Here is a 114,047-nt window from a genome sequence, read left to right on the forward strand (position 1 = left end):
GTCCCTGACAAGCCGGAACCCGATGACGGTGGCTACGTCCGCGGCAGCGCCTACTACGCCGGAGGCACCCGATGAGTCCGCTGGACACAGAGACCAAGCGCAAGCTGCGGGAGATGAATGCTGGCGAGTTGCTCGCGGCGATCGACACCCAAGACGAGACGCTGAGCATCAGTTTGTCGTTTGAAGAGCGGGTCCGGTTGGTCGTCGATGACGCCTACTCCGCCTTCACGCACTCGAAGGTCGCCGGGCTGATCCGGCGGGCGGGGTTGCGTTATCCCAACGCGGATCTCCGCCGCATCGACCTGCTCGACGAGCGGGGCTTGAACCGGCAGCTGCTGGCCCAGCTCGGGACGTGTTCGTTCGTTGCCCGGCAGCAGAACGTTGTGTTTCAGGGGTTCACCGGATCGGGGAAGTCGTATTTGGGCTGCGCGATCGCCAAACGCGCTTGCGAGCATCGCATCCGCGCTCATTACGTCCGCATGCCCGACCTCGAGGAAGCCTGGGTGGCCGCCCAAGACACCACCGGCGGCAGCGGGAAGTTCTTGCGCAAATATGCTTCCTTCACCCTGCTCGTCATTGATGAATGGTTGCTTGACCGCCCGACGGAATCGATGCGCGGCATGCTGCTTGAGCTGATGGAACGTCGCTATGGCGAGAGCTCGACGGTGTTCTGCACCCAGTATCAGCAGAAGGACTGGCACCAGCGACTCGGCTCCGGGGTTCACGCCGACGCGATCATGGACCGCATCATCCACAACACTGTCTGGGTCGAGACCGGCACCTACAACATGAGAGAGCAAGCGGCCCTCACCAGCGCCTAACGAACCGGCGAAGAGAGCCAGTGGCTCCCAGCCGGACCACCACTGGCTCTCTTCCGCACGAACGGTGGCTCTGAACCGCACGATCGGGTGGCTCTCAAGGCATCAAATACTCACTCTGGTCGTGCTCGTCGTGCTCGCAGCTTTCGTGGGGCTGGCTGCAGGGATTATCAACCCGATCATTGGGGTGCTCCAACTCCAGCTGGCCCCGCCTGCGATGCGGGCGCGTGTGCACAGTCTGATGGTCGCGGGATGCTGGGCGGGCATCCCCATTGGCGCGCTTCTCGGGGGCATTGCGGTCGAAACTCTCGGCCTGACAGCCTCCTTCGTGATCGTCGGAGTCGTCTACGTGCTGGTATCCCTCGCCCCGCTCACTGGCGGCGCATGGAAGGGCATGGGGCCGTTTCGGCCTGATGCTCGGTAGAAGTGACCAGCGGCTTAGCGGCCGGGTGTCGTCCAAGGGTCGATGAGGTCGATACCGAGCCCCTGAAAGTCCTTGATGTTTCTCATTGCCAGGGTGGCCCCTCGAGTCTGGCAGATAGCGGCGATCATGCCGTCCTCGACGCTCAGCGGGTGCCCGGCTGCCCGGCGAGACTCCTGCAATGCAGCGTAGGTGCGGGCCGCGTGTTCATCGTAGGGGAGCACCTGTTCACGGTAAAGAGCGAGGGTTTGTTCGATGGCCGACATCAAGCCATCGCGACGGTGACCGGGGGGCAGGAGGCGAACGCCGGTCAAGATCTCGCCGACGGTGATCGACGTGAGGGCAAGATCCTCGTTCACGTGGCCCAGCCAGAAAAGTACAGCGGTGTCCGGGCGAGATCTCAGCGGCTCAGATAGGACGTTCGTGTCCAGAATGATCACGTCAAGTCCACGTCCTGTGGGACAGATCGGGCCGGCACCGGAAGTTCGTCCACTGCGTGTTCAGCTGCCATCGTGAGCCACGCAGCGGCGAAGTCGCCGCCAACGACTGCGGCACTGAGAATCGCCCGGGCCTCGGCCTCCATCGATTGGTTGTGGGCAGCGGCCCGAAGCTTGAGTCGGCGTTGTACTTCGTCATCGAGGTTGCGCACTGTTATGACCGCCATCTGCTTCTCCTTGCTCCAGTGCTGTCAATGCTGTCATTTCACGAATTCCTGAACAGGGGCCTTCTGCACTGGGACCTGTGTCGGGCAGGCGCGAGGCGTGCGATTACGGCGGCAGTACATTCGTCAGCGGCGAGCACTTAGCAGGCTTGAAGGCCCAAATTCGCTCTAGAGTGCCTTGACCATCTCGAGTTCGTTGGTGCTGGGATCGAGATTGTAGGGAATGGTCTCGCCGGTGGCGGAGAATCCCCGGTGCTCGTATGCCGCGATCGCGCGGGCGTTGTGTTCGTGAACGTGGAGGGTGAGACGACGGCCCTCGGTGGCCGCCCACGTCTCGACGGCGGTCAGGAGAGCATCCGTTACTCCGGCATCGCGGCCCCGGGAGTCCGGCGTCACGTAAACGCCCACGAGGAGGGCGCCGACGGTCGGGTCAACGTAACCGGCCATCGTTCCGATCCAGTGCCCGGAGGCGTTGATTGCCACAACAGCGGTGCCGTGCTCGGCGCTGCCGCGTCGGCCACGCATGCGCCACTCGGCCTCGTCGCAACCGAGAGCCTCGTCGAGACTCTCCATGTAGGCGGTGGGCGTGTCCCGAATCATCTCCAGGCGCAGGTCGCGAACCTCGCGCCAGTCGGCGTCAACGGTGGGTCGGAGGGAAAACGTCTGAGTGGTCACCCATTCGAGCCTAGCTCTCGAGTGTGAATGGTGGGTCCGAAGTTACGCTCTGGGGCCGGGAAGGCAGTGTCTGGCTACGCAACGAGCCCCATTTTCTTCCCGCGGCGCGGCGTACCGGATCGCGCAAATGAATCCCCTTTACGATTTCAGTGAGATAGCGATTGCTCCATTGCAGACGGTCATGCGCCACTTAGATATGGGCATCTCACTGAAATCGTAAGGGGGAAATGAATTCGATTTTCTGCCAGACTTTCATGACATTTCCTCGTCTTATTGTTCTATTGGTGGGAGAATGGGGGCATGTTAACGACGCAGAAGTCAGGTTCCGAGGTGGTCGCCCTACTGGAGAGGGCAGACGCCTCGGCAGCTGCTGCGTTGGCGGAGGTGAACTTCCAGCAGTTCACCGGGGATGAGGCCCTGGCCGTGATGGCGGCGGTGGAAAAGCTTGGGCGCCGGGCGGATGGGGCTCGGGTGGCGTCGGCGACAGACGTGGCCAGCCGGGCGGATTCGGCCCTGGGTCATGAGTCCCTGGCGTATAAGAACGGATGCCGGGGTAAGTACGAGCTGATCACCGCCGTGACACGCATCTCGGGTTCGGAGGCGAAGCGGCGGATGCGGCTCGGCGGCCTGGTCACCGGGGCCGCGACCGCCGCCAGCGGGCTGCTGGGGCAGGAGGTGCCGGTGCAGCATCCGGCGGTCGCCGAGGGGCTCGCGTCGGGTGAGTTGGGGGTGGATGCGGCGGAGGTGATCGTGACCGCCCTCGAACCTCTGTCGCGGCGGGTCGCTCCGGCGGACCTGGATCGGGCGGAGCGGGCGCTGGTGGCGTCGGCGACGGGAGCGATCACGCCCGAGACCGAGGGACTGCCGGGGGCGGGGATCGCATTCTCCGCCGACCTCATCCGGGCGCAGGCCCACGAATGGGAAGCCCGCCTCGACCCCGACGGCGCCGCCCCCAGTGACGATACGACGGCGGCCAAAAGCACCGTCGGGTTCGGCCGGCTCAAGGCTGGCCTCTATCCCTTGCGGGGCGGGGTGACGCCGGAGCTCAAGGGCATCATGGACGGCATCTTCAACACGTTCCTCTCCGCCCACGCCGCTCCCGCTTTCCCCAGTGCTGAGCAGCAGGCGTTGATCGAAGCGGGAGAGCTGATTCCCGGGGCGGAGGAGTTCGACGACCCGCGCACTGGCGGTGAGAAGCGAGCGGATATTCTCCGGGGCGTGTTCGAGTCGAAGGCGCGGGACGCGAAGACACCGAGCATGGGCGGGGCGGCGCCGGTGGTGATGGTGCACGTGAATGCTGCGGACCTGAAGAGCGGCACGGGTGTCGGGTGGGTCGACGGGGTGGAGGCACCCATCTCACTGCGAAACGTGCGGCAGAAGATGTGCGCCGGCGGGTATCAGGAGGTGTTCCTCGGCGAAAACGGCGAGGTGCTGCGGCTGGGTGAGAAGAAGCGGTTCTTCACCCCCGCCCAGCGGAGGGCGATCGCCGCTCGCGATGGAGGATGCGTCATGGTCTCGACAGGCTCGACCCGAGCCAGTCTAAGGAGCGGCGGCGTGGGCGGAAGTTCACCACATTATCCCGTGGCAACACAAGGGAAAGACCGACATAGACAACGGATGCTTGCTCTGTTGGTACCACCATGCCACCATCGACACCTCCGGGTGGCAGATCCGCATGGTGCGCGGCCGCCCGGAGGTACGCGGTCCGGTGCTGTTCGACCCGACTCGCACCTGGCGACCCGCCGCCACCCACCGCGCCAATACGGCCAGCTCCGCATCGGGCTAGAACTCTGCCCAAGCCCAAGCCCAAGCCCAAGCCCAAGCGTCCGGCAGGCTACGTGCTACACGGCGGCCGGCTGCAGACGGTTCTCGCCGGGGAGGCGCTGGGGAGGCAACTCAGCGAGGCGCTGCAGGGCCGTGGTGACGGCATCCGCGTAGATCTGGCTGCCCGTGGGCCCCGGGTGCACGCCGTCGCCGGCCAGCAGATCGGTGTGCGGCGCGATGGCGTCGTGCCAGTTCGCGAGCTCGACCAGCCGATTGCGCGCCGAGAAGTCGGCGAGGGAGGCGTTCACGCCCTCGGTCCAGTCCCGGTCGGCATACGCGTTCACCAGGATGAGTTTGCGGTCGGGGCCGATCACGCGTTCGATCTCGATCAGCTCATCGGCCTTGATGGGGCCGTTGGTGCCGAGCCCGACAACGACGATCGGGCGCAACGTACCCGCGCGAGCCAGCTCTTCTAATATGCCAGCTGCGGAATACATGCCACGGGATACCGCAGCATCAATTGAGATGCCCGGGAAAGTCGTCTGCAGCTCGGCCGCGGAGGCGAGCATCACCGAGTCGCCCACCGCGGTGATGAGGTCACCGCCAGGCAGTGGCGCGGGAGTCGAGGCTGCCTGCTGCGCCGCCTCGGCCGCTGCCTTCGCGGCCTCGTCGAGTGCCTGCTGTCCCCGCTCAATTTCGACCTCTGCCGTGGCGGTGGCCGGCGCGGTCGCGAGGGCCGCAGCGGTCCCGCCCGACACGAGCAGCACCGTCACGGCGAGTACCGCCACCAGAACCCGGCCTTTCGCATGCAGGCCCCACAGCGTGCGCAACCGACCGACGACACCACGAATGCCGTCCCGTCGTACCGGCTGTTCCAGCCAGCGGTACGAGGCACCCGCCGCAGCGAGCGTCAGCACCGTCGCGAGCACCGCAATGAGAGCGACCCGGAGCGGTGTCGACGGCCCAGGCAAGCCCACTTGTAGTAGAACGAGCACCGGCCAGTGCCAGAGATAGATGCCGTAGGACCGCTCCCCGATGTAGCGCAACGGTGCCACGTCGAGGGCCCGCCCGAAACCACCACCACGAACGCCGGCCCAGATGGCCACGGCCGTGAGCACGCTGACGGCAGCGAGACCGCCACGGTAGGTCTCCGTTCCGCCCTCGGGCAGCACGGCCGCGGCGATGCCGATCCCGACCAGGGCGGCCCCGCCGAGCCACGGGCGCAGCCGCGGCAGCTCGTTGCGGAGCCCTGCGGGTCGGCGCAGCAGTAGCGCCAGCGCGGCACCGGTGAACAAGCCGAAACTGTGGGTGTCCGAACCGTAATAGACGCGGGTCGGGTCAGCGCCCGGCTGGTACAACACCCCCATCCACAGCATCGACGCGACGGCCAGAAGGGCCACGACGGCAAGTCGAAGGCGGGCGCTTCGGATGAGCAGAATCGCGAGTAGCAGCAGTGGCCAGATCACGTAGAACTGTTCCTCGACGGCCAACGACCAGAGGTTGCGAAACAGCTCGGGCTGATCGGCGGCGAAGTAGCTTGCGTCGCCGGCGATCGAAATCCAGTTGTAACCAAAGGTCACGGCGCCGAGCAGTTGAGCGCCGAGCCCAACGAGGACGTCACCGCCGATGAGCCAGGCCGCCGTGCAGCTCAGGAGAATGAGCGGAACGAGGGGCGGAACCAGGCGCCGTGCGCGGCGCTGCCAGAAGTTTCGAAGCGATACGCGGCCGGTGCGGGTGCGCTCGGAGACCAGCAGCCCGGTGATCAGGAACCCGCTGATCACAAAGAAGACATCCACACCGATGAATCCACCCGGCAGGGCGCTCGGGAAGAAGTGGTAGATGACCACCGCGATGACGGCAATGGCTCGCAGGCCGTCCAGCCCCGCAAGCCGGCCAGAACGCTTCTCGAACGTGGGGACAAGTGCCGACGTACCGGCCGCTTCGCGGGCAGAATTACTGGGGGAAGTAGCGCTGGGAGGAGTGTCGACCAGACCGGTCTCAGATGTTTGTGGGGGATTCATAAGCAAGCGCCTGTCGGGGCGGACCGAAATTCGGGACGGGCTGAACTTCGGCTTCAACGATAACCCGGGTGAGTCACCTAGTCTTGTTCCTGTGAATCTTTCTGTGCCCATTGTCGGCCCGCCGTGGTCGCCGACCACGCGCATCCGCTTGGACGTGGCCTACGACGGCACCGACTTCGCCGGCTGGGCGCGTCAGCCGGGCTTTCGCACTGTGCAGGGCGAGATCGAAGACGGCCTCGCCACCATCCTGCAGAAATATCCACCACACCCCACCCTCATCGTGGCCGGGCGAACGGATGCCGGGGTGCACGCCAGAGGACAGGTCGCCCACTTCGACCTCACGCCGGAACAGGCCGATTCGCTCATTCGCGTGAAGCGCGGCACCGGCGACCGCCCGCCCGTGGCCCTCGCCACGGCTGTACAACGGCGGCTGAGCGGCATCCTCGTGACCCAGCCGGACATCGTGCTGCGCACGGCAACCGTCGTGCCGGTGAGCTTCGACGCCCGGTTTTCGGCACTGTGGCGCCGCTATGAGTACCGCATCTCCGACCTGCACGCCCTGCGAGACCCGCAGCAGCGCCTGCGCACCACCTGGCATCCCGGCAAGCTTGACGTGGCCCTGATGGACGCCGGGGCCGCCAACCTGGTGGGCCTGCACGACTTCGCCGCGTACTGCAAGCCGCGGCCCGGCGCCACGACCATTCGCACCCTGCAGGACTTTCGCTGGCGCCGCGATGACGACGGCGTGCTCATCGCCACCCTCACAGCGGATGCCTTTTGCCACAGCATGGTGCGCGCCCTCGTGGGGGCTTGCGTGGCCGTGGGGGAGGGGCGGCTGGAAGCGGACCGCCTCGTGAACCTGCACATTGAGCGATCGCGAATTGTGGAGTTCAAGGTGATGCCTGCTGAAGGTCTCACCCTGATCGATGTGGGCTACCCACACGACGCAGAGCTGGCCATTCGCGCCGTCGAAACCCGCAACCGCCGCTCGATGCCGGTCGTCTGAACAGTCGGAGCCGCACCGGAGTTGCGACGGGGGTGAACAGAGACTAGTGTTGACCCTTGATGTCTGCGCGTTGCAGCGCGACATACGAACGTGAGCCCTCCATCGACAGTGTTTGCATCACGCAAACACGCCCGGAGCGGGATTCACGAACACCTCCGTTCGAAAAGAAGAAAGCAGCACAATAGTGACGCGCACTTATACCCCCAAGGCAAGCGAACTCCAGCACGACTGGGTTGTCATCGATGCCACCGATATCGTTCTCGGACGTCTGGCCAGCCACGCGGCAGTTCTGCTTCGCGGCAAGCACAAGGCAACCTTTTCCCCGCACATGGATGGTGGCGACTTCGTCATCATTGTGAACGCGGACAAGATCGCTTTGACCGGCAAGAAGCTCGACCTGAAGATTGCTTACCGCCACTCCGGTTACCCGGGCGGCCTCACGGCAACCAACTACTCCGAGATGCTCGAGAAGCACCCCACGCGTGCGGTTGAGAAGGCGATTCGCGGCATGCTGCCGAAGAACTCGCTCGGCCGTGCACAGCTGACGAAGCTCAAGGTCTACGCCGGCCCCGAGCACCCGCACTCGGCTCAGCAGCCCAAGCCGTACACCCTCGGCCAGGTCGCGCAGTAGCGCTGACCCACCAGACTTTTCGACTCTAGAAAAAGGATTCAACCCATCGTGGCGCAGATCGCAGACCAGATTGACGCAACTCCCGAGAGCTACTCGACCGAGACTCCCGCGGAGACCGTAACCAAGGCGCCTCGCGCCGTCCTCAACGTTCCCGGCGCAGCCGTGGGCCGTCGCAAGCAGGCCATCGCCCGCGTGCGCATCGTCCCCGGTTCCGGAACCATCGTTGTGAACGGCCGCGAGTTCGCCGATTACTTCCCCAACAAGCTGCACCAGCAGCTCATCAACGACCCGTTCAAGGTTCTTGACCTTCTCGGCTCGTACGATGTCATCGCTCGTATCACCGGTGGCGGCCCCTCGGGCCAGGCCGGCGCGCTTCGCCTCGGCATCGCACGCTCGCTCAACCTGATCGACGAAGAGAACAACCGCGCCATCCTGAAGAAGAACGGCTTCCTGAGCCGCGACGCTCGCGTCAAGGAGCGCAAGAAGGCCGGACTCAAGAAGGCCCGTAAGGCGCCTCAGTTCTCTAAGCGCTAACCCCCACGTCGGATACCCAGACTCTATGTCTCGACTATTCGGCACGGACGGCGTTCGGGGCCTGGCCAACCGTGATCTCACGGCTGGCCTGGCCCTGAGCCTTGCCCAGGCCAGCGCATCTGTATTGACCTCCGGTCGTCGTGCCCAGGCACGTCTCGCCGAGGGACGCCGCCCGGTAGCAGTGGTCGCTCGCGACCCCCGCATCTCCGGTGAATTCCTGACGGCCGCAGTATCGGCCGGACTCGCCAGCAGTGGCGTCGACGTTCTCGACGCCGGGGTCATCCCCACTCCTGCTGCCGCCTTCCTGATCGCCGACATCGGCGCCGACTTCGGTGTGATGATTTCCGCCTCACACAACGCGGCCCCCGACAACGGCATCAAAATCTTCGCCTTCGGCGGAACCAAACTTCCCGACACCGTCGAGGACCGCATCGAGTCCTACATCGGTCGCGACACCCTCATGCCCATCGGCGGCGACGTTGGACGTGTGCGGCGCTTCGCCGATGCCGAAGATCGCTACGTGGTGCACCTTCTCGGCACGTTGCCCCACCGCCTCGACGGCATCCACGTGGTGCTCGATTGCGCACACGGTGCGGCAGCTGGCGTGTCCCCGCAGGTCTTCACGGATGCCGGTGCTCGCCTCACGGTGATCGGCGCCGACCCCGACGGCCTCAACATCAACGACGGAGTGGGCTCCACCCACCTCGACAACCTCGCCAAGGCAGTTCTCGAACACGGCGCCGATGTGGGCATCGCCCACGACGGAGACGCAGACCGCTGTCTGGCCGTAGACCGCGAGGGAAACATCGTGGACGGCGACCAGATCATGGCCATCCTCGCCGTGTCGATGGCCGAACGCGGAGTGTTGAAGGATCGCACGCTCGTGGCCACCGTGATGAGCAACCTCGGCCTCCGCAAGGCGATGGCCGCGAACGACATCACCATGGTGCAGACCAAGGTGGGCGACCGTTACGTGCTCGAGGAGCTCAACGAGCACGGGTACTCGCTCGGCGGCGAGCAATCCGGCCACGTGATCATGACCAAGTACGCCACGACGGGTGACGGCATCCTCACGGGGCTTCACCTCGTGGCCGAAATGGCCCGCACCGGCAAGACGCTCGCCGAGCTCGCATCCGTCATGACGGTCTTCCCGCAGATTCTCGTGAACGTTCGGGGCGTCGACCACCGGGCCCTCGGCTCCGACGATGTCATAGCCGAAGCCGTTCGCGCGGCGGAAGCTGAACTCGGTGACACGGGACGGGTGCTGTTGCGTCCCTCAGGCACCGAACCCATGGTTCGCGTCATGGTGGAAGCGGCCGATCAGCCCACAGCTGACCGCCTCGCCCACCAGCTCGCCGCGATCGTGCTCGAGCGCCTCGCCAACTAGCAGCGCCGGCCGGGCGCCCCGCTGGTCGAGGAGCGAGGCACGAGCGTCTCGACGCTTCTATGGGAGTTGTCAAGCAGTTTGAGGTCTCGATCGCTCCTTCGTCGCGCCTCGACCAGCGCGGGCACGTCGCGCCTCGACCGGCGCCAGCCGGGTCAGACCTTGCGCAGCAGAACCGACGAGACGGCGTGCGTGGAGTCCTTGCGCAGCACGAGAGTGGCCCGCGAGCGCGTGGGACGGATGTTCTGCAACAGGTTCGGCTCGTTGATGGTGTTCCAGATGCTGCGTGCCTTGGAACGCGCCTCGTCTTCGGTGAGCGTGGCGTAGCGGTGAAAGTACGACTTGGGGTTGGCGAAGGCCCCGCGCTGCAGCTTGAGAAAACGATCCTCGTACCAGCGGGCGATGTCCTGGGTGCGAGCGTCGACGTAGATCGTGAAGTCGAACAGGTCGCTGACTGCGAGCCCGTGCCCGGCCCCGGGAGGCTGCAGCACGTTGAGGCCCTCGACAATCAGGATGTCGGGCTGACGCACCACAATTTGGGCATCGGGCACGATGTCGTAGCTCAGGTGTGAATAGAAGGGCGCCCGAACCTCGGTGGCGCCGCTCTTGATCGCGCTCACGAAACGCAGCAACGCCCGGCGGTCGTACGCCTCCGGAAAGCCCTTGCGTTCCATCAGCCCCCGACGCAGCAGCTCGGCGTTCGGAAAGAGAAAGCCGTCGGTCGTGACGAGTTCGACGCGGGGGGTGTCGTCCCAGCGGGCGAGCATCTCCCGAAGCAGCCGGGCCACCGTGGACTTGCCCACCGCCACCGAGCCGGCGACGCCGATCACGAACGGGGTGCGTTGGGCGCGTTCGCCGAGAAAGTCACTCGTGGCGCGGTGCAGTTGCCGGGCGCCCGCGGCGTAGAGGTTGAGCAGCCTGCTGAGCGGGAGGTAGACATCCGTCACCTCGTTGAGGTCGAGGGGCTCCCCGAGACCGCGGAGCTGAACGAGCTCGGTCTCTTTCAGGGGGAGGCGGGTGGTTGGCGCGAGGGCCGCCCAGTCTGCCCTGTCGAGCTCCACAAATGGGGTGCCGTGGCCGTTGTTGCGCGCACTGAACATCGGATCGGACATTCCCCCAAGCTTAGTCCGACTAAAATCAAGGCCATGTGCGGAATCGTAGGTTATGTCGGTAACAGCAAAAGCGTTGAGGTCCTGATGGGCGGACTCCGCAGACTCGAGTATCGGGGGTATGACTCGGCCGGGATCGCGGTCATTGATGACGAGGGCACGCTCACCACGGTGAAGCGTGCCGGCAAGCTCAAGGTGCTCGCCGACGAACTCGCGGCCCACCCGATCGCCAACGGCGGAACCGGCATCGGGCACACCCGCTGGGCCACCCACGGCGGCCCCACCGACGAGAACGCGCACCCTCACCTCGGCGACAACGGCAAACTCGCCCTCATTCACAACGGCATCATCGAAAATTTCGCGCCGCTGCGCGACGAGCTCCTCGCCGAGGGCTACACGTTCCTGAGCGAGACCGACACCGAGGTCGCCGCCGTGCTCCTCGGCCGCGAGTACCAGCGCGTGGGCGACCTGGGCGAGGCCTTCCGCGCCATCGTCAACCGTCTCGACGGCGCCTTCACCCTTCTGGCAGTGCACGAAGACCAGCCCGGCGTGGTCGTCGGCGCCCGCCGCAACTCCCCGCTCGTGATCGGCCTGGGCGACGGCGAGAACTTCCTCGGCTCCGACGTGGCGGCCTTCGTCGAGTACACCCGCCGCGCCGTGGCCATCGGCCAGGACCAGATCGTGACCATCACAGCGGATGCCGTGACCGTGACCGACTTCGACGGCGTGAGCGTCGAGACCGAGGAGTTCGACATCGCCTGGGACGCGTCCGCGTCAGAAAAAGGCGGTTGGTCCAGCTTCATGGCCAAAGAAGTTTCCGAGCAGCCCGACGCCGTCGCCAACACCCTGCGCGGCCGCATCCACGAGGGCCACGTGGAGGTTCCCGAGCTCACGGCTTTCGGTGACGACGTGCTCGCCGGCATCCGTCGTATCGTCATCATCGCCTGCGGCACGGCGGCCTACGCCGGCCAGACGGCCAAGTACGCCATCGAGAAGTGGGCCCAGGTTCCCGTCGACGTGGAACTCAGCCACGAGTTCCGTTACCGCGACCCGGTGCTGAGCGACGACACCCTCGTTATCTCGATCAGCCAGTCCGGCGAGACGATGGACACTCTCATGGCCGTGAAATACGCCATGTCCCTCGGCGCCAAGGCCATCTCGATCTGCAACACGCAGGGCGCGACCATCCCGCGCGAATCTGACGCCGTGATCTACACTCACGCCGGCCCCGAGGTGGCCGTGGCCTCCACGAAGGCGTTCGTCGCGCAGATCTCCGCGCTCTACCTCTTCGCGCTGCACCTCGCTCGCGTGCGCGGCACGTTGAGCGCGACCGAGCAGCTCGAGCAGGTCGAGGAGCTTCAGGCCATTCCCGCGAAGCTCGCGACCACGCTCCTCGCCGAGGATTCGGTGCGTCAGCTTGCGCGCTACATGTCGGACACTCGCGCGGTGCTGTTCCTGGGCCGCCACGTGGGCTTCCCGATCGCGCTTGAGGGCGCGCTCAAGCTCAAGGAGCTCGCCTACATCCACGCTGAGGGGTTTGCCGCCGGCGAGCTCAAGCACGGACCGATCGCGCTGATCGAACCGGGCCAGCCCGTGTTCGTCGTGGTGCCAAGCCCGCGCGGTTCAGCACACCTGCACCCGAAGGTCGTCTCCAACATTCAGGAGATCCGCGCACGCGGCGCCCGCATCATCGCGATCGCCGAGGTCGGCGATGCGGCCGTGTTGCCCTTCGCCGACACCGTGATCCACATCCCGCTCGCCGGCCCGCTGTTCGAGCCGCTGCTCGCCGTGGTCCCGCTGCAGATGTTCGCCATGGAGCTCGCCATCGCGAAGGGCCTCGACGTGGATCAGCCGCGCAACCTCGCGAAGTCGGTCACGGTCGAGTAGGCACCTCGAGACGCGGAGCAGAAGAGGCAGCGGAATGATCCGGGGTATCGGCGTCGACATCGTCGACCTGGCGCGATTCACGCGTCAGGTCGAACGAACCCCCGGGCTCATTCCGCGACTCTTCGCCGTGGGTGAGCGCGGGCTGCCCGTGCACTCCCTGGCCGGGCGCTTCGCTGCCAAGGAGGCGCTGATCAAGGCCCTCGGCGACAGCGTAGGCACAACGTGGCAGGAGTTGGAAATCGCGTCGGACGCCCACGGTAACCCCGGTTTCGTGCTGCACCCATCGCTCACGGCAGTGATGGCCTCGCGTGGGATCACCTCGCTGCACGTCACGATGACGCACGATGCGGGCGTTGCCTGCGCCTTCGTAGTGGTGGAAGGTGACGCGTGAGCGGCCTCTCCCAGCGGCATCCGCATGCATAGCCGGATCGCCGACTCCGAGGCGATGCACCAGTTCGGCGTGCACCTTGCCGCGCGTCTGCGCACGGGCGACCTCGTGGTACTCACCGGCCCGCTCGGTGCCGGGAAGACCACGCTGACCCGCGGTCTCGGCGAGGGCCTGCAGGTGCGCGGAGCGGTAACGAGCCCCACCTTCGTGCTCGCCCGCACGCACCCGAGCACCATCGGTGGGCCGTCGCTCGTGCACGTCGACGCGTATCGGCTCGCGAACGCGATGGAACTCGACGACCTTGACATCGACTTCGCGCACTCCATCGTGGTTGTGGAGTGGGGTCGCGGCATGCTCGACGGCATCACAGATTCCTGGCTCGACATCGAGATCGAGCGCCCGACCGGTGCATCGACGGCGCATGCCGATGCCGACGTCGACCTCGACGCCGACGAACCCCGCACTGTCACCGTCACGGCACACGGCCCCCGCTGGTCGCCCACCGCCTGGCCCCAGGTCCCGTGACCTCCCCCTCGGTTCCCCCTGGGGTCGGGCGCGAGTCCCGCGTGCGTTTAGGCTGAAGCAATGGCTACAGACGCACACCCTCCCGCACGATGCCTCTGTGGCGGAGCCTTCCTGTGGAGGTAACCACCACGCGTCGGAGCGCGCGCTACTGGATCACCCTCGCCATCATCGGCGTCATCGGCGGGTTGCTCTCGGGGGCGTTCGGCGTGGGCGGCGGAATCATCATGGTTCCCCTGCTCATCAGCTTCGTGCAGATGGATCAGCGCAAGGCCGCCGCGACCTCCCTGGTGGCCATCATCCCCACCGCTCTCGTGGGCTCGATCGCCTATTTCGCCAATGACGAGATCGACCTGCTGGCCGCCGGCATCATCGCGGCCGGCGCCGTAGTGGGCGCGATCATCGGTGCCGTGCTTCTGCGCAGCATCCCGCTCGTCTGGCTGCGCTGGATGTTCATCGCCCTCATGCTCCTCGTGGCCGTGCGCATGGTGCTGCTGGAGCCGGTGCGAGGCGACCAGCTCGAGCTGAGCCCCCTGGTCTTCTTCGGCTACATCGCCCTCGGGCTCATCATGGGAATCGCATCCGGCCTGTTCGGCATCGGCGGCGGCGTCATCGCGGTGCCCGCCCTCGTAGCCATCTTCGGCATCAGCGACCTCGTCGCCAAGGGAACGTCCCTGCTGGTGCTCATCCCCACCGGAGTCGTCGGCACCATCGCCAACCTTCGTGGCGGGCTTGTCGACCTGCGGGCCGGCGCGGTCGTGGGAGTGGCCGCCGTCGCGGCATCCGTTCCCGGGGTCGCCCTAGCCCTGCTCATGACGCCTCGGGTCTCCAGTATCCTCTTCGCCGCCCTGCTCGTGGTGGCCGCGCTGCAGCTCGCGGTGAAGGCCATCCGGGCCCAGCGCAAGGCCCGCGCCGCGCGCAAGTCGGGCCCGACGCCCGCATAGCCCGACCCCCGTATAGGCTGAACGGGTGCTTCTCGCCATTGACACCTCCGCCGGCACGAGCGTCGCCGTCGTCGACCGCGACCGTGGCGTGATCAGCGAACGCCTCGAGGCCGACACCATGCGGCACGCCGAGGTGATCGGCCGCCTGATCCGGGAATGCCTCGACGAAGCGGATGTCGCGGTGAGCGACCTCTCCGGCATCGTCGGCGGCATGGGCCCCGGCCCCTTCACCGGACTGCGCGTGGGCATCGCTGCCGCCCGCGTCTTCGCCCTTGGGGCCGGCAAGCCCCTCGTGCCCGTGGTCAGCCACGACGCTATCGCCTTCGGCCGCTACCGCGACGGCCACACGGGCCCGCTGCTCGTGGTCACCGACGCACGCCGCCGCGAGGTCTACTGGTCGGCCTACAGCGCAGCGGATGCCCACGGCCTCCCCGTGCGCATCGGCGCGCCCGGCTTGGCCAAGCCCGCCGACCTGACTCAAGCCGTGAGGCTGCGCGAGCCGACTTGGGCCCACATCGACTGGCCGCGAGTGGACGCCGTGGGCGTCTCCGCCGGAGACCTCGGCATGGTCGCCGAACTCTCCTTTGCCGGGGGGCGCCCGCTCGCCGCTGACGCCCCGCTCTACCTGCGTTCCCCTGACGTCACCCTGCCGGGCGGCCGCAAGCGGGTGAGCTGAATGACCACCTGGCAGCTGCGACGGGCCACGGTAGCCGACCTGGACGCCATCATGGCGCTCGAAACGGGCATCTTCGAGAACGACGCCTGGTCGAGCGACATGATGGCACGCGACGTGGCGGATCCCGCGTGTTACTACCTCGTGGCCTTCCCACCCGAGCGGCCCGACCTGATCGAGGCCTACGCGGGGCTGCTCTCGCCTCGGGGCGCACCCGAGAGCGATATCCAGACCATCGGTGTCGCCGAATCGGCGCGCGGCCGGGGGCTCGGACGCATCCTGATGCTGTCCCTGATCAACGAGGCCCGCTCCCGCGGTGCCCGGCACGTCTTCCTGGAGGTGCGCGCAGACAACCCTTCAGCCCAGGGGCTGTATCGCTCCCTGGGCTTCGAGGAGCTCGGCGTACGCAAGGGCTACTACCAGCCCGACAACGTGGACGCCGTCGTGATGCGCCTCACCATTCCCACGCCGGAGGCCGCACTGGCTGAGCCAGACCAGGCTGCCGCGCCAGACCAGGCCGGAGAGCCGACATGAACCGTACAGAGCCGCTCGTCCTCGGCATCGAGACGTCCTGCGACGAAACCGGCATCGGCATCGTGCGCGGCACCCGCCTGCTCTCCAACACGATCGCGAGCTCGATGGAGGAGCACGCCCGCTACGGCGGTGTCGTGCCCGAAGTCGCCGCCCGCGCGCATCTCGACGAGCTCGTGCCGGCGATCAACGCCGCCGTCGCCGAAGCCGGCATTCGGCTCGATGACCTCGACGCGATCGCCGTCACCTGCGGTCCCGGCCTGTCGGGAGCCCTGATGGTGGGCGTCGGCGCCGCAAAGGCACTCGCCCTCTCCCTCGGCAAGCCCATCTACGCCGTGAACCACCTGGTGGGCCACGTGGGAGCAGACCTGCTGCGCACCGGTGCGAACTCCCACGAGGAGCCCCTGGACTACCCCACGATCGCCCTGCTCGTGTCGGGCGGCCACACGTCGCTTCTGCTCGTGCGCGACCTCACGAGCGACGTCGAGCTGCTGGGCGAGACCATCGACGACGCGGCGGGTGAGGCCTTCGATAAGGTCGCGCGGGTGCTGGGCATGCTCTACCCCGGTGGTCCGCGCATCGACGCGGCAGCGCTCACCGGCGATGCCACCGCCATCCGCTTTCCCCGTGGGCTCAGCAAACATAAAGACATGGAGAAACACCGCTACGATTTCTCGTTCTCCGGGCTCAAGACATCCGTCGCCCGTTGGGTGGAACAGCGCGAGGATGCCGGCGAACCCGTGCCGGTGAACGACGTGGCAGCGAGCTTTCGCGAGGCCGTCGTCGACACCCTCCTCACCAAGGCAGTGGCGGCGTGCGTCGACTATGACGTGCCCAGGCTGCTGCTCGGCGGCGGCGTGATCGCGAATGCGCGGCTGCGTGAGGTTGCGATCGAACGAACGGATGCCGCGGGCATTGCCCTGCGCATTCCGCCCCTCTCGCTGTGCACCGACAACGGCGCCATGATCGCGGCCCTTGGCGCCCAGTTGATCATGGCCGGACATAACCCCTCCGCTCCGGATTTCGGGGCGGATTCCACGCTTCCGGTGTCGCAGATTCAGGTATGAAAGACGGTCTCACCAAGCGATTTTCTCTGGGACGGGATATTCTGGGGCAGAGTCCGTTTGCCGTCTTGCCTGAGGAGTCCTCACATGTCTGATCCCACCGAAAATACTCCGCCGTCGCAGCCCTCGAATGGCTCCACGGCGCCGGCTACGCCACCGCCCGCAATGCCGCCCGTCGCACCCTACGGTGCGGCGCCCGCTTATCAAGCACAGCCGGCGCCGGTGTACGCCGCTCCGGCGGCGCCCAGTCAGCCCGGCGCGTACGGGCAGCAGCAGCCCGGGCCGGGCACCTTCAATGTGCTTTCGATTGTGGCGTTCGTGAGTGCGTTCGTCGTGTTCCCCGCCGCGATCATCTGTGGGCACATCGCGCTTTCGCAGATCAAGAAGACCGGGGAGAAGGGGCGCGGCTTCGCGATCGCCGCACTCGTGCTCGGCTACGTCAGCCTGGTGAGCCTCATCATCCTGATCATCATCCTCGCCGTCACCTTCTCCATGGTGGCGTCCAACCCGAGCCTCTATAACAACAACTGACTCTCAACTACTGAATAAAATTACTGACCGCGCACGCGCGCCACGTAGCTCCGTACCAACTGGAAGGAACGAACTCCATGAGTGATCCCACTACCCCCCAGGTGCCCGACGTTCCGCAGGTACCGAGTGTTCCCGAGGTGCCGTCGGTTCCTCCCGTGAACCCGCCGCCCGCCTACGGCGCCCCAACCACGCCGCCGCCGGCCCCGACATCACCGCAGGTGCCTTCGGCACCGTCCGCTCCCAGCGCGTCGACCCCGCCCCCCGCCTACGGCGCGCCCACCCCACCCCCGCCGCCCGCGTACGCCGCGCCGGCCAATCCGTACCAGTCCAACGCCTATGCAGGTGCCCCGGCAAAAAAGCAGCCTCTGCTGAGTATCTTCGCCATGATCGCCGGCGTCATCGGACTCGTTGGCGCACCGATCGCCTTCATTCCCTTCGTCGGCGGATTCCTCGGATTGTTCTTCCCCGCGGCCGGCGTGGTTCTCGGTTTCATGGGCAAGAAGCGTGAGACCGCCGCTCGCGGCTTCTGGCTCACCGGAATCATCACGGGCTTCGTGGCGATCGGACTCATGCTGCTGAGCTTCCTGCTCTACGCGATCGTCTTTGCCACCGCCGCCAACGACGGATACGGCTACAACTACTAGTCAGTGCCCAGCGGTACTCAGTGCCCAGCGGTAAGACGCACCACGACACACGTAACGAAGGGCGGGTGCCCACCGGCACCCGCCCGCACCACCGGAGGATTGCCATGAGCGGAGCGCACCGCGACGCCGAAGCGACCACCGACGAATTCCGCATCGACCACACACGGCCTCCCTCACCGCCCGGAAGCGAACTCGCCTGGGAATCGACGATCACGGCGCCCACCGAGTGGGTACCGTACGTGTACACCGACGCCGAGGTGCATACGCTTACGACCAGGCGGCGCATCTCGGTGGCGTCGCTCACGTGTGGCGGCCTGGGGTTGCTGATCGGCATCTTCGGGGTCTGGGGCGTCTTCTTGTCTCTCGCCGGCGTCATTCTGGCACTTATAGCGCGCAACACGGAGCATCGAGCCAGGCTGTTCTGGGCGAGCGGACTCGTGACCGGCCTGGCCGGGGTGGCCCTCGGCGTGGGCTGGTTCGTCATCGTGACGCAGACGTTTCTGGCCTAGGAGCGTGTGTCAGTAACGCCTATTCGACCTTGGTGTGAGGAATTGCCGTTCAGGACCGTCTGTGCGGTCGGGGGTTTCTTGTCCGGTGGTTGAGTCGTTCGGGTTGGCGTTGTTCGTGTGCCGACTGAAAATAGGGCCAGTGCTGCGTTGACGGCGCAGGCCGGGGCCGTTGCCGCCCGCCGGGGCAGTCCCGCCTTGATGTTTAGGTGGCCGTTCGGGCTGTTAGGGCGCTTGGCGCGGCCAGCAGCGCTTTAGTTTGCATGGTGTGTAGCTTCATCAGGTTGTGGCAGGCCGCGATCAGGTCCCATTCGTGGGCGGCTTGCTCCAACCCGCGCAGCAACACGAATTTGCCTTGCCGAGTGTGGATCTGACCGAACACGGGCTCCACGATCGCTTTGCGCCGCGCATAAACGGCGCGGCCTTTCTTCGTCTTGAGCTTCCGCGCCATGCGTTCCCGCAGCGTCGCATTGGCCGGGATCCGGCCCCGAGGAACTTCAGGAACACGCTCGCCGTGCTTGACCCGGCCGGTCGCGATGAAAAACTCGGTCCGGCCGTCGCTGCCATCTTCAACAGTCTTCGCGTAGTCCAGATTTGTTGCGGAACAATACCCGGCATCCGCCAGGACCTGCCGGGGCAGGACGCCGGTCGTGGCGTGGAGTTTCTCGACCAGCGGCACGACCTGTTCAACATCCACGCCAATATTCGTCAGCGTCGTCGCGACGATGATCTGATGGTCGGCATCAACGATGGCCTGTGCGTTGTAGGCGTAGTGGAACGATCCGTCGGCGGTCTTCATGATCCGTGAATCCGGGTCGGTGAAGTTGCGTTGAGCCTTCGGAGCAACAACGGCGTTCTTCGCCGCGTCGTCACCCTTCTGCGCCACAGTATCGTCATCGTCGCCCTTGTCCCTGGCCTTCTTCTCCGCGTCTTTCCGCGCCCGCGCCGCTGCAGCTGCCTCCAAGCCAGCGCGCGCTTCGGCCAGTTTCACCAAGCGTGACTCCCGCCGGGCAAGCTCCGGCGGCAACTCATCACCGCGTTTGTCCTTTCCGAAACGAGCGTCCTCCGCGTCATCGATCGCGTCCGCCTCCGCCAGCAGCGCAGAGACTTCGTCGGCGAGGACTTTCTGCTTCTCCGTCAGGCGGGCGTAACTCATCGCCTTGCGCCGAGAGGCATTCGCGCGCACTTTCGTGCCGTCCAACGCGACCTGCCCGAGCGAGACCATTCCGGCCGCACGGCACAGTTCCAACGCCTGCAAGAACACGTTCCCCAGACTGGAGAGGTGGCGTTTTCGGAACCGGGCGATGGAACGAAAATCAGGTGCCTGCTGCGCCGCCAACCAGCGAAACGCGACCACGTCCACGCACACCCGCTCCAACTCCCGTGACGAGCGAACTCCGACACAATACCCGTAAAGGAGCACCCGGACCATCAACCGTGGGTCATAGGGCGGCTGCCCCTTCGACTTCGCGTAAGAGGCGTAGAACTTCTTCAGATCCAGCTGAGTTTCAACGATATCCGCGATGAACCGAGACAGGTGATTCTGCGGCAACCACTCATCCAACGACGGCGGCACCAACATCACCGCCGCCGGCTCAAATGCCCGGAACCGTTTGTTCACACCGGCCCCCGCCTCAACACCGTCATCCACGACCACGTCAACGTGCTCAAGTTCCGTCGCGGGGAAGAGGCCATCAGAATCGCTCATACGCAATTTTCCCAGACCAACACCCCAAGCCCGGGAAATCGACCGGCGTTTTAAACTTTGGTGTTACTGACCCACGCTCCTAGGGGCTCAACTCGCCGAGTCGCACGGGTGCCGTCAGCGCACGCGCTCCACGAGCAGGGCAACCCGGTGGCCGGCCGCCCGGGTCAGAATGAGCGTCGCCGACTCCGGTCCCTTGAGCTTCAGCCGCGTGCGCAGGCTCGCCGGATCTACGTCGACACCGCGTTTCTTAATCTCGAGCGTGCCGATGTGGCGTTCCTGCAGGGCGATGCGCAGTTTCTTCTCGTCCACCGGCAGCACTTCCAGCACCCGGAACGCGCTCGCGAACGGCGTCTTCACGAGAGTTGGTGCGGTCAGGTAGGCGATGCCGTCACTGAGCATCTCGGCGTCGATGCTGCGCGCGAGGTCTCCGATCAGCCGGGCACGGATGATCGCCCCGTCGGGCTCATACACGTAGGTTCCGAGCTCGCCCACGGGGGCGTCAGGGCTGTCGGCGGGAGCCGTGAGCTCCGCGACACCGTTCTGCGTGAGCAGGAGGGCTGAACGACGGATGCCGTCACGCGCGAGCGCACCGAACCACAGCCCCATCTCCACGAGCTGCCCATCGACCGACACCCATTGCGCCTCGGCCTGGGACGGAATCTGGTCGCGATCGTGACCAGGGCCGAGTTTCACGCCGAGAGGCATCCGCTCGCTCAGGCCGAAGGCCCAGTCGAGGGAGGGGGAGTAGTCCTCGGGGCGGGTGAGGCGAGACGTGTTGCTGTGTCCTCTCGTTCGGCGGGCGGGGTCGAGCCAGGCCGCGTCGAAGTCGTCGAGGTTCACCTTCTCGGCGGCGGAGTGCCGCACATTAGCCTGCGGGAACGGGGCCAGATTGTAGCTGGCAACGGTGGCGGTGACCTCGTCGGCGTCGACGGCAGTCACATCGAGGTCGATCGCCGCCATGGCCATGGCGTCGCCCCCGATGCCGCACCCGAGGTCCACGACCCTGGGCTGGCCGCCGAGCGCAGCGAATCGGCCGGCGTGCAGTGCCGCGACACGCAGTCTGGTGGCCTGTTCGAGTCCGGCCTCCGTGAAGAGCATGCGGCTCGCGAACTCACCGAACTTCGACGAGGCCTTGGCGCGCAGGCGCGCCTGGCTGAGGGCTGCGGCTACAAGGCCGGGGGCGTGCCCGGCCTTGCGCAGGTCACTGACCGTCTTGAGAACGTCGATCGTGTCGTACGGCGGAAGGGAGTCGAGCAGGCGCAGACCCTCGGGCGAAAGCAGCTCAACGAGCTCGGTGCGTTCCATTGATTAAACCTATCAATCCCGCTCAGGTCTGGCACTCACGTTGCGTGAGTGCCAGAAGGGCCCTAAGCTCGTTTTTAGCACTCTCGTTGTGAGTCTGCTAACCCCATATCTTCGTAAAGAAAGAGGTCAACCGTGTCGGTCTCCATCAAGCCGCTCGAGGATCGCATCGTCATCAAGCAGGTCGACGCTGAGCAGACGACCGCTTCCGGGCTCGTCATTCCTGACACCGCCAAGGAAAAGCCCCAGGAGGGCGAAGTTGTTGCAGTCGGACCCGGCCGCATCGACGACAAGGGCAACCGCGTTCCCCTCGACATCGCCGTCGGCGACAAGGTGCTCTACTCCAAGTACGGTGGAACCGAAGTCAAGTTCGGCGGCGACGACCTGCTCGTTCTCTCCGCTCGCGACGTTCTTGCGGTCGTCGTCCGCTAAGTAGCCGTACGCTCCGCAGCCGTAAACTAGCTGCGACCCCGCACACCAGTTGACTCCCGGATGGCCTGGCCATCCGGGAGTTTTCGTGTGTTACCCGCCGCAGGAAGGATTCTCATGACGGATGCCGACCCCGCCGCAGTCGGTTCGGTGCCCACGACCACCCGCAGCGAGAACAGCCGGGGCCTGATGTTCGGGTTTCTCGCGTATGGGCTCTGGGGCATCCTTCCCTTGTATTTCCTGCTCCTGGCGCCGACCGGGGCGTTCGAGGTCGTCGCCTGGCGGGTGCTTTTCTCGCTCGTCTTCTGCGCGCTGATCATCACGGTGACACGGAAGTGGTCTGTGCTACGCGGAGTCTTCCGGCAACGGCGGGTGATGCTCATCATGGGGCTCGCCGGGTTGCTGATCTTCGTGAACTGGCAGATCTACGTCTACGCCGCGATGACCGGGCACGTGGTGGAAGCGGCCTTGGGCTACTTCATCAACCCGATCGTCACGGTTTTTCTGGGCGTGATAGTGCTCCACGAGCGTTTGCGCCGCATCCAGTGGCTTGCCGTGGGTGTCAGTCTCCTGGCCGTGATCGTGCTCACTATCGGCTATGGAACCCTGCCGTGGATCTCTCTCGCACTCGCCTTCTCCTTCGGGTTCTACGGCCTGATCAAGAAACGGGTGGGTCCGAGCGTCGACGCTGTCACAGGCCTGACCCTCGAGACGGTGTGGCTGGCTCCGGTCGCCATCATCCAACTCGTCGTCGTCGCCGGTGTCTCAGGGCTCACCTTCGGCACCGTGTCCACGGTGCACACGATCGGCCTGCTGGCCGCCGGGGTGATCACCGCCGTGCCCCTGCTGCTCTTTGCCGCCGCCGCGCGCCGGCTGCCGCTCACCGTTCTCGGGCTGATCCAGTTCCTTGCCCCGGTGCTGCAATTCCTGGTGGGGGTCTTCGTACTCAACGAAGCGATGCCGCCCGAGCGCTGGGTGGGATTCGGGCTTGTGTGGGTGGCCCTCATCATCCTGACCGTCGACATGATCGTTTCCGGACGGGCTCCCCGGCGAGCGTCCCTCGAACCCACCTGATCCGCCGATACCCTCGAACTGTGTACGTGCGTGCCTGCGCGTGCCCCCGAGAGGATTTCATGTCCCGCCCCGTTCAATTCCGTCAAGTCCAGTGCCGATCGCGGCCGTTTCGATCCGTGTCTGCTGTGGCGCTCGTGACGGGAGTTCTGGTGCTGGCCCTCACCGCGTGCTCGGATCCGGTTCCGGTTGCGCCCTCGGTATCGCCGACCAACACCGCGCTGCCGGCTCCCACGGGCGACGGACTGCTGCGCATTGGCACCATGTTCCCGATGACAGGCGACTTGGCGGCGAGCGGAGCCGCCCAGGTCGCCGGGGCGCAGGTCGCCGCCCGGGAGATTGACTCCCAAGGCGGAGTGCTCGGCCAGCCCGTGCAGCTCATCCATCGAAACTCCGCCGGAGACGAGCAGGCCGCGCTCGCCTCCTTCGCTGACCGGGCTGTGGATGCCGTGTTGTGGGACGCCGGGAGCGCAGTTCGACCCGAAGTGCCGGCATCCGTTGCCCCGGCCGCCCTGCTGCCCCTCAACGGCCTCGTGAACGGCGGCACGCCGCTCGCGGCAAGCGAAGAATTCGCAAAGCGCCTCCTGGTGGCCGATCCGGGACTCACCGCCACAGCGGGTGGGGCCGAGGCCTACGACGGCGTGATCGCTACCGCGCTCGCGGCCATGGTGACGGGAGACGACGGTGCCGGCTCGATCGAAACCGGCTGGGTCACCGTGCGTGAGGGACCCACGGTGTGCACATCGTGGGGCGAATGCCTGCTCGCGCTCAGTGAGGGCCAGCAGATTGAGTACCAGGGTCTCACTGGGCGCCAATCGTAACGATTTGGTCGCTTTACACGGTTGTAACCTCCATTTCACGATTGCGGTGTCTCCGGGTGTCTAGGGTGTCATAACGGCAGTCATCCGTCTGTCACGTGTGTGTATTCCCTTACTCCCTAGGAGCAACATGAGCGTTTTCGCGAAGGCAACTGCCTCCCGCTCAGTTCGTGCCGTTTTCACTGGTGTCGCCATGGTTGGCGTGAGCGCATTGCTGCTCACCGGATGCGCCTCCGGCGGGGGCACCACGCCCACCGACGAGGCCTCCAGCGCTGCGAGCGGCGACGCCAAGCCGGTAACCGCCGGTGACCGCGACCTCACCCTCAAGATCGGCACCCTGCTCCCGCAGAGTGGTGGCCTTGCCTTCCTCGGCCCGCCCGAAGAAGCCGGTGTACAGCTCGCCGTCAACGACATCAACGATGCCAACCTCGGCATGACCGTCGAGGTCATCAAGCGTGACTCCGGCGACACCACCACCGACACTGCCACCACCTCGGTGACCGACCTCCTGTCGCAGGACGTCTCCGCCATCGTGGGAGCGGCCTCCTCCGGAGTGTCCAAGACCGTGATCGACCAGATCACCGGCGCCGGCGTCGTGCAGTTCTCGCCGGCCAACACCTCGGCTGAGTTCACCGACTACGCCGACAAGGGCCTGTACTTCCGTACTGCCCCCTCCGACATCCTGCAGGGCGAGGTTCTCGGAACGCAGATCGCCGAAGACGGTAAATCCACCCTCGGCCTGATCGTCCTCAACGACGCCTACGGCACCGGCCTCGCCGACACCGTGACCAAGACGTTCGAAGACGCCGGCGGAGAAGTTGTCGCGACGTCGCTCTTCAATGAGGGAGAGACAAACTTCACCTCGCAGATCTCCGAGGTCACGGCGGCCAACCCCGACGCGATCGCGCTGATCACCTTCGACCAGGCGAAGATCATCACCCCGGCGCTCGTCGGAACCGGCTACCCGGGCGACCAGCTCTACTTCGTCGACGGAAACCTGTCTGACTACAGCGCCGACTTCGCTGCCGGTCTCATCGAGGGCTCCAAGGGCACCCTGCCCGGCCTCGACGTCAGCACGCTCGGTGACTTCACCACGCGTCTGCTCGAGGTCGACCCGGCGCTCAAGGACTACAGCTACGCGGCTGAGTCCTACGACGCCGTCATGCTGATCGCGCTCGCGGCCTACGCCGCGAACGACACTGCAGGAAGCGCGATTGCGGAGTACCTCCGTCAGGTTTCCGGCGGTACCGGAGACGGTACGACTGTGACGGACTTCACGGCCGGCGCCACGGACCTCGCAGAGGGCAACCAGATCGACTACGACGGCTTCTCCGGACCCATCACCTTCGATGAGAATGGCGACCCGACCGAGGCGACCATCGGCGTGTACGAGTACAACGCCGACAACACGTACAGCCGCATCAACTAGCACGACCAGCACAGAGGAAGGGCCCCGGCGCACGCGCCGGGGCCCTTCTGCGTACCCGCGCGCGCCGCTGTCCGCGCCCCTGTGGCCGCGCGCCGCTGTCCGCGCCCCTGTGGCCGCGCGCCGCTGTCCGCGCGCGCCGCTGTCCGCGCGCGCCCCTGTCCGCGCGCGCCGCTGTCCGCGCGCGCCGCTGTCCGCGCGCGCCCCTGTCCGCGCGCGCCGCTGTCCGCGCCCCTGTGGCCGCGCGCCCCCGCTGTAGCGGCCGCGTGCCGCAGTAACGGCGCGAACCCGCCAGGGCGGCACCCCTGTGGCCGCGCGCCCCCGCTGTAGCGGCCGCGTGGGGCCACAGGGGCGCGGTGGTTTGACGAGCACACACAGAAGCGGCGCCCGAGACAGTGTCTCGGGCGCCGCTGAGTCATGCAGGGAGGTGCTAGTCCTGCCCGAGGGTGCCCAGATACAGGCCGATCACCTTGGGGTCGTTCAGCAGCTCGCGGCCGGTGCCGGTGTACGCGTCCCGGCCCTGGTCGAGCACGTAGCCGCGGTCACAGATCTGCAGGCAGCGACGCGCGTTCTGTTCCACCATGATGGTGGTCACGCCGGCCTTGTTGATCTCCTTCACGCGCAGGAACGCCTCGTCCTGTCGAACGGGGGAGAGCCCGGCAGACGGTTCGTCGAGGAGTAGCACGTGCGGGCCCATCATGAGCGCGCGGCTCATGGCGACCATCTGACGTTCGCCACCAGACAGGGATCCCGCTCGCTGCGACATCCGCTTGGAGAGCTCCGGAAAGATCTCGGTGACGAATTCGAGGCGTTCCACCAGACCCTTGGGCTTCTGGAAGATGCCCATCTCGAGGTTCTCGCGAATGGTCAGGGTGGGGAACACATTGTTGTTCTGCGGAACGAAACCGACGCCCTGGGCGACCAGCTTGTTCGCCTTGAGGTTGGTGATGTTCTTGCCGCGCAACAGGATCTCCCCGTCGCGCACCTTCACCTGGCCGAAGATCGACTTGAGCAGCGTCGACTTACCGGCGCCGTTCGGGCCGATGATGCCGATCAGTTCGCCGTCGTAGGCGGTGAGGGAGCAGGAGTTGAGGATGTTCACTCCGGTTACGTAGCCGGCGGTGACGTTCTTCACCTCGACGACGGCCTCCCGGGTGGGAACCGAGACGGGCTCGGCGAGGGGGCTAGCGTTCGTCATCGAGCAACTCCTTGATCGCTGTAACGTGCTCGGTCTCGGCGGAGAGATCTTCGCCGAGATCTTCATCGTGGTGCTGGCCCAGGTAGGCGTCGATCACGGCCGGGTTGCGCATAACCTCATGCGGGTCGCCCTCGGCGACTACGCGGCCTTCGGCCATCACGATCACCCAGTCGGCGATGTGGCGCACCATATGCATATCGTGCTCCACGAACAACACGGTCATGCCCTGCTTCTTGAGGCCCAGCACGTGGTCGAGCAGCGACTGCGTGAGGGCGGGGTTGACCCCGGCCATCGGCTCGTCGAGCATGACCAGGGTCGGGTCGCTCATCAGTGCCCGAGCCATCTCGAGAAGCTTGCGCTGGCCGCCGGAGAGGCTGGCCGCGTAGTCATCCTTCTTGGTGTCGAGTTTGAAGCGCCTCAGGAGGTCAAGCGCTTTCGCTTCGTTGTCGGTCTCCTGCCTGCGCCAGAGGAAGGGGAAGAGAGCCCGCAGCAGATTCTCGCCAATCTGTCCCTTGGCGCCGAGCAGCATGTTGTCCATGACTGTCAGCAGGCCGAGTGCCTTCGTGAGTTGGAACGTGCGGATCTGGCCCAGACGTGCCACTCGGTAGGCGGGCACTCCGGCGAGGGGCTTGCCGTCGAAGGTCCACTTACCGGTGTCTGGCTTGTCGAAGCCCGTGAGCAGGTTGAAGAGGGTGGTCTTCCCCGCGCCGTTAGGACCGATCAGGGCCGTGATGGCACCGCGGGGAATCTCGATGTGGTCAACGTCAACGGCGGTGAGGCCGCCGAACGTGCGGCTCACCTTGTCGACGATCAGGATCGGGTCCCGCTTCTTGCAGCCCGGCTCGGCCTCGCCGATGTGCAGGTCCACGCTCTTAACCGGCTTGGCTGTCGGAACGACCGGAACGACCGGCACCTCTGGCACATCCGGAATGTCGGAATTTACGTTACTGGACAAAGGCCAACTCCTTCTTGTTTCCGAAGATGCCTTGCGGTCTGAAGATCACGATCAGCATGATCGCAACCCCCACGAGGATGAAACGTACCTGGCCGGCCTGGATGCTCGTCATGAACGGGAACCAGCCTGCTTCCTGCGCGCGGGCGATGAAGCCCGAGAAGAACGACAGGAGCACCCAGAAGATCATCGAGCCGATGACCGGTCCGAGAATAGTGGCCGCGCCGCCGAGCAGCAGGATCGCATAGATGAAGAATGTCAGTGTCGTCATGTAGTTCGACGGCACGACGGCTCGTGGCAGGGCGAAGATCATTCCCGCGATCGTGCCGAAGACACCACCGAGAATAAGCGACTGCATCTTGTAGGCGTACACGTTCTTGCCGAGCGCGCGCACGGCGTCTTCGTCTTCGCGGATGCCCTTGATGACGCGGCCCCAGGGGCTGCGCATGATGCTCCAGGTGAGCAGGCACGCGAGGATCACGATCGACCAGGCCACGATGCGCAGCCACCAGTCGTACTCGTTGTTGGTGAACGGACCGAAGCCGTACGTGCCGGCCGGAATCGGGTTGAGTGCCGCGAACTCGTTCTTGTACCCGCTGAGGCCGTTGGCCGAACCGGTAACCGCGGCGAAGGTGTTCGTCGTGAACAAAAGCCGCACGATCTCGGCCGCTGCAATGGTGACGATGGCCAGATAGTCCGCGCGCAGCCGCAGCGTCGGGATGCCCAGGATGAGGGCGAAGACAACGGATGCCCCGACTCCCACCAGGAAGGCGCCCCACACTGGGAATCCGAAGGTGAGGATGGAAATGGCGTACCCGTAGGCGCCGAGGGCCATGAAGCCGGCCTGGCCGAAGTTCAGCAGTCCGGTGTAGCCGAAGTGAATCGCGAGCCCGAGCGCCGCAAGGGCGTAGGCCGCGGTGGTCGGGCTGATCAGCTCGACGGCTGCGTTGCTAAAGATTGCTCCCCAGTCGATCATCGTTGCCCCTAGCCAATTCTCTCTTTGCGACCCATGATGCCTTGCGGCCGAAGCAGCAGCACCAGGATCAAAACGACAAGTGCGCCGACGTACTTCATGTCGGACGGGAGCCACAGCGTTGACAGTTCAACGAAGAGGCCGACGATGATCGAACCGATCAGGGCGCCGAAGGCGGTACCGAGACCACCGAGGGTGACGGCCGCGAACACGAGCAGCAGCATCTGGAAGCCCATGTCCCAGCTCACGCCGGGCCGGAAGTAGGCCCACAGCACTCCGCTGAGCCCGGCGAGCGCCGCTCCCATCACCCACACGATGCGAATCACGTTGTCCACGTCGATGCCACTTGCCGAGGCGAGGCTCGGGTTGTCAGACACCGCGCGGGTCGCCTTGCCGATACGGGTGCGCAGCAGGAAGAACGCCACGGCCAGGAGCACGACGATGCTGATGCCCATGCTCGCGAGGTCGATCGGCGAGAGGGCGATCGGGCCGAAGTGCAGCTTGGCCATACCGGCACCCGGCAACTGGCGGGTGCTTCCGCCGAAGAAGAACTGGTACAGGTAGCGCAGGGCCAGGGAGAGCCCGATGCTCACGATCATGAGGGGAACGAGCGCCACCCCCTTGCGGCGCAGTGGTTTCCAGATCACCGCATCGAGGCTGTAGCCCAGCGCGGCGCTCAGCACGATCGCTATCAGGATGGCGAGCCACACCGGCAGACCGAACGTGACGCCGAAGACCAGTGTCATCAACGCGCCGAACGTGATCATCTCGGCATGGGCGAAGTTACTCAGCCCAGTAGTGCCGAAGATGAGTGAGAGCCCGATGGCGGCCAGGGCCAGCAGCAGGCCGAAGTTGAGGCCGTTCACGAACCGGTTCACGAACTGGTCGAAGAAGCTCACGGTGACCCGCTCGCCCTGCCCGAGGAAGAAGTTGACCGATTTCGTCTTGGTGAGGCCGAACTCGGCCTCGATGACGTTATCGCCCTCTGCGACGATTACGCCGCTCGGGAGGGTGTCCTCGTCGAGGGTGACGGAATACGTGCCCTTGTCAGGCACTCCGATCGCCCACTTGCCTTCGACATCCGTATCGACGTCGGCTGTGTAGCCGCCGCCCTTGACGCTGATATTCACGCCCTCCAGCGGGTCCCCGCCGAATTGCACGTTGCCGGAGATCTTGTAGTCGTACTCAGTCCCCACCTCGTCCGCATGGGCCGGACTCGAAGAGAGTGTGGACAGGCTGAGGGCCGCAAAAAGCATACCGAAAAGAATGATCATCATTCTCGGTACGCGTTTGCGAGCCGTAGCTATGGGCTTCACTGGACCTCCATGTTGACGCCGGCTGGTTTGTAACCGGGCGGGCGCCGGGTCTTACGGCCAACACCGTTGTCGACAGTACGTGCCGATTATCTCCTATATGTTTCAAACTTCATCATCGGCACACTGATTTTATCGTGGCGAGTATCACGGGCGGAATGGATGACCCCCAAACTCGCTTAACATTGAGGAACAGGTCCGGCCCGTTGCAGCGTTCGGACTATGAGATTTTCTGTGCGTGTCGATACGATTTAAGGGGTTATATGGATCAGCCAGATCCGTTCGGATTCATCGGGCTTACCTACGACGACGTTCTGCTCCTGCCGGGCCATACCGACGTCATTCCCAGTGAAGCAGTGACAATGTCGCGCCTGACGAGGCGTATCAGCGTGGCGACTCCGCTGCTCTCGAGTGCCATGGACACCGTCACAGAGACTCGGATGGCCATTGCCATGGCCCGCGAGGGCGGCCTCGGAATCCTGCACCGCAACCTGTCGATCGGCGACCAGGCCGAACAGGTCGACCTCGTCAAGCGCAGCGAATCAGGCATGATTACCAATCCGGTAACAACTTCCCCCGATGCCACCGTGGCCGAGGTCGACGCGCTGTGTGGCCAGTTCCGCGTGAGCGGACTGCCCGTCATTGACGGCGAGGGCGTGCTCGTGGGCATCATCACCAACCGTGACATGCGCTTCGTGCCCAAAGCCGACAAGCGCACTACGCGCGTGCGCGACGTGATGACCACGTCCACGCTCATCACGGGCAAGGTCGGCATGCCCCCGGAAGACGCACTCGCGATCTTCGCCAAGCACAAGATCGAGAAGCTTCCGCTCGTCGACGCCGCCGGCAAGCTCACCGGACTCATCACGGTGAAGGACTTCGATAAGAGCGAGGAGTATCCCCTCGCCACCAAGGACGACAACGGTCGCCTTCGCGTGGGTGCCGCCATCGGCTTCTTCGGCGACGCCTGGCAGCGCGCGACCGCACTGCTTGAGGCCGGCGTCGACGTGCTCGTCGTCGACACAGCCAACGGTGACAGCGCTGGCGTACTCGACGTGATCCGTCGTCTGAAGAGTGACAAGGCGTTTGCGGATGTTGACGTGATCGGCGGCAACGTGGCCACGCGCTCCGGCGCCCAGGCTCTCGTCGACGCCGGCGCGGACGCCATCAAGGTGGGAGTCGGACCCGGCTCGATCTGCACCACCCGGATCGTGGCCGGAGTGGGCGTGCCGCAGATCACCGCGGTCTACCAGGCCTCGCTGGCGGCCCGCGAGACCGGTGTTCCGGTGATCGCCGACGGCGGACTGCAGTACTCAGGTGACATCGCCAAGGCCCTCGTGGCCGGCGCCGACACCGTGATGCTCGGTTCGCTGCTCGCCGGCTGCGACGAGAGTCCAGGCGATCTCGTGTTCGTCAACGGCAAGCAATTCAAGGCGTACCGCGGCATGGGATCGCTCGGCGCCCTGCAGACCCGCGGCTCGAAGACCTCCTACTCGAAGGACCGCTACTTCCAGTCCGACGTTCCCACCGACGACAAGCTCATCCCGGAAGGCATTGAAGGCCAGGTCCCCTACCGCGGCTCGCTGTCGGCCGTGGCTTACCAGCTCATCGGGGGACTGCGCCAGTCCATGTTCTACGTGGGCGCGCGCACCATCGCCGAGCTCAAGGAAAAGGGCCAGTTCGTGCGCATCACGTCGGCCGGGCTCAAGGAGTCGCATCCGCACGACGTACAGATCGTGGTCGAGGCCCCGAACTACCGCCGGTAGGGCGCCGCGGCATCCACTGCACCGGCACGCTGAATGCCTGGCAGCGGATGCCGCGGGGCGGGCGGGCCGGCGCCTGCACCTAAACTGGACAGGTGAGTATGGAAATCGAGATCGGCCGTTCCAAGCGCGCTCGCCGCGTGTACGCCTTCGACGACATCGCGGTGGTGCCCAGTCGGCGCACCCGCGACCCGGAGGACGTGTCAGTCTCGTGGTCGATCGACGCGTACCAATTTGCCATCCCCGTGCTGGCAGCCCCGATGGACTCCGTCGTGTCGCCCACGACCGCCATCATGATGGGCCAGCTCGGCGGCGTCGGTGTGCTCGACCTCGAAGGGCTCTGGACCCGGCACGACGACCCTGAGCCGCTGCTTGCTGAGATCCGTCGACTGCCCGAGGCGAAGGCGACGGCCCGTCTGCAGGAGATGTACTCCGCACCGATCAAGCCGGAGCTCGTCACCGCGCGCCTCGCGGAGATTCGCGCTGGCGGCGTCACCGTGGCCGGTGCCCTCTCGCCGCAGCGCACCCAGGAACTCTACGAAACCGTCGTCGCCGCCGGCGTCGACCTCTTCGTCATCCGCGGCACCACGGTGTCCGCTGAGCACGTGTCGCAGAACCAGGAACCGCTCAACCTGAAGAAGTTCATCTACGAGCTCGACGTGCCCGTGATCGTGGGCGGCGCCGCCACCTACACCGCGGCCCTGCACCTCATGCGCACCGGTGCCGCCGGAGTGCTCGTGGGCTTCGGCGGTGGCGCTGCCTCCACCACCCGCGCCACGCTCGGCATCCACGCGCCGATGGCGACCGCCGTCGCCGACGTGGCCGGTGCCCGCCGCGACTACATGGACGAATCAGGCGGCCGCTACGTTCACGTGATCGCGGACGGTGGCCTCGGCACGTCGGGCGACATTGTGAAGGCCATCGCCTGCGGCGCCGACGCCGTGATGCTCGGCACGGCCCTCGCCCGGGCCACGGATGCCCCCGGCGGCGGCTTCCACTGGGGCGCAGAGGCGCATCACCCGCAGCTTCCCCGTGGCAAGCGCGTCGAGGTCGGCACCGTTGCGCCGCTCGAGGAGATCCTCTACGGACCGGCCCCCGCGGCTGATGGCACCGCCAACCTGATCGGTGCGCTCAAGCGGTCGATGGCGACCACCGGCTACTCCGACCTGAAGGAATTTCAGCGCGTCGAGGTGGTTGTCGCGCCGTACCCGGTGAAGTAGCGTCGGTTATACGACATGTTCCACTAGCACCCGCAACGACGTCGTTGCAGAACGCCCCACCTCTTCGGTTGAAAAGGAGTCGCACATGGCCTGGCAGAATTCGGTACCGCGCAGTTCAGTAACGCGTTCCGCAAAACTGGGACCGGAGGAGCGCGAGGCTGCCCTCGCCAAACTCAAGGTCAAGGAACTCGACATCCTGGTGGTGGGTGGCGGCATCGTCGGGGCTGGCTCGGCCATGGACGCGGTGACCCGCGGCCTGAGCGTGGGCATCCTCGAGGCCAGGGATTGGTCGTCAGGCACCTCGAGCCGATCGTCCAAGCTCGTGCACGGCGGCATCCGCTACCTCGAACAGCTCGACTTTCGGCTGGTTCGCGAGGCGCTGACCGAGCGGGGGCTGCTGTTGCAGCGACTCGCGCCGCACCTCGTCAAGCCCGTGCGCTTTCTCTACCCGCTGAAGAAGCGCTTCACGGAGCGCTTCTACATTGGCGCGGGCATGCTCCTCTACGACATCTTCTCGTACACGGGCGGTCGGCCTCCCGGGGTGCCGCACCACAGGCACCTGAGCAAGCGCCAGGTGCAGAAGCTCATGCCGAGCCTCGCCAACGACGCGCTCGTGGGCGGCATCACCTATTACGACGCGCAGGTCGACGATGCCAGGTACGTGTCGTCGCTCGTGCGGACCGCGTCGTTTTACGGTGCGCACGCGGCCAGCCGCGTTCGTGTCGAAGGGTTCATCAAAGTGGGGGAGCGTGTCGTAGGCGTGCACGCCCACGACCTGCAGACCGGGGAGCGCTTTGACGTTCGCGCCAAGCAGGTCGTGAATGCCACCGGCGTCTGGACCGACGACACCCAGCGCATGGTGGGCGAACGCGGCACCTTCAAGGTACGCGCCTCGAAGGGGGTGCACCTCCTCGTGCCGCGCGACCGTTTCCAGTCGGCAATGGGCCTGCTGCTGCGAACAGAGAAGAGCGTGCTGTTCGTCATTCCGTGGGGCCGGCACTGGCTCATCGGCACCACCGACACGGACTGGCATCTCGACAAGGCGCACCCTGCCGCGACGGCAGCCGACATCGACTACATCCTCGAACACGTCAACTCCGTGCTGAGCGTTCCCCTCACCAGGGAAGATGTCGAGGGCGTGTACGCGGGCCTCCGTCCGCTGCTTGCCGGGGAAGACGACCAAACGTCCAAGCTCTCGCGCGAGCACCTTGTCGGGCACTCGGTGCCCGGGCTTGTCGTGATCGCCGGCGGCAAATGGACCACATACCGCATCATGGCTAAAGACGCCATCAACGCGGCGGTCGATGCGCTCGACGGCAAGATTCCGCCGTCGGCCACCCACGACATCCCGTTGCTCGGTGCCGAGGGGTACCAGGCCGCCTGGAACAAGCGCCGTAAGATCGCACGCGCCTTTGGGCTGCATACGGTTCGTGTGGAGCATCTGCTCAACCGCTACGGCACCCTCACGGACGAGTTGCTCGACCTCATCAAAGCGGATGCTGCGCTCGCCGATCCGCTGCCGGGCGCGGATGACTACATCGGTGCTGAGGTCGTGTACGCCGCGTCGCACGAGGGCGCGCTTCACCTCGAAGACGTGCTGGCCCGTCGCACGCGTATCTCCATCGAGGCCTGGGACCGCGGAGTCTCTGCGGCACCCGTGGCAGCGCACCTGATGGCCGGGGTTCTCGGCTGGGACGAGGCGCAGATCGAACGGGAGATCACGTTCTACCTCACCCGGGTCGCGGCCGAACGGGCATCCCAGGAGGAACCCGACGACGAGTCCGCTGACCGTGTGCGCCTTGAGGCCCCCGACATCACCTCAGCCACGCAGTAGCCGTCCTGTTGTGCCCGCGCCCGCGCCCGCGCCGCGGCGCGCTACCGGCGCGCCACCGGTCGGGGCCGCGCCTCCATGGCGTGCAGCGCCCGCTATGGCGGTAGCGCGCGGCGAGAGCGGCGCGGGATCTACGTGTGCAGGGCAGCGCGGGGGATGCCGTTCCGCGTGAGAAACGCGCCAAACCGCGCGGGGTCGTTCGCGAGGTCCCAGTCCCATCGAATGACGAGCGGTCCACAGGCGCGAACCCGGTTCTCGCGGTCCTTCTCGGCCGTCAGGACCTGCACCGGGGTCTTCCCGCGGGTGAATTCCTCCTTGACGTACTTGCCGAATCCGTCGAATTCGCCCACTCGTTTGACGGTGCGCCAAAAGAAGTCCACGAACGCGATGAATCCTTCCGCATCATCGAAACGCACCTGCAGCTCCGGAATCAGGAATCCCAGAAGGAACATATAGGCGCGACTGACGGACTCGCCGCACGATTCAGACTGGGTCGATGCGAATTCACCGGCACGGAGCGCAGCGGTCCTGCCTTTAGCCTGTCCGTGTGTCGGCAGCCCCTCCAAGGCCGCTTCCAGCTGGTCCCTCGTCGCGAGGGCGGTGCCATATCGCGGGATGGCAATGGCGCGATCCATCATTGCGACGGCCTCGGGGAACGTCAGCACACGAGCCATGTCGACGGCAGTCGTTGCCACGTTCGTCACCAGTAAGCCGTCGTGGGACACTACAACGCCCTCGCGCTGGTCCTGATGACGCACAACGCCATGGCTGGACCGTCCGCCACCGGCCGGAGACACGAGCACGTGGATGGCTGTCGGCCAAGCCCCCACGCGCGGAAGACCCCAGATAGCTGCGGCCGAGTCGTGGGTGAAAGTCAGAGCCTCCGCACTCACAGCGGCGTAGGCCTGGATGCGGCGGACATACTGCTGATCCGGATTGAGCCCCCGCCATATCTCGACCGGCATATACACGCCTCGGCGCAGGCGAATGAGATGACCCCGCTCGAACTCGGTGCGCAACTCGCGGCCCAGGCCGATTGCAATCGCGTAGGACGCGATGATCAGACCCTCGTGGTCTGCGATGGACGCGAGCAGGGCGCCCGGGGTCAGAGAGGTAGTTGACATGAAGGGAGCATGGCCCGGGACGCAGAACTCGTGGCCACGATCCGCGAATCTGTGCAGAACTTTCCGTGCGAGCTCCTGGGGTGGGGAGCGGGGAGGCGCGCCGTTGTGGCGGCACGCGCCCGCTGGGGCGGGAGCGCCCGGCGACGGCGGCGCGGCTGGGCGCGGGCAGGGCGCGGTGCGGGGCGCTGGCCGAGCGCGCGGCCGGCTCACGGGGAGGCCCCGGTAGAATGACAACACCATCCTTTAACTGCAGGAGTCCACACAATGGTTGATGTTCGGCGGGTCAAACTTCCCGGCGTCGGTGTGCTGCACACCTTCATCACGGATGACGGTGGCAAAGTCGGCGTCATAGCCCACCGCTCGGGTCACAGCGACCTGATCACGTTTGCCGACGACGAGGGCGGCCCCGATGCGGCCAAAGTGTCCCTGCGCCTGAACGAGGACGAGGCGCACACCCTCGCGGAGTTGCTTGGCGGCACGCAGATCACCGAATCTCTGACTGCGCTCGACCAGATCCCCGGCCTGAGCATCGACTGGTTCACCGTGGACTACGAAGACCACATCGCCGGCCAGCCCCTCGGCAACCCCGCCGATCGCGGCATCGCCGGGCTCACCGTGGTCGCCGTGGTGCGCGGCGAATCGGCTAACCCGGCACCCGCCGCCGACTTCAAGGTTTTCCCGGGGGACACCCTCGTCGTTGCTGGATCTCCCGAAAAGGTCGCCAAGGCATTCGCCTTCTTCCGCACGGGAGAACTCAAGAGCAAGACCGTCAACGCGCCGCCAGGGGGCTAGTCGATGCACCTGGGCGAAGACCTCATCACTCTCGGCATTCTGCTCGTCGTTGCGTATGTGTTCGGTCGTTTGGGCAAGCTCGTCGGGCTGCCCTCGATTCCGATCTACATGATCGTGGGGGTTCTGGCGAGCCCGAACACCAACTTCTTCCCCCTCGACTTCCAGTCCGGCGATATCGAGCTGATCGCGGTCTTCGGCCTGATCCTGCTGCTCTTCAGCCTGGGTCTCGAATTCGATCAGGAGGAATTCTTCGGCAACGCCAAGACCCTGCTCATCTCGGGTGGCTCCTGGGTGCTCATCAACATGGGCGCGGGCTTCGTCTTCGGCATGCTCGTGGGGTGGGGCCCCCGGGAAGCCCTGGTGATCGCCGGGATGACTGGCACGTCGTCGAGCGCCATCATCACGAAACTCCTGATCGAGCTCCGTCGCCTGGCCAACAAAGAGACGCCGATGATCCTCGGCGTCACGGTGGTCGGGGACATCTTCATCGCCATCTACCTGTCGATCGTCTCCGTGGTCCTGAGCGGAAAGACCGAGGTCTGGCCGATCGTGCTGCAGCTCTCGATCGCCTTTCTGTTCCTCGTCGTCATGTTTTCGCTCGCGCGCTGGGGCGGCCGCGTCGTCTCACGGCTCATGCGAACCAAAGACGACGAACTCTTCACCATCCTGTTCTTCGGCCTCGTCGTGCTGTTCGCCGGCATCGGCGAGATCATCGGCGTGACGGATGCCATCGGCGCCTTCCTGATCGGAGTCGTGCTCGGCGCGAGCACCTACCGCGCCCGTATCGAGCGCGTGGCGGTTCCCCTGCGGGACATCTTCGCGGCTTTCTTCTTCCTGAACTTCGGCCTCGCGCTCAACGTCGCCGAATTCGGGTCGGTCATTCAGGTCGTGCTGCTCGCAGTCATCATGACGTTTGTGTTGAGTCTTGGCTCCGGAGTTCTGCTCGCCTGGCTCCACAAGATGGGACCGCGCGAAGCCCTGAATACCGCCGCGATCTTCGTGAACCGCGGTGAGTTCACCCTGATCCTCGCCACCTTGAGTGTGACCGCCGGGCTGGACCCCCGGCTGCAACCATTCGCCGGCCTGTACGTGCTCGTGATGGCGATTCTCGGTCCGCTGTTTGCCGCGAACTCCGAGAAGATCGGGGCCATGCTGCGAAAGCGAGTAACCGTGGCCGGCACCCGGCCGCCGCGAAACCCGATGCTCGACGAAGAGATCGCCCTCGTTGAGGCCGCCACCCAGGACCAGGCCGCCGAGGCCCGAACGGATGCCGGTGCCGCCGCCCGCCGTGCGGCGAAGCGAACCGCAGACGAAACGACCACCACGGCATCCGCTCCCACGGCCCGGGATGCGGCCATGGACGCGATGCTGGAATTTGCCAGGGACCGGCCAGACCCCGACCGGGCGAAACCGCCCCGCCCCGATGCCGCGGCACCGGGAACACCAGACAAACCTGCACGAAAACCACGAACGGGTGACTACACGTGATCGAGATGATGAGACGCCCACGTTGGGTGCTCGCGCTACTTTTGGCTCTGGCGATTGCGGCGGCCTTCGCCGTGCTGGGGCACTGGCAGCTTGACCGCGCCATCGAGTCCGGCGTGGTTGTGGAGCGATCCACCGAACTCGTGATGCCGCTCGAGGACGTCACAGAGCCCGACGGCCCGAGCACGCAGGTGGCGACCGGGCAAATGGTGCAGTTCGATGCGGCCCCGGTACCGGGCGACGAGCAGGTAATCAGCAAACGGTTCAATGGTGGCGAGCTGGGGTTCTGGGTGGTCAGCCACTACATTATTCCCGAGAACTCGGCGCACATTGCGGTGGCCCGTGGCTGGTCGGCCGACGAGGCCGGGGCACAGAAGGCGGCCGCGGCGCTCGCGTCAGAGCGCGCCGGCCCGGTCACGCTCGTGGGACGATTCCTACCCGGCGAGGCCCCGGAGCTGCCGGACGAGAACGGGCCGTCGAGCGTGCAGACCACGGTTGCGCCTTCCGCGCTGGTGAACCTGTGGGCGAACTTCACCGACCAGTCCGTGTACTCGGGTTACATAGTGGATTCCTCCGCACCGGCCGGTCTCGCCGTGATCGATTCGCCGGAGCCGGTCATCGGGTCGTCGGTCAACTGGCTCAACATCTTCTATGCCATCGAATGGGTCGTGTTCGGTGGGTTCGCGGTGTTCCTCTGGTACCGCCTCGTGCGCGACGCCGTGGAACGCGAACTCGAAGACGCCGAGGAAGCGGCTGCGGAAGCTCTCACCTCTGGCACGTAGAATTACAGTCATGCCTCGTTTACCCAAGCCCGCCGATGTATCCAAGCTTCCCGGTGCGCTCCGGCTGTACAAGGTGTCCTCGGTCATCACGGGAGTGTTCCTGCTCCTGCTCTGCGCCGAAATGGTCATCAAGTACTCCTTCGGTCACGAGATCGAGATGGCCGGCCCGCAGGGCTTCCTGGCCCTCGTGCCGACCGATACCGTGACGGCCGTCAACCTGAGCACCGGCATCCTGATCGCGCACGGCTGGTTTTACGTGCTGTACCTGTTCGCCGACTTCCGCCTCTGGAGCCTCATGCGTTGGCCGTTCTGGCGCTTCGTGCTGATCGCCCTCGGCGGCGTCGTTCCCACCCTGTCGTTCTTTGTTGAGATCCCCACCGCTCGCACTGTGAAGCGCTTCCTCTCCGAGAACGCCGTCAAGACCGCGGCAGTTGCCGAGAAGGCCGAGGCCACAGCATGAGCGTGACTGACCAGACAACCGAAAACACGGATGCCGCGGTGCCGGCGCTCTCCGGAATCGACCGCCCCGTGCTGGTCGTGGACTTCGGTGCGCAGTACGCGCAGCTGATCGCCCGACGCGTGCGCGAGGCATCCGTTTACTCCGAAATCGTGGCGCACACCATCACCGCCGCGGAGATCAAGGCGAAGAACCCGCTGGGCATCGTGCTCAGTGGCGGACCGTCGAGCGTCTACGCCGAGGGTGCCCCGGCATTCGACGCGGAGATCTTCGAGCTCGGCATTCCCGTGCTCGGCATTTGTTACGGCTTCCAGGTGATGGCGACTGCCCTCGGCGGCACCGTCGCCCAGACCGGCGCGCGCGAGTACGGCTCGACGCCGGTCACCGTGAGCAACGGCGCGAATGTGCTGCTCGCCGACCAGCCCGAAGCACAGACCGTGTGGATGAGCCACGGCGACTCGGTGGCCACCGCGCCGGCCGGGTTCACGGTGCTCGCCTCCACGAGCTCGACCCCCGTCGCGGCCTTCGCCAACGACGAGCGTCGCCTGTACGGCGTGCAGTGGCACCCCGAGGTCAAGCACTCCGAAAACGGTCAGCACGTGCTCGAGAACTTCCTGCACCGCGCGGCTGGCATCGCCGCCGATTGGAACAGCGGAAACGTCATCACCGAGCAGGTCGCCAGGATCCGCGCCCAGGTCGGCACCGGCAAGGTCATCTGCGGCCTGTCCGGCGGAGTCGACTCCGCGGTGGCCGCCGCGCTCGTGCACAAGGCCATCGGCGACCAGCTCGTGTGCGTGTTCGTCGACCACGGCCTGCTCCGCCAAGACGAGCGCCGTCAGGTCGAGGAAGACTACGTGAAGGCCACCGGCATCCGCCTGGTGACCGTCGACGTGCGGGAGCAGTTCCTCACGGCCCTCGAGGGTGTCAGCGACCCGGAGACCAAGCGCAAGATCATCGGTCGCGAGTTCATCCGCACCTTCGAGCAGGCCCAGGCCGAGCTCATCAGGGAGGCGGCCGAGATCGACGGCGACCCGATCCGCTTCCTCGTGCAGGGCACCCTGTACCCCGACGTGGTCGAGTCCGGCGGCGGAAGCGGAACCGCCAATATCAAGAGCCACCACAACGTGGGCGGCCTTCCCGACGACCTCAAGTTTGAGCTCGTGGAGCCGCTGCGCACCCTGTTCAAGGACGAGGTTCGTGCCATCGGCGCCGAGCTCGGCCTGCCAGCCGAGATCGTGCAGCGCCAGCCGTTCCCCGGACCCGGCCTCGGCATCCGCATTGTCGGGTCGATCAACCAGGAACGCCTCGACCTGCTGAGGAAAGCGGATGCCATCGTTCGCGCCGAGCTGACCGCCGCCGGCCTCGACAACGAGATCTGGCAGTGCCCCGTCGTACTGCTCGCCGATGTTCGTTCGGTGGGGGTGCAGGGCGACGGCCGCACCTACGGCCACCCGATCGTGCTGCGCCCGGTGTCGAGCGAAGACGCGATGACTGCCGACTGGACGCGCGTGCCGTACGACATTCTGGCGAAGATCAGCAACCGCATCACAAATGAGGTGGACGGCGTGAACCGCGTCGTGCTCGACATCACGTCGAAGCCGCCGGGAACCATCGAGTGGGAGTGACCTCGCACTGACCGACCCGACGGTCGCCTCTCCTGCTCCTGAAAGCGGTTCACGCGCCTGTAATTACAGCCGCCCGAGCCGCTTTCGGCCGCACGACAGCGGCGAGGCTCAGCCCTTGGGGGAGCGGAGCCAGCGACGCACCGCGATGAACACGACCCAGCCGAGGGCGGCTACGGTGATGACGGCGCTGATGACGTAGCCGATCGTGGCGTTGTTTCCGGAGATCTCGGCCGAGAGAAGCGCGGGCAGGTGCAAAAAGCTCATTGTTCTAGCTAAGCACCGTTTGAGGCCGGCGCTTCACCGTGCACAGAAATCGTGGCCGGTGTCGGGGTCTCCGAATGGGTATCGAGATCCCAGGCGCGCAGGCGCCGCAGCAGGCTGCGCTTCTTGTCGGTGTGCCCCTGCATGCGCCCGAGGATGCCGGCGAGCATGGAGATCGCCTCCGGGATGAACGGGCCCTTATTGAGCATCACGCACTCGGCCCGTTCGGCCATGGCGGCATCGGTCACCTCGGCCCGGGACGGCAGCCCGGTGCGGGCGAGAGTGTCGAGCACCTGGGTGGCCCAGATGACCGGGGCATGTGCGGCCTCGCACAGCCACAGGATCTCCTCCTGCACCTCGGCGAGCCGTTCGAACCCGGCCTCAACGGCGAGGTCGCCCCGGGCGATCATCACGCCCACGTTCTGCCACCGCATGGCCTCCAGCAGGATTTGTGGCAGCGCCTCGAACGCGGCGACGGTTTCGATCTTGAGCACGACGCCGAGTGCGGGGTTGGCCTGGAGGTGAGACAGCAGGTCGCGTACGTCTTCTGCACTGCGCACGAAGGACATATTAACGATGTCGGCGTGGCTGCGGACGAACTCGAGGTCGGCGGCGTCCTGGTCGGTGAGTGCCGAGATGGACAGCAGCGTATCGGGTAGATTGATGCCCTTCTCTGCGCGCAGTTTCGTTCCCTCGTGCCCGGCCCGGTGCACCGCGATCGTGATCTGCGTCGGGGCAACGGCGATGATGACCCCGGCGATTTTGCCGTCATCGAGCAGCACACGGTGACCGCGGTGCGCTTCGCGGAATGCCTCCGGCAGGGTGCAGCCGATCCGGTGTACTCCGTTGGTCGAGAGCGGGACCGGGCTGAGATCCGCGGTGAGGATGAGCGTATCGCCGCGACGCACGAGCAGGAACTGCTCGGTCGAGGGCAGAACGTCGACGAACCCGACCACGTCTCGGGCGTCGTGTTTGGCGCCCAGGGCCAAGCCGGGAACGAAATAGACGGTCTCCGGAAGCGACGCCAAACATCCGTCGGCATAGACCTGCTCCACGGTGATCGTGCGATACGCCCCGCGGGCATCCACGAGGCTGATCTCATCGCCGACCCGGCGGCGGCGTAGCCAGCTCGGGTCGGCGATCGGAATAACGGATGCGCTCGGCGCGACAGCGTTGTCGGGTCGGGCGCCGAGCCAGACCAGTCCCCGGCGCAGAACCGCACCGGTGGTGGAACGCTCAGGTTTAACTTTGATCACCCGCGGTCCGTCCATGATCGGACCCGTGCGCAGCTTCGGACCGCCAAGGTCCATGGCCACGAGGCATCGCTCGCCGGTCCCGGATTCAGCGGCGCGGATATTGGCGATCATCGCCATCCACTCGGCCTCCCCATCGTGGGCGCAGTTGATGCGGGCGAGATCCATGCCGCTCGTGATCATGGACTGCACCATGCCGGTGTCGGTGGCCGTTTCGCTCGGCATCGTCACCATGATGCGGGTCGAGCGGTGCGCCGGTTCGGGGCCCAGGAGCAGCGCCGTGTTGCGGGCGAGCACTGCGGTGCCGTCGTGTGCGGGCGGAACGCCTACCGGGTGTGCAGCGGACGGATGACTAGCGGGGTCGATCAGCAGCGTGAGCGTGCGGAGCAGCGCTTCGATGCTCGCGAGAACGTGGGATTCGGTGCGGCCCAGCGAGGTGAGGCCGTGCCGTGCCAGCCGTACCTGAAGCTCGCGTATGTCGTGCGCGCGCATCTCGGCGTAGTGCACGAGGTTGATCGCGCTGAACTCGTGCCGCGGCTGCACGGCGGAAATCTGGTCGGCGTGCCGGAGCTCAGCGAGAAGTAGATCTGCGCGCAGCGCTTCAACGTCGGCCTGGAGGGAAATCAGGTCAGAGAGCTCGAGCGATATCACGCTGGTCCTTCCGCGTCTGGCTCGCGCCTGTTTCAGGGTGCGTGGCGGCAAGCGTGCACAGTATGCAGCCTCGGGGTGAACAGCAGGGGCGGCATCAGGAGCACGCATCGTCACCAGAAGATCGTGCGGCGACCGGCAACCGTCGCGCACGCATGTGCAAGCGGATGCTGCGGGGGCGTCGATACCGTGGGAGAGACATAATTCCGGACTCACTGTGGAGGACCCCATGAACAGCTACGAGAGCCTTCTCGAGACGATCACGCCCACGTCGGGAGCGACGAGAGAGATTCTCGATCCCGCGACCGGGGCAGTCGTCGGCTTGGCACCGTTTGACACCGTCGACGACCTCGATCGCGCGGTGCTGGGTGCCGTGGCGGTTCAGCCCGCGTGGGCGGCCCTCGGCCACGCTGCCCGCAGCGAAACCCTCCTGCGGGCGGCGGACGCGATCGATGCTGCCGCCGAAGCGTTGGCCGAGCTTCTCTCCCGCGAGCAGGGCAAGCCGATGAACGGGCCGAACGCCCGCTTCGAGGTGGGCGGGGCATCCGCTTGGCTCCGCGCTGCAGCCGGCACGCCGCTGGAGTCCGAGGTTGTCGTCGACGACGGTTCGACGCACGCGGTGATGCACTACCGCCCGATCGGCGTGGTGGGCGCGATCGGCCCGTGGAACTGGCCGATGATGATCACCATCTGGCAGATCGCCCCGGCGCTGCGCATGGGTAACGCCGTCGTGGTGAAGCCCTCCGAGTACACCCCGCTGAGCGTTCTCGCGCTCGTCGCCGTGATCAACCAGGTGCTGCCGGCCGGCCTGGTCACCGTCGTCTCCGGCGACCGCGAGGTGGGCGCGCGCCTGTCGTCCCACCCCGACATTGGCAAGGTGATGTTCACAGGCTCCACCGCGACCGGCAAGGCGATCATTCGCAGCTCGGCCGACACCGTCAAGCGCCTCACCCTCGAGCTCGGCGGCAACGACGCCGGCATCGTGCTGGCGGATGCCGACCCGACGGCGATCGCGGAGGGCCTGTTCTGGGGAGCGTTCATCAACACCGGCCAGACCTGCGCCGCTCTCAAGCGCCTCTATGTGCACGACGACATCTATGAAGAGGTGTGCACGGCCCTCACGAAGGTCGCGGCCGCCATTCCGATGGGGGTGGGCGTCGACGAGAAGAGTCTGCTCGGCCCGCTGCAGAACAAGGCGCAGTTCGACATCGTCGCCGGCCTCGTCGACGCGGCGAAGGCGTCCGGGGCTCGGGTTCTCCTGGGCGGCAACCCGGTTGCCGGCCAGCCCGGCTACTTCTACCCGGTCACGCTGATCGCCGACATCGACAAGGACCACCCACTGGTGCTCGAGGAACAGTTCGGCCCGGCGCTGCCGATCATCCGCTACAGCTCAGTGGACGAGGTCGTCGCCCTGGCTAACGGCGTCGACGTGGGCCTCGGCGGCTCCGTCTGGTCGGCCGACCTTGTGCAGGCACGCGAGGTCGCCGCCCGCCTGGAGACCGGAACCGTGTGGATCAACGCGCACGGCGCGGTGCACCCGATGATTCCGTTCGGTGGTTCGAAGCAGTCCGGCTACGGCCTCGAGTTCGGCGTCGAGGGGCTCAAGGCGCTCGGCGTGCCGCAGGTGATCAACGGCTGAACCGCGGCCCGGCGTCACACGGCGGCTGACCGGAACGGGATCTTCCCGTTTCGGTCAGCCGCTCACATGTGCGGCGAACATCATGGCCATCGCGGCAGCGCCCACGATTTCCGCTCCGAGGTCGGCCCGCCGAAATCGGCGGCCGCGCACAGCGCCACCTGCCCCGTCGTGGGTGGCGCGCAACGAGGCAACGAGCAGCACGGCCCGCCATCCGACTGCCGCGGCGAGGATCACGGCCGCGATAAGGGTCGGATCCAGGGTCCCCGTGCCCGGCGCCGGTGCCCACGCGCCGAATCCGCCGGCAACACCGTGCTCGTGCGCGGCGGCCGCAGCAGCGACCTGATGCGCTCCGGCCGCCTGAACGCTGCGCGCCCCCGACTCGAGGGTTCCGGCCGCGAGCATCGAGCCGGCCATGAACGCTGTGGCGGCCATCATCGTGCCGTGAAAGACGCAGGCGCTGCGGCTCATTCGACCGGCGCAGCCGGCGACCGACGTGGGATGGGCCGAGGCCCGTATCGCGAACCACCAGGTGGCCGCAGAGGAGAAAACGACAGTGGGCAGAAAAGACCACACCGCGCCAGACAGCATGGCGAGCATGGCGCCACCCATGAGCGACTGCAGCCCGAAGTCGACGCGCGCAGAGCGGGACCCGCTGGCGGCGGCGCGCACGAGTGAATACACGAGCGCCGCCGCCAGAAGCGCGGACAAGGCGACTTGGAGAACGACATTGTCAACCATCGAGGCCTCGGGTCTCGTCGCTAGTCGCGGCTCAGCAGTGGCAGTGGCCTTCGGTGGCGGGTGCGTTGTCGGGCACATCGAGCACGGGGCTGCGGTCGAAGAACCCCTCGGGCCGCAGCTTGAAGCCCGCAGTGTCAACGGGCATGATCGGCCAGTCCTCGACCCTGGGGAAGTGCGTGAGACCGAAGGTATGCCACACGACGATGTCCTGCCCGTCGATGTCCCTGTCCTGCTCGACGTAGGACGGCAGGCCGGCGCCCCCCGCGTGCTGGTTGACGAAATCGCCGGTGGGGTAGCGCTCCGTCTCGGCGAACCGCGTGACCCAGAGATCCTTCGTGGCGAACGCGGCACGCCTGGCCACTGAGGAGTCCGGGTCGGCGAGCAGTGTCGGCTGCCCCTCGGGGTACAGCTTGTAGCCCACAGGCTCACCAAGGCGGTTGAGGCTGCCCGGGTTGGAGATCAGCCACGTGCGACCGCTGCGCATGTCGGCCTCGCGGATGGCGTCGGATTCGCGGGCGAGCAAGGTGCGTCGGCGGGAGAAGGCGTTGCCGCGCTCGTTCCCCACGCCCATGGGCACGCGCACAGCTTCTTCTTCTTCAACGCGATTGGCTAGGCCGTCAACGGCCATGTCGAGACGGGCGCTGAACAGGTGCTGGTGGAAGGGAGCCCCGAGCCCCGGCGCAAGCTCGGACGCATAGGGATAACCCTTGCCCGGGTAGGCGCTCGTGAAAACGACGCCCGTGGCCTTGGTCTCGAACTCGATGGTGCCGTCGAGGTAGAGGTACCAGTAGAAGCCGTAGTCGTAGTTTCCGACGGTGGTGAAGAACGAGATCACGAGGCGGCGATTGCGCCGCGTGTACTCGATCCCCGTCCACAGGTCGCTGTGCTTGGCCAGGATTCCCCAGTCCTCTTCGTGCATGCAGATGCCATTGCGGATCTCCCGCGGGTTTCCGAAGCCGTCGGTGATGACAGGGCTCAGGTACGTGATATCGCCGAGGCAGTCACAGCCCAGCTCGAGGGAGTTGGCATACTGGCCCACGAGGTACTCGCCGGTGTCGAAATAGTTCTGCCACGAACGCACCGGTGCCGGGTCGCCGTAGGGCACGACCATTTCGGCGATGGACGCGCGTCGGATGATGGGGCGCCGCACTCCGGCGTCGTCGAACGCGATGTTGTGCAGCACGACGCCTTCCCGCACGTCAAAACCCACGTCGAGGCTCCACTTCTCCCATTCGATGTGGTTGCCCCCGGTCACGGTGAAGCTCGGCCCCTCCGGCTGGGTGATGCTGATCGGCTTGAGGGTGTCACGCAGCGCACCGGTGAGCTCCGGGTCGGTGTAGTTGCCGTGTTCCGCCGGAATGGCGACGACTCCGTAGTCGATGACCTGGTCGACGGTCCTGCCGACGACGTCCACGTAGGCCACCAGGCCGTCAACCGGATGCGCCCAGGCACTGTCCTCCGGAAAGTCCTGCACGAAAGCGAGCCCGCGCAGAATGCGGCGCCCAGCCTCCTCCGGGTACTCGAAGACGCCGGCAGACAGCGGGGCCACCCGTACCTTCGCAACATCGAGCCCGCGGGCGGCCAGCGCCGCGAGCCAGCGCTCATCGTGGGAGAGCAGCTCTTCGACGCTGCCGAATTCTTCCTCGAGCACGGGCAGTTCGCCCATCGTCGAGGTGTCGAGTGACACTGCAGACTCCACGGTCCCACGGGTCACGGACACCGTGACATCTGTCGGGGCGGCGCCGGAGACGTCGTGCAGGAAGACACGAAAGCGGCGGTCGACGGCCTGGGCCTCGGCGGCCCGCGGTGGATCGAGCAAGCCGAGGTAGGCCACCCGGATGCTCTCGCCGAAGAGGCCCGCCTCGGCGAGCAGCGCGCGTACCCGCACGACTTCCCCGGCGGTCGGGAGCGCGTAGGCCCCTGTCGTCGTCGTGGGGGGAGTGACAAGCGATGCCGAGGTCATGGGAAGCCTTTCCGGGCTGTCGTAGGCCGAATTCAGGTGTTTTTCTATGGTTGTAGAATAATAAGTCTCAGTAAGCTCGGAAGGCAAGCACCAATTCACCCGGGTGGTGTGTGCACGTCTTCAGAAGGGACGCCATGCCGAAGGTTGTCGATCACGACCAGCGCCGCACCGAACTGGTCGACGCCACGTGGCGCATAATAGCCCGGCACGGCATCGAGGGCACCACGATGCGCCAGATCGCCGCCGAGGCCGGATTCGCCAACGGCGCGCTGAAACCCTACTTCTCCACCAAGGACGACCTGCTGTCCTTCGCCTTCGGACACGTCTTCGGCCAGACCAGCCAGCGGATGCTCGAAGCCACGGCGGGTACCACAGGACTTGTCGCCTTGCGGGCCTTCTGCCACGAGATCCTGCCCCTCGACGAGAACCGCATCAGCGAGGCCCGGATTGTCATTCCCTTCTGGCAGCGCGCGCTCACGGACCCGGACAAGGCCCGTCTTCATGACACGGCCATGCTCGAGTGGCGCGCGGCGCTTCATTCCTGTCTCGCGCAGGCGCGGGGCGACGGCCACGTTCACACGGCAGTGCCCGACGACGACATCGTCGGACACCTGATGACAGTCGTTCTCGGTGCGCAGATCACCGCGGTGCTCTCCCCGGCCGAGCATTCGCCGGAGAGGCTGATCAGCCAGCTCGACGGCTACCTGAGGCTGCTGGCGTCTGGCGACTGACGGCATCCGTTTTTCAACGCGTGTTGAAAATAAGTGACATTCGTCGTGGGGACGACTAGGTTACTGTCAACGCGAATGCGTACACCGGCAAAGGAGCTCCCGTGACCCTGGCGATTGTTTCCGCCGCCGTCGGCGGTGATTTCGAGCCCGTGCAGACGGCACACGCCGACACTTTCGCACGCTGGCGCACGCTCGTGTCGGACTCCTTCGTACCGCTGGACGTTCGCTCGGACGCCCCCGACTTCAGTGGTACCCTGCGGGCGCGCGTGCTCGACGAGCTGTCGATCGTCGAGGTCACGGCGACGGGCCACCAGGTGCTGCGCACGCCTGCCCTGATCGCCCGATCGCAGAGGCAATACTTCAAGCTCAACCTTCAGTTGTCGGGTCACGGCATCCTGATCCAGGACAACCGGGAGGCGACGCTGGGCCCCGGTGACATCGCCGTCTACGACACGAACAGGCCGTACACTCTCGAATTCGACCGGGATTTTCGCACGCTCGTGCTCATGTTCCCGCACGACGTGCTCGACCTCTCGGTGGAGTCGGTGGCGCAGCTCACCGCGGTTCGCATGGCCGGCGATGCCGGCCTCGGTCGCATGATCAGCCCGTTCATGGTGCAGCTGGCCGAGAATCTGGACGTCCTCTCCGGCTCGACCGGTCACCGCCTGGCCTACAATGCCGTCGACCTGATCGCCACGATGTTCGAGAACGAGCTCAGTATCCGACGCCGGCCGATTCCGGGCACCCATGGGGACATGCTCGCGGGCATTCGCAAGTACATCGAGGCCGAGCTGGGCGACCCCGGCCTGTCGCCGGCCGGCATCGCGGCGGCACACTTCATCTCCACCCGCCACCTGCACAGCGTCTTCCATGAGGCAGACACCACGGTGTCGAGCTGGATCCGGCGCCGCAGGCTCGAGCGCTGCCGCCGCGACCTGCGTGACCCGATCCTGGCCGACCGCTCGGTCGGCGCCATCGCGGCGCGCTGGGGTTTCCTCGATGCCGCGCACTTCAGCCGCATTTTTCGCGCGGCGTTCGGTGAACCGCCCACGGCCTACCGGCGCGGGTGAGCCTCCCTCCCCGTCACGAGGCTTCGCTCTGCGTCAAGTTTCGTTCCCGCAATGCCAAGTGCGTGGCGAGATTCTCGACGAGAGTCGTAGCACTGGCTCCCGTGTAGGGGGCCGCTCAGCGAGGAGCAGCCATGACCACCACCCCCACCACGCCACAGGCCGCGGCCTCGACGTCCCTGCGCCGGCGCCGCCTGGGCGTGATCGGCATTGTCTTTTTCGTCGTCGCCGCCGCGGCACCGCTCGTGGGTATGACCGGTGCCGTGCCCGTAGCCATCGTGCTCGGAAACGGGGCGGGCGCACCGGGAGCCTACCTCGCCGTCGGGCTCACGCTCCTGCTCTTCAGCGTGGGTTATGCGGCCATGAGCCAGCGGGTCACCAACGCCGGTGCGTTCTTCGCCTACATCGGCCGGGGGCTGGGGAAACACCTCGGCAGCGCATCCGCTTTCGTCTCGATCCTCGCGTACCTCGCCATCCAGCTGGCCATCTACGGCTTCTTCGGTGGCCTGCTTGCGGCCCAGGTGGGGCTGCTGCCGTGGTGGGGCTGGACGCTCCTGGCCTGGGCCGTTGTCACCCTTCTCTCCCTGCTCAGCGTCGACGTCGGGGCCAAGGTGCTTGGACTGCTCATGCTCCTCGAGCTCACCGCCCTGCTCGTGACCGCTGTGGCCATCCTCGTGGACGGCGGCCCCGAAGGCCTCAACTTCGCCGCGTCCTTCAGCCCCGGTGCCATCATCGCCGGTGGGCTGACCGGCTCCGCGGGCATCGCCTTCGCCTTCGCGTTCGCCTCCTTCATCGGCTTCGAGGCCACGGCCATTTACGGGGAAGAATCGAAGGACCCGAAGACCGTGGTGCCGCGGGCGACCTACCTCGCGGTGGGCGTGATCACTGTTCTGTTCGCGCTTACCTCCTTCGCGATGGTCACCGGGCTCGGGGCCTCCACAGTGGTGGAGCGCACTGTCGAGCTGTCGACGCTCGACGGCGTTCCGCTTGCCGACCCGGCCGCCGTGCTCTTCTCCCTCGCGACACAGTACGTGGGACCGTGGATGGCCACGGCCATGGGCATCCTCGTGCTCTCGAGCCTGTTCGCGGGTCTGCTGGCCTTCCAGAACGCCGCCGGGCGGTACCTGTTCGCCCTCGGCCGTGGCGGGGCGCTGCCCCGCCTACTCGGGCGCGTCAACGGAAGCGGCGCACCGAGCACGGCATCGCTCGTGACGTCGGCCGTCACCGGCGTCGTGACCGTAGCCTTCGCGGTCTTCAGGCTCGACCCCGTGCTCAACCTGTTCTACTGGTTCAGCGGGCTCGCTGTCGTGGCCATCGTGCTGATCGAGATCCTGGTCTGCGTCGCGATCATCGTGTACTTCCGCCGCAATCGGGGCTCAGAGAACGTGTTTCAGACGGTCATCGCGCCGATTCTCGCCACGATCGGACTCGTCGTCGGCGAATACCTGCTGATGAGTCGTTTCGGGCTGCTTGCGGGAACGGTGGCAGAGGGAGTGGACCCCACAGTGACGGCCTGGGGGCTGAGCCCGATCGGCTGGGTGCTCGTGTGCCTGCCCTTCGTCCTGCTGCTGGTCGGCTACCTTGGGTCGGCGCTGTCGAGGAGCGAGAACGACGCGCTCGTGAAGGACGTGCTGTCGTGATCGACTGAGCACAGACACGAAAGCGGGGCCGGTCCAGATGGACCGGCCCCGCTTCTCTTGTAGTGCTATTCGCCGCGCAGGATGGCGAAGATGCGCAGCATCTCCACGTAGAGCCACACGACGGTCAGAACGATGCCGAACGCAGCCGACCAGCCGTACTTGCTGGGAGCGCCGTTGTTCACGCCCTTCTGCACGAAGTCGAAGTCGAGCACGAGGGAGTACGCGGCCAACACCACTGCGAACAGGCCGATGACAACGCCAAGCGTTCCGCTGCGCAGCCCGAACTGGCCGCCGACACCCGCGATGGTGAGGAAGAAGTTGATCAGTGAGAACAGGCCATAGCCGACGATGGCGATTGTGAAGATCTTCGTGGCCTTCTTCGACGCCCGGATCTTGCCACTGCGGAACAGGGCGAGGGTCACACCGACAACCACGAGGGTCGCGAGGATCGCCTGAGTGACCACGCCTTCGTAGAGGGTGTTCAGGTAGACCGAGATGCCACCGACAAAGAGGCCCTGGGCGCCGGCAAAGGCGAGGATCAGCCCCGGCGACGGCTCCTTCTTGAACGTGTTGACGAGTCCGAGCACGAGTCCGGCGATGGCGCCCAGGATCCCCAGGAGGGGAATCATCCAGCCCACGGCCGCCGCCATGAGCAGCACAGCGAACGCGATGCCCGTCTTGCGGATCGTGTCTTCATAGGTCATGCGTTCGGTGTCCTGCGAGCCAGCCGAAGGCTGGTCGTACATCGTCTGCAAATCGCTATCGGAAAGAGCCTTCGACGACGCCAATGCGCCCGGAGCGCCGAACGCGGCGTTGCGGGAGAAAGCGGGGTTGGAGGTTGCCATGGGTTTAGAACTCACAATCAGCTGTGGTGCGTGGGCCCGCCCCGAAAGGGTGCAGTGTCTCCAACCTAGCTGAGACAGGCATGGAATGTGCTGGGGATCAGCCGCTTTTAAGGGGAACGAACACCACTCCGCGGCGTTCGATCAGCCGGCCGTGCAGCCAGGCCGCAAGCCACGCGCCGGCGACCGTGGCGAGGGTGCCGATGAACAGTGCGAGTGGATTCTGGCCGTAGTGCTGCAGTGTGACCTTGATCACGAAACTCGCCGCGATAGGCAGCAGCACGACGAGGTACGTGGCGGCGGGCCGGTGCCGCACCACGAGCCACCCGCCGAGCAGCACAGCGAAGGCGCCCACGAAGTCGACACCGCCCAGCAGTATCACCCCGGCAAGCAGGCAGGGGATGAGCACGAGAAGCCTCCGCCAGAGCGCCCCCGGCAGCAACAGCCAGCCGGCCGCCTGCATGACAGGTCCGATGGCCAAAAACCAGAGGCTGTAGGTGCTCGACAGGCTCGTCGCTGCGACTCCGACACAGATCAGCGAGAGCCCCGCAACGGATCGCTCGCGGGAGCGTCCCCACCGGCGGGGCAGGCGGTCTCTGGGATCGGTCAGCATGGTCACAGGAACGAGTCTGGCAGGCTGCGGCTAGCCTTGAAACATGCGCACGTCTGTTATCGGTCATCGTGGGGCCAGCGGCTATCGGCCGGAGCACACCCGATCTGCCTTCAATCTCGCGTTTGCGCTCGGCGCCGACGCGGTGGAACCCGACGTGGTGGCCACCCGCGACGGAGTGCTTGTCGTGCGCCACGAGAACGAGATTTCGGGCACAACGGATGTGGCCTCTCGGCCCGAATTCGCCGGCCTCCGCGCCCGCAAACTCATCGACGGCACCGTGCTCACGGGCTGGTTCACCGAGGACTTCACGTGGGATGAACTGGCGACCCTGCGCGCGAAAGAGCGCATGCCCAAGACCCGCCAGTCGAACGCGAGTTTTGACGGCGAACACCCGATACTCCGCCTGCGCGACCTCCTCGACCTTGTCGACCGCTCGGCCGACCTGAACCAGCGTGACCTCGGGCTGGTGGCCGAAATCAAGCACGCCACCTATTTCGCTTCCATCGGCCTGCCGCTCGACGAGCTGTTTGCCGCCGAGGTGGCCGCCGCCGGTTGGAACACCGACCGGCTCACGGTCGAGAGTTTCGAACTCGGGGTGCTGTCCCAGCTGCGCGAGCGCGGCATCCGTGGCAAACGTATTTTCTTGCTCGAGGACGCAGGCCAGCCGCACGATGAGATTGCCCGGCACGGCGACGCCGCGCGACGGTACTCCGAATACCTCACCGAAGCCGGGCTCGCCGACCTTGCGAGCCGGGTCGACGGCGTGAGCGTTCACAAGTCGCGCATTCTGAAGACAATGCCCGCCGGCGGTGTCACCGGAGCCTCGGCGCTCGTCGAGGAGGCTCATGCGGTGGGCCTGCTGGTGTATTGCTGGACCCTGCGCCCCGAAAACCGGTTTCTCGCCGCGAGCTTTCAGCGCGGCTCCCGAAAAAGCGACTGGGGTCACTGGCAGCGGGAGTTCGGCACGATCATGGCGAGCGGCATCGACGGGGTCTTCGCAGACCACCCTGATCTAGCCGTTCACGTGCGCGACGCCCAGCCGTCCTGAGTCACACCGCCGGTCGAGCACCCGGGCCCCCGGGACACCGGGGCGTGTCAGGGGGATCGCCTAGAATTGAGACTCATATGACGATGCCTCCCAGCCCCGCTCCTTCGTCCACGCCGATCATCGTGGACGGTTCCGGCCACCCCATCCTGAACGGTGCAGGCGGCGAATCCGGGCGGCAGAGCCCCCTGCTTGACGGGCTCAATCCCGAGCAGCGGGAGGCCGTGGAATACCGCGGACAGGCCCTGCTGATCATCGCCGGCGCGGGATCGGGCAAGACGAGCGTGCTCACCCGCCGGGTGGCAAGCCTGCTCGAGACCCGTGACGCCTGGCCCAGCCAGATCCTCGCGATCACCTTCACCAACAAGGCCGCGGCCGAAATGCGCGAGCGTGTGCAGGCCATCCTCGGCCAGGGTGCCGAGGGCATGTGGATCTCCACGTTCCACTCCTCCTGCGTGCGCATCCTGCGCCGCGAGGCCGAGAGCGTGGGCCTGTCGAAGACCTTCAGCATCTACGACTCCGCCGACACCAAGGTGACCCTCAAGCGCATCATCAAATCGTTGAACGCCGATACCCTCGGCTTCACTCCCGGCAACGTGTCGTCGAAAATCTCCAAGTACAAGAACGAGTTAGCGGATGCCGACTCCTACGCCCGCAACGCCAATATGAGCGACCCGCAAGAGGTCATGTTCGTTGAGATCTTCAGGCAGTACACCAGCAGGTTGCGCGCCGCGAGCGCCCTCGACTTCGACGACCTCATCGGTGAGACGGTGTACCTGTTCCGGGCCTTCCCGAAGGTCGCCGCGCTGTATCGGCGTCGGTTTCGGCACCTTCTCGTTGACGAGTATCAGGACACCAACCACGCCCAGTACGCCCTCATCCGCGAACTCACCCGCCCGGTCTCGAACGACCTCGCCGCCGAGATGGACGCCGAGGGGGTTCACGTGCGCGGACTGCGCGACGCCACCGGCGCAATTCCGGGTGCCTCGCTTACCGTGGTGGGCGACTCTGACCAGTCGATCTACGCGTTCCGCGGCGCGGACACGCGCAATATCAGCGGCTTCGAACAGGATTTCCCCGGCGCCAGGGTGATTCTGCTCGAGCAGAACTACCGCTCCACCCAGAACATCCTCAGCGCCGCGAACGCCGTGATCGGGCACAACTTCGACCGCAAGGAGAAGAAACTGTGGAGCGCCGGCGGCGACGGCGAGAAAATCACCGGCTTCACCGCGTATTCAGGCCACGACGAGGCGCAGTTCGTCTCCGACGAGATCCAGGCTCTGCACTCAGCAGGCATGGCGTACCGCGACATGGCCGTGTTCTACCGAACCAACGCGCAGACCCGTGCGCTCGAAGAAATCCTGGTGCGATCCGCCACGCCCTACCGAGTGGTGGGCGGCACAAAGTTCTACGAGCGTGCCGAGATCAAAGATGCGCTGGCCTACCTCATCTCCGTCGCCAACCCGGTTGATGAACTCGCGCTGCGCCGTATCCTGAACACGCCCAAGCGCGGCATCGGCCCGGCGACCGAGACCGCACTGTCGAGCTTCGCCGACGACAATGGCCTCACCTTCCGGCAGGCCATGCGGGAATCGAGCGCCCTCGGTCTTGGCCCCAAGGTGACCAACGCCATTCTCAAGCTCGCCGAGCTTCTCGACTCCGCCGCGCTCCTGCTTGACCCTGAGGCACCGTCCGGCCCGGCGAATGTGTCGGAGGTGCTCACCTTCCTGCTCGACGGCAGCGGCCTGCTGGCGGTGCTGCGCGGCAGCCGGGACCCGCAAGACGAGGCGCGCGCCGAGAATATCGAGGAGCTCGTCGCCCAAACCAAAGACTTCAACAAGGAAAACCCCGACGGCGGGCTCGTCGACTTCCTCACCCAGGTGTCCCTCGTCGCGGCCGCAGACGACCTCGACGACGCCTCCGGAACTGTGTCCCTAATGACCCTCCACACGGCAAAGGGACTCGAATACGACGCCGTGTTCCTCACCGGGGTGGAAGAAGGCCTGCTGCCGCACCAGATGTCAGCGAACGAGCCCGGCGGCCCCGCCGAGGAACGTCGGCTGTTCTACGTGGGCATCACCCGCGCCCGCAAACGGCTCTACCTCTCCCTCGCCATGACCCGCGCGCAGTTCGGCGACATCAACGTGGCCATGCCCAGCCGATACCTGCAGGAGATCCCGGCCGAGCTCATCGACTGGAAGCAGTCTCCGGGCATGGCGAACTCCCGCGGCGGCACGCAGCCGCGGGCGCTCAATGCCCGCCGCGACGGCTTCGGCGGCGGCTTCAATGGACGCAGCAAGGAACAGGCCGGCCTGCCGCCGGCCCCGCCCAAGCCGAAGACCGAGTGGGCGAACAAGATCACCGGAACTGTGCGCGACAACGGCAGCCTCGAACTCGTCGCAGGCGATCGCATCCGTCACCACGATTTCGGCGAAGGCCGGGTGAGCCAGGTCACGGGTGAAGGCACCAAGCGCATCGCCCATGTGCAGTTCGACACCTCGGGGGCAAAGAAGCTGCTGATCAAGATCGCGCCCATCGAGAAGATCTAGTGCGCCCTCCGGAGGAACGCCGCAGCGCGCCGGAATCCTTGAAGCAATGGGCGCTCTCGCTACGGGCGGCCCAGTTCGAGGTCGCGACGCGCGCGTCGGTCTCGGTGGCGCTCCCACTCGTCGTACTGCTGCTCACAGACCACCTCGACTGGGCCGCCTACGCGGCGTTCGGCGCAATGACGAGCCTGTTCGGCCGCAACGAGCCCTACCGTGTTCGCCTGCGCACTGTCACCGTGGCCGGCGTCCTCATGCTGTCCTTTATCGCGCTCGGCCTGGTGCTCGCCGTCGCCCAGGCGTCGCTCCTTGTGCTCACCCTCGGTCTGGTCGTCGTGATCAGTCTCGGCATAGTGGTCGCTTCCACGGCCGGCCTCTTCCCAGCCACCCCCATCTTCTTTGTTTTCGGTTACGCCGTCGTCGCCCAGGTTCCCACCCCGGGGGAGGAATTCTGGCCGCGCCTGCTTGTTGCCGTGGCCGCCGCGGCCTGTGCGTGGTCGCTCACCATATCGGGCTGGCTGCTGCGCCGACTCGCGGGCGAGCGCTCACCAGCCCTGTACAAGAACCTGCTCCGTGGGGGCGGCGTGAGCTCGCGCGCCTGGCGGGACCCTCAGGTCTGGCTCTCCGTCGCCCAGAATGTGGTGGGCGCCCTGCTGGCCGGCGGCCTGGCCATGCTCGCCGGCATTGGGCATCCGTATTGGGCAGTCGTCGCCGTCGTGGCAATTCTGCCGCCGCCGCGCGCCGCGCACTCCGTGTCGCGCGCATTCCACCGCATCATCGGCACGGCGGTCGGAGTCGTGATCGCCGGGCTCGTGCTGTTGCCCGGACCTGGAGTCGTGGTTCTCATCGTGCTGATCGCCGTCTGCCAGTTCGGCGCCGAGCTGCTGATCGGCCGTCACTACGGCGCTGCCCTGCTGTTCGTGACGCCGCTCGCGCTCGCCGTGGTTCATCTCACGAGCCCGGTTCCGGTGCCCGCCCTGCTCATCGACCGCGTCGTAGAGACAACCCTCGGCGGCGGCGTGGCCCTCGCCATCGTTCTGCTCGCTCAGGCCGTGCTGCGCCGCCGTGCTCGTCGCCAGCTCCCCGTCTGACGCCAGGCACGGGCGCCGGTCGACCGAGCAGCAGCGCGACGACGTTCGCGCCGACGATGAGCCCGATCCCCACCCACTCCACGAGTCCAAGGTCCTGGCCGAGCACCACCGCGCCGGCCAGCGCCGCGAAGATCGGGTTGACGCTCATCAGCACGCTGAACACTCCCGTCGGCAGGCGCCGCAGCACGAGTAGGTCGGCCACATAGGGCACGGCCGAGGCGAGAATGCCGGCGGCGACCGCGCAGAGAATGGCATACGGGCTCGGCGGGTTGCTGATGAAGATCACGAGCCCGACCGGCAGGAAGAGCGTCGCCGAGATTCCGCTCGCGGCGGCGACCCCCACGACGCCGGGCACGCGGCGACCCACGGTGCGGTTAAGGAGGATGTAGGAGGCCCAGCAGCACGCGGCCACGAGCGCGAGGCCCACCCCGATGTAGTCGCTGGAGGGCTGCGGCTGGGTGATCGCTGCGACCCCGAGCAGGGCCGCCAGCGCGCCGAGAATCGCGCCGCGACTGCGCGAGCCTGCCAGCGCCACACCGAGCGGCCCGAGGAACTCGAGCGTGACCGCGAGGCCGAGGCCGATGCGCTCGATGGACAGGTACAGGGTGAGGTTCATCAGGGCGAACACCCCGGCGAGCAGCAGGATCGGCCACCACTGGCGCCACGTGAAAGCCCAGACTCGAGGTCGCACCAGGGGCAGAAGTACCGCCGCCGCCACGAACTGGCGCACGGCCACAACGCCGACGGGCCCGATGACCGGGAAGGCGAGTGAGCCGACCGCGGCACCGAGCTGGTTGCTGGCGGCACTTCCGAGCAGTGTGAGGACCGCCGCCCGCTGCCGTGCTGTCTGCCCTGTCATGCCGAAATTCTGGCGCGACGATATTCATTCTCATAATGCATAAACGGGACTACTTATACACTGGGCGCATGAGTGTAGCGCCGGTGAATATTGAGCTGCGGCAACTGCGTTGCCTCGTTGCCATCATGGAATTCGGCAGCTTCACCGATGCGGCGATCGAACTGGGCGTGTCGCAGGCCGCCGTTTCCCGAAACCTCGCGGCACTCGAGCGCTCACTCGGCGTGCGGATGCTTGAGCGCACCACCCGGGCCGTGCATCTCACGGCTGCCGGCGAGCGTACGTTGCGCCAGGCTCGACGCCTCCTGGTGATTCTCGATGACCTCGAGCAGGACGCCCGGTCCGGAACGTCGATCCTGCGGGTCGGCTACGCCTGGTCGGCGCTCGGCAAGCACACGATCGAGTTCCAACGGCGGTGGGCTGCGGCTCATCCGCTGGTGGATCTGAGGCTCGTGCGCACCAACACGGCCACGGCCGGCTTGACCGAGGGCGTCGCCGACCTCGCCATCCTGCGTCGGGCACCTGACACGACAGTGTTCGATGTCGTGCTGGTCGGCGTCGAAAAGCGGTTCTGCGCGATGGCGTCTGACGACCCGCTCGCCTCCCGACGTTCCGTGACCTTGGCCCAGGTGGCCGAACTCCCCATTGCGATCGACGCGCGAACTGGCAGCACCGCCGTGTCGCTGTGGCCGGCCGATGCCCAGCCGGCTCGCACCATCCCGACCGGCGACATCGATGACTGGCTCACCGCGATCGGCGCCGGCCGGGCACGCGGCGTCACGGCCGAGGCGACCGCGCACCAGTACCGACGGCCCGGCATCGTCTACCGGGTGGTGCGGGATGCGCCGCCCCTGCCGGTGTACGCGGCGTGGCTGCGGAGCGATCCGCCGAGTGAGCGCACCGCCGTGATCGAGCTGCTCGCGGGGCTGTACGGATAGCGGGCGGGTGGCGCCCGCGCAGGCATTACGGACACTCAGAATTTTCACAGCTTGCCGATAGCAGTTCGCTTGGCTTGCTGGTCACTATCTCTCTATGACCACCGACATTCGCGAAACCCGGCGCCCCCCAGTACCTGTGGCCTACAAGAGACGGATGCGTCTGGCCGACACCCTGCAGGTCATCTGCGTCACCTCGGTCGCCCTCGTGAACGCCATCTTCCTCGCCGATGGGGGAGCGGCCCACTTCGGCACCCTGGCAGACGCGCTGACGTCCGCGGGGATCCTCGCCGGGCTCGTCGGCACCGACCTTCTGCTTCTTATGCTCGTGCTCGCCGCACGCCTGCCCCCGATCGACAGGGCTTTCGGCCACGACCGGGCGATGGCCGTGCACCAGCAGCTGGGCAAACCCGCCCTGTATCTGCTGCTCGGCCACGCCGTGCTGCTGATCGCCGGCTACGCGGCTGCCGAAAACGTGAACGTCTTCGCGGAAATGTGGGGCATGCTCACGACCCTGCCCGACATGCCGCTGGCGTTCGTGGGCCTCGGCCTGCTGATCCTTGTGGTCGTCACGAGCCTCGTCGTTGTTCGCCGCAGGTTCCGCTACGAGGCCTGGCACGCCGTGCACCTGCTGGCCTACCTCGCCGTGCTCGTGGCGATACCCCACCAGCTGAGCGTGGGCAACCTGCTCAGCGAGGGAACCATAGCCCGCTACTACTGGCTCGCCCTTTACGTGGGCGTCGCCGGCTCCATTGTGCTCTTCCGCTTCGTGCTTCCAGTGGTTCGCTCCGTGAGGCACGGTCTCGTGGTCGAAGACGTGCAGCGGGTCGCTCCCGGTGTAGCCTCGATCCGCCTCTCCGGGCGGCACCTGCAGGAGCTCAAGGCCACCTCCGGACAGTTCTTTGTCTGGCGGTTCTGGTCACGGGGCGTGTGGTGGCAGTCGCATCCGTTCTCCCTGTCGGCAGCCCCCACCGAAACGACCCTCCGCATCACCGTGCGCGCCCTCGGCGACGCGTCCTCCGCCCTCACGACCCTGAAGCGCGGAACCCGAGTGAGCTTCGAGGGTCCCTACGGAATCTTTACCGACCGGGCGAGGACGGCCCCGGGAATCGTGCTGATCGCGGCCGGCATCGGCGTCGCCCCGATCCGATCTCTGCTCGAAACGGCCCAGTTCTCGCCCGGCCAGGCCACCGTGATCCTGCGCTCGCACACCGTCGGCGACAGCTACCTGGCCGAGGAAGTGACCCAACTGTGCCGGGAACGAGGCGCGGACCTGCGCATCATCGCCGGCACCCGTCCACCGGGCGTGGACAGTTGGCTCCCCGCCGATGCCTACCGGGCCGGCATCACCATCCGCACGATCGTTCCGTGGGTGCGGGCGGCCGACGTGTATGTGTGCGGTCCCCGACCCTGGACCGATGCAGTGGTGCGCGATGCCCGCGCCGCAGGGCTGCCCGCCCGGCAGATTCACTACGAAAGGTTTGACTGGTGAGAGTACGCGCAGTATTTCTGGCCGGAGTGGCCTCCCTCTCGGTGCTCGGTATCGGCTGGCAGCTGGGTTCCTTCGCCCTTGACGCCAACCACAGACTCGCGGTTTCCGCGCCGAGCACGGCCGGCACCGTCGTTTCCGGCTCCGCGCCGTTGCCGACGGCCACGCCCACGGCACCTCCGTCGTCATCCGCGTCTTCGGCGTCGTCCTCTGCCGCAGCCTCGGCCGCGGCATCCGCTTCCCGTTCGGGCACGTTCACGGGCTCGGTCGTGCAGACCCAGTTCGGCAACGTGCAGGTGTCAGTCACGATCGCGGATGGCGTCATCACCGAGGTCACCCCGCTTCAACTGACAACCAGGGGCGGTCGGTCGGTGGCCATCAGTAACCAGGCGGCGCCCATCCTGCGCTCCGAGGTGCTCACGGCGCAGTCGGACCAGGTGCAGAACGTGAGTGGAGCCACGTACACGACCTACGGGTACCTCACCTCCCTGCAGGCGGCGCTCGATGCTGCCCAGTTCTAGCCCCACTGTGATCACCTTCGAGGCGATGGGCACAGTCGTGAGCCTTCGCCTGGCTGACACCGTGGCCGGCGAGCGTCGGCTGCGGGAGGCTCTCGCCACCGCCGAACGGGTCTTCGATCGGTGGAACGAGCGATTCAGCCTATATTCGCCCAGCTCGGAGATCAGCCTTGTGGCGAGTGGGCACATCCGTTTGACCGACGCGAGTGACGAGCTGCGCTCCTGTTACGCGCTCGCGCTTGAGTGGCGGGACCGCACCGGCGGGGTTTTCACCCCGCACCGGGCCGACGGCGTGATCGACCTCTCTGGAGTCGTGAAGGCCCTCGCCATCAACCAGGCGGGCGCGGCACTGTCATCGAGCGGTCTCGGCTCATGGTCCATCAATGCCGGCGGGGACGTGCTGGTGCGCGGCCTGCCAAGAGCGGATGCCGACTGGGTCACGTCCATCGTCAATCCCCTCGACCGGCAGGATGTACTGGCGAGCGTGCCCATGCGCGGTGCCCGCTCTGCCGTGGCCACGTCGGGAAGCGCGGAACGCGGGGAACATATCTGGACGCCGGGGGCCGAGGCGTCACCGTTTCGCCAGGTGAGTGTGTTCGCCGCCGACATCGTGACAGCTGATGTGCTTGCAACGTCGATCGTGGCCGGCGGAGAGGCGACCCTCAGCCAGAGCACCGCGGACTACCCCATCGATGTTCTCGCCGTGCTGCGGGACGGCCAACTGCTCGCCACGCCCGGCTTGCGGCAGGTCTCCCACTGACGCTGTTTCCGGAGAACGACCCGGAGGACAGCCCCTTGTTTGTGGCTATCGGGCGGGGTACCGTGGCTCGCGCAGGGGCCGAAGAACACGTCTGAGGAGGGCGACCATGAGCGATCCCGAAGAGTTCTGGGCGGATGAAGACCGGATTGTGGAGGACATCGGGTTGGCTGTCGACGACCTCGAGTTCATGATCGAGGAAACCGAGATCGTGGGACCCGACGCCGACGAGCGAGAGGTGAACCTCGACGTGGAGCCCGACGACTACTGAGTCGGATGAGTCACGTCGCGCTCGCCGAGACCGAGCAGCCGGTGCTCTGGGTCGAGCGTTCCGAGCAGCGCGCCGCAGATTTCGCTGAGTAGCGCCACCTGCACGGCGGTCAGCGGGTCGAACACCACGGTGCGAACCTCGGCCACGTGTCCGGGCGCGCTCGACACCACCTTCGCCCATCCGGCCTCGGTGAGGGTTGCCAGCGAGGCACGCGCGTCGGTCGGCGACGGGCTGCGCCGGAGTAGTCCCTGGGTTTCCAATCGCCCGATCACGTGTGAGAGCCGCGACAGCGACGCGTTCACCCGCGACGCGACCTCGGTGAGCGGGAGCGAGCGGTCCGGGCTCTCCGAGATCATCGCGAGCACGTAGTACTCGAAGTGGCTCAGGCTCGCATCGCGCTTGAGCTCTGCTTCGAGTCTGCTCGGTAGCAACATCGTCACGGCGATCAGGCGCAGCCAAGCGGTGCGTTCGTCGTCGGAGAGCCAGCGGGGTTCGGTCGTACTCGATTCGGCCATGAGCCAATTCTAGCATTTGACTTGACGCTTCAATAAAAATACCCTAGGTTTTAGTTGTTGCTTCAACTAAGTTAGCGTGACTTCACACTAGGGAAAGAGAAACTCATGACCGAAACCATCACCATCCTCGGCAGCGGCAACATGGCCCGCGGCATCGGCACCCGCGCCGTGGCGGCTGGACGCACCCTGCAGATCCTCAGCCGCGACGCCGAACAGGCCGCAGCTCTCGCCGCGGAACTCGGCGCGAATATCACGAGCGGTTCGGTGGATTCCGTTCCTGCCGGTGACATCATTGTGCTCGCGGTGCCCTACAACGCCGCGCGGGAACTCGTCGCCACCTATGGTGCGGCGCTCGCCGGAAAGACCGTGGTCGACATCAGTAACCCGATCAACTTCGCCACGTTTGACTCTCTGTCCGTTGCTCCCGGCACGTCGGCCGCCGAAGAGCTGGCGGCCCTGGCCGCGCCCGGTGTCACGGTCGTCAAGGCATTCAACACCACCTTCGCCGGAACCCTTGTGGAAGGATCGGTAGCCGGGGTACCCCTCGACGTGTTCGTCGCCGGTGATTCCGACGAGGCGAAGGCATCCATCTCAGCGTTCATCGCCGACGCCGGCCTGCGGGCCATCGATGCCGGACCGCTGCGTCGCGCTCGCGAGCTCGAGGGCTTCCAGCTGCTCATTATGACGCTGCAGCTCAACCCGGCCCACGAGTCGTTCAACTGGAACACCGCCGTGAAGGTGCTGGCCTAGCCTCGACCGGGCGTCAGGCCTGGCGGTTCGGCGCGCTCAATCGGTGCACGAGCAACGCCAGGCCGCGCCAGCCGATGAGGAAGACGCCGAGGGTGATCGCGGTCACGATCGCGAAGCTGAGCTGCACGCCCTGACCGCTCGCAACGCGCAGCAGCAGCCCGCCCGCGACGGTCGCCACCCAGATGCCGATGCCCGTCCAGACGATGCGCTGCGGGCTGCGCCAGGCGCGCATGACCAGCCAGCCGATGAGCAGGCCGCCCAGGAAAGGCCACCAGGTGTTCAGGGTGCCCAGCAGACCTTCTCCGTGGCTGGCCCGACCGATTAGCACGAAGAGGAGGGCGAACGCTGCGTCGAGGGCTGCGGCCCCGGTAAGTGAGGCGACGCGGGATGTGTGGGCTGCCATGGTCTCAGCCTAGCTAGACGGCGCCGCCGATCAGGGCGCCAATGAAGTAGGTCGCGGCGAGGGCGAGCAGGCCGCCAATGACGATGCGGGTGATCGCTCGAATCTTGGAGCTTCCGCCGAGGTAGGCGCTCAGCCAGCCGGTGATCACAAGGGCGATGAGAACCGCGACGACCACAGCGGCGATGCGCCATTCGGCCGGCGGCAGCAGCACGGCGAGCAGGGGGAGTGCAGCCCCCACGGTGAAGGCGAGCGCCGAGGCGAAGGCGGCGTGCCACGGGTTCGAGACGTCCTCGGCGTCAATGTGCAGCTCGACCTCGAGGTGGGCCGCGAGGGCGTCGTGCTTGGTCAGCTCGACCGCAACCTGCTTGGCAGTCTGCGTGGACAGGCCCTTCCGCTCATAGAAACCGGCGAGCTCGGCGAGTTCCTCCTCGGGTTCGTTCTCGAGCTCCCACTTCTCCTTGGCGATCAGGGCGTGCTCGGAGTCGCGTTGGCTGCTCACCGACACGTATTCGCCGAGGGCCATGGAGACGGCTCCCGCGACGAGGCTCGCGACACCGGCGATGAGAATGACTGAGGAGTCCGTCGTGGCGGCAGCAACGCCGACGACGAGGGCGGCAACCGAGACGATGCCGTCGTTTGCGCCGAGAACGCCGGCGCGCAACCAGTTGAGGCGTGCGGCGAGACCGCCGGAGTGGGGCTCAACGGCTTGAGTGAGTTGGGTCATAGGGATAGATAAGCACTCCGAACCTGTCTTATCCAGCAAGGTGTGGCTAGCCTCAAGAGGTGGCCCCCCAGAGCCGCGAGAAACGATAGAGTGTCAGATGGTCGGTATGTCTTGATGTCGAGCTAATTTACGACACGGCTGCTGTTACCAACAACCTCAAAACCAGCGTGAGAGCTGAGACGCGGATTGGAAGAGCAGCGTGGATCTTTACGAATACCAAGCCAGAGACCTCTTTGAGGGATACGGTGTGCCGGTTCTGCCGGGCATCATTGCGGACACCCCTGCGGAGGTACGCGCAGCGGCCGAGAAGCTGGGCGGCGTTGTCGTCGTCAAGGCGCAGGTCAAGGTTGGCGGCCGCGGCAAGGCCGGCGGCGTCAAGGTTGCCAAGACTCCGGATGATGCAGAGGCCGCGGGTCGTGACATCCTGGGACTCGATATCAAGGGTCACACCGTGAAGCGCGTGATGGTGGCCGGCGGCGCCCGCATCAAGCAAGAGTTCTACTTCTCCGTGCTGCTGGACCGGTCGAACCGTTCCTACCTCTCGCTCGCGAGCTACGAGGGTGGCGTGGAAATCGAGGTTCTCGCGGTAGAGAAGCCGGAGGCCCTGGCCTACACGGCCGTCGACCCCGCTGTCGGCATCGACCTTGCCGTCGCGACACAGATCGCCATCGACGCGAAGTTCCCCGCCGAGCTCGTTGACAAGGTCGCTCCGGTCTTCGTCAAGCTCTACAACGTGTTCACGGGCGAAGACGCGACCCTGGTCGAGGTCAACCCCCTCGTCCTCACCGAAGAAGGCGACATTATCGCCCTCGACGGCAAGGTCACGATCGATGAGAACGCCGACTTCCGTCACCCGAAGCACGCGCTCCTCGAAGACGCCGCGGCCGCCGACCCGCTCGAGGCCAAGGCCAAGCTCGCCGGACTCAACTACGTCAAGCTCGACGGCGAAGTGGGCATCATCGGTAACGGCGCGGGCCTGGTCATGTCCACCCTCGACGTCGTCGCGTACGCCGGAGAGAACTTCGGCAGCGTCAAGCCGGCCAACTTCCTGGACATCGGAGGCGGAGCATCCGCTGAGGTCATGGCTGCCGGACTCGACGTCATCCTCGGTGACCCGCAGGTGAAGTCGGTCTTCGTGAACGTCTTCGGTGGCATCACCGCGTGTGACGCCGTTGCCAAGGGCATCGTGGGCGCGCTCGCCGAGCTCGGCACGTCAGCCAACAAGCCGCTCGTGGTTCGCCTCGACGGCAACAACGTTGAGGAAGGCCGTCGCATCCTGGCCGAAGCCAACCACCCGCTCGTTACCCTGGCCGCCACCATGGACGAGGGCGCCGCCAAGGCCGCCGAACTCGCCCACGCCGCCAACTGACTCACTAAGGAGCCAACGAATGTCAATTTTCCTCAACAAGGACTCCAAGGTCATCGTTCAGGGCATCACCGGAGGTGAGGGCACCAAGCACACCGCCCTCATGCTCAAGGCCGGTACCCAGGTCGTCGGCGGCGTGAACGCGCGCAAGGCAGGCACCACCGTCGTTCACGGTGCGGTCGAGCTGCCCGTCTTCGGCACAGTCGCCGAGGCCGTGGCCAAAACGGGCGCTGACGTCTCCATCGTCTTCGTGCCGCCGGTGTTCACCAAGGACGCCGTCATCGAAGCGATCGATGCCGAGATCCCGCTGCTCGTCATCATCACCGAAGGCGTGCCGGTTCAGGACTCCGCCGAGTTCTGGGCGTACGCCAAGGCCAAGGGCAACAAGACCCGCATCATCGGTCCGAACTGCCCCGGCATCATCACGCCCGGCGAAGCGCTCGTGGGCATCACCCCCGCGAACATCACCGTGAAGGGACCCATCGGCCTCGTCTCGAAGTCGGGCACCCTGACGTACCAGATGATGTATGAATTGCGCGACCTGGGCTTCTCCACCGCGATCGGCATCGGTGGCGACCCCATCATCGGCACCACGCACATCGACGCCCTTGAGGCGTTCGAGGCTGACCCGGAGACCCTCGCGATTGTCATGATCGGCGAAATCGGTGGAGACGCCGAAGAGAAGGCCGCCGAGTACATCAAGGCTCACGTCACGAAGCCTGTCATCGGCTATGTTGCCGGTTTCACCGCTCCAGAGGGCAAGACCATGGGCCACGCCGGCGCCATCGTCTCCGACGGAGCCGGAACCGCGCAGGGCAAGAAGGAGGCCCTCGAGGCCGCCGGAGTCAAGGTCGGCAAGACACCGAGCGAGGCTGCAACCCTGCTCCGTGCTGCCCTGGCCGAGCTGAAGGTCGCTGCACTATAACAACGCACCACGCACCGAGTGAAGGGCCCGTCGCATCGCGACGGGCCCTTTATTGTTCAGTCCAAGCCAAGATCGCCGGGAGAGGTGCCGGTTGCAGGCCGGGAGGCCGGGTAGGCTCGAAGACCGGATGAACCGCACAACGACCGCCTTACTCGCCGCCCTCGAGGCGCTGCTTGTTGTCGCCATCGGCGTCGGCATTGCGCTCGTGCCGCTGACGATACTCTGGGCGGCTCACTTCGGGCTCTCCATCGAGTGGTTCGTGTTCTGGCGGGCAGCTGTGGACGTGTGGTTGCTCGGCAACGGCGTCGACCTCACGGTTCAACTGGGTCCGGACGTCGCGGCCGCCGTCGGCCTGCCCGGAGCGGATGCCCCGTTCTCGCTCACTCTCGCACCGCTCGGATTCGCTGTCGTCACCGTGCTTCTGGGTGTTCTCACCGGCCGCCGTGCGGCGGAGACTCCGCACCTGTGGGTGGGGGTTGTGTCCGCCGTCGCCGTTTACGCTCTGATGGCCACCCTGGCCACGTTCTCGGCCTTGGGCGACACCGTGACCCCGTCGGCGCTGCAGGGTACCCTGGTGCCCACCCTCATCTATGGCTCCGGTGTGCTGTTCGGCGCCGAGCGCGCCCGGGTGCGCCACGACCTCGTGCTCAAGCACAACTCGGGCCACGAGAACACGGGAGAGCGACTGGACCCCGTGAGCCTCGGCATCCGTGATCGCTATCGTCGACTGCAACAGACCACGCGCGCCGTTATCTCGGGTGCCCTGCGCGGCGGGGCGGCGGCCGGCGCCGCCATCATGGCGGTGTCTGCCGTGGCCTTCTTTGTGCTCATAGTGCTGAACTACGCCACGATCATCGGCCTGTATGAAGCGATCCAGGCCGGCATCCTCGGCGGCGCGACGATCACGTTTGCGCAGCTCGCCCTCGTGCCCAACCTCGTGATCTGGACCATGGCCTGGTTCGTCGGTCCGGGCATTGCCGTGGGCGTGGGTACGAACGTGTCGCCGGCGGGGGCGATGCTCGGCCCGATTCCCGGGCTGCCGATCCTCGGCGTGCTTCCGCAGGGCACGCCGGCGTGGGGATTCCTCGGGTTGCTGGTGCCGATTCTCATCGGTTTCATTGCCGCGGTCATCGTGCGCCAGCTGCTCGACCGTCCGGGGATGCCCGAACGGAGTGCGCTCCAGCACGTGCTGAGCGGGCTCGGCATGGGCGTGGTCGCCGGAGTGATCCTGGGCTTGCTCGCGTGGTGGTCGTCCGGATCGATCGGCCCCGGCCGTCTGTCGGACATCGGGCCGGACCCGCTGCTCGTGGGCGCGCTGGCCGCCGCCGAGATCGGCGTGGCCGCCGCGATCGGAATGCTGGTGGGCGCGAAGGTCACTGTGCCGCGAGTTCGCACCCGTCGCCCGCGCGCCACAGTGAAGCCGCGCGGTCGCTAACGGATGCCAGCGCGCCGCTACGGGACGACGCGCCCGCTATGGCGGTAGCACGCGGCGGTAGCGACGCGCGGGAGCGGATGCCGGCCGAGCCGGATACCCGGGACCATGCTCCCGAACGGTAAGCTCGATCCTGTGCTGTCATTGGTCGTATTGATCTCCGGCGGGGGATCCAACTTGCGTTCCCTGCTCGAGGCGTCAGAAGACGCCGAGTATCCCGCCCGTGTCGTGGCCATCGGCGCCGACCGCGACGCCGACGGTCTTGCCCTCGGCGAGGAATTTGGTATCCCCACCTTCTCGGTTCCCTTTACGTCATTCCCCGATCGGGCGGCGTGGGGAGACGAGTTGCTCGCCCAGATCGAGCAGTGGAAGCCCGACCTCGTGATCCTCAGCGGGCTCATGCGGTTGTTGCCGCCCCGCGTGGTGGCGGCGCTCTCCCCGAATCTGATCAACACGCATCCGGCCTACCTGCCCGAGTTTCCCGGAGCGCACGGTGTGCGCGATGCCCTTGCCGCCGGCGCCACGCAGACAGGTGCGAGCATCATTGTGGTTGACAACGGCGTCGACGACGGACCGATCATTGCGCAGGAGCGAGTCGCGGTCAATTCCGATGACACCGAGACTTCCCTGCACGACCGCATCAAAACCGTTGAACGACGCCTGCTCGTGCAGGCGATCCTCGACATCGCCAACGGACACGTCAACCTCAAGGAGCACTCCAACGTATGAGCGGTAACACCGAAATCGGCCAGACGACCCACGCGAGCCACGCCGCGAGCCTCTACCGCAATCGGGACCTCGTCCCGATCACGCGCGCCCTCATTTCGGTCAGCGACAAGGGCGGCCTGCTTGAACTGGCCGGCTCCCTGGCCGCCTCCGGCGTTGAAATCGTGTCGACGGGTTCGACGGCAGCCACCATCCGTGCGGCCGGCCACGACGTGACCGATGTCTCGGCCGTCACCGGCTTTCCCGAGTCCCTCGACGGTCGCGTCAAGACACTGCACCCGGGCGTTCACGCCGGTATCCTCGCCGACCTGCGCCTCGAATCCCACGAGTCGCAGCTGAACGACCTCGGCATCGAGGCCTTCCAGCTCGTCGTCGTCAACCTCTACCCCTTCGTCGAGACCGTCGAGTCAGGTGCCGAACCGGCCGAGGTCATCGAGCAGATCGACATCGGCGGACCTGCCCTCGTGCGCGCCTCCGCCAAGAACCACGCCAACGTCGCCATCGTGGTCGATCCGGCCAACTACGGCGAGATCATCGATGCCGTCGTGGCCGGCGGATCCACCCTCAAGCTGCGCCAGAAGCTCGCCTCCCTCGCGTTCGAGCACACGGCGGATTACGACCTGAGCGTCTCCGCCTGGTTCACGGAGAACGTCTACGACCAGTGGCAGGACGACGTCGAGATCCTCGAGGGCGACCTGATGGAAGATGACGACGAGACCGGCGACGACGACCTTCCCCTCGACTCGCCGTTCCCCGATGGCATCATGATCGAGGCCGAGCGCGACGCGATCCTTCGCTATGGGGAGAACTCGCATCAGGCGGCCGCTCTCTACGTGGGCGAGGGAGGCAGGGGCATCGCCCAGGCCGTTCAACTGCACGGCAAAGAGATGTCGTACAACAACTACGTCGACGCGGATGCCGCGGTGCGCGCCGCGTACGACTTCAGCGAGCCGGCCGTCGCCATCGTCAAGCACTCGAACCCGTGCGGTATCGCCGTCGCCGGCCCGAAGACGCCCGATTCCATCGCGTCCGCCCACCACCGCGCGCACGACTGCGATTCGATGAGCGCGTTTGGCGGCGTGATCGCCGCCAACCGCCCCGTCACCCTGGCGATGGCCGAGACCGTGAGTCACATCTTCACCGAGGTGCTCGTGGCCCCCGGGTTCGAGCCGGAGGCTCTCACCGTGCTCATGGCCAAGAAGAACATCCGCCTCCTCGAATTGCCTGAAGACTACGAGCGGTCCTCGCTCGAGCTGCGTCAGATCTCGGGCGGCCTGCTCGTGCAGCAGACAGACACCTTCGACGATTTCAGCTCGGAAGGCTGGACGCTCGCGGCCGGACCCGAAGCGGATGCCGCGACTCGCGCCGACCTTGAGTTCGCCTGGAAGGCCTGCCGTTCGGTGAAGTCGAACGCCATCCTGCTCGCGCACGCCGGGGCATCCGTGGGCGTGGGCATGGGCCAGGTCAACCGCGTTGACTCTTGCCACCTCGCGGTGAGCCGCGCGGGCGACCGCGCTGAGGGCTCGGTTGCCGCCTCTGACGCGTTCTTCCCGTTCGCCGACGGTCTGCAGGTGTTGCTTGACGCCGGCGTCACCGCCGTCGTGCAGCCCGGCGGATCGGTTCGCGACGAAGAGGTGATCGCGGCGGCCAACGAGGCCGGCGTGACCATGTACTTCACGGGAGAGCGTCACTTCTTCCACTGATCAGAAAAACTGTACACAAAGCACCCTCGTTGATCTGACGAGGGTGCTTTGTGCATAATTGAGGCCCACGAAAGTGGCTGTTTCGCTCTGTCGTCCTTTTCGTTAGTCTTGTGTCTGCACGCACGACACCCGCGTGCCGACAACCGCGCCCACAAGGCCAGGTCTCAAGGAGAAACCCCATGACACTCACGCAACCATCACCGTCGCTGGAAGCGCTGGCCGGCATTCCGTTCACCCACGAGCAGGTGCTGATCAGCACGGGAAAGCGCTCTGGCCTCGTGATCACGGTTGCCGTGCACTCAACCAAGCTGGGCCAGGCCCTTGGCGGCGCGCGCATGTGGCAGTACCCCGACTGGACCGATGCCGTGGCCGACGCGTTGCGCCTCTCCCAGGCGATGACCCTCAAGAACGCGGCAGCCGGCCTCAACCTGGGTGGCGGCAAGTCGGTCATCCACCTGCCGCTCGGCGTGGTGCTGAGCGACGAAGACAAGCGTGACGCCATGCTCGACCTCGGCGACGCGATCGAGAGCCTCAACGGCGCCTACATGACGGCAGAGGATGTCGGCACGAGCGCCGAGCTCATGGCCATCGTGCAGGAGCGCACCGAGCACGTCTGCGGACTCCCCGCCTCCAGCGGCGGCGTGGGCGAGCCAGCCGACGCCACAGCGGCCGGGGTGTACGCGAGCATCGTCGCGACCCTCGAGGCGCTGTACGGCAGCCGGGACGTGACAGGCCGTCACCTCGTGATCTCCGGCCTCGGCCAGGTGGGCGGTCGCCTCGCGGTGGCCCTCGCCGCAGCCGGAGCCACCCTCACGGTGACCGACATCAACCCCGACAAGCGCGAGCTCGCAGACCAGCTTGGCGCGGACTGGGTACCCGTTGCCGGAGCGCACCGCATCCAGGCTGACCTGTTCGTGCCGTGCGGCCTCGGCGGCGTGCTCACCTCGACCGTGATCGGCGAGCTCAACGTGCTCGGCGTCGTGGGAGCGGCCAACAACCAGCTCGAAGACCCGTCCGGCGCCGCAGAACTCGACGCCCGCGGCATCCTCTGGGCGCCCGACTTCGTGGTGAACGCCGGCGGAGTGGTCTACCTGGCCATGGCGAGCGAGCCCAACGCCGACCTCGCGAGCATCACGGCCCGAGTCGACGCTATCGCCGACGTGGTGACGCAGATCTTCACGGACGCGCACACCGAGGGCATCACGACCCTCGTCGCCGCCGAGCGCCTCGCCGCGGCCCGCCTGAACGCCGCGAGCTAACTAGCCCGCACCTGTCCAGCCACAATCTCGCCAGGCTCGATCCAAGCGACAGGCTCGATCCAAGCGCTGGTCGAGGCACGAGCGATCGAGACCTGGCGAGACGCTCCTCAGGCTCGCGTCGGGTCCGAGCGTCGACGGGCGACTTTCCAGAAGCTCCCCTCGCGGCGCTAGTCGACGAGCTCGGCGGGAAGGGCCGTCTCGGCCACGGGAGCTTTGCCGCGGGACTTGCGGGCGTTGCGCGCAGCCTTGTAGAGCTCGCGCAGGATCGGGATGCCCGAGATGAGCACGATGGCGATGATGAAGTACTCGGAGTAGTCGGCCACGAACTGGATCTGGCCGAGCAGGAAGCCCATCATGGTGAGGCCGACGCCCCAGAGGAAGGCACCGAGTAGGTTGAAGCCGACGAACGAGCGATAGCGCATGCGACCGACGCCCGCGGCGACGGGCACAAAGGCGCGAAAGATGGGCAGGAAGCGCGCCATCACGATGGCCTTGCCGCCGTGCTTGGCGAAGAAGGCGTTGGTGTGTTCCACGTTCCTTGGGTTGAAGAAGCGGTTCTGCTCGCGGGCGAAGACAGCGGGACCGGCTTTTCGCCCGATGTAATAGGCGAGTTGGTCGCCGCCGAATGCGGCGATGAACACCACGATGCAGGTGACCCAGATGGGGAAGGGCACGAATCCCGTGGCGGTGAGCAGGCCCACGGTGAAGAGCAGCGAATCGCCGGGTAGGAACGACAGAACGATGAACCCGGTCTCGACGAACACGATAGCCGCGACGCCGATCAGCACGAATGATCCGAAGGAATGGATCAGCCATTCCGAGTCGAGAAAGTCAATACCGAAGAGCATGGGATGCATGAACGTCCTTCCATTGAGCCGGCAGACGCGCACGAACCCGCCACCTAGAGTAGTTCACGCGCATCACAGCTTCGTGCATAAAAAAGATTTCCTTGCCTTTGCCCCCCGAAGAGCCATATTCTGAAAGGCTGCCTGATCAGGGGGGCATCACAAAAGTTTCACGCGCTCAGGAGGCCGACATGACCACGACAGCCCAGTTCACGCTCGCCAGTGTTGGCTCCAGCGTCGGTTTCGGTGTCGGCTCCGCCCCGCGAACCGCTGAGGCGTTCTAGGCGCACGCACCCGGCGACCACTCGCCTGCGTCACCTGTTCCCATTCCCGGCCGGCATCATCAGCTGCTGCGCCGTGGGAAGACCCGCCTTCCCACATCCGTCGACTCCCTGTCGACCCGTACTCGTTCCATCGGTGACTCGTCGCCGGCACATTCAGGACACACCATGACCGCACGACCCGCCCATCCTCCCCATCCGCCCATCGAACCCCCGCCCACGCCGCGCACGAGCACCTTTCGTTCGCTCATCCGGCTCTATCCCTACGCCAAGCCCGCTTTGCCGCGCATCGCGCTCGGCATGGTGGCAGCCCTGCTCGCCGGCCTCGTGGCCCTCGCCATTCCGCAGGTGTTGCAGAGGCTCGTCGACGGGCCGCTGGCGAACCGTGACCCGAGCCAGATCTGGCCAGCCGTCTTCATCGTGCTCGGCCTCGGTGTGCTCGAGGCCATCATGATCGCGCTGCGGCGCTGGCTGGTTCTCACGCCCGGCACTCATATTGAGGCGCGGATGCGCAATGGCCTCTATGCGCGATTGCAGGACCTGCCCGTGACCTTCCACGACCGCTGGCCGAGCGGGCAGTTGCTGTCCCGTGCCGTGAGCGACCTCAACCTGATTCGCCGCTGGGTATCCTTCGGCCTCGTGCTCATCGTGGTCAATTTCCTGACCATCGTGATCGGCGTTGTCATCCTGGTCTCGATGAACTGGATCCTCGGAGTCATCTTCGTGGTCTGTTCGATTCCGCTGTGGATCTACGGGTTCGTCTTTGAGGAGAAGTACTCCGTGATCGCCAGGAGGAGCCAGGACCAGGCCGGCGACCTCGCGACGGCCGTCGAGGAATCGGTGCACGGCATCCGTGTGCTCAAGGCCTTCGGGCGTGGCAGCTTTGCGCTCAAGAATTTCTCCTCGCAGGCCGAAAGCCTGCGCGGAACCGAGATCGCCAAGGCGCGGGCCATTGCGGGTATCTGGCTGTGGCTGCTCCTCGTGCCCGACGTGGCCTTCGCGCTGGGCCTCGTGGCCGGAGTATGGCTGACCAGCCAGGGCCAGCTCAGCGTCGGCGAGCTTCTGGCGTTCTTCGCCACGGCGACGGTGCTGCGTTTCCCGGTGGAGTCGATCGGCTTCCTGCTCTCGATGACCTTCGACGCGCGCACGGCCACTGACCGGTTCTTCGACGTGATGGACACACCCAACTCGATCACCGACCCCGACGAGCCGGTAGCCATCGACCTGCCCCGAGGACGCCTGGCCTTCGAGAACGTGCATTTCCGGTACGCGGACTCGCCCGAGCGCTTTCCCGACCTGCTCGATGGGGTCGACCTCGTGCTCGAGCCGGGGGAGACGATGGCTCTCGTGGGTCTCACCGGCTCCGGCAAATCTACGTTGACGGCCCTCACCACGCGGCTGTACGACGTGACAGGTGGCCGGGTGACGCTCGACGGCGTGGACATTCGCGACCTCGGTCGCGAAGACCTGCGCCGCCACCTCGCGATGGCGTTCGAAGACGCCACGCTGTTCTCCGCCTCCGTGCGCGACAACGTGTTGCTCGGACGCGATGACACCGAGGCGTCAGGGACAGCGGATGCCGCGCTCGACGAGGCGCTGACCATCGCGCAGGCGTCTTTTGTGCACGACCTGCCCCAGGGCGTCGACACGCTCGTGGGCGAAGAGGGCATGAGCCTGTCGGGCGGACAACGCCAGCGCGTGGCCCTCGCGCGCGCCGTGGCGGCCAAACCCGCCGTGCTGATCCTGGACGATCCGCTCTCCGCCCTTGATGTGAACACCGAATCGCTCGTGGAGACCGCCTTGCGTGAGGTGCTTGTGTCGACCACGGCGCTGATCGTGGCGCACCGCCCGTCCACGGTGATGCTCGCCGACCGGGTGGCCCTGCTCGAAGACGGCCGCATCACCGCCGTCGGAACGCACTCCGAGCTGCTGCGCACGAGCCCGCACTACACCTTCGTGATCTCCAGCCTGGAAGACGAAGAACGACGAGAGACCACGAGAGCGGAGGAGGCGCTGTGAGCGTCACAGGAGGCAGCGTCACAGGAGTGCGTGGCGAGGAGCGCCACGATTTCACCAAGGCTGAAAGCAGGCGTTTGCGCATGCGGTCGCTGCGCCTGCTCGGATCCCTGCTGCGCCCCGTGCGCGGCCAGGTGATCCTGGCGATGCTCGTTGTTGTCGTATCCACGGCCGCGCAGGTCGCCGGCCCGGCGCTGATCGCGTACGGAATCGACAAGGGGCTACCGGCCCTGCGAGACGACGATTGGATGCCTCTCGGCCTCACCGGAGTCGTCTATCTCATTACCGGAACGCTCGGCGCGATCCTGATCGCCTGGTACACCATCCTCTCGGCGCGGGTGAGCCAGAACGTGCTCATCGATCTGCGCAAGCGGGTGTTCCTGCACACGCAGAAACTCAGCCTCGAATTCCACGAGTCGTACACGTCTGGGCGCATCATTTCCCGACAGACGAGCGACCTCGACGCGATCAGGGAACTGCTCGATTCGGGCATCAACCAGCTCGTGCAGGGCATGCTTTACATGACGTTCACGGCTGTTGCCCTGTTCCTGCTCGACGGCACGAGCGGCTTGGTGCTGTTCGCGGCGCTGCTGCCGCTCGCACTGCTCACCCGCTGGTTTCAGGTGCGCTCGCAAACCATGTTCCGGCAGTCGCGCACGGCGTCCGCGAGCCTGATCGTGCACTTCGTCGAGACGATGACCGGCATCCGCGCGGTCAAAGCCTTCCGCAAGGAGAAGCGCAACGAGAAGGAGTTTGGGGGACTCGTCGAGGATTATCGCCACGTGAACGCGCGGGTCATCCAGCTCTTCGGAATCTTCGACCCCGGACTCGTGCTCATCGGAAACGTGACCGTGGCCGCCGTGCTGCTCGTGGGCGGCTTCCGCGTCGTCGACGGGGACCTGGCGGTCGGTGCGCTGCTCGGCACGCTGCTCTACGCCCGGCGCTTCTTTGACCCGATGGAGGAGATGGCGATGTTCTACAACTCCTACCAGTCGGCCGCGGCCGCGCTCGAGAAGATCTCCGGCGTGCTCGAGGAACGACCGGGCGTGCCAGATCCCCTTGCGCCCGTGGATCTGCGAGCGGCGTCGGGAAACGTCACCTTCGACAACGTGAAGTTCGCGTACAAGACCGACCGGGTGATCCTGCCGCACTTCGACCTCGATATCCCGGCCGGGCAGACCATCGCCCTCGTCGGGTCGACGGGTGCCGGAAAATCCACGCTCGCCAAGCTGATGAGTCGGTTCTACGACCCGAGCGAGGGGCGTGTGCTGCTCGACGGTGTCGACCTGCGCGACCTGCACCCGAAAGACCTGCGCCGGGCGATCGTCATGGTGACCCAGGAGGCCTACCTGTTTAGCGGCTCCGTCGCGGAGAACATCGCGATCGGTAAACCGGATGCGACGCTGGCCGAGATCATGACGGCCGCGCGTGCCGTGGGCGCCCACGACTTCATCGAATCCCTGCCGAACGGCTATGACACCGACGTGAACAAGCGCGGTGGGCGGGTGTCGGCCGGGCAGCGTCAGCTGATCTCGTTCGCGCGGGCATTCCTCGCGAACCCGGCCGTGCTCATCCTGGACGAGGCCACGTCATCGCTCGACATCCCGAGCGAGCGCCTCGTGCAGGAGGCGCTGCAGACGCTCCTGAGCGACCGCACCGCCGTGATCATCGCCCACCGCCTGTCGACGGTCTCGATCGCCGACAGGGTGCTCGTGATGGAGCACGGCATCGTGGTTGAGGACGGCACCCCGAACGATCTCATCGCGGGCACGGGGCGGTTCGCCAGGCTGCACGCGGCCTGGCGCGAGTCCCTCGTGTAGCCGACGAGGGGCGAGCTAGTTGTACTGAGTCATGAGGTTGGTGACACTTGGCTGAGCGGTGTCTGTCCGATTCCAGTGTGGATGCGTTCAGTGTTGTAGAAGTTCAGCCATGGCGCATGGGCTTCGGCGCGTTCGTGGTTGCTCGTGTATTTAGGTGCGTAGGCCCACTCTGTGGTGAGGGTGCGATTGAGGCGTTCGACCTTGCCGTTGGTCCAGGGGCAGTGCGGTTTGATGAAGCGTTGCACGGCTCCGATCTTCGCGACGGCGGCTGTGAAGGCGTTTGATTTTCGGTAGGCGAAGGCATTGTCGGAGATGATGCGTTCGATGTGGGAGATCCCGTTCTCGGCAAAGAACGCCGCCCCGCTTGGCAGGCCCGGTGGCTTGGTCGCTCACGGTGGCTACGCCGCCGATGCCCTGCCACTCGCCCATGAGGCCAGCCTAGTCACGCCCCTGAAGCCTGGGCACTGGAGTCCGACTCCAGCACGGCCCTCGTCGTGAGCGAAGGACTTCTCCTCCACAGGGAAGAATCTTTGGGAGTTTTTCACAAAATGGCCCGATCAGGGCTGTTTAGGGCCCGTGAATGTCGGTGGTCGCTGGGAAAATTAGGTCATGACCACTTCAACGGACCTCCTCGTGGAGAGTACGGCGGCACTCGCCGATACGTACTCTCACTCCTTGGGTGGTGGTGTGTGCACTGAGGAGGAACCGGACGCAGGGTTGGATGTGCAGCGGATGACGAACGCGGGTTTGCTGGCGAGCATGGCGGCGACTTTCGAGGTGGTCAGGTTGGCGCAGGCGCTGCTGGTTCGGGAGGCGGGTGAACTCAACGACAGGTTTGAACACGACACCGGCATCGCCGCCCAAACCGGTAACCGAAACGCCGCCGCGGCCCTGACCGACATCGGTCACATCTCGATGGCGGAGGCCGGGCGGTTGGTGAGGGTCGGGAAGGCGACTCGGCCTCGGATGAGCCTGATCGGAGAGCACCTGCCGCCGGAGTATTCGGAGGTCGCGAAGGCCGTGAATGCCGGGGCGCTGCCGGTGGATTCGGCCCTGTACATCACCGCGAACCTGGCGCAGGCCGCCCCACGGGCCACGACCGAAGACCTCGACGCGGCGGAGAAGGAGTTAGTGGAGTTCGCGGTAACCAACCCGGTGGATTCGGTGCGGAAGCTGTCGATTCGCTACCGGGATGCCCTCGACGTGGATGGGGTGGAACCCCGTGAAGAGGTACTCGTGTCGCGGCGAGGATTGAAGCGGATGGTGCTGCCCAACGGCATGAAACGCTACATTCTCGATGCCGACCCGGTGTCAGCGGCGTACCTGGACACCGCGATCGACGGGATGACCAGCGCAGAACTGCGCAAACCGCGGTTTGAAGCGAAAGACGACCCGGACGGGTGCGGCGACAACCACGAGATCATCGGCGATGGGCGCACGATGCCGCAACTGAACTTCGATGCCTTCATTGACATCGTGCGTCACGCCCTCTCCTGCACGGAGGGACTCGGGGCCCTGGATCACACGACGATCATCGTGAGGATGACCCTCGAATCCCTGCAGAGCGGTTTGGGTGAAGCCCAGTTGGACGGGATCGAACAGCCAATCTCCGCCGGGACGGCCCGAAAGATGGCCGCGGAGGCGTGTCTGATCCCGATGGTCCTCGGCGGGAAGAGCGAGGTGCTGGACTTCGGCCTCCGAAAACGGCTCTTCACAACGGCGCAAAAGCTCGCCGCCATCGAAAGGGACGGTGGCTGCGCTACAGCGGGGTGTAACAGGCCGCCGAGCTATGCCGAGGGTCATCACATTCGGTGGTACAAAGCGCATGACGGGCCCACGAATCAAGCCAACTGCGTGATGCTCTGTAGTGCGTGCCACCACAGGATCCACCGTGAGGGCTGGGATGTGGTGGTCAGAGACAACGTGGTGTACTTCATCCCATCGGCCAGTGTCGATCCGAGGAGAACTCCGCGACGAGGCGGGCGACCACCGGTCCCGACACCGAAAGGCCACGACGGCCCCCACTATAAGCGCTAGGTGTGAGGCCCGCGGCGCCCTCGGACCGGTAGCGTCGCCTCCACCGATAGGCGCACTGGCGAGAGATGCCGAGTTCTTTAGCCTGAATCCACCGGTCGACCTCTGATCGGATCCTGATTTTGTTTCGGCGAGCTTTCGGAGTTTCGGGCGTGGTTGTGGTCCGGGTCTCGCGGCCCGGGTGTTCCACTGGTGCTCCTGTTGATGTCGGTGTCGGCTGGTTGGTCAGGTGGGGGCGGGTTGTTGGGGCCGGAAGTTCTTTGTGAACAGGGCCGTCCAGGGTTTCTCCCAAGGCCAGTGTTCGGGCAGGTGCAATGTCACGCGCCGCGCCGAGGTTGAGATTCGTGCGGGGACGCTGACAAGTTTCCGGCGGATCGTTGCGGTGGTCGATCGGCTGAGACCGTTTCCCGCGATCGTCGCGGCGGCGCGGGTGAGGTTAAACGCCATGACGGCCATGACCAGCCAGGCGGCGTTGGCGGTGAATACACCGGAGGGTAGGTGCGCCAGGGCGCTGCTTTTGAGGTCGGAATTCACGAGCTCGATCGCCGCGTGGGCGCGGTGGGTTTTGTCGGCGGTGACGGTGTCGAGGGTGCTGGTGGTGAAAAAGGCGTGGAATCGGTGGGTGTCGAACAGGGTTGGCTGGTCGAGGTTTTTCTTGTTCAGTTCCGGGATCCGCCGCACGGCCAAGCGCCCGGTGATGTGCTCGCTCTTCTTGCGCGAGGTGAACGCGGTGAACGGGACCTCGGCGACTTCGGCGTTACTGATCCATGTTTTGCTGCCTTCGTCATAGATGGCGTTGGTGTATTCAATTGCGGTCCAGGCAGCGCCGGGGATCGTTCCGATCGCTCGTTTGATGGCGGGGTCCATCCGGGCAGTGACCGAAACGTCGGCGCCGGCTTTGAGGGCTGCGCTGATGGAGGCGTGCCCGTAGAACGCTGAGTCGGCACGAAAGAGCACGCGTGCTTTTCCCGCTCCGCGGAGCCGTTTGATCGTGGCGAGGGCGTCACGGATCAGACGGGCCGCGCCGCGCGGTGATCCGCAGGCACCGCGCCGGAGTCGCTGGCCGATGATGATCGGCGCCGATACGTCCGTCTTGACTGTCGCGAGGATCGCGTTGAGGCCGCGCACCCCGGAGTACCCGTAGCCGGAGCCTTCCTTCTGGTGGCCGTGAACTTCGATGATGGTGTCGTCGACGTCGAGGAACATGTAGCCGTCGGTGTCGTGCACGAGCAACGGAGTTTCCGCGGCCAGGCCCCGCACGAAGCGGGAAGCGACGGCGTCGAGCTGCCGGACGTGACCGAACGTGAACGCGCGCAGAAACGACCCCAACGTTGACGGCGCGTAGCAGTTGCTGAAGATTTTCCGCATGCCGCCGTGACGAAGAATGGCGAGGTCGTCGATGGAGTCCGCGCCGGCGACCATGCCGCCGACCAGAGACGTGACTTTCAGACCGGCGTTGGCGCCCTTGTCGGTGGGGACGCTCAGCCACTGATCGGCCAAGGTCGCCAACCCCGCACGGGCGGCTAATTTCATGATCGGGACCAAGCCCGCCGACGACACGAGATTCGGGTCGGTGAATGATGCAGAAACGGCGCGGTTGGTGTGGGAAACTTGCATCTACGAGATGCTCCTCTGGTTGGTAAATCTGAACTCTTGACAAGTCCTAATTTACCTGATCAGATGGGCATTCTCGGTTTAACGCGCCGTCAGATCTCGATCCCGATCGGTGGATTCAGGTTTAGCGACGTGCGCGGCAGGCCGACCACCGAGCACCCTTTCGACCAAAAGGGCCCTTCCGCGAACGGTCAAACGGGCGTTAACGTGTGACATGAGGACCTCCGTTGTGAAGTGAGACTTTCAACATCTCCACTAAGCCTGAATCCACCGGTTGGCCTCTGATGAATTCTTGATTTGGGCGCGATCCTTTTTCGGGGTTTTGGGCTCGGTCGAGCTGTGGGCCTTGATGCCTGGGTGTTCCACTGGGGTTCCTGGTTGCGCCCGGTCGGGCTCGATGGTTAGGTGGCGGCGCGGCCGGGCGGGTTGCAAACGCTGGTGAACAGCGCCGACCAGCCTTCTTCCCAGGGCCAGCTTTCGGGCAGGTGCAATGTGACGCGTCGTGCCGACGTGGATACTCTGGCGGCGACGTTGATGAGTTTGCGGCGAACGGTCGCGGTGACGGCTTTTCCGAGGGCGGGATTGGCGAGGGTGCCGGCGGCGCGGGTGAGATTGAACGTGATGCAGGCCAGCACCAGCCAGGCGGCGTTGGCCGTGAATACGCCGGACGGGAAGTGCGCCATCGCCGACGCTTTCATGTCGGCGTTCAAATTTTCGATGATCGCATGGTGGCGGTGGGTTTTGTCGGCGTCAACGGTGTTCAGGGTGCTGGTGGTGAAGAACGCGTGAAAGCGGAACAGGTCGAAAAGGGTGCCTTGCCCGGCGGCGACGGTCTTGTTCAGTTCCGGGATGCGGCGCACGACGAGGCGTCCAGGGATTTGTTCGCTCTTCTTCTTGGAGCCGAACGCGGTGAAGGGGATTTCGGCGACTTCCGCGTCGGAGATCCACCGCCCGGTGGCGTCGTCGAAGATCGCATTGGTGTATTTGATCGGGGTCCACGCGGTATCGGGGATGGTGCTGATACCCGCTTTCACCAATGAATTCAGGCGTGCCGTGATCGAAACCATCGCCCCGGCACGGAGGGCAGCTTGGATGACGGCGCTGACGTAGTAGGCGCTGTCGGCTCGGAGGAGAAGCATTCCTTTTGCGGTTGGGCTGCGCAGTCGTTTCACGGTCGCGAGGGTGTCGGAGACGAATTTCTTTGCGCCGCGGGCGGAGTTGGTGGGGCCTTTGCGTAGCCGGGAGCTGACGATGATCGGAGCGGCCGATCCGGTGCTGACGATGGCGAGCAGGGCGTTGAGGCCGCGAACACCGGAGTAGCCAAACCCGGCGCCTTGCTTCTTATATCCGTGCACTTCCCTGATGGTGTCGTCAATATCGACCAGGGCGAGGTCGTCGATACCGGTCACGATCGGCGTGACGGCGCCGAGGTTCTGCAGCCACCGGGACGCGGCGGCGTCGAGCTGGCGGACATGGCCAAAAGCGAACGCGCGCAGGAACGATCCCAGGGTCGAGGGCGCATAGGTTCCGGTGAACAATTTCCGGAGAGCGCCGTGCCGGAGCACGGCCATATCGTCGATGGAGTCGGCGCCGGTGAGCATTCCTGCGACCAGTGCCAGCGCTTTCAGGCCGGCATTCGCGCCGAAGTAACCGGGCAGTTTCACCCACTCATCGACCAGCGCGCCGAGGCCTGTTTTCTCGGCCAGAGCCATCGTGGGCACCAGTCCGGCCGACGACACGAGATTGGGGTCGTCGAAGGATGCAGAAAAGGACCGGTGAGTGTGAGAAAGTTGCATCTACGAGATGCCTCCTTGATCGTTGAATAGTTTGTCTAAGTAACAACTATTTTAGCTGATCAGAGGGGTATTCTCGGTTTAACGCGCCGTCAGAATCTGAGGTCGACCGGTGGATTCAGGCTAAGCACCGGAGGTCCTCCTTTTTCAACCTCTTAAGTCACCAACGTCATGGCCGGGTACACCTAGCGGGGGAACCAGCGGGCGGCGAGGAGATCGACGCGATACGCGGCATCCGTTATCGATATGACGAGGGGCGTGTTCTCGGCGCGATAGTGCTCGAGGGCACGTTCCTCGTGCTCGATGGGCGGATGCCCGCCGGCGCGGATGACGCGCCACCATGGCACGTCGGAGCCGTAGCGCGCCATGGTCTGGCCCACGGCGCGAGCCGCGCGGGAGCCGAGCACGGCTGCGACGTCGCCGTACGTCATGACTCGTCCCGGCGGGATCGCCTCGACGATCGCAAGCACGTGCGACACGAAGTCGTCGCCCGCGGCGGCAGGCAGGTGCACTACAGCTTGAGAGCGCCGATGACCTCGCCGTACTGGGTCTGGCCGATGTCGCTGAAGCCGAGGCGGTGGAAGAAGGCCTCAGGGCCTTCCTCTCCAGGTTCCCAGATCACCGTGATCTGCTCGAATCCGCGTGCGCGGGCCTCTTCGGCCAGCGCGTCGGCCGCGAACTTGCCCACACCCTGGCCCTGGGCGGTGGCGTCCACGTTGATGCGCCAGATGCAGGCGCGGAACTCTTCGTGGTCGGACTCCGGATCGAAGTTGCCGTGGATGAACCCGGCAACCTGCCCGTCGAGAAGCACGACTCGCTGCCACGATGTGGCCGGATTGATGACGGATGCCCCGGCGGAATACGACACGGGCGCAATGAATTGCTCCTGGCCCGGCTTCAGGCTCAGGTTGTTGGCCGCAACGATGTTGCGTGCGGACAGTTCTTCCAGTCTCAGCTCACCCATGTGCTCAGGCTAACGTCTGCTCGGCACCTCTGGTAGACACAAAGTGAATTCGCACCGTGAATTTATCTCGATGTCAAGATAGTTACAGCAGTCTAGTAAGCTGGTCGGTGGCCGTGACGGCCACCGATGTTTCAGAGGAGAGTTAATTGTCGAAGATTAAGGTTGAGGGAACGGTTGTCGAGCTTGACGGCGACGAGATGACCCGCATCATCTGGCACGCCATCAAGGACACGCTCATTCACCCGTACCTCGATATTGACCTCGAGTACTACGACCTGTCGATCCAGAAGCGTGACGAGACCAACGACCAGATCACGATCGACGCGGCCCACGCCATCCAGAAGCACGGCGTCGGCGTCAAGTGCGCCACGATCACCCCCGACGAAGCCCGCGTCGAGGAATTCGGCCTGAAGAAGATGTGGCTCTCGCCCAACGGAACCATCCGAAACATCCTCGGCGGCACTATCTTCCGCGAACCGATCGTCATCTCCAACATCCCGCGCCTCGTGCCCGGATGGAACAAGCCGATCATCATCAGCCGCCACGCCTACGGCGACCAGTACAAGGCCACCAACTTCCGTTTTCAGGGCAAGGGCACGCTCAGCATGACCTTCACCCCGCAGGACGGCAGCGAGCCGTCAACGTTCGAGGTCTTTCAGGCGCCGGGCGACGGCGTCGCGATGGGCATGTACAACCTCGACTCGTCGATCACCGACTTCGCTCGCGCCTCGCTCAACTATGGCCTCGAGCGCAAGGTTCCGGTCTATCTGTCCACGAAGAACACCATCCTCAAGGCCTACGACGGTCGTTTCAAGGACATCTTCCAGGACATCTTCGACACCGAGTTCCGCGCGGACTACGAAGCCGCCGGCCTCACCTACGAGCACCGCCTCATCGACGACATGGTCGCTTCGGCCATGAAGTGGGAGGGTGGCTACCTCTGGGCCTGCAAGAACTACGACGGCGACGTTCAGTCGGACACCGTGGCCCAGGGCTTCGGCTCGCTCGGCCTCATGACGAGCGTGCTGTCCACGCCCGACGGCAAGGTCGTCGAGGCCGAGGCCGCCCACGGCACCGTGACGCGCCACTACCGCCAGCACCAGCTGGGCAAGCCCACGTCGACGAACCCGATCGCCTCGATCTACGCCTGGACCAGGGGCCTCTCCCACCGTGCCAAGCTCGACAACAACCCGGCCCTCGCCGAGTTCGCTCTCACCCTCGAAGATGTGGTCATCAAGACCGTCGAGAGCGGCAAGATGACGAAGGACCTCGCCCTTCTCGTGGGCCCCGACCAGGGGTACCAGACGACCGAGGAGTTCCTCGGATCGCTCGCCGAGAACCTTCAGGCTCGCCTCGCTTCGCCGGCACTCGCCTAATCAGACTGCTCCGAGAACGACCCCGACCGCCCCGGTCGGGGTCGTTTTTCATGTGGAGGGCGAGCCACGCCCGGCTGGCGCAGAGGCTCGCGGAACGCCAGACTCGGGGTATGAAACGCATTGTGGATGCCGTTCGGTGCTATCCCATCGTCGTCGCCACAGTTTTCGTGGGGCTGCTCGGACTCGCCCTCTGGTGGAACGGGTCGCCCGAGGCCGTGCAGTGGCTGTTCAGCGCCTTCGGCCTCGTCGTGGCGGCGATCGAGTTCGTCGGTATGGTGAAGCGGCTGCGTCAGGGGATCTTCGGCGTTGACCTTCTGGCGATCATGGCGATTCTCGCCACCATTGCCGTGGGCGAATATGTCGCTACCCTCATCATCGTTCTTATGCTCAGCGGCGGTGCGGCCCTTGAGGACTACGCGGCCGGCCGGGCAACCCGGGAATTGAATGCTCTGCTGCAGCGTGCCCCGCAGATCGCCCACCGGTTCACCGCGACGGAAGCGGATGTCGTCGACGTGCCGGCCACCGATGTGGCTGTGAACGACCTGTTGCTCGTGCGTCCGGCCGAGATCGTGCCCGTCGACGGCGAATTGCGCTCCGCGGAGGCCTCATTCGACGAATCGTCACTCACCGGGGAGAGCCTGCCGGTGGAGCGTCATGCCGGGCAGCACGTGTTGAGCGGGTCGATCAACGGGCAGACCGCGGTGACCATGCGGGCCACCGCGAATGCGGGAGACAGCCAATACCAGCGCATCATCGCACTGGTGGAGGAGGCTGCGAGCAGCAAGGCCCCGGTCGTGCGTCTGGCCGACCGCTACGCGGTGCCGTTCACGGCCCTTTCCCTTGCCCTCGCGGGCCTGGCCTGGTTTCTCTCCGGCGATCCAGTGCGCTTCGCCGAGGTACTTGTGGTGGCGACGCCGTGCCCCCTGCTGTTGGCGGCGCCCGTGGCGTTCATGGGCGGGATGAGCCGCGCCGCACGCAACGGCATCATTGTGAAGGGTGCCGGTGTGCTCGAGACACTCGCGCGGGCGCGCACTGTGGTCTTCGACAAGACCGGCACGCTCACGGAGGGCACGCCCGTGATTGCGGAGGTGCGCCCACAGGCGGGTTTCGGCGCGAACGAGATGCTCGCCCTCGCGGCGTCGGCTGAGCAGTACTCGTCACACGTGCTCGCGGCATCCGTGATCGCGGAAGCCTATGGGCGCACGCTCACCCTGACCTCGGCCGAGACGGCGAGTGAGGTCGCCACCCACGGGGTCGTCGCCCACCTCGCAGGCGTTGAGGTGATCGTGGGCAAATTTTCGTTGGTTCGGGAGCACGCGCCGGATGCCGTGATGGCGTCACTGCGCGGGGGCGAGCTCGCGATGTACGTGGCGATCGGCGGGCGGTATGCCGGGTGCCTCGTGGCCCGCGACAGGGTGCGTGAAAACGCCCGGGAGACCGTGGCAGCGCTGCGCCGGCTCGGCGTCGGCGGCACCGTGATGCTCACCGGCGACGCCAAGGCGACCGCCGAACACATCGCCGCGCAGGTGGGAATCACCAGGGTGCAGGCGGACTGCCTGCCCAGCGACAAGGTCGAAGCCGTGCGTGGGCTCACGGATCGTCCGGTGATCATGGTGGGCGACGGAGTTAACGATGCTCCCGTGCTCGCGGCCGCCGACGTGGGAATCGCGATGGGCGCCAGGGGGTCAACGGCGGCCAGTGAGTCGGCCGATGTCGTCATCATGCTCGATGACATTTCACGCACCGCGCGGGCGGTCGCGATCGGCCAGGACACCGTGCGGGTGGCCCTGCAGAGCATCTGGCTGGGGATCGCGCTCAGCGTGGTGCTGATGGTCGCTGCCGCCTTCGGCCTCATCCCGGCCACCATCGGTGCGCTGAGCCAGGAAATCGTGGACCTCCTCACCATCCTGAACGCGCTGCGGGCAATCGGTGGGCGCCGGGATGCCGCGGCCGCGCGGACCTCGACGCCGCCGCAGGCGCAGGTCCGGCCGTCCAGGAGCGTCTCGCGCTCGGAGTGACGACGGGGACCCCGAACGGGGGTGGTCAGCTGCCCTGTTCGAATTCACGGTCTGGCGGTACGTTCGCGGCGATGTCGGGCCCTGACGCGGGGCAGAACGACTCGGGCATCCCATCGATTGGACACGCTCGTGAAATCTGTCGCCGGTTCCCACCGAGCCATTTCCGGGTGGCTGTTCGACTCCCTCGCCTCGGCCCTCGCCCTCGGTCTCGTGGCCTCCAGCTTGGTCGGTGGCGTTGCCGCGATGGCGGCGGTGGCGCCCCCTCCCTCGTCGACGGCGTCCGCTGCGACAGGTGTGGGACAGCCGCGGACAGACCTCGGGGCCGGGCGCTATATCGTCACCCTGAACGACAGCGCGGCCGCGACCTACACGGGAGGCGTCGCGGGCTTTGTCGGCACCAAACCGGGAGCAGGCAAGAAGTTCACCGCTCAGACCACGGCCGTTGCGGCGTATTCGACGTATCTGTTGGACCAGCAGCAGAAGGTCGCGGCCTCGGTGGATGCCAGGATCGGCTACTCCTACACTCTCGCGCTCAACGGCTTCGCGGCGAATCTCAGCGCGAAGCAGGCCGTGCAGCTGGCCTCCCTCAAGAACGTGGCGACCATCACACCGGAGGGGCGCGCGAAGACCACCGAGGTGCGCTCACCCGATTTTCTCGGCCTCACGGGGGCGAACGGCGTGTGGGACGGCACGGGCGGTGCCGACCGGGCCGGCGACGGCGTGGTCGTGGGCGTGCTCGACACGGGCATCGCTCCCGAGAACCCCTCCTTCGCCGGTGACCGGCTGGGCACGGACCCCGGCGACGAGCCGTATATCGACGGTGACACCATCCGCTTCACCAAGTCAGACGGCGGAGTCTTCACCGGCGCGTGCACGACGGGCGCGCAATTCGGAGAGAGCGACTGCACGACCAAGATCGTGAGCGCACGCTATTTCGTCGACGGCTACGGCGCTGGGAACATCGGCGGGCCGCCGATCGGTGAGTATCTCTCACCGAGAGACGGCTTCGGACACGGCTCCCACACCAGCAGCATCGCCGCCGGCAATCTGAACGTGCGGCCCAGCGTGGACGGAAACGACAACTACGGCGTCATCTCAGGTGTGGCCCCCGCGGCCAGGATCGCCGTCTACAAGGTGTGCTGGAGCGGGCAGGACCCCACCAGCTACTTTGACGACTACTGCACCTACTCCGACATCCTCAGCGGCATCGAACAGGCCGTCGCCGACGGTGTCGACGTGCTCAACTATTCCATCGGGGGCGGACCGGCAAGCACCACCGTCTCACCCATCGATCTGGCGTTCCTCGGAGCCGCGTCGGCCGGAATCTTCGTGGCGGCCGCTGGCGGCAACGCCGGTCCCGGGCCCTCCACGCTCGACAATGCCAGTCCGTGGATCACCACCCTGGCCGCGGGGTCACTCCCTCAGAGCCAGGCAACGGCCACGTTGGGGGATGGTTCGCGCTACACAGGTTCGTCGGTCTCTGTCTTCGGGGCGGACGGCACGCCGGTGGCTGCGCCTCTCGTGCGTGCGGACCTCGTGGCAACGCCCGGGGCCGCGGATCCACTGGGGTGCGGCGCGAACGCCCTCGACCCGACCCGAGTCACGGGCACTGTCGTACTCTGTCGCACCGACGCGCTCCCGAGCACCGTCAAATCGGCGGAGGTGCTCCGAGCGGGCGGGGTCGGCATGCTTCTGGTGAACGAGATCCCCGGTTCCGTTGAGGCCGCGGTAGAGTCCGTGCCGAGTCTCCATCTGGATGATTCGTCGTGGGCTCCGCTCGTCGATTACGCGGCAACCGCGCAGGCCGAGGTCAGCTTCGCGGCCGGGGACCTGTCGGGCTCCATGACACCGGCGCCGCAGGTCGCCGACTTCTCCTCGCGCGGCCCCGTGGAGGCCGACGGCAGCGATATCCTCAAGCCAGACGTGACAGCTCCCGGCGTGAGCGTTCTCGGTGCCTGGCGTGACCCGCTCTTCGGCACACAGCCCACGTGGGTCTACGCATCCGGCACGTCCATGGCCACACCGCACGCCGCGGGCCTGGCGGCGTTGTACCTCGGGGAACACCCGCTCGCGACGCCGGCCGAGATCAAGTCCGCCATGATGACAACGGCGTACAACACGGTTGACCCGCTGGGCGCACCGATCACCGACCCCTTCCAACAGGGGGCAGGACACGTCGACCCGACGAAATACCTCGATCCTGGATTGCTCTACCTGAACGGACCTGCCGACTGGTACGCCTACATGCAGGGAATCGGCTACGACGTGGGCGTGACGCCGATCGACGCGAGCGAGCTCAACCTCGCCTCTATCGCCATCGGCTCGCTCAGCGGCACGCAGACGATCACCCGAACGGTCACGTCTGCCTCGGCCGGTGAATTCACCGTCGAACCGGTGACCATCCCCGGCGTCACCACTGTCGTCGCTCCCCGTAGCATGACCTTCGGTGCCGCCGGGGAAACCCAGAGTTACACCGTGACGTTCACCCGAACGGATGCCGCATTCGGCCAATTCGCGACAGGCTCACTCGACTGGGTCAGCTACGCGGGGGCGAGCCGTCTCGTGGTGCACAGTCCGGTGGCCGTGCGACCCATCAGGCTCCCGTTCGTCGCGCCGGCCGTCGTCGAGGGTGCGGGAATCACCGGCGCCGTCGACGTGACGGTCACGCCCGGTGACAGCGGCGACGTTCCGCTGAGGCTCAGCGGCCTCGCGCCAGGGGTGCGCATTCCCAACCCGGCCGACCCCGCGGACCCGCACACGGGCCGCGGAAAGACGGCAGAGCAATTCACTTACGACCTCGAGATGCCCGACGCGACAGCGCTCGCGCGTTTCGACCTGGACGGTCTCGTGGAAGCGAGCGATCTCGACCTCGTGATCTACCAACTCGACGGACCGGGCGGCACGCCCAGCAACCTCTGGGGTTCGTGGAGCCTTGCAGCCAACGAACGGGTCGAGCTGATGGCTCCGATCCCCGGCTACTACCGGGTGCTCGTGAACGTCTTCAGTGGAGCGAGCGCCTTCGATGTGACGACATTCCTGGTGCCGTCGGCTGCCGGTGAGGGAGCTCTGGCCGCGACTCCGCCGGTGTTGGCCGCCCAGTCGGGCGTCCCGACGACGTACAGCCTGTCCTGGTCGGGCCTGACGCCTCAGACCGGCTACCTCGGACTCGTGAATTACACGGGCACGGTCGACCCCTCCGGTCTGGAGGCAACGACGACGGTCTTCGTGCAGGCGGGTCAGGCTCCCGCGCCGGTGAACATGGTCTTGCCGAGCATCACCGGGAAAGCCGAGGTGGGGCACACGCTCCGGGCGCACCCGGGGGAGTGGACGCCAGACGGACTGACCTACGGTTTCCAGTGGCAGGCCGACGGCGTGGACATCCCCAACGCGACGGCGAAGCGCTACCGCGTCGGGAAGGCGGCCGGAGGGAAAACCGTCGCGGTCGTTGTCACCGCTTCGAAGCCAGGACTGGCAACGAGCAGCGCCACCTCGGCGGGAATCGCGGTGAAATTCACATCGAAGACCACCATCAGGCTGAAGCCCGCGGTCGCCAGCTCCTCGCAGCGGGTGAAGGTGAAGGTTGCCGTGGTCTCTGACGAACCGGTGCAGGGTGAGGAGGTGACCGTGACCGTGGCCAGACAGCGATACACGGTCACTCTGAACTCGCACGGCGCCGCTACAGTGCGCCTGGCCCCGCTGCATCCCGGCCGCTATACGGTGAGCGCGCGCTTTCCCGGTAACGACAGGGTTTCCGCTTCCAAGAGTCCGAAACGCACCCTGAGAGTCGAGGGCTGAACCGGGTGAAACGCCTGTCTGGCGTCACGCATTGCGGCCGACACGAGGCGTTCTGTCCCCCAAACGGGAATTTAAATGTCTGGTCAGGACCGAATCCCTGCGATAGGTTCTGAAGCAAGTTGTGCCCCGAGCCGGGGCAGAACGGTCCGCGTAACCATATCGGATTGGACAAGCTCTTGAGCTCTATTCTTAGGCCACCCACGTCTCACCCCACCCCGGGCAGACGCCTTCGCGGCATGACCGCGGCCGGCCTCACATTCGCCATTGTCGGCGCCGCAACCCTCGTCGGAACCAGCGGCGCGGCCATCGCCGCCCCGGCGCAACCGGGGCTCGCCGGAGCCATCGGCGCCGGGATTTCCCAACCCATGACCGAGCTCACGGCCGGTCGCTACATCGTGACGCTGGCAGACGACGCCGTCGCCACCTATGACGGCGGTGTCGACGGATTCTCGGCCACAACGCCCGGCAGCGGTAAGAAGTTGAACGCGCAGAGTCGCGCGTCAGAATCGTATGGGGACTATCTCGGGGGAAAGCAGAAGAAGGTCGCGGCATCCGTTGATGCCGACATCGACTACTCCTACACACTCGCTATTAACGCCTTCGCCGCCGATCTCAGCGCGAAACAGGCCGTGGCGCTCTCGGCGCAGAAAGACGTGGTTTCGATCACCCCCGACGAGCTGCGACAGATCACCGCTACCCCGTCGACCGACTTCCTCGGGCTCAGCGGCGACAACGGAGTCTGGAACAGCATCGGCGGGGCCGACCAGGCCGGCGCCGGCGTGGTCGTGGGCGTGCTCGACACGGGCATCGCACCCGAAAACCCGTCGTTCGCCGGTGAGGCGCTCGGCACGACAGCGGGCAGCGACCCCTACCTCGACGGTGACACGATCACCTTCGCTAAGGCCGACGGCGGAACCTTCACCGGCACCTGCGTCGCCGGCGTGCAGTTCGCCACGACCGACTGCAACACCAAGGTTGTCGGTGCGCGTTACTACGTGAATGGCTTCGGCGCCAACCGCATCGGCGACCCGTCGGTGGGCGAATACGCCTCACCGCGCGACGGCGACGGCCACGGTTCGCACACGGCCAGCACGGCCGCCGGCAACCACGACGTGCCCGTGACCATTAACGGTCTCGACTATGGACTCATCTCCGGTGTTGCCCCGGCCGCCAAGGTCGCCGCGTACAAGGTCTGCTGGAGCGGACCCGACCCGGCCCTGTCGACCGATGACGGATGCGCCACCTCTGACATGCTCGCCGCGATCGACCAGTCGGTCGCCGACGGCGTCGACGTGCTGAACTTCTCGATCGGCGGTGGAGCGGCCACGACGACGGTCTCTCCCACCGACGTGGCGTTCCTCGGTGCGGCCTCGGCCGGCATCTTTGTGGCCGCCTCGGCCGGCAACTCCGGCCCGGGTTCATCCACCCTCGACAATGCCAGCCCCTGGATCACCACGGTCGCCGCGAGCACCATCCCCGGTTACGAGGCCACGGCCACGTTCGGCGACGGATCCGCGTACGCCGGTGGCTCGATCACCGTCGACCGCACCCCTGGAGCCACCCCGCTGAGCGGTGACCTGGTGCGCGCCGACCGCGCAGCCGTCGCCGGCCACGATGCGGCCGATGCGCTGTTGTGCGCACCGAATTCCCTCGATGCCGCCACCGTGACGGGCACCATCGTGTTCTGCGAGCGCGGGGTCTACGACAGGGTCGCCAAGTCGGCCGAGGTCAAGCGCGCCGGCGGAATCGGCGTCATCCTGGTGAACAGAACCGCCGGTTCAGTCGACACCGACGGGCACACGCTCCCCACCGTCCACCTCGACGGACCCTACTGGGATGCGACCTACGCGTACGCGGGGACGGACGGGGCCACGGCCACGCTCACACCGGGCAACTCCACGAGCTACACACCGCCGACCCCCCAGGTTGCTGGCTTCTCGTCTCGCGGACCGGCTCTCGCTGACGGCAGTGACATTCTGAAGCCCGACATCACGGCTCCCGGCGTGGCCATCCTCGCCGACGGTGCCAACGCCGCCGGAGAAGCGCCCACCTGGCAGTTCATCTCCGGCACGTCGATGTCGTCACCGCACATCGCGGGATTGGCCGCCCTGTACCTGGGCGAACGACCTTCTGCCACACCGGCGGAGATCAAGTCGGCCATGATGACGAGCGCCTACAACACTGTCGATTCGGCTGGGAACCCCATCACCGACCCGTTCACCCAGGGTGCCGGTCATGTCGATCCGACAAAGTTCTTCGATCCCGGCATGCTTTACCTCAACGACACCCCCGACTGGTATTCCTACATTCAGGGCATCGGCTATGACGTGGGCGTGGCACCGATTGATGCGAGCAACCTGAACCTCGCCTCCATCGCCATCGGAGCTCTCACCGCCCCCGAAACCATCACGCGAACCGTGACGGCGACCACGGGCGGCGAATTCACCGCGCAGCCGATCGATATCCCCGGTATCGACGCGGTTGTCTCGCCGTCGACGCTGTCGTTCAGCGGTCCCGGCGACACCCAGAGCTACACGGTGACCTTCAGCCGAACGGATGCCCCGCTCGACTCGTTCGCGACCGGTTCCCTCGAGTGGGTCGGTGGCAGCGGCGACAACCAGGTGTCAGTGCACAGCCCCATTGCCGTGCAGCCGATCGCGATCAGTGCCCCGGCCACGGTCGACGGTACGGGAATCGACGGGTCGGTGGACGTCTCGGTGACCCCCGGTTCGACAGGCGACCTGCCGCTGAACGTCAGCGGCCTCGCGGCCGGGCTGCACCAGCCGAACGCGACGGATCCCGCCAGCGCTAACACCGGAACCGGCGTGGTGGGCGACGAGTTCACCTACGAGGTGACGATTCCGGACGGTGCTCAGCTCGCACGGTTCGACCTTGACGCCATCGATGACACGAGTGACCTCGACCTGATCGTCTACCGACTGGACGGCCCGGGCGGCACACCCGTTGCGGGCTGGCAGTCGGCAACGGGCTCGGCCGACGAACGTATCGATCTGCCGGCCCCGGATGCGGGATCGTACCTCGTGATCGTGGACGTGTATTCGGGCACCACTGCCTTCGATGTGACGACGTTCTCGGTTCTCGCCGGTGCCGGCGACGGTGGCTTTGCTGCCATGCCAGCCGTGTTGACCACCGTGCAGGGCGTTCCGGTGAGCTACACGCTCAACTGGGCCGGCCTGTCCCCGGAGACCGACTACCTCGGCATCGTCGGTTACGGCGACACCTCGGTGACAACAGCGGTGTCAGTCGCGTCAGGTGCCGCACCCGTTCCGGAAGGTCCCGTGAACACGGTGCTGCCGTCCATCACAGGCACGGCCGTCGTCGGACAGACCCTGCGTGCCCACCACGGCGATTGGAGTCCTGAAGGACTCACATACAGCTACCAGTGGCAGGCGGATGGAGTCGACATTCACAAGGCGACGAAGTCGACGTACAAGACCGGAAAGAAAGACGGCGGCAAGACCCTCACCGTCGCGGTCACGGCGTCGAAGAGCGGGCTGGAGTCTGCGGCAGCAACCTCGGCCGGCGTCGTCGTGAAGTTCGGCTCGAAGACCGACCTCAAGATCGAGAAGACCAAGGGCTCCTCAGCCAGAGGTACTCAGGTCGCGGTGTCGGTGAAGTCCGATGGGATGATCACTGGCTCGACTGCGGTGATGGTGAACAACGAGAGCCACCCCGTCACCCTCGATAAGAAGGGCACGGGCAGCGTCACTCTCAAGCACCTCAAGCCGGGCACCTACGAGGTGACAGCCGTCTACTCCGGCAGTGACGTCGTCGCCGGTTCGACGAGCAGGAAGCAGACTCTGCACATCGACAAGTAGCGCTCCCGCACAGGCAGAAGGGCTCCCGGTGTACCGCCGGGAGCCCTTCTGCCTGCGCACAGGAACTGTGTCGGAGTAGGAACTGTGTCGGAGTAGGTACTCTGGAAGAATGCGACAGGGGCCCTTCTCACGCGGCCCGGCGTCGGGAGCGGCTCCTCAACCGCGGCTGTCCCGCGGCGTGTACGTGCTCGGCATCATCGCCTTCTTCGTGATGGTCGGCTTTGGCGTGGTCGTTCCCGTGCTGCCCGTCTACGTGCGTACCTTCGGCGTGAACTATGTGGCCGTCGGGGCCGTCGTGTCGGCGTTCGCCCTCATGCGCCTAGTCACGAGTCCGTTCTGTGGCCGGCTGATCGACTGGGCGGGGGAGCGCACGGTGCTCTCGGTCGGCATCGGCATCGTCGCGGTCTCCAGCGGGTTGGTCGGCGTCGCCGAAAACTACCCGCAGCTCCTGCTGCTGCGCGGAGCCGGCGGCATCGGGTCTGCCCTGTTTTCGGTGTCGGCGATGACCCTTCTGCTCGGCTCCACTCCCGCGGCCATTCGCGGGCGTGCCCTCGGCTTCTACCAGGGCGGGTTCCTGATCGGCGGCATGGCCGGTCCGGCCATCGGCGGCTTGCTGGCCACGATCTCGCTCACGGCACCCTTCTTCTTCTACGCCGGCACCCTCGCCGTGGCGGGAACCATCGGTATCGTGCTGCTGCGATCAACCGGCCCGGCGTCGCTGACCGACGGGGAGTCTGCTGCACGCACGCCCTTCAGCGTCGTGCTGCGCGATACCCGGTTTCGGGCGGCGTGCCTCGCGAACTTCGCCCAGGGCTGGACCTCGCTGGGTATTCGCGCCACCCTGATCCCCGTCATCATCGTCGAGGTGCTGCGCGGTTCGACGAGCTGGACCGGGATCGCCTTTGCCTGCGCGGCAGTGGCCCAGACGCTCACACTCGCCCCCGCCGCCCGTTTCATTGACACCGTCGGCCGGCGGCCCGCCATCATCGGAGCGTTCGCGCTCGCCGCGGTGACGATCATGGCGGTTCCGTTCGCCCCGAACATCTGGGTGCTGGGGGCGCTGCTCTGCGTCTACGGCGTGGCGGCCGCTTTCATGGGAACGGCTCCGGCCGCGGCTCTCGGTGACGCGGCCGGCCCCCGCAGCGGCCGGCCCGTCGCCATGTTCAGCATGTTCGCCGACGCCGGTGCCATCGCCGGTCCGCTGGTGGCCGGGCTGCTCGTCGACCTGGTATCGCTGCCGCTGGCGTTCCTGGTGGGTGCGCTCTTCCTGCTCGCGGCATCCGCTTACGCGCTGCGGATGCCGAGGGAGGGTCTCAGCCCAGCAGTCGCAGCCCGGTGAACCAACACACCTGGCGCAGCCATTCGTCGTCGAGTCGCGGTTCCCGCTCCTGTAGCCGTGCGAGCGCCTCGAGCTGGTGGGCGTAGGGATACGGGATGTTCGGGAAGTCGCTACCCAGGACCACACGCCCGCCCAGGTCGGCGAGCCTGGCGAGCAGGTGGTCGGGGTAGGGCGCGACCTGCTCGAAGAAGTCCGTGAACGCCATGGTCGTGTCGAGATGCACTCGGGGATACGTCTCCGCCAGGGCGAGGAATTCGCCGTACTCGGGCGAGCCCATGTGCGCGACAACTGCGGTGAGCAGCGGATGCCGACGGAGCACGCCCTCGAGCTTGTCCGGTCCCGTGAAACCCGGGCGCGGAACGGGCCCGCTGCCTACGTGGATCACCACGGGAATCTCCGCATCGGCGAGCATCCCCCAGGCCGCATCGAGCGCGGGCTCTCGAAGGTCGAAGCCGCCCACCTGGGCGTGGATTTTGAAGACTCGGGCGCCGCGTTCGAGGGCCGAACGCACCTCATCCAGTACGCCATCTTCGGGGTAGAACGTGGCGCTCGGCACCACGTCGGGCTCGCGGGCCGCGAGGTCGAGGGCGAATTCGGTGAGATCGGCGGCCATGCCCGGCCGATGCGCGTAGCCGAGGGCGGTGAAACGACGCACACCCAGAGCCCGGATACTCGCCAGCCGGGTGTCCTGGTCGGTGCGGTATTCAATGGGCCACGGTCGACCGATGAGGGGCCCCGCCTCGTCGAAGTGTGCCCATACCCGGCGCAGCATACGATCGGGCAGGAAGTGAGTGTGGATATCGATCAGGCCGGGCAGTCCGAGCGCCTGCCACCACGCGGGCACGTCGGTGTCGGCGAGTGCGTCGGCGTCGGTGGGCGCGGCGGTCACGAGGGCTAGTCGGCGAGTTCTGTGCGGCCGGAGATGATGCCGCTCACGGTGGCCGTGATCGCGAACACCACGGTGATGATGGGGAATCCGAGGTCCCACCACGCGATGGCCGCGGCACCGAAGACGCAGATTTCGACGAAGGCTTTGCCGAACGGGTCCAGCTTGAACACGGCTTTGGGGGAGCGGAACAGTGCCCAGACCAGGACGGCGAAGGCGGGGGCGGCGATACCCACGATGATGCCGGGCCACGGCAGCGGCCACGCCGCAAAACCCCAGATACCGAGGGTGACGAAGGCGAAGAGTTCGAGGACGAACCGGAGAATATCGTTGCGGCCCACGGCGGGTTTTTGAGGCGTGTCTGTCACGACAGTCAGTCTAGCCACGATGGGCAGTCGAGGATTCGGCTACCTGAAAATGATGGTGCGGGCGCCGTCGAGCAGTACTCGGTTCTCCGCGAACCACTTGACTGCCTGAGTGAGCGTGCGGCTCTCCTCGTCCTGACCGATCGCCACGAGCTCCGCCGGGGTGCGGGAATGGTCTACCCGCACCACGTTCTGTTCGATGATCGGCCCCTCGTCAAGGTCGCCCGTGACGAAGTGCGCGGTCGCGCCGATGAGCTTGACGCCGCGCGCGTGCGCCTGGCGGTAGGGGTTGGCCCCCTTGAAACCGGGCAGGAAGGAGTGGTGGATGTTGATCATGCGGCCGGCGAGGCGCTCGCACAGCTCGGGAGAGAGGATCTGCATATAGCGCGCCAGCACGACAAGCTCGATGTCGAGCCCGTCGACTGCGGCGATCACGCGGGCCTCAAAGGCACGCTTGCTCGCGGCATCCGTTATCGGCAGCGATTCGAAGGGCACGCCATAGAAACCCACCAGGTCGCGCAGGGTGCCGTGGTTGCTCAGCACGAGGGGAATCTCGACCGGAACCTGGCCGCCGCGCTGGCGGAAGAGCAGGTCGTTGACGCAGTGTGCGGCAGAGGATGCGAGCACCAGGGTGCGCAGCGGTCGGCCGACCACATCGATCACCGATGTCATGTCGTAGCGGGCGATCACGGGCGCGAGGGCGGCCTCGAAGTCGCGTCGTTCGGCGGGGGACTCCACCTGAAGTCGCATGAAAAATCGCCCGGTGTCGTCGCTCGAGAACTGCTGACTCTCGACGATGTTGCCGTGGGCCTCCACGATGGCGCCGCTCACGGCGTGCACAATGCCCGGCCGGTCGGCGCAGACCAGCGTGATGACCCAGTGGTTGGCGTGGGCGACGGGAGAAGAAGTCATTGGACCAGATTACCGGCGGGACTGGCCCCGAGGCGACGGGTCGACTAGCCTAGGAGCGGTCGCGACCACACTCGCGGCCCCGGGCGCGCACGTCGGCGCGCAGCCGTTCTGCATTGCCGTGTCATGGATAACACCGACACGCCCCTGAACCATCGGGAGTAGAACCGCCGCTCGCGATTGCAGCTCAATGTCTCTCACCGCCTCCATTCCCATTCAGCGCGCCGACGGACCGGACACACCGTCCGTCGCAGCCCCACCCTTCCCCTGGGTCGGCCTGATCGTGCTCGGCGCCGCTGTGTTCCTCTCGATCACCTCCGAGATGATGCCCGTCGGCCTCCTGCCCGAGATGAGCGCCTCGCTCGACGTCGACCGCTCCCAGATCGGCCTGCTCGTGAGCTGGTTCGCCTTCACGGTCGTCGTGACGAGCACTGGCCTCGCCCACCTCACCCGCCGCTTCTCCCGCCACGGCCTCGTCGTGGCCGTACTCCTGATCTTCGCCCTGAGCAACGTGCTCACCGCCATCGCGCCCACCTACGAATTCGTCGTGGCCTCCCGGATTCTCGGTGGCATGGCACACGGAATCTTCTGGTCGGTCGTCGGCGCCTATGCCGGGCATCTCGTGCCCAAGGAACAGATCGGTCGCGCGGTGTCGATCACCGTCGCCGGCGGAACCCTCGCGTTCATCTTCGGGGTACCCGTCGCCACCCTCGCCGGCCACCTGCTCGGCTGGCGCCTCACCTTCATTCTGCTCGCCGGTCTCATGGTCGTGGGCGCCGTGCTCGTCTGGCGCTTCGTGCCCAAGGTCACGCACCATGCGGGTCGGCAGGCGCGTACCTCAGGCTCTGCCGAGGCATCCGCTGTTGTGGTGGCCGAACCGCGTCGCGACCCGACGACCGCTGCGGTTGCGTTGATCTGCGCGATCACTGCGATCACCATGGTGGGCCACTACACGTTTTATACGTACGTCACGCCGTTCCTCACCGACGGGCTGGGCGTCGCCATCACGGACGTGCCCATGATGTTGTTCCTGTTCGGCATCGCAGGCGCGGTGGGCCTGCTGCTGGTGGGAACGGTTTTCGGGCCGCGCCCGCAGCTCGGGCTCGTGGTGGGCGTTGCGGCGAGTGCGGTCGCGGTCACGGTGCTCGCCCTCACGCTCTTGCCGGTGTCGGTCGTGTCCCTACCGGTCGCGGTAGTGGCGTTCATGCTGTGGGGACTCGCGTTCGGGACCCTGCCGCCCCTGCTGCAGACCCGCATGCTGCACACCGCATCCGCTCGCATTCGCGACACCGCGAGCGCGTTCTATACGACGGCGTTCAACGCCGGCATCGGTGCGGGCGCCCTGCTCGGCGCGCTGCTGCTCGACACCGTGGGCCTGAGCGTTATTCCGTGGGTCTATGTGGGCCTGCTCGCGCTGTCGCTCGCGCTCGTTCTCGTCACCGACCGGCTCTCCCGCCCCCACGCCGCCTGACCTCCGAATTCGACGGAGATTTCGACCCAAACACCCGGTCTTGCGCCGTTCTGGGCTGTATCCGGGCGAAATCTCGTCGATTTTGTGGGGCGCAGCGGGGCTGCGACCCTAGTCGCGGGGGCGGTCGGCGAAGGGCCGGTTGGCGACCACGGGCATCCTCCCGGTGTAGCCATGGCGCGCGATCGCGATCTCGAGGATGCGGCCGCGGCACGCGTACCAGCCGACGATGAGCGCCGGAATGATGAGCACGAGTGAGCCGATCGTGAGCGTGCCGACCGGCCAATCGAATGCCATCAGCACGAGCACACCCACCAGGAAGACCAGGGTGAGATAGCTCGTGACCGGGGCGCCGGGCATGCGGAACGCGGGGCGCTCCAGGACGCCCTTCTTCGCCCAGGCCTGCAGGCGCATCTGGCACAGCACGATCATGCCCCACGACGCCACGATGCCGAGCGCGGCAACGTTAAGCACGATCTCGAAGGCCTGCTCCGGCACGAAAGCATTGAGTGCTACGCCGAGGAGAGTGACGACGCCGGTGAGCAGGATGCCGCCGAACGGCACGCCTCGCGTGCTGATCTTGGCGGCGAAGCGCGGCGCCGAACCGGCGAGCGACATCGACCTGAGTATGCGTCCGGTGGAATACAGACCGGCATTGAGTGACGAGAGCGCCGCCGTGAGCACGACGAGGTTCATGATCACGTCGACACCGTCAACTCCGATCGTGCCGAAAAACGTCACGAACGGGCTTTCGCCGGCCTTGTATGCCGTGTAAGGCAACAACAGGGAGAGCAGCAGGACCGACCCCACGTAGAACACCGCGATGCGGATGATCACGGTGTTGATCGCCTTCGGCATGATCTTCTCGGGGTTCTTGGTCTCGCCGGCGGTCGTGCCCACGAGCTCTATCGAGGCATATGCGAACACGACGCCCTGCACCACGAGAACGGATGCGATCAGCCCGTTGGGCAGCCAGCCTCCGTTCTCGTTGATGAGCGCCAAACCAGATGACGCCCCCTCGAGCGGCGTGCCGAAGAGCACCATGCCGGTGCCCACGATCAGGAACGCCACGATCGCCAGCACCTTGATCAGGGCGAACCAGAACTCGAGCTCGCCGAACACCTTGACCGACAACAGGTTGAGCGCGAGCACCACGACGAGGGCAAGGAAGGCGAAGATCCACTGCGGGGTGGTGCCGAACGGGGCCCAGTAGGTCGAGAAGAAGTTCATGTAGAGCGCCACGGCCGTCACGTCGACGATCGCGGTCATAGCCCAGTTGAGCCAGTACAGCCAGCCGGTCACGAAGGCTGCCTTCTCGCCGAAGAATTCGCGGGCGTACGACACGAACGATCCCGACGAGGGCCGGTGCAGCACGAGTTCGCCGAGCGCGCGAAGAATCAGGAACGCGAACAGGCCGCACACCGCGTAGACGATCACAAGGGCGGGACCCGCGCTTGCCAGCCGGCCGCCGGCGCCGAGGAAGAGGCCCGTGCCGATGGCACCGCCGATGGCGATCATCTGCACGTGCCTGGCCTTGAGTCCCTTGTGCAGGGCCTCGTCCTCGTGCACGCTCAGGGCGTCTTCGATGTGCTCGAGCGGCGTCTCGTGCGGGTGATTCGGGTGCTCATCCGGGTGCTGTGACCCGTGGGTTGTGCTCGTCATTGGGCCACGTCCGATCGTTTTGTTGCCTCGAACACACTACCCCCGCGGCGGAGCGGCCCTCACCGGGGTCGTGAGCGTAACCGGAGGGTGGCCCCCAAACGGCTGATAGACTAGACCCTTAATCCCCGACCTGACGAGCCTGGAGGCCGCATGGCGACTTTCCTGCTCGCATTTCTGGCCCTGTCGATTCTCACCCCGATTCTCACCCGCTGGCTCGGCACCCGAGTCTTCTACGTGATCGCACTGCTGCCCGCCGGCGCCTTCGCCTACACGCTCACGCAGACCGCCACTGTGACAGCGGGCGGCGCCGTCACCCAGAACATCCCGTGGATCCCGACCCTCGGCATCAGCTTCTCCTTCAGGGTCGACTCCCTCGCCTGGCTGCTCGCGCTCGTGGTCACCGGCATCGGCGCCCTCGTGTTGATCTATTGCGCTCGTTATTTCTCCCCTGATGAGCCCGGTCTCGGTCGGTTCGCCGCCCTGCTCCTCGCCTTCGCCGGAACCATGTACGGCCTCGTCACCGCCGACGACGTGATCGTGATGTTCATGTTCTGGGAGATCACGAGCGTGCTCTCCTATCTGCTGATCGGTCACTACACCGGCAAGCGGGAGAGCCGCGGTGCCGCGCTGCAGGCGCTGCTCGTGACCACCTTCGGCGGCCTGATCATGCTCGTGGGCGTGATCATGATCTCGGTCGGCGCCGGCACGACCTCCCTCGCCGTGATCGTGGCCCAACCCGTGACGGGCGCTCTCGGCACCTGGGCGATCCTGCTCATCCTGGTGGGCGCGCTCTCCAAATCAGCCCTCGTGCCGTTCCATTTCTGGCTGCCGGCGGCGATGGCAGCCCCCACCCCGGTGAGCGCGTACCTGCACGCCGCAGCCATGGTGAAGGCCGGCATCTATATCGTGGCCCGCCTCGCTCCCGGATACGCCGAAAGCGACGGCTGGCTGCCGGTGCTCGTGACGCTCGGCGTGTGGACCATGCTCGTGGGTGCCTGGCGATCCCTGCGGCAGTACGACCTCAAGCTTCTCCTCGCCTACGGCACCGTGAGCCAGCTCGGCTTCCTGATGATCGCGGTCGGCTTCAACACCCGCGACACCGCGTTGGCCGGTGCGGCGCTGCTGCTTGCCCACGCGCTCTACAAGGCCACGCTGTTCCTTGTGGTGGGCGTCATCGACCATCGTGCCGGTACCCGTGACTGGCGCGGACTCTCCGGGCTGGGTCGCAGCAGCCCCGGCCTGGCGGTCATCGCACTGATCGCCGTCGCATCCATGGCCGGAATTCCGCCGCTGTTCGGCTTCGTGGCCAAGGAGGCCGTGTTCACCTCGCTCATCGACGCGGGCGTGAGCGGCAACGCCTGGGGGTGGATCGCGCTCGTGGGTACGGCCGTCGGGTCCGTGCTTACCGTGGCATACAGCATTCGCTTCTTCTGGGGAGCGTTCGGCACCCGCCCGAAGCTCGCACCGACGGTGCTGCACCCGAGCCCGTGGGACAGCCTGCTCGCCCCCGCCGTTCTCACGGTCGCGACAGTGGGCCTCGGCCTCTTCTCCTCTGCTGTTGACCCGTTCCTCACGCCGTATGCCGACACGGTGCCCGGGGCCGGCAGCGCGAGCGACCCGTACCACCTCGCCCTGTGGCACGGCCTCGAGCCTGCCCTCTTCCTCAGCGCCATCGTGATTGCTCTGGGCGCCGTGCTGTTCCGCTGGCGCAAGCGGGTGGCCAGCCTGCAGGCCACCGTGCCGCCGTGGATCGACGCCGGACTCGGCTACGGCCTCACGGTGCGCGCCATCGACCGCCTCGCCGCGCGTACGACACACCTCGGCCAGCGCGGGGGACTGCCGCAGTACCTCGGCACCATCCTGACCGTCTTCGTGCTCGCCCTCGGGTTCGCCGCGGCCGTGAACCGCAGCTGGCCGAGCGAGATCGTGCTGTGGGATTACCCAGGCCAGGTGCTCATCGCGCTCATCATGGGGATCGCGGCCGTGATGGCCGCACGGGTGGGACAGCGGATGACCGCGGTGCTGCTCGCCGGTGTGACCGGCTTCGGCCTCGTGGCCCTGTTCGCCTTCCACGGCGCGCCCGACCTTGCGCTCACGCAGGCGCTCGTCGAAACGATCACCCTCGTCGTGTTCGTACTGGTGCTGCGGCGCCTGCCCACCCAGATCGCGCAGCACAACCGGCCGAAGAACCGCAAGCGCCGGGCGACCATCGGCATTCTGGTGGGACTCGTCATGGGCACCATCGGCGTGATCGCCCTCGGCGCGCGCCAGGACCCGAGCATCGCTGGCGAACTGCCGAGGCTGGCCGTCGAAGAGGGCCACGGCAACAACATCGTCAACGTGATGCTCGTCGACATCCGCGCCTGGGACACGATGGGCGAGATCGCGGTGCTCATCGTGGTGGCGACAGGTGTCGCAAGCCTGCTCTTCGTCTCCGGCCGCAACGCCTAGGTGCCGCGCCTGAAGGACTCGCGCAAGCTGCGGCTCGGCCGCAACCGCCGCCGTGTGATTGCGGAGCCGGAGCTGTCGAGTGAGGGACACGCTGTCACGCGCCAGGCGTTCCTGCTCGCCGGCCGCAAGATTCCCGCCCAGCACCGGTCGATCCTAATCGAGGTGCTCGTGCGGCTGCTCTTCCACCCCGCCATCATCGTGTCCCTCTACCTGTTGTTCGCCGGCCACAATGAGCCCGGCGGCGGCTTCGCCGGCGGGCTGATCGCCGGACTGGCCCTCGTGATGCGCTACCTGGCCGGCGGGCGCTACGAACTTGGCGAGGCCGCACCGATCGACCCGGGCAAGATTTTGGGGCTCGGCATCATCCTGGCCGTGGGCATGAGCGTCGTCTCGCTGTTCTTCGGCGGGCTGCCGCTTGAATCCGCCTACGTCACTGCCGAGGTTCCCGTGCTCGGTTCGCTCTCGTTCGGCACCAGCACCATCTTCGACATCGGGGTCTACCTCGTCGTGATCGGGCTGATTTACGACATTCTGCGCAGCCTCGGCAGTGAGATCGACCGACAGAGTGAGGCCGACGAAATCGGGCCGCAGCCGCTCGCGACCGAGCCGGCCGAGGCATCCGTTTCGGGCTCGCCCGTCGTGGCCGCCGACGCCCACGCAGCGGATGCCGCCGCCACCAACACCTCAGAGGAGACCCGATGAGCGCCTCCCTGACCCTCGTGGTGCTGATGGCTGTCATGTACGCCTCCGGCGTGTACGTGATGCTCGAGCGCAGCCTCACCCGGGTGCTGATCGGCTTCCTGCTCGTGGGCAACGCGACCAACCTGCTGATCTTCATCATGAGTGGACGCCCGGGCAGCTCGCCGATTGTCACCGGCACGAGCCTCGACGAGTCGATGGCCGACCCGGTTCCCCAGGTGCTCATGCTCACCGCCATCGTGATCAACTTCGGCATCACCGCGCTGATCCTCGCGCTCATCTACCGCTCCTGGTGGCTCGCGCGCCTCGGCGACGAGGGCGACAATGTGGGCGACGAGCACGCGGAGGAGAACGCCGACGAGACAGAGGCTGCCCTGCGGTCGTCGACGGACGACGATGACGCTGTGCAGGACTCGCTCGACGAACTCGAGCGCGGCACCGACGACTCCGACGCCCCGGTTCCCTCCGAATCGTCCACGTCGACCGGGGAGGACGCCCGATGAACGTACTCGTGCCCCTGCTCGTGGCCATCCCGCTGATCGCCGCGGCGACAGCCCTCGTGCTCGGAAAACGGCGACGTCCGCAAATCCTCGTGAGCGTGGTTGCCCTCCTGGCGGTGACAGTGATCAGCGCCATCCTGCTCGTTCTCGTCGACCGCGACGGCCCCGCCGTCGTGTATGTGGGCGGTTGGGAACCGCCGTGGGGGATTGTGCTTGTGGTGGACAGGCTGTCGGCGATCATGGTGCTCGTATCGGCGCTCATGCTGCTCGGCGTGTTGCTCTTCGCCGTGGGTCAGGGGCTGCTCGACGGGCACGCGGAAACACCGGTGTCGATTTTCCACCCCACCTATCTTGTGCTGTCCGCCGGGCTGTTCAACGCCTTCATCGCGGGCGACCTGTTCAACATGTATGTCGGGTTCGAGATGCTGCTCTCGGCCAGTTACGTGCTGCTCACGCTCGGGGGGACGGGAGCGCGCATCCGGGTCGGCATCACGTACATCATCGTGAGTCTCGTGTCGTCCCTGCTGTTCCTGAGCGCGATCGCCCTCATCTACGGCGCAACCGGCACTGTCACGCTTGCTCTCATCGCCGAACGGCTGCCCAATCTGCCGGGCGACGTGCAGCTCATTCTCGGGTTGCTGCTCCTGCTGGCATTCAGCGTGAAGGCGGCGGTCTTCCCGCTGTCGTTCTGGCTGCCCGACTCCTACCCCACCGCGCCGGCACCCGTGACGGCGGTGTTCGCCGGCCTGCTCACCAAGGTGGGTGTCTACGCCATCCTGCGCACCCAGACGCTGTTCTACCCGGACCACGAGTTCTCGGTGGCGCTCATGGTGGTGGCGGGGCTCACCATGGTCGTGGGAATTCTCGGTGCCCTCGCGCAGGCCGACATCAAACGGCTGCTTTCGTTCACTCTGGTGAGCCATATCGGCTACATGCTCTTCGGGATCGCGATCGGCACGCCCCTCGCGATCGCCGCCACCATCTTCTATGTCGTGCACCACATCACCGTGCAGACCACGCTGTTCCTGTGTGCGGGACTGATCGAGCGGGTCGGCGGAACCACCTCGCTCTCCAGACTCGGCGGTCTGCTCAAGGCTGCGCCGGTCGTCGCGGTGCTGTTCTTCCTCGGCGCGCTCAACCTCGGCGGTATCCCGCCGTTCTCGGGCTTCCTCGGCAAGGTCGCGCTGTTCCAGTCCGGCATCGCCGACCCCGACCCGCTGATCTGGGTGCTGGTCGCGGCCGGTGCCGCCACGTCGCTGCTCACCCTGTACGCGCTTGCACGCACCTGGAACATGGCCTTCTGGCGGCCCCGCAAAGACGTGCGCGACTACAACTCGGCCACGCTCGCGGCACTGCAGGAGGATCCGGAAGACGAGGGCACCGTGCTCACCAAGACGGTGTCGCCCCTTATGGTGGGCACCACCACGGCCATGCTGCTGCTGACACTGAGCCTCACGGTGTTCGCGGGCCCCATCTTCGCCTTTACGGAGCGGGCCGCCGCGAATATCGTGGAACCGTCGACGTACATCGACGCCGTCTTCCCGAACGGAACACCATGACCACCGGTAAAGAGCGCCTGGTGAGCGTCGCCAACCAGGTGCCGCCCGCGCTCGCGCTCGTGCTGCTCTGGATGCTGCTCTGGGGCGAATTCACCTGGCTCAACTTCGTCAGCGGCCTTGGCTTTGCGATTCTGGTCTCGGTGGTGTTCTACCTGCCGCCCGTGCAGCTGAGTAACCGAGTGAATCCGTGGTTCGTGCTGGTTTTCCTTGTGCGCCTGATCGTCGATATCGTGCGGGCGTCGATCGACGTGGCCGGTCTCGCTCTCTCGCCGCGACTGGTCACGAGCAACGCGATCCTCGCCGTGCATCTGCGCACCCGCAGCGACCTGATCCTTACCTGGACCGCCGTGGCCACCTCGATCGTGCCGGGCTCGATCGTGGTCGACATCGACCGGGAGCACTCCACGCTCTACCTGCACGTGCTCAATATGCACAGTGCCGGCGGCATCGAGCGCTTCCGCCGCGAGGTGCTCGACACCGAACGCCGCATCATCAGGGCCGTTGGGTCCCGCGAGGACGTCGAGCGCCTGCGCGGGGTTGTTCCAGCGGATGCCCCGGCCGCGTCGACCCGACCAGACACCACACCCCAGGAGGAACGCGCATGATGTTGCAGGTGGTTGGCCTGATCGCCGGTGGGCTGTTCGCCCTGAGCGGGCTGTTCTCGGTGTACCGCATCGTGCGCGGGCCCTCAGTGCTCGACCGCGTGATCGCGTCTGACGTGCTTGTGGCGACGGTAATCTGCGCCCTCGGCGCGGAGATGGCCATCAACCGGCACACCGACAATCTCCCCGTGCTGCTCGTGCTCGCGCTGTTCGCGGTGCTCGGGTCGCTCTCGGTGGCCCGCTTCCTGCCGGCGAGGGACAGCGCATGAGCGACGTGCTGCACGACTCCCTCACCGCCGTTCTCGTGCTGGCCGGCGCCGTGATGTGTTTCGCGGCCGGGGTGGGCCTCATCCGCTTCCCCGACGTGTTCAGCCGCATTCACGCCGCAACGAAGCCGCAGATCTTCGGCCTGATGGCGATCGCAGCGGACGTCGCTGTGAACAACTTCACGGTGGGTACCGTCACCCTCATCGTGGCGATCGTGGTTTTCCAGGCACTCACAGCGCCCATGGCCGCGCACCTGGTGGCCCGCGCCGCGTACGGCACCCAGCACCTGCGGCCCGACCTGCTCATCGTCGACGAGCTCGCCGACCGCGGTCGGCCGGGAAGTCCCCGGAGCTCCGGCAGCCAGATCGCCTCCAGGGACTGATATGCTCTGTGTGTCGCAACTGGCGTAGCACGAAGATGGGTCACCATCGGGGAGCGACTGACACGGTTAGTGGCCGCACGCCTGGGCCGCACATCCAATGATTAAGGAGAACTCCGTGCCTGATTCCGTATCCTCTACCGTGCTGACGTCCACCTTCAATGAGCCCCTCGAGGTCGTTGACCCCGAGATCGCCGCCGTCCTCGAGCAGGAGCTCGGACGCCAGCGGGACTATCTCGAAATGATCGCGAGCGAGAACTTCGTGCCGCGGGCCGTGCTGCAGTCGCAGGGTTCAGTACTCACCAACAAGTACGCAGAGGGCTACCCGGGACGCCGCTACTACGGCGGCTGCGAGTACGTTGACGTGGCTGAGCAGCTCGCCATCGACCGTGCCAAGAGCCTGTTCGGTGCCGCGTACGCGAACGTCCAGCCGCACTCCGGCGCCACCGCGAACGCCGCGGTGCTCTCCGCCATCGCGACGCCCGGTGACACCATCCTCGGCCTCGAGCTGTCGCACGGCGGCCACCTCACCCACGGCATGAAGCTCAACTTCTCCGGCAAGCTCTATAACCCCGTCGCCTACGGCGTCGACAAGGAGACCTTCCGCGTCGACATGGATTCGGTGCGCGACGCGGCCATCGAACACCGGCCGAAGGTAATCATCGCCGGCTGGTCCGCCTACCCGCGCCACCTCGACTTCGAGGCGTTCCGCGCCATCGCCGACGAGGTCGGCGCCCTGCTCTGGGTCGATATGGCCCACTTCGCCGGACTCGTTGCCGCCGGCGTGCACCCCTCGCCGGTTCCCTTCGCCGACGTCGTGTCGACGACGGTGCACAAGACCCTCGCGGGCCCCCGGTCAGGCCTGATCCTGTCGCGCGACATGGCCCTGGCCAAGAAGCTCAACTCGAACGTGTTCCCCGGCCAGCAGGGCGGACCCCTGATGCACGTGATCGCGGCCAAGGCCACCGCATTCAAGCTCGCCGCCACCGAAGAGTTCAAGGAGCGCCAGGAGCGCACCCTGCGCGGCGCCAGCATCCTCGCGGCCCGCCTCACCGCCGACGACTCCAAGGCGCACGGCATCGACGTGCTCACCGGCGGAACCGACGTGCACCTCGTGCTCGCCGATCTGCGCCACTCGGAGATCAACGGCCAGCAGGCCGAAGACGCCCTGCACGAGGTGGGCATCACCGTGAACCGCAACTCGGTACCGTTCGACCCGCGTCCGCCCATGGTCACGAGCGGACTGCGCATCGGCACGCCGGCGCTCGCCACCCGCGGGTTCGGTGACGTGGAGTTCACCGAGGTCGCCGATGTCATCGCCGAGGCGCTCAAGCCCGGCGCCGACATTCAGGCCCTCCGCAGCCGTGTCGGCGCGCTCACGCAGGCTTTCCCGCTCTACTCCGGCCTGCAGCAGTAACCCCCTCATAACGGATGCCGCTGGCCGTCTCGGCCCGCGGCATCCGCCCCCTCGCACTCCCCGCCCGCCCCGCCCCTCCTCCCCTCCTGCACGGGGCCCGGGCCCGGAACGCGGGCGCAGGTTATAACATGGGCCCACGTTCCGGGCCCGGGCCCCGTGCGAGTGAAGTGAACGACAGCACCGAACGATCGACGACAGTAGGGAACCATGATGACGGCAATCACACTCGATGGGGTCACGACCGCCTCGGCCATCAAAGCCGAACTGGTCGACCGCGTGGCCATTCTGCGCTCGAACGGCGTCGTTCCGGGGCTCGCGACCCTGCTGGTGGGCAGCGACCCGGGCTCGCAGACCTACGTGGCCGGTAAGCACCGCGACTGCGCCGAGGTGGGCATCGAGTCGATTCGCATCGACCTGCCCGGATCGGCGACCTCAGCGGATGTGCGCGCCGCGATCAAGGACCTCAACTCGCGCCGCGACGTGACCGGCTACATCATCCAACTGCCGCTCCCGGTGGGGCACAACGAGAACGCCATGCTCGAGCTCATCGACCCATCAAAGGATGCCGACGGACTGCACCCGACGAACCTCGGGCGGCTGGTGCTCGGCATCGAAGGGGAGCTGCGCTCACCCCTGCCGTGCACCCCGGCCGGCATCGTGGAGCTGCTGCGTCGTTACGACGTGCCGATCGTGGGTCAGCGCGTCGTCGTCGTGGGCCGTGGGCTCACCGTGGGACGCCCGCTCGGGCTGCTCTTCACTCGCAAGGGTCTTGACGCCACCGTGACACTCACCCACTCCCGCACGGTAGACCTGGCGGGCGAGGTACGCCGCGCCGACATCGTCGTGGCAGCTGTGGGAGTGCCGCACCTGATCCAGGCCGATTGGATCAAGCCCGGCGCCGCCGTTCTCGACGTGGGCATCACTCGCGTTCACGACGAGGTCACCGGCAAGGGGCGCCTCACCGGAGACGTGCACCCCGACGTCGCATCCGTTGCCGGGCACCTGTCGCCGAACCCGCGTGGTGTCGGCCCGATGACCCGCGCCATGCTGCTCAGCAACGTGGTGAAGGCCGCCGAACAGTCCCTGCGCCTGTAGGGCCGTATCCGACCGGCGCCATTTCTGTGGCGAATTCAGGCAATCTTCCGCGCACCGCCGAATCCGCCCGCACGAATCCGGGGGGCGGAGTCCCACCGGGGCCGCGCAGCTCCTGAATTCGCCACCGGGGCGGCTGTCCTGCGGGGCTAAGCCAGCGCGGCGCGGTGCAGCTCGGTGTGCTCGAGGTAGTTTTCGGCGTTGTGGAGCAGGCCGGCGATCTCTTCGTCGCTGAGAGCCCGGCGCACCTTCGCCGGCACCCCTGCCACGAGGGATCCGGGCGGGATGATCGCTCCCTCGAGAACGACCGCGCCGCCGGCGATGAGTGAGCCGGCGCCGATGACGGCGCCGTTCATGACGGTGGCCGACATGCCCACGAGGCTGCCGTCTTCGATCGTGCAGCCGTGCAGAACGGCGCCGTGGCCGACCGACACGTTGCGGCCGACCGTCAGCGGAAAGCCGGTGTCGACGTGGCACGACACGTTGTCCTGCAGGTTCGACCCTTCGCCGATCGTGATCGGTTCCTGTTCCGCGCGCAGCACCGAGTTGTACCAGACGCTCGCCCGGTCGGCGAGGGTGACGTTGCCCACCAGCACGGCGCCGGGCGCCACAAAGGCGGTATCGGCGACGCTCGGGGCAGGGGCGTCGGGCAGGGAGATGATTCGTGCGGCGGGATCGGCAGTCATAGCCGTCAGCCTATCGGCGTCGGTCTAGGCTCGAGAAATGGTGAATCTGACACATCCCGCCGTTGACCGCGTGCGTGAAGCGCTCCAGCTGCACGGTCTCGACCCCGAGATCCGCTGGTTCGATGACGCCGCGACGACGGCGGTGGCGGCAGCTGCGGCGCTCGGCATTCCGGTGGGCGCGATCGCCAATTCGCTCGTGTTCACGTTCACGGCGCCCGGCCAGGAACCCCAGCCGCTGCTCGTGCTGACGTCTGGGGCGCACCGCGTAGACCAGGCCTGGCTCGGCACACGGCTCGGCGGTCTTGTGGGCCGGGCTTCCAAGGAGCTCGTGAAGGAGGCGACCGGGCAGGTGATCGGCGGGGTCGCTCCGCTCGGGCATCCGCTGCCCCTGCGCACTGTCGTCGATGAGGCGCTCGCGGAGTTTCCCGTCGTGTGGGCGGCGGCCGGCCACGCACACACGGTGTTTCCCACCAGCTACCGCGAACTGCTGCGCATCACCGGCGGCGAGCCGGGCGCGGTCAGCGCGCCCACGCCGGGTGTGTGATCCTAAGAGCAGCCGGGTTACAGCCCGCATAACTGAAACAGCAACCGTAAGAGGACAATTCATGCGCGCTCGACAGGCCCTCCCCGCTCTTGCAGCGGTCGCCGCTTTGCTTCTCACCGGTTGCGTCGACAACTCGCCCGCCTCGACCGGCGACGCCACGAGCGGTTCGGCCGCCAATGCCCCCGAAGCGGATGCCGCGGCCGTGGCGCTGCTGCCGGCATCCGTTGCCGACTCAGGCGCCCTCGTGCTCGGAACGAGCCCGAACTACCCGCCGAACGAGTTTAAGAACGAGGCCGGCGACCCGATCGGCTGGACCATCGAACTCGGCAACGCCGTGGCCGCCAAGCTCGGGCTCACTGCGGAATTCACCGTGGCCCGCTTCGAGACCATCATCCCCGGTATCCAGGGCGGCACGATCGACGTGGGTGCCTCGTCGTTCACCGACAATCCGGAGCGGGAACTGCAGGTCGACTTCGTGAACTACTACGAAGCGGGTATCCAGTGGGCATCGCTGACCGGCAACGACATCGATCCCGACAACGCCTGCGGCCTGAAGATCGCCGTGCAGTCCACGACGTACCAGGACACCGTCGAGATCCCGGCCAAGAGCGAGGCCTGCGTTGCAGCCGGAAAGCCTGCCATCGAGAAGTTCCCGCTCGACACCCAGGATGCCGCGGCGAACGCCGTGGTGCTCGGCCAGGCCGACGCGTTCAGCGCCGACTCGCCCGTGACCCTGTACGCGATCGAGAAGCTCGACGGCAAGCTGCAGCCCGCGGGGGAGAGCTTCGAGGTGGCGCCGTACGGGTTCGCCGTTGAGAAGGATTCCGGTATGGCAGCGGCCCTGCAGGCGGCCCTGCAGTCGATGGTCGACGACGGCAGCTATGCGGAGATTCTCGACGGCTGGGGTGTCGCGGCCGGCGGCATCGACACGATCACCATCAACGCGGCGGCAAACGGCTAACGGTCGCGTCCGTGCGTGCGTCGGGGTGCTCCCGTCTCGCGTAATGCAGGCAAAACCGGCTCGTGCGCCCGGGATGCCGGCGGCGCGAGCCGGTTTCGGGCGCCCGACCCGTCGAGCCACGCTAGCCGGCTGCGGGAAGCGAGTCGGACTCGTCCCGGTGGCCCTGGGCGCCATCGCCGGCGCGCACCACGAACATGTCCGGCGCGGCATACTCGGCCAGACGAAATGCCTCGGCCACTGCGGTTCGCACAACCGGAAGCAGCACCCGCGGCGTGAGCGCGATGGCCGCGCCGCCGAAGCCGCCGCCCGTCATGCGTGCTCCGATGGCCCCGGCACGGCGAGCCGTCTCCACCGCAAGGTCGAGCTGCGGCACCGAGATTTCGAAGTCGTCGCGCATCGACACGTGCGAGGCGTCGAGCAGCGGCCCGATCTGAGCGGGACCCCGTTCGCGCAGGGTGCGTACGGTGTCGAGCACGCGCTGGTTCTCGGTGACGATGTGGCGCACGCGCCGAAACGTTTCGTCGTCGAGCAGCTCGGCCGCGCGGCCCAGGTCGGCTTCGGCGACGTCGCGCAGGGACTCGACGCCGAGGGCCGCGGCGCCGGCCTCGCAGGACGCCCGGCGGTCCGCGTAGCCTCCCGTGGCGTGCGAGTGACTCACCCGGGTGTCGATGATGAGCAGATCGAGGTCGGCGGCCTCAAAGCCCAACGGGATCACCTCGGCGTCGAGGGTGCGGCAATCAAGGAACACCGCGGCATCCGTTCGGCCCAGCAGGGATGCTGACTGGTCCATGATGCCGGTCGGCGCACCCACCGCCCGGTTTTCGGCGAGCTGGCCGACCCTGGCGAGGGTGGGTCGGTCGAGGCCCAGGCCCCAGACGTCGTTGAGCGCAAGCGCGACGGCGCTTTCGATGGCAGCGGATGACGAGAGCCCGGCACCGATCGGCACCTCGGAATCGATGTACACCTCGAAACCGCTCACCACGGCGAGGTCGGCGCCGAAGCTGCCGAGGGCCCACGCCACGCCCAGCGGGTACGCGGACCAGCCGTGCAGGTTCTCGGGGATGAGTTCATCGAGGGAGAGTTCGATGGCCTCGTCGGCGAAGGAGCTCGCCACGCGGACGAGCCGGTCGGTGCGTGGGGCGAGCGCCACGACGGTGCGGCGGTCGATCGCGAACGGAAAGACGAAGCCGTCGTTGTAATCGGTGTGCTCGCCGATGAGGTTGACGCGGCCGGGTGCCGACCAGAGGCCGAGCGGTGCGCGGTTGAACCGGCTGGCGAAGCCCTCGCGGGTGGAGCGTTCGAGATCGGTCATGCGCTGGCCTCGCTGCTCTGGTCTGTGTCTCGTGCCGCTGCGCTCTCAACGGCCTGACGGATCGTGGCGGCGGCCTGTTCGGGCGCCACATCGCCGATCCAGGCGCCCATCGCGGCCTCGGAGCCGGCCAGGAACTTGAGTTTGTCTTCCGCACGGCGCGGGCTCGTCACCTGAAGCATCAAGCGGATGTCCGAGCGGTGCGTGTTCACGGGGGCCTGATGCCACGCGGCGATGTACGGCGTGGGAGTCGAGTAGATCGCGTCGATCCCGCGCAGCAGACGGCGGTAGAGCACGGCGAGCTCGTCGCGTTCGGCCAGCGTGGTGGCGGCGAAGTCGGGCAGCTGGCGGTTCGGCAGCATATGCACCTCGATGGGCCAGCGCGCCGCGAATGGCACGAAGGCTGTCCAGTATTCGCCGCTCAGGATGACGCGCTCCGATGCCTGCTCACGTGCCAGGATGTCGGCGAACAGGGCCGGTCCATAGCTCTCGAGCGACTCGATCACGCGTTGGGTGCGCGGGGTGACGTAGGGGTAACTGTAGATCTGTCCGTGCGGATGGTGCAGGGTCACGCCGATCGCTTCGCCGCGGTTCTCGAACGGAAAGACCTGCTCGATGCCGGGCAGCTGCGAGAGCACGTGGGTGCGTTCTGCCCAGGCCTCGATCACCGTGCGGGCGCGGGTGACGGAGAGGCTCGCGAAGGATCCCTCGGTTTCGGGGCTGAAGCAGACCACTTCGCAGCGCCCCACCGAGGTGCGACTGCGGCCCAGCCCGATGGCTGCGAGGTCGTCGAGACCGGCGGGAGCGTCGGCATCCGTTAGGAGAGGGCCGAACGAGGGCGACTTGTTCTCGAAGACGGCCACGTCGTAGT

Annotated in this window: 104 protein-coding genes, 1 pseudogene and 1 riboswitch (2 of these 106 cut by a window edge); of the genes and pseudogenes, 69 read left to right on the forward strand and 36 right to left on the reverse strand. The window is 66.3% G+C overall.

Annotation, left to right across the window (positions count from 1 at the left end; all coding sequences use genetic code 11):
• From istA to BJ997_RS00590, 3 genes are all read left to right on the forward strand, one after another.
• Window positions 1–75, forward strand: partial view of an IS21 family transposase gene (gene istA, locus BJ997_RS00580; protein WP_183323206.1) — the final stretch only. It extends 1,479 nt beyond the left edge of the window; 75 of the gene's 1,554 nt are visible here — the last part of the coding sequence; its start codon lies off the left edge, out of view; it ends in the stop codon at window positions 73–75.
• The gene (locus BJ997_RS00585; RefSeq protein WP_035840942.1) at window positions 72–821 is read left to right on the forward strand and encodes an ATP-binding protein; all 750 of its coding nucleotides are present in this window, start codon (window positions 72–74) and stop codon (window positions 819–821) included. Before istA ends, BJ997_RS00585 begins: the two co-directional genes overlap by 4 nt.
• Before the next feature lie 64 nt (window positions 822–885).
• The gene (locus BJ997_RS00590) at window positions 886–1,242 is read left to right on the forward strand and encodes a hypothetical protein (protein WP_183323207.1); all 357 of its coding nucleotides are present in this window, start codon (window positions 886–888) and stop codon (window positions 1,240–1,242) included.
• Between the two features lie 14 nt (window positions 1,243–1,256).
• Here BJ997_RS00590 and BJ997_RS00595 read toward each other — a convergent pair whose 3' ends face one another.
• From BJ997_RS00595 to BJ997_RS00605, 3 genes are all read right to left on the reverse strand, one after another.
• A complete protein-coding gene (locus tag BJ997_RS00595) occupies window positions 1,257–1,679 on the reverse strand; it encodes a type II toxin-antitoxin system VapC family toxin (RefSeq protein ID WP_035840918.1) in 423 nt (140 codons plus the stop codon).
• Complete coding sequence (locus BJ997_RS00600; RefSeq protein ID WP_035840916.1) at window positions 1,676–1,903, reverse strand: FitA-like ribbon-helix-helix domain-containing protein; 228 nt, start codon at window positions 1,901–1,903, stop codon at window positions 1,676–1,678. The genes BJ997_RS00595 and BJ997_RS00600 overlap by 4 nt, the downstream gene beginning before the upstream one ends.
• Before the next feature lie 165 nt (window positions 1,904–2,068).
• Window positions 2,069–2,575, reverse strand: a complete 507-nt coding sequence (locus tag BJ997_RS00605) for a GNAT family N-acetyltransferase (protein WP_035840913.1) — start codon at window positions 2,573–2,575, stop codon at window positions 2,069–2,071.
• A 300-nt stretch (window positions 2,576–2,875) separates the two neighbouring features.
• Between BJ997_RS00605 and BJ997_RS22125 the strand changes: the two genes are divergently transcribed.
• Window positions 2,876–4,513, forward strand: coding sequence for a DUF222 domain-containing protein (locus tag BJ997_RS22125; RefSeq protein ID WP_183323208.1), 1,638 nt, complete (start codon window positions 2,876–2,878; stop codon window positions 4,511–4,513).
• Here the strand turns inward: BJ997_RS22125 and BJ997_RS00615 are convergent.
• On the reverse strand, window positions 4,417–6,360 hold the full coding sequence (locus BJ997_RS00615) for an acyltransferase family protein (protein ID WP_052542616.1): 1,944 nt from the start codon (window positions 6,358–6,360) through the stop codon (window positions 4,417–4,419). The two genes, BJ997_RS22125 and BJ997_RS00615, sit on opposite strands and share 97 nt — an antisense overlap.
• Before the next feature lie 91 nt (window positions 6,361–6,451).
• Between BJ997_RS00615 and truA the strand changes: the two genes are divergently transcribed.
• The 4 genes from truA to glmM all read left to right on the forward strand — a co-directional run bounded on the left by truA (window position 6,452) and on the right by glmM (window position 9,918).
• A complete protein-coding gene (gene truA / locus BJ997_RS00620) occupies window positions 6,452–7,366 on the forward strand; it encodes a tRNA pseudouridine(38-40) synthase TruA (RefSeq protein ID WP_169743182.1) in 915 nt (304 codons plus the stop codon).
• A gap of 184 nt (window positions 7,367–7,550) precedes the next feature.
• Window positions 7,551–7,997 carry a 50S ribosomal protein L13 gene (gene rplM / locus BJ997_RS00625; protein ID WP_035839293.1) on the forward strand — a complete coding sequence of 149 codons (447 nt, stop codon included), beginning with the start codon at window positions 7,551–7,553 and terminating at the stop codon, window positions 7,995–7,997.
• A gap of 48 nt (window positions 7,998–8,045) precedes the next feature.
• Window positions 8,046–8,531, forward strand: a complete 486-nt coding sequence (gene rpsI / locus BJ997_RS00630; protein ID WP_052542615.1) for a 30S ribosomal protein S9 — start codon at window positions 8,046–8,048, stop codon at window positions 8,529–8,531.
• 25 nt (window positions 8,532–8,556) lie between these two features.
• Window positions 8,557–9,918 carry a phosphoglucosamine mutase gene (gene glmM / locus BJ997_RS00635; RefSeq protein WP_035839290.1) on the forward strand — a complete coding sequence of 454 codons (1,362 nt, stop codon included), beginning with the start codon at window positions 8,557–8,559 and terminating at the stop codon, window positions 9,916–9,918.
• A 152-nt stretch (window positions 9,919–10,070) separates the two neighbouring features.
• On the opposite strand, the gene coaA is transcribed toward glmM, so the two are convergent.
• Window positions 10,071–11,027 carry a type I pantothenate kinase gene (gene coaA / locus BJ997_RS00640; protein WP_244962568.1) on the reverse strand — a complete coding sequence of 319 codons (957 nt, stop codon included), beginning with the start codon at window positions 11,025–11,027 and terminating at the stop codon, window positions 10,071–10,073.
• 33 nt (window positions 11,028–11,060) lie between these two features.
• Between coaA and glmS the strand changes: the two genes are divergently transcribed.
• The 10 genes from glmS (at window position 11,061) to BJ997_RS00690 (ending at window position 18,717) form a co-directional block, all read left to right on the forward strand.
• Entirely contained in the window at window positions 11,061–12,911 is a 1,851-nt protein-coding gene (glmS, locus tag BJ997_RS00645) for a glutamine--fructose-6-phosphate transaminase (isomerizing) (protein WP_035839288.1), read from the forward strand.
• A gap of 34 nt (window positions 12,912–12,945) precedes the next feature.
• The gene (locus BJ997_RS00650) at window positions 12,946–13,302 is read left to right on the forward strand and encodes a holo-ACP synthase (protein WP_035839287.1); all 357 of its coding nucleotides are present in this window, start codon (window positions 12,946–12,948) and stop codon (window positions 13,300–13,302) included.
• Between the two features lie 24 nt (window positions 13,303–13,326).
• Window positions 13,327–13,824, forward strand: coding sequence for a tRNA (adenosine(37)-N6)-threonylcarbamoyltransferase complex ATPase subunit type 1 TsaE (tsaE, locus tag BJ997_RS00655; protein ID WP_035839286.1), 498 nt, complete (start codon window positions 13,327–13,329; stop codon window positions 13,822–13,824).
• 113 nt (window positions 13,825–13,937) lie between these two features.
• Window positions 13,938–14,765: a sulfite exporter TauE/SafE family protein gene (locus BJ997_RS00660; protein ID WP_052542613.1), complete on the forward strand. Its 828-nt coding sequence runs from the start codon at window positions 13,938–13,940 to the stop codon at window positions 14,763–14,765.
• Between the two features lie 25 nt (window positions 14,766–14,790).
• Window positions 14,791–15,441 (forward strand): tRNA (adenosine(37)-N6)-threonylcarbamoyltransferase complex dimerization subunit type 1 TsaB, encoded by a 651-nt coding sequence (gene tsaB / locus BJ997_RS00665; protein WP_035839281.1) that lies wholly within the window; start codon window positions 14,791–14,793, stop codon window positions 15,439–15,441.
• Window positions 15,442–15,972, forward strand: coding sequence for a ribosomal protein S18-alanine N-acetyltransferase (gene rimI, locus BJ997_RS00670; RefSeq protein WP_052542612.1), 531 nt, complete (start codon window positions 15,442–15,444; stop codon window positions 15,970–15,972). It abuts the gene before it with no gap.
• Window positions 15,969–17,036 (forward strand): tRNA (adenosine(37)-N6)-threonylcarbamoyltransferase complex transferase subunit TsaD, encoded by a 1,068-nt coding sequence (tsaD, locus tag BJ997_RS00675; protein WP_035839277.1) that lies wholly within the window; start codon window positions 15,969–15,971, stop codon window positions 17,034–17,036. Before rimI ends, tsaD begins: the two co-directional genes overlap by 4 nt.
• Window positions 17,037–17,120: 84 nt before the next feature.
• Window positions 17,121–17,564 carry a DUF4190 domain-containing protein gene (locus tag BJ997_RS00680; RefSeq protein WP_236629109.1) on the forward strand — a complete coding sequence of 148 codons (444 nt, stop codon included), beginning with the start codon at window positions 17,121–17,123 and terminating at the stop codon, window positions 17,562–17,564.
• Window positions 17,565–17,641: 77 nt separating this feature from the next.
• Entirely contained in the window at window positions 17,642–18,208 is a 567-nt protein-coding gene (locus tag BJ997_RS00685; protein WP_052542611.1) for a hypothetical protein, read from the forward strand.
• Window positions 18,209–18,312: 104 nt separating this feature from the next.
• On the forward strand, window positions 18,313–18,717 hold the full coding sequence (locus BJ997_RS00690) for a hypothetical protein (RefSeq protein ID WP_183323209.1): 405 nt from the start codon (window positions 18,313–18,315) through the stop codon (window positions 18,715–18,717).
• A gap of 202 nt (window positions 18,718–18,919) precedes the next feature.
• Here the strand turns inward: BJ997_RS00690 and BJ997_RS00695 are convergent, their stop codons facing one another.
• The gene (locus BJ997_RS00695; protein ID WP_152602377.1) at window positions 18,920–20,335 is read right to left on the reverse strand and encodes an IS1182 family transposase; all 1,416 of its coding nucleotides are present in this window, start codon (window positions 20,333–20,335) and stop codon (window positions 18,920–18,922) included.
• 201 nt (window positions 20,336–20,536) lie between these two features.
• Complete coding sequence (locus tag BJ997_RS00700; protein WP_183323210.1) at window positions 20,537–21,727, reverse strand: class I SAM-dependent methyltransferase; 1,191 nt, start codon at window positions 21,725–21,727, stop codon at window positions 20,537–20,539.
• Between the two features lie 132 nt (window positions 21,728–21,859).
• Here BJ997_RS00700 and groES point away from each other — a divergent pair, with 132 nt between their 5' ends.
• The 4 genes from groES to BJ997_RS00720 all read left to right on the forward strand — a co-directional run bounded on the left by groES (window position 21,860) and on the right by BJ997_RS00720 (window position 25,471).
• Window positions 21,860–22,156, forward strand: a complete 297-nt coding sequence (gene groES / locus BJ997_RS00705; protein ID WP_035840685.1) for a co-chaperone GroES — start codon at window positions 21,860–21,862, stop codon at window positions 22,154–22,156.
• A 114-nt stretch (window positions 22,157–22,270) separates the two neighbouring features.
• Window positions 22,271–23,227 (forward strand): EamA family transporter RarD, encoded by a 957-nt coding sequence (gene rarD / locus BJ997_RS00710; protein ID WP_084141825.1) that lies wholly within the window; start codon window positions 22,271–22,273, stop codon window positions 23,225–23,227.
• Between the two features lie 116 nt (window positions 23,228–23,343).
• Window positions 23,344–24,045: an ABC transporter substrate-binding protein gene (locus BJ997_RS00715; protein ID WP_160175931.1), complete on the forward strand. Its 702-nt coding sequence runs from the start codon at window positions 23,344–23,346 to the stop codon at window positions 24,043–24,045.
• Window positions 24,046–24,172: 127 nt separating this feature from the next.
• Complete coding sequence (locus BJ997_RS00720; RefSeq protein WP_035840691.1) at window positions 24,173–25,471, forward strand: ABC transporter substrate-binding protein; 1,299 nt, start codon at window positions 24,173–24,175, stop codon at window positions 25,469–25,471.
• Window positions 25,472–25,898: 427 nt separating this feature from the next.
• On the opposite strand, the gene BJ997_RS00725 is transcribed toward BJ997_RS00720, so the two are convergent.
• The 4 genes from BJ997_RS00725 to BJ997_RS00740 are packed head-to-tail and all read right to left on the reverse strand — an operon-like array spanning window position 25,899 to window position 29,868.
• The gene (locus BJ997_RS00725; protein ID WP_183323211.1) at window positions 25,899–26,666 is read right to left on the reverse strand and encodes an ABC transporter ATP-binding protein; all 768 of its coding nucleotides are present in this window, start codon (window positions 26,664–26,666) and stop codon (window positions 25,899–25,901) included.
• Window positions 26,653–27,579, reverse strand: coding sequence for an ABC transporter ATP-binding protein (locus BJ997_RS00730; protein WP_152602243.1), 927 nt, complete (start codon window positions 27,577–27,579; stop codon window positions 26,653–26,655). Before BJ997_RS00730 ends, BJ997_RS00725 begins: the two co-directional genes overlap by 14 nt.
• Before the next feature lie 31 nt (window positions 27,580–27,610).
• Window positions 27,611–28,591, reverse strand: a complete 981-nt coding sequence (locus tag BJ997_RS00735) for a branched-chain amino acid ABC transporter permease (RefSeq protein ID WP_035837346.1) — start codon at window positions 28,589–28,591, stop codon at window positions 27,611–27,613.
• An 11-nt stretch (window positions 28,592–28,602) separates the two neighbouring features.
• On the reverse strand, window positions 28,603–29,868 hold the full coding sequence (locus tag BJ997_RS00740; RefSeq protein ID WP_035837327.1) for a branched-chain amino acid ABC transporter permease: 1,266 nt from the start codon (window positions 29,866–29,868) through the stop codon (window positions 28,603–28,605).
• Between the two features lie 299 nt (window positions 29,869–30,167).
• Between BJ997_RS00740 and guaB the strand changes: the two genes are divergently transcribed.
• The 3 genes from guaB to BJ997_RS00755 all read left to right on the forward strand — a co-directional run bounded on the left by guaB (window position 30,168) and on the right by BJ997_RS00755 (window position 34,721).
• Complete coding sequence (guaB, locus tag BJ997_RS00745) at window positions 30,168–31,670, forward strand: IMP dehydrogenase (RefSeq protein WP_035837328.1); 1,503 nt, start codon at window positions 30,168–30,170, stop codon at window positions 31,668–31,670.
• A gap of 98 nt (window positions 31,671–31,768) precedes the next feature.
• The gene (locus BJ997_RS00750; RefSeq protein ID WP_035837330.1) at window positions 31,769–32,887 is read left to right on the forward strand and encodes a GuaB3 family IMP dehydrogenase-related protein; all 1,119 of its coding nucleotides are present in this window, start codon (window positions 31,769–31,771) and stop codon (window positions 32,885–32,887) included.
• Window positions 32,888–32,972: 85 nt separating this feature from the next.
• Window positions 32,973–34,721 carry a glycerol-3-phosphate dehydrogenase/oxidase gene (locus BJ997_RS00755; RefSeq protein WP_183323212.1) on the forward strand — a complete coding sequence of 583 codons (1,749 nt, stop codon included), beginning with the start codon at window positions 32,973–32,975 and terminating at the stop codon, window positions 34,719–34,721.
• Window positions 34,722–34,849: 128 nt separating this feature from the next.
• Here BJ997_RS00755 and BJ997_RS00760 read toward each other — a convergent pair whose 3' ends face one another.
• The gene (locus BJ997_RS00760; protein WP_052542379.1) at window positions 34,850–35,842 is read right to left on the reverse strand and encodes a hypothetical protein; all 993 of its coding nucleotides are present in this window, start codon (window positions 35,840–35,842) and stop codon (window positions 34,850–34,852) included.
• A gap of 264 nt (window positions 35,843–36,106) precedes the next feature.
• Between BJ997_RS00760 and BJ997_RS00765 the strand changes: the two genes are divergently transcribed.
• Genes BJ997_RS00765 through guaA form a run of 5 tightly spaced genes read left to right on the forward strand, consistent with a single transcriptional unit; the run spans window position 36,107 to window position 40,983 of the window.
• A complete protein-coding gene (locus BJ997_RS00765) occupies window positions 36,107–36,634 on the forward strand; it encodes a cation:proton antiporter regulatory subunit (protein WP_035837332.1) in 528 nt (175 codons plus the stop codon).
• Window positions 36,635–36,637: 3 nt separating this feature from the next.
• Window positions 36,638–38,122: a cation:proton antiporter gene (locus BJ997_RS00770; RefSeq protein ID WP_084141307.1), complete on the forward strand. Its 1,485-nt coding sequence runs from the start codon at window positions 36,638–36,640 to the stop codon at window positions 38,120–38,122.
• Between the two features lie 5 nt (window positions 38,123–38,127).
• Window positions 38,128–38,901: an SURF1 family cytochrome oxidase biogenesis protein gene (locus BJ997_RS00775; RefSeq protein WP_152602241.1), complete on the forward strand. Its 774-nt coding sequence runs from the start codon at window positions 38,128–38,130 to the stop codon at window positions 38,899–38,901.
• Between the two features lie 10 nt (window positions 38,902–38,911).
• Window positions 38,912–39,361 (forward strand): DUF3817 domain-containing protein, encoded by a 450-nt coding sequence (locus BJ997_RS00780; RefSeq protein ID WP_035837333.1) that lies wholly within the window; start codon window positions 38,912–38,914, stop codon window positions 39,359–39,361.
• Window positions 39,362–39,363: 2 nt separating this feature from the next.
• Window positions 39,364–40,983, forward strand: a complete 1,620-nt coding sequence (gene guaA / locus BJ997_RS00785; protein ID WP_476695896.1) for a glutamine-hydrolyzing GMP synthase — start codon at window positions 39,364–39,366, stop codon at window positions 40,981–40,983.
• Window positions 40,984–41,091: 108 nt separating this feature from the next.
• Here guaA and BJ997_RS00790 read toward each other — a convergent pair whose 3' ends face one another.
• Together BJ997_RS00790 and BJ997_RS00795 are read right to left on the reverse strand one after the other, a co-directional pair.
• Window positions 41,092–41,247: a hypothetical protein gene (locus BJ997_RS00790; protein ID WP_160175891.1), complete on the reverse strand. Its 156-nt coding sequence runs from the start codon at window positions 41,245–41,247 to the stop codon at window positions 41,092–41,094.
• Window positions 41,248–41,255: 8 nt separating this feature from the next.
• Window positions 41,256–43,148, reverse strand: coding sequence for a pyruvate kinase (locus BJ997_RS00795; protein WP_236629036.1), 1,893 nt, complete (start codon window positions 43,146–43,148; stop codon window positions 41,256–41,258).
• Between the two features lie 226 nt (window positions 43,149–43,374).
• Here BJ997_RS00795 and BJ997_RS00800 point away from each other — a divergent pair, with 226 nt between their 5' ends.
• A complete protein-coding gene (locus tag BJ997_RS00800; RefSeq protein ID WP_035837335.1) occupies window positions 43,375–44,784 on the forward strand; it encodes an aldehyde dehydrogenase family protein in 1,410 nt (469 codons plus the stop codon).
• A 54-nt stretch (window positions 44,785–44,838) separates the two neighbouring features.
• Here the strand turns inward: BJ997_RS00800 and BJ997_RS00805 are convergent, their stop codons facing one another.
• Window positions 44,839–45,522, reverse strand: coding sequence for a DUF5134 domain-containing protein (locus tag BJ997_RS00805; RefSeq protein ID WP_035837336.1), 684 nt, complete (start codon window positions 45,520–45,522; stop codon window positions 44,839–44,841).
• A 31-nt stretch (window positions 45,523–45,553) separates the two neighbouring features.
• A complete protein-coding gene (locus BJ997_RS00810; protein WP_035837338.1) occupies window positions 45,554–47,485 on the reverse strand; it encodes a primary-amine oxidase in 1,932 nt (643 codons plus the stop codon).
• A 134-nt stretch (window positions 47,486–47,619) separates the two neighbouring features.
• Here BJ997_RS00810 and BJ997_RS00815 point away from each other — a divergent pair, with 134 nt between their 5' ends.
• The 3 genes from BJ997_RS00815 (at window position 47,620) to BJ997_RS00825 (ending at window position 50,923) form a co-directional block, all read left to right on the forward strand.
• Window positions 47,620–48,216, forward strand: a complete 597-nt coding sequence (locus BJ997_RS00815) for a TetR/AcrR family transcriptional regulator (protein ID WP_035837339.1) — start codon at window positions 47,620–47,622, stop codon at window positions 48,214–48,216.
• A gap of 107 nt (window positions 48,217–48,323) precedes the next feature.
• On the forward strand, window positions 48,324–49,286 hold the full coding sequence (locus BJ997_RS00820) for an AraC-like ligand-binding domain-containing protein (protein WP_221244008.1): 963 nt from the start codon (window positions 48,324–48,326) through the stop codon (window positions 49,284–49,286).
• A 131-nt stretch (window positions 49,287–49,417) separates the two neighbouring features.
• Window positions 49,418–50,923, forward strand: a complete 1,506-nt coding sequence (locus BJ997_RS00825; RefSeq protein WP_035837341.1) for an APC family permease — start codon at window positions 49,418–49,420, stop codon at window positions 50,921–50,923.
• 65 nt (window positions 50,924–50,988) lie between these two features.
• Here the strand turns inward: BJ997_RS00825 and BJ997_RS00830 are convergent, their stop codons facing one another.
• Entirely contained in the window at window positions 50,989–51,768 is a 780-nt protein-coding gene (locus BJ997_RS00830; protein WP_035837343.1) for a Bax inhibitor-1/YccA family protein, read from the reverse strand.
• 97 nt (window positions 51,769–51,865) lie between these two features.
• Complete coding sequence (locus BJ997_RS00835; RefSeq protein ID WP_052542381.1) at window positions 51,866–52,384, reverse strand: hypothetical protein; 519 nt, start codon at window positions 52,382–52,384, stop codon at window positions 51,866–51,868.
• 37 nt (window positions 52,385–52,421) lie between these two features.
• Here BJ997_RS00835 and BJ997_RS00840 point away from each other — a divergent pair, with 37 nt between their 5' ends.
• The 3 genes from BJ997_RS00840 to BJ997_RS00850 all read left to right on the forward strand — a co-directional run bounded on the left by BJ997_RS00840 (window position 52,422) and on the right by BJ997_RS00850 (window position 57,057).
• Complete coding sequence (locus BJ997_RS00840) at window positions 52,422–53,426, forward strand: glycerophosphodiester phosphodiesterase family protein (protein ID WP_035837344.1); 1,005 nt, start codon at window positions 52,422–52,424, stop codon at window positions 53,424–53,426.
• A 77-nt stretch (window positions 53,427–53,503) separates the two neighbouring features.
• Window positions 53,504–55,972, forward strand: coding sequence for an ATP-dependent helicase (locus BJ997_RS00845; RefSeq protein ID WP_183323213.1), 2,469 nt, complete (start codon window positions 53,504–53,506; stop codon window positions 55,970–55,972).
• Window positions 55,972–57,057, forward strand: coding sequence for an FUSC family protein (locus BJ997_RS00850; RefSeq protein WP_236629134.1), 1,086 nt, complete (start codon window positions 55,972–55,974; stop codon window positions 57,055–57,057). The genes BJ997_RS00845 and BJ997_RS00850 overlap by 1 nt, the downstream gene beginning before the upstream one ends.
• On the opposite strand, the gene BJ997_RS00855 is transcribed toward BJ997_RS00850, so the two are convergent.
• Entirely contained in the window at window positions 56,948–57,916 is a 969-nt protein-coding gene (locus BJ997_RS00855; protein ID WP_052542719.1) for an EamA family transporter, read from the reverse strand. The two genes, BJ997_RS00850 and BJ997_RS00855, sit on opposite strands and share 110 nt — an antisense overlap.
• 68 nt (window positions 57,917–57,984) lie before the next feature.
• Here BJ997_RS00855 and BJ997_RS00860 point away from each other — a divergent pair, with 68 nt between their 5' ends.
• The 5 genes from BJ997_RS00860 to BJ997_RS00880 all read left to right on the forward strand — a co-directional run bounded on the left by BJ997_RS00860 (window position 57,985) and on the right by BJ997_RS00880 (window position 61,883).
• Window positions 57,985–58,851: a LysR family transcriptional regulator gene (locus BJ997_RS00860; protein WP_221243911.1), complete on the forward strand. Its 867-nt coding sequence runs from the start codon at window positions 57,985–57,987 to the stop codon at window positions 58,849–58,851.
• A 94-nt stretch (window positions 58,852–58,945) separates the two neighbouring features.
• The gene (locus BJ997_RS00865) at window positions 58,946–60,340 is read left to right on the forward strand and encodes a ferredoxin reductase family protein (protein WP_236629133.1); all 1,395 of its coding nucleotides are present in this window, start codon (window positions 58,946–58,948) and stop codon (window positions 60,338–60,340) included.
• On the forward strand, window positions 60,337–60,858 hold the full coding sequence (locus BJ997_RS00870) for an FMN-binding protein (RefSeq protein ID WP_035840043.1): 522 nt from the start codon (window positions 60,337–60,339) through the stop codon (window positions 60,856–60,858). The genes BJ997_RS00865 and BJ997_RS00870 overlap by 4 nt, the downstream gene beginning before the upstream one ends.
• On the forward strand, window positions 60,842–61,615 hold the full coding sequence (locus BJ997_RS00875) for an FAD:protein FMN transferase (RefSeq protein ID WP_236629132.1): 774 nt from the start codon (window positions 60,842–60,844) through the stop codon (window positions 61,613–61,615). The genes BJ997_RS00870 and BJ997_RS00875 overlap by 17 nt, the downstream gene beginning before the upstream one ends.
• A gap of 106 nt (window positions 61,616–61,721) precedes the next feature.
• Window positions 61,722–61,883: a hypothetical protein gene (locus tag BJ997_RS00880; RefSeq protein WP_160175923.1), complete on the forward strand. Its 162-nt coding sequence runs from the start codon at window positions 61,722–61,724 to the stop codon at window positions 61,881–61,883.
• Here BJ997_RS00880 and BJ997_RS00885 read toward each other — a convergent pair.
• Complete coding sequence (locus BJ997_RS00885) at window positions 61,877–62,398, reverse strand: MarR family winged helix-turn-helix transcriptional regulator (protein ID WP_035840041.1); 522 nt, start codon at window positions 62,396–62,398, stop codon at window positions 61,877–61,879. The genes BJ997_RS00880 and BJ997_RS00885 overlap by 7 nt on opposite strands.
• Before the next feature lie 105 nt (window positions 62,399–62,503).
• Between BJ997_RS00885 and BJ997_RS00890 the strand changes: the two genes are divergently transcribed.
• A complete protein-coding gene (locus tag BJ997_RS00890; RefSeq protein WP_183323214.1) occupies window positions 62,504–63,148 on the forward strand; it encodes an NADPH-dependent F420 reductase in 645 nt (214 codons plus the stop codon).
• Between the two features lie 13 nt (window positions 63,149–63,161).
• Here the strand turns inward: BJ997_RS00890 and BJ997_RS00895 are convergent, their stop codons facing one another.
• Window positions 63,162–63,551 carry a DUF3054 domain-containing protein gene (locus tag BJ997_RS00895; RefSeq protein ID WP_035839461.1) on the reverse strand — a complete coding sequence of 130 codons (390 nt, stop codon included), beginning with the start codon at window positions 63,549–63,551 and terminating at the stop codon, window positions 63,162–63,164.
• 13 nt (window positions 63,552–63,564) lie between these two features.
• The gene (locus tag BJ997_RS00900) at window positions 63,565–64,275 is read right to left on the reverse strand and encodes a VIT1/CCC1 transporter family protein (RefSeq protein ID WP_035839458.1); all 711 of its coding nucleotides are present in this window, start codon (window positions 64,273–64,275) and stop codon (window positions 63,565–63,567) included.
• A 199-nt stretch (window positions 64,276–64,474) separates the two neighbouring features.
• Here BJ997_RS00900 and sucC point away from each other — a divergent pair, with 199 nt between their 5' ends.
• The 6 genes from sucC (at window position 64,475) to BJ997_RS00930 (ending at window position 71,686) form a co-directional block, all read left to right on the forward strand.
• Window positions 64,475–65,644 carry an ADP-forming succinate--CoA ligase subunit beta gene (gene sucC / locus BJ997_RS00905; protein WP_035839455.1) on the forward strand — a complete coding sequence of 390 codons (1,170 nt, stop codon included), beginning with the start codon at window positions 64,475–64,477 and terminating at the stop codon, window positions 65,642–65,644.
• A gap of 19 nt (window positions 65,645–65,663) precedes the next feature.
• Window positions 65,664–66,566 carry a succinate--CoA ligase subunit alpha gene (gene sucD / locus BJ997_RS00910; protein WP_035839452.1) on the forward strand — a complete coding sequence of 301 codons (903 nt, stop codon included), beginning with the start codon at window positions 65,664–65,666 and terminating at the stop codon, window positions 66,564–66,566.
• Between the two features lie 127 nt (window positions 66,567–66,693).
• Window positions 66,694–68,001 (forward strand): cell division protein PerM, encoded by a 1,308-nt coding sequence (locus tag BJ997_RS00915; RefSeq protein WP_035839448.1) that lies wholly within the window; start codon window positions 66,694–66,696, stop codon window positions 67,999–68,001.
• A gap of 132 nt (window positions 68,002–68,133) precedes the next feature.
• Window positions 68,134–68,727, forward strand: coding sequence for a phosphoribosylglycinamide formyltransferase (gene purN / locus BJ997_RS00920; protein ID WP_035839478.1), 594 nt, complete (start codon window positions 68,134–68,136; stop codon window positions 68,725–68,727).
• On the forward strand, window positions 68,724–70,427 hold the full coding sequence (gene purH / locus BJ997_RS00925) for a bifunctional phosphoribosylaminoimidazolecarboxamide formyltransferase/IMP cyclohydrolase (protein ID WP_052542631.1): 1,704 nt from the start codon (window positions 68,724–68,726) through the stop codon (window positions 70,425–70,427). The genes purN and purH overlap by 4 nt, the downstream gene beginning before the upstream one ends.
• 179 nt (window positions 70,428–70,606) lie before the next feature.
• On the forward strand, window positions 70,607–71,686 hold the full coding sequence (locus BJ997_RS00930; RefSeq protein ID WP_052542630.1) for a Glu/Leu/Phe/Val dehydrogenase dimerization domain-containing protein: 1,080 nt from the start codon (window positions 70,607–70,609) through the stop codon (window positions 71,684–71,686).
• A gap of 167 nt (window positions 71,687–71,853) precedes the next feature.
• On the opposite strand, the gene BJ997_RS00935 is transcribed toward BJ997_RS00930, so the two are convergent.
• Window positions 71,854–72,543, reverse strand: a complete 690-nt coding sequence (locus BJ997_RS00935) for a DedA family protein (protein ID WP_052542629.1) — start codon at window positions 72,541–72,543, stop codon at window positions 71,854–71,856.
• Between the two features lie 437 nt (window positions 72,544–72,980).
• Here BJ997_RS00935 and BJ997_RS00940 point away from each other — a divergent pair, with 437 nt between their 5' ends.
• Together BJ997_RS00940 and BJ997_RS00945 are read left to right on the forward strand one after the other, a co-directional pair.
• A complete protein-coding gene (locus BJ997_RS00940; protein WP_052542628.1) occupies window positions 72,981–74,831 on the forward strand; it encodes an ABC transporter ATP-binding protein in 1,851 nt (616 codons plus the stop codon).
• Window positions 74,828–76,648 carry an ABC transporter ATP-binding protein gene (locus BJ997_RS00945; RefSeq protein WP_035839445.1) on the forward strand — a complete coding sequence of 607 codons (1,821 nt, stop codon included), beginning with the start codon at window positions 74,828–74,830 and terminating at the stop codon, window positions 76,646–76,648. The genes BJ997_RS00940 and BJ997_RS00945 overlap by 4 nt, the downstream gene beginning before the upstream one ends.
• Window positions 76,649–76,677: 29 nt before the next feature.
• On the opposite strand, the pseudogene BJ997_RS21130 reads toward BJ997_RS00945, so the two are convergent.
• Window positions 76,678–77,019 (reverse strand): annotated as a pseudogene (locus BJ997_RS21130) (integrase core domain-containing protein); the annotation flags it as partial.
• Between the two features lie 238 nt (window positions 77,020–77,257).
• Between BJ997_RS21130 and BJ997_RS00955 the strand changes: the two are divergent.
• Window positions 77,258–78,685 (forward strand): HNH endonuclease signature motif containing protein, encoded by a 1,428-nt coding sequence (locus BJ997_RS00955; protein WP_183323215.1) that lies wholly within the window; start codon window positions 77,258–77,260, stop codon window positions 78,683–78,685.
• Here the strand turns inward: BJ997_RS00955 and BJ997_RS22025 are convergent.
• The 5 genes from BJ997_RS22025 to BJ997_RS00985 all read right to left on the reverse strand — a co-directional run bounded on the left by BJ997_RS22025 (window position 78,582) and on the right by BJ997_RS00985 (window position 83,053).
• On the reverse strand, window positions 78,582–78,872 hold the full coding sequence (locus BJ997_RS22025) for a helix-turn-helix domain-containing protein (RefSeq protein ID WP_221243913.1): 291 nt from the start codon (window positions 78,870–78,872) through the stop codon (window positions 78,582–78,584). The two genes, BJ997_RS00955 and BJ997_RS22025, sit on opposite strands and share 104 nt — an antisense overlap.
• 35 nt (window positions 78,873–78,907) lie before the next feature.
• Window positions 78,908–80,299, reverse strand: a complete 1,392-nt coding sequence (locus BJ997_RS00965) for an IS1380 family transposase (protein WP_035841060.1) — start codon at window positions 80,297–80,299, stop codon at window positions 78,908–78,910.
• Between the two features lie 398 nt (window positions 80,300–80,697).
• The gene (locus BJ997_RS00975; protein WP_035841044.1) at window positions 80,698–82,092 is read right to left on the reverse strand and encodes an IS1380 family transposase; all 1,395 of its coding nucleotides are present in this window, start codon (window positions 82,090–82,092) and stop codon (window positions 80,698–80,700) included.
• A gap of 182 nt (window positions 82,093–82,274) precedes the next feature.
• Window positions 82,275–82,601, reverse strand: a complete 327-nt coding sequence (locus BJ997_RS00980) for an MGMT family protein (RefSeq protein WP_084141329.1) — start codon at window positions 82,599–82,601, stop codon at window positions 82,275–82,277.
• Complete coding sequence (locus BJ997_RS00985) at window positions 82,601–83,053, reverse strand: GNAT family N-acetyltransferase (RefSeq protein ID WP_035837463.1); 453 nt, start codon at window positions 83,051–83,053, stop codon at window positions 82,601–82,603. The genes BJ997_RS00980 and BJ997_RS00985 overlap by 1 nt, the downstream gene beginning before the upstream one ends.
• 146 nt (window positions 83,054–83,199) lie before the next feature.
• Here BJ997_RS00985 and BJ997_RS00990 point away from each other — a divergent pair, with 146 nt between their 5' ends.
• From BJ997_RS00990 to BJ997_RS01010, 5 genes are all read left to right on the forward strand, one after another.
• Complete coding sequence (locus tag BJ997_RS00990) at window positions 83,200–84,429, forward strand: NADP-dependent isocitrate dehydrogenase (protein ID WP_035837465.1); 1,230 nt, start codon at window positions 83,200–83,202, stop codon at window positions 84,427–84,429.
• 110 nt (window positions 84,430–84,539) lie between these two features.
• A complete protein-coding gene (locus BJ997_RS00995; RefSeq protein ID WP_035837468.1) occupies window positions 84,540–86,447 on the forward strand; it encodes a heavy metal translocating P-type ATPase in 1,908 nt (635 codons plus the stop codon).
• A 129-nt stretch (window positions 86,448–86,576) separates the two neighbouring features.
• On the forward strand, window positions 86,577–90,242 hold the full coding sequence (locus BJ997_RS01000; RefSeq protein WP_152602251.1) for a S8 family serine peptidase: 3,666 nt from the start codon (window positions 86,577–86,579) through the stop codon (window positions 90,240–90,242).
• Window positions 90,243–90,478: 236 nt separating this feature from the next.
• Window positions 90,479–94,081, forward strand: a complete 3,603-nt coding sequence (locus BJ997_RS01005) for a S8 family peptidase (protein ID WP_084141330.1) — start codon at window positions 90,479–90,481, stop codon at window positions 94,079–94,081.
• A gap of 109 nt (window positions 94,082–94,190) precedes the next feature.
• Window positions 94,191–95,420: an MFS transporter gene (locus BJ997_RS01010; protein ID WP_035837472.1), complete on the forward strand. Its 1,230-nt coding sequence runs from the start codon at window positions 94,191–94,193 to the stop codon at window positions 95,418–95,420.
• Here BJ997_RS01010 and BJ997_RS01015 read toward each other — a convergent pair.
• The 3 genes from BJ997_RS01015 to purU are packed head-to-tail and all read right to left on the reverse strand — an operon-like array spanning window position 95,395 to window position 97,583.
• Complete coding sequence (locus BJ997_RS01015; protein WP_035837473.1) at window positions 95,395–96,309, reverse strand: amidohydrolase family protein; 915 nt, start codon at window positions 96,307–96,309, stop codon at window positions 95,395–95,397. The two genes, BJ997_RS01010 and BJ997_RS01015, sit on opposite strands and share 26 nt — an antisense overlap.
• 5 nt (window positions 96,310–96,314) lie before the next feature.
• Complete coding sequence (locus BJ997_RS01020; RefSeq protein WP_084141331.1) at window positions 96,315–96,674, reverse strand: YrdB family protein; 360 nt, start codon at window positions 96,672–96,674, stop codon at window positions 96,315–96,317.
• Window positions 96,675–96,713: 39 nt separating this feature from the next.
• Window positions 96,714–97,583, reverse strand: coding sequence for a formyltetrahydrofolate deformylase (gene purU / locus BJ997_RS01025; RefSeq protein ID WP_035837475.1), 870 nt, complete (start codon window positions 97,581–97,583; stop codon window positions 96,714–96,716).
• Window positions 97,584–97,770: 187 nt separating this feature from the next.
• Between purU and BJ997_RS01030 the strand changes: the two genes are divergently transcribed.
• On the forward strand, window positions 97,771–99,051 hold the full coding sequence (locus tag BJ997_RS01030; protein ID WP_052542395.1) for an MFS transporter: 1,281 nt from the start codon (window positions 97,771–97,773) through the stop codon (window positions 99,049–99,051).
• A 108-nt stretch (window positions 99,052–99,159) separates the two neighbouring features.
• Here the strand turns inward: BJ997_RS01030 and BJ997_RS01035 are convergent, their stop codons facing one another.
• Entirely contained in the window at window positions 99,160–100,710 is a 1,551-nt protein-coding gene (locus BJ997_RS01035) for an amino acid permease (protein WP_084141332.1), read from the reverse strand.
• A 150-nt stretch (window positions 100,711–100,860) separates the two neighbouring features.
• Between BJ997_RS01035 and BJ997_RS01040 the strand changes: the two genes are divergently transcribed.
• The 9 genes from BJ997_RS01040 (at window position 100,861) to BJ997_RS01075 (ending at window position 109,679) form a co-directional block, all read left to right on the forward strand.
• Window positions 100,861–103,161 (forward strand): Na+/H+ antiporter subunit A, encoded by a 2,301-nt coding sequence (locus tag BJ997_RS01040; RefSeq protein WP_338042575.1) that lies wholly within the window; start codon window positions 100,861–100,863, stop codon window positions 103,159–103,161.
• The gene (locus tag BJ997_RS21860; protein WP_338042576.1) at window positions 103,162–103,863 is read left to right on the forward strand and encodes an MnhB domain-containing protein; all 702 of its coding nucleotides are present in this window, start codon (window positions 103,162–103,164) and stop codon (window positions 103,861–103,863) included.
• Window positions 103,860–104,363 carry a sodium:proton antiporter gene (locus BJ997_RS01045; RefSeq protein WP_052542396.1) on the forward strand — a complete coding sequence of 168 codons (504 nt, stop codon included), beginning with the start codon at window positions 103,860–103,862 and terminating at the stop codon, window positions 104,361–104,363. The genes BJ997_RS21860 and BJ997_RS01045 overlap by 4 nt, the downstream gene beginning before the upstream one ends.
• On the forward strand, window positions 104,360–105,919 hold the full coding sequence (locus tag BJ997_RS01050; RefSeq protein ID WP_035837477.1) for a Na+/H+ antiporter subunit D: 1,560 nt from the start codon (window positions 104,360–104,362) through the stop codon (window positions 105,917–105,919). Before BJ997_RS01045 ends, BJ997_RS01050 begins: the two co-directional genes overlap by 4 nt.
• A complete protein-coding gene (locus BJ997_RS01055) occupies window positions 105,916–106,524 on the forward strand; it encodes a Na+/H+ antiporter subunit E (RefSeq protein ID WP_035837479.1) in 609 nt (202 codons plus the stop codon). The genes BJ997_RS01050 and BJ997_RS01055 overlap by 4 nt, the downstream gene beginning before the upstream one ends.
• On the forward strand, window positions 106,524–106,790 hold the full coding sequence (locus tag BJ997_RS01060) for an MrpF/PhaF family protein (protein WP_035837482.1): 267 nt from the start codon (window positions 106,524–106,526) through the stop codon (window positions 106,788–106,790). Before BJ997_RS01055 ends, BJ997_RS01060 begins: the two co-directional genes overlap by 1 nt.
• A complete protein-coding gene (gene mnhG / locus BJ997_RS01065) occupies window positions 106,787–107,170 on the forward strand; it encodes a monovalent cation/H(+) antiporter subunit G (protein ID WP_052542397.1) in 384 nt (127 codons plus the stop codon). The genes BJ997_RS01060 and mnhG overlap by 4 nt, the downstream gene beginning before the upstream one ends.
• Before the next feature lie 5 nt (window positions 107,171–107,175).
• A riboswitch (ZMP/ZTP riboswitch) is annotated at window positions 107,176–107,264 on the forward strand.
• 21 nt (window positions 107,265–107,285) lie between these two features.
• A complete protein-coding gene (gene glyA, locus BJ997_RS01070; RefSeq protein WP_276525036.1) occupies window positions 107,286–108,584 on the forward strand; it encodes a serine hydroxymethyltransferase in 1,299 nt (432 codons plus the stop codon).
• A 210-nt stretch (window positions 108,585–108,794) separates the two neighbouring features.
• Window positions 108,795–109,679, forward strand: coding sequence for a bifunctional methylenetetrahydrofolate dehydrogenase/methenyltetrahydrofolate cyclohydrolase (locus BJ997_RS01075; RefSeq protein ID WP_035834975.1), 885 nt, complete (start codon window positions 108,795–108,797; stop codon window positions 109,677–109,679).
• Between the two features lie 146 nt (window positions 109,680–109,825).
• Here the strand turns inward: BJ997_RS01075 and BJ997_RS01080 are convergent, their stop codons facing one another.
• Complete coding sequence (locus BJ997_RS01080) at window positions 109,826–110,362, reverse strand: gamma carbonic anhydrase family protein (RefSeq protein ID WP_035834890.1); 537 nt, start codon at window positions 110,360–110,362, stop codon at window positions 109,826–109,828.
• Between the two features lie 37 nt (window positions 110,363–110,399).
• Between BJ997_RS01080 and BJ997_RS01085 the strand changes: the two genes are divergently transcribed.
• On the forward strand, window positions 110,400–110,906 hold the full coding sequence (locus tag BJ997_RS01085; RefSeq protein ID WP_035834892.1) for a YbaK/EbsC family protein: 507 nt from the start codon (window positions 110,400–110,402) through the stop codon (window positions 110,904–110,906).
• A 61-nt stretch (window positions 110,907–110,967) separates the two neighbouring features.
• Window positions 110,968–111,867, forward strand: coding sequence for an ABC transporter substrate-binding protein (locus tag BJ997_RS01090; RefSeq protein WP_035834896.1), 900 nt, complete (start codon window positions 110,968–110,970; stop codon window positions 111,865–111,867).
• Between the two features lie 121 nt (window positions 111,868–111,988).
• Here the strand turns inward: BJ997_RS01090 and galK are convergent, their stop codons facing one another.
• Together galK and galT are read right to left on the reverse strand one after the other, a co-directional pair.
• Window positions 111,989–113,179: a galactokinase gene (gene galK, locus BJ997_RS01095; RefSeq protein WP_035834897.1), complete on the reverse strand. Its 1,191-nt coding sequence runs from the start codon at window positions 113,177–113,179 to the stop codon at window positions 111,989–111,991.
• Window positions 113,176–114,047, reverse strand: the 3' portion of a protein-coding gene (galT, locus tag BJ997_RS01100; protein ID WP_084141000.1) for a galactose-1-phosphate uridylyltransferase. 337 nt of this gene lie beyond the right edge of the window; only the last 872 of its 1,209 coding nucleotides appear in the window; its start codon lies beyond the right edge, outside the window; the stop codon is at window positions 113,176–113,178. The genes galK and galT overlap by 4 nt, the downstream gene beginning before the upstream one ends.

This window comes from Cryobacterium roopkundense (assembly GCF_014200405.1).
GTDB classification, from domain to species: domain Bacteria; phylum Actinomycetota; class Actinomycetes; order Actinomycetales; family Microbacteriaceae; genus Cryobacterium; species Cryobacterium roopkundense.

Excerpts from the sequence above, each read along its gene's own strand:
- BJ997_RS00720 (WP_035840691.1), top strand. The coding sequence starts at position 24,173 with ATGAGCGTTTTCGCGAAGGCAACTGCCTCCCGCTCAGTTCGTGCCGTT.
- BJ997_RS01060 (WP_035837482.1), top strand. The coding sequence starts at position 106,524 with ATGTTGCAGGTGGTTGGCCTGATCGCCGGTGGGCTGTTCGCCCTGAGC.
- BJ997_RS00770 (WP_084141307.1), top strand. The coding sequence starts at position 36,638 with ATGCACCTGGGCGAAGACCTCATCACTCTCGGCATTCTGCTCGTCGTT.
- sucD (WP_035839452.1), top strand. The coding sequence starts at position 65,664 with ATGTCAATTTTCCTCAACAAGGACTCCAAGGTCATCGTTCAGGGCATC.
- BJ997_RS01035 (WP_084141332.1), bottom strand. The coding sequence starts at position 100,710 with ATGACGAGCACAACCCACGGGTCACAGCACCCGGATGAGCACCCGAAT.
- BJ997_RS00800 (WP_035837335.1), top strand. The coding sequence starts at position 43,375 with ATGAACAGCTACGAGAGCCTTCTCGAGACGATCACGCCCACGTCGGGA.
- BJ997_RS00700 (WP_183323210.1), bottom strand. The coding sequence starts at position 21,727 with ATGGAACGCACCGAGCTCGTTGAGCTGCTTTCGCCCGAGGGTCTGCGC.
- guaB (WP_035837328.1), top strand. The coding sequence starts at position 30,168 with ATGGATCAGCCAGATCCGTTCGGATTCATCGGGCTTACCTACGACGAC.
- BJ997_RS01050 (WP_035837477.1), top strand. The coding sequence starts at position 104,360 with ATGAACGTACTCGTGCCCCTGCTCGTGGCCATCCCGCTGATCGCCGCG.
- BJ997_RS00985 (WP_035837463.1), bottom strand. The coding sequence starts at position 83,053 with ATGGGTGAGCTGAGACTGGAAGAACTGTCCGCACGCAACATCGTTGCG.
- BJ997_RS00615 (WP_052542616.1), bottom strand. The coding sequence starts at position 6,360 with ATGAATCCCCCACAAACATCTGAGACCGGTCTGGTCGACACTCCTCCC.
- BJ997_RS00760 (WP_052542379.1), bottom strand. The coding sequence starts at position 35,842 with ATGTCAACTACCTCTCTGACCCCGGGCGCCCTGCTCGCGTCCATCGCA.
- BJ997_RS00995 (WP_035837468.1), top strand. The coding sequence starts at position 84,540 with ATGAAACGCATTGTGGATGCCGTTCGGTGCTATCCCATCGTCGTCGCC.
- BJ997_RS00765 (WP_035837332.1), top strand. The coding sequence starts at position 36,107 with ATGGTTGATGTTCGGCGGGTCAAACTTCCCGGCGTCGGTGTGCTGCAC.
- BJ997_RS00600 (WP_035840916.1), bottom strand. The coding sequence starts at position 1,903 with ATGGCGGTCATAACAGTGCGCAACCTCGATGACGAAGTACAACGCCGA.
- BJ997_RS00875 (WP_236629132.1), top strand. The coding sequence starts at position 60,842 with ATGCTGCCCAGTTCTAGCCCCACTGTGATCACCTTCGAGGCGATGGGC.
- BJ997_RS01055 (WP_035837479.1), top strand. The coding sequence starts at position 105,916 with ATGACCACCGGTAAAGAGCGCCTGGTGAGCGTCGCCAACCAGGTGCCG.
- BJ997_RS00915 (WP_035839448.1), top strand. The coding sequence starts at position 66,694 with ATGAACCGCACAACGACCGCCTTACTCGCCGCCCTCGAGGCGCTGCTT.
- BJ997_RS01085 (WP_035834892.1), top strand. The coding sequence starts at position 110,400 with ATGGTGAATCTGACACATCCCGCCGTTGACCGCGTGCGTGAAGCGCTC.
- BJ997_RS00940 (WP_052542628.1), top strand. The coding sequence starts at position 72,981 with ATGACCGCACGACCCGCCCATCCTCCCCATCCGCCCATCGAACCCCCG.
- glmS (WP_035839288.1), top strand. The coding sequence starts at position 11,061 with ATGTGCGGAATCGTAGGTTATGTCGGTAACAGCAAAAGCGTTGAGGTC.
- BJ997_RS00840 (WP_035837344.1), top strand. The coding sequence starts at position 52,422 with ATGCGCACGTCTGTTATCGGTCATCGTGGGGCCAGCGGCTATCGGCCG.
- BJ997_RS01010 (WP_035837472.1), top strand. The coding sequence starts at position 94,191 with ATGCGACAGGGGCCCTTCTCACGCGGCCCGGCGTCGGGAGCGGCTCCT.
- BJ997_RS00890 (WP_183323214.1), top strand. The coding sequence starts at position 62,504 with ATGACCGAAACCATCACCATCCTCGGCAGCGGCAACATGGCCCGCGGC.
- BJ997_RS00935 (WP_052542629.1), bottom strand. The coding sequence starts at position 72,543 with ATGCATCCCATGCTCTTCGGTATTGACTTTCTCGACTCGGAATGGCTG.
- BJ997_RS01030 (WP_052542395.1), top strand. The coding sequence starts at position 97,771 with ATGTCTCTCACCGCCTCCATTCCCATTCAGCGCGCCGACGGACCGGAC.
- tsaE (WP_035839286.1), top strand. The coding sequence starts at position 13,327 with ATGCATAGCCGGATCGCCGACTCCGAGGCGATGCACCAGTTCGGCGTG.
- BJ997_RS00955 (WP_183323215.1), top strand. The coding sequence starts at position 77,258 with ATGACCACTTCAACGGACCTCCTCGTGGAGAGTACGGCGGCACTCGCC.
- BJ997_RS00815 (WP_035837339.1), top strand. The coding sequence starts at position 47,620 with ATGCCGAAGGTTGTCGATCACGACCAGCGCCGCACCGAACTGGTCGAC.
- BJ997_RS01045 (WP_052542396.1), top strand. The coding sequence starts at position 103,860 with ATGAGCGCCTCCCTGACCCTCGTGGTGCTGATGGCTGTCATGTACGCC.
- BJ997_RS00810 (WP_035837338.1), bottom strand. The coding sequence starts at position 47,485 with ATGACCTCGGCATCGCTTGTCACTCCCCCCACGACGACGACAGGGGCC.
- tsaD (WP_035839277.1), top strand. The coding sequence starts at position 15,969 with ATGAACCGTACAGAGCCGCTCGTCCTCGGCATCGAGACGTCCTGCGAC.
- BJ997_RS00805 (WP_035837336.1), bottom strand. The coding sequence starts at position 45,522 with ATGGTTGACAATGTCGTTCTCCAAGTCGCCTTGTCCGCGCTTCTGGCG.
- BJ997_RS00860 (WP_221243911.1), top strand. The coding sequence starts at position 57,985 with ATGAGTGTAGCGCCGGTGAATATTGAGCTGCGGCAACTGCGTTGCCTC.
- BJ997_RS01040 (WP_338042575.1), top strand. The coding sequence starts at position 100,861 with ATGGCGACTTTCCTGCTCGCATTTCTGGCCCTGTCGATTCTCACCCCG.
- BJ997_RS00975 (WP_035841044.1), bottom strand. The coding sequence starts at position 82,092 with ATGCAACTTTCTCACACTCACCGGTCCTTTTCTGCATCCTTCGACGAC.
- BJ997_RS22125 (WP_183323208.1), top strand. The coding sequence starts at position 2,876 with ATGTTAACGACGCAGAAGTCAGGTTCCGAGGTGGTCGCCCTACTGGAG.
- BJ997_RS00680 (WP_236629109.1), top strand. The coding sequence starts at position 17,121 with ATGTCTGATCCCACCGAAAATACTCCGCCGTCGCAGCCCTCGAATGGC.
- BJ997_RS00865 (WP_236629133.1), top strand. The coding sequence starts at position 58,946 with ATGACCACCGACATTCGCGAAACCCGGCGCCCCCCAGTACCTGTGGCC.
- rimI (WP_052542612.1), top strand. The coding sequence starts at position 15,442 with ATGACCACCTGGCAGCTGCGACGGGCCACGGTAGCCGACCTGGACGCC.
- BJ997_RS01090 (WP_035834896.1), top strand. The coding sequence starts at position 110,968 with ATGCGCGCTCGACAGGCCCTCCCCGCTCTTGCAGCGGTCGCCGCTTTG.
- BJ997_RS00900 (WP_035839458.1), bottom strand. The coding sequence starts at position 64,275 with ATGACCCAACTCACTCAAGCCGTTGAGCCCCACTCCGGCGGTCTCGCC.
- BJ997_RS01005 (WP_084141330.1), top strand. The coding sequence starts at position 90,479 with ATGACCGCGGCCGGCCTCACATTCGCCATTGTCGGCGCCGCAACCCTC.
- BJ997_RS00885 (WP_035840041.1), bottom strand. The coding sequence starts at position 62,398 with ATGGCCGAATCGAGTACGACCGAACCCCGCTGGCTCTCCGACGACGAA.
- coaA (WP_244962568.1), bottom strand. The coding sequence starts at position 11,027 with ATGTCCGATCCGATGTTCAGTGCGCGCAACAACGGCCACGGCACCCCA.
- BJ997_RS00830 (WP_035837343.1), bottom strand. The coding sequence starts at position 51,768 with ATGGCAACCTCCAACCCCGCTTTCTCCCGCAACGCCGCGTTCGGCGCT.
- BJ997_RS00930 (WP_052542630.1), top strand. The coding sequence starts at position 70,607 with ATGACACTCACGCAACCATCACCGTCGCTGGAAGCGCTGGCCGGCATT.
- purH (WP_052542631.1), top strand. The coding sequence starts at position 68,724 with ATGAGCGGTAACACCGAAATCGGCCAGACGACCCACGCGAGCCACGCC.
- rarD (WP_084141825.1), top strand. The coding sequence starts at position 22,271 with ATGACGGATGCCGACCCCGCCGCAGTCGGTTCGGTGCCCACGACCACC.
- BJ997_RS00740 (WP_035837327.1), bottom strand. The coding sequence starts at position 29,868 with ATGATGATCATTCTTTTCGGTATGCTTTTTGCGGCCCTCAGCCTGTCC.
- BJ997_RS00790 (WP_160175891.1), bottom strand. The coding sequence starts at position 41,247 with ATGAGCTTTTTGCACCTGCCCGCGCTTCTCTCGGCCGAGATCTCCGGA.
- BJ997_RS00750 (WP_035837330.1), top strand. The coding sequence starts at position 31,769 with ATGGAAATCGAGATCGGCCGTTCCAAGCGCGCTCGCCGCGTGTACGCC.
- BJ997_RS00825 (WP_035837341.1), top strand. The coding sequence starts at position 49,418 with ATGACCACCACCCCCACCACGCCACAGGCCGCGGCCTCGACGTCCCTG.
- BJ997_RS00690 (WP_183323209.1), top strand. The coding sequence starts at position 18,313 with ATGAGCGGAGCGCACCGCGACGCCGAAGCGACCACCGACGAATTCCGC.
- BJ997_RS00895 (WP_035839461.1), bottom strand. The coding sequence starts at position 63,551 with ATGGCAGCCCACACATCCCGCGTCGCCTCACTTACCGGGGCCGCAGCC.
- BJ997_RS00845 (WP_183323213.1), top strand. The coding sequence starts at position 53,504 with ATGACGATGCCTCCCAGCCCCGCTCCTTCGTCCACGCCGATCATCGTG.
- BJ997_RS00780 (WP_035837333.1), top strand. The coding sequence starts at position 38,912 with ATGCCTCGTTTACCCAAGCCCGCCGATGTATCCAAGCTTCCCGGTGCG.
- BJ997_RS00880 (WP_160175923.1), top strand. The coding sequence starts at position 61,722 with ATGAGCGATCCCGAAGAGTTCTGGGCGGATGAAGACCGGATTGTGGAG.
- galK (WP_035834897.1), bottom strand. The coding sequence starts at position 113,179 with ATGACCGATCTCGAACGCTCCACCCGCGAGGGCTTCGCCAGCCGGTTC.
- BJ997_RS00775 (WP_152602241.1), top strand. The coding sequence starts at position 38,128 with ATGATGAGACGCCCACGTTGGGTGCTCGCGCTACTTTTGGCTCTGGCG.
- purU (WP_035837475.1), bottom strand. The coding sequence starts at position 97,583 with ATGACTTCTTCTCCCGTCGCCCACGCCAACCACTGGGTCATCACGCTG.
- BJ997_RS01075 (WP_035834975.1), top strand. The coding sequence starts at position 108,795 with ATGACGGCAATCACACTCGATGGGGTCACGACCGCCTCGGCCATCAAA.
- BJ997_RS00965 (WP_035841060.1), bottom strand. The coding sequence starts at position 80,299 with ATGCAAGTTTCCCACACCAACCGCGCCGTTTCTGCATCATTCACCGAC.
- BJ997_RS00650 (WP_035839287.1), top strand. The coding sequence starts at position 12,946 with ATGATCCGGGGTATCGGCGTCGACATCGTCGACCTGGCGCGATTCACG.
- BJ997_RS00755 (WP_183323212.1), top strand. The coding sequence starts at position 32,973 with ATGGCCTGGCAGAATTCGGTACCGCGCAGTTCAGTAACGCGTTCCGCA.
- BJ997_RS00725 (WP_183323211.1), bottom strand. The coding sequence starts at position 26,666 with ATGACGAACGCTAGCCCCCTCGCCGAGCCCGTCTCGGTTCCCACCCGG.
- BJ997_RS00855 (WP_052542719.1), bottom strand. The coding sequence starts at position 57,916 with ATGACAGGGCAGACAGCACGGCAGCGGGCGGCGGTCCTCACACTGCTC.
- BJ997_RS01080 (WP_035834890.1), bottom strand. The coding sequence starts at position 110,362 with ATGACTGCCGATCCCGCCGCACGAATCATCTCCCTGCCCGACGCCCCT.
- BJ997_RS00585 (WP_035840942.1), top strand. The coding sequence starts at position 72 with ATGAGTCCGCTGGACACAGAGACCAAGCGCAAGCTGCGGGAGATGAAT.
- mnhG (WP_052542397.1), top strand. The coding sequence starts at position 106,787 with ATGAGCGACGTGCTGCACGACTCCCTCACCGCCGTTCTCGTGCTGGCC.
- BJ997_RS00685 (WP_052542611.1), top strand. The coding sequence starts at position 17,642 with ATGAGTGATCCCACTACCCCCCAGGTGCCCGACGTTCCGCAGGTACCG.
- glmM (WP_035839290.1), top strand. The coding sequence starts at position 8,557 with ATGTCTCGACTATTCGGCACGGACGGCGTTCGGGGCCTGGCCAACCGT.